The sequence below is a fragment of the Sphingomonas colocasiae genome, from assembly GCF_019880585.1.
GTDB classification, from domain to species: Bacteria; Pseudomonadota; Alphaproteobacteria; order Sphingomonadales; family Sphingomonadaceae; genus Sphingobium_A; species Sphingobium_A colocasiae.
In genome coordinates this window covers 566,863-659,267 of record NZ_JAINVV010000001.1, presented here as the reverse complement: position 1 = coordinate 659,267, position 92,405 = coordinate 566,863, and the positions used below count along the sequence as shown (strand labels likewise).

At 65.4% G+C, this 92,405-nt stretch carries 91 protein-coding genes and 1 tRNA gene (1 of these 92 running past the window's edge); 39 read left to right on the top strand and 53 right to left on the bottom strand.

The features are described from left to right. Positions 1-139 precede the first annotated feature (139 nt). The 5 genes from trxB to K7G82_RS03145 all read right to left on the bottom strand — a co-directional run bounded on the left by trxB (position 140) and on the right by K7G82_RS03145 (position 7,608). Entirely contained in the window at positions 140-1,099 is a 960-nt protein-coding gene (gene trxB, locus K7G82_RS03165) for a thioredoxin-disulfide reductase (RefSeq protein ID WP_222988345.1), read from the bottom strand. Positions 1,100-1,474: 375 nt separating this feature from the next. After that, complete coding sequence (locus K7G82_RS03160; protein WP_222988344.1) at positions 1,475-3,541, bottom strand: TonB-dependent receptor; 2,067 nt, start codon at positions 3,539-3,541, stop codon at positions 1,475-1,477. A gap of 230 nt (positions 3,542-3,771) precedes the next feature. Next, a complete protein-coding gene (gene sorB / locus K7G82_RS03155; protein ID WP_222988343.1) occupies positions 3,772-4,077 on the bottom strand; it encodes a SorB family sulfite dehydrogenase c-type cytochrome subunit in 306 nt (101 codons plus the stop codon). Continuing rightward, complete coding sequence (sorA, locus tag K7G82_RS03150) at positions 4,074-5,276, bottom strand: SorA family sulfite dehydrogenase catalytic subunit (protein ID WP_343228512.1); 1,203 nt, start codon at positions 5,274-5,276, stop codon at positions 4,074-4,076. Before sorA ends, sorB begins: the two co-directional genes overlap by 4 nt. 49 nt (positions 5,277-5,325) lie before the next feature. After that, entirely contained in the window at positions 5,326-7,608 is a 2,283-nt protein-coding gene (locus K7G82_RS03145) for a ribonuclease R family protein (RefSeq protein WP_222988341.1), read from the bottom strand. Positions 7,609-7,737: 129 nt separating this feature from the next. Between K7G82_RS03145 and glpD the strand changes: the two genes are divergently transcribed. Continuing rightward, positions 7,738-9,201 (top strand): glycerol-3-phosphate dehydrogenase, encoded by a 1,464-nt coding sequence (glpD, locus tag K7G82_RS03140; protein ID WP_222988340.1) that lies wholly within the window; start codon positions 7,738-7,740, stop codon positions 9,199-9,201. 215 nt (positions 9,202-9,416) lie between these two features. Here glpD and K7G82_RS03135 read toward each other — a convergent pair whose 3' ends face one another. The 9 genes from K7G82_RS03135 to K7G82_RS03095 all read right to left on the bottom strand — a co-directional run bounded on the left by K7G82_RS03135 (position 9,417) and on the right by K7G82_RS03095 (position 21,674). Next, positions 9,417-12,314, bottom strand: a complete 2,898-nt coding sequence (locus K7G82_RS03135) for a TonB-dependent receptor domain-containing protein (RefSeq protein WP_222988339.1) — start codon at positions 12,312-12,314, stop codon at positions 9,417-9,419. Positions 12,315-12,614: 300 nt separating this feature from the next. Then, complete coding sequence (locus tag K7G82_RS03130) at positions 12,615-14,198, bottom strand: N-acyl-D-amino-acid deacylase family protein (RefSeq protein ID WP_222988338.1); 1,584 nt, start codon at positions 14,196-14,198, stop codon at positions 12,615-12,617. Beyond that, positions 14,195-15,217 (bottom strand): D-cysteine desulfhydrase family protein, encoded by a 1,023-nt coding sequence (locus K7G82_RS03125; protein ID WP_222988337.1) that lies wholly within the window; start codon positions 15,215-15,217, stop codon positions 14,195-14,197. Before K7G82_RS03125 ends, K7G82_RS03130 begins: the two co-directional genes overlap by 4 nt. Next, entirely contained in the window at positions 15,214-16,611 is a 1,398-nt protein-coding gene (locus K7G82_RS03120; protein WP_222988336.1) for an alanine/glycine:cation symporter family protein, read from the bottom strand. The genes K7G82_RS03125 and K7G82_RS03120 overlap by 4 nt, the downstream gene beginning before the upstream one ends. Positions 16,612-16,614: 3 nt before the next feature. Then, a complete protein-coding gene (locus K7G82_RS03115) occupies positions 16,615-17,802 on the bottom strand; it encodes a serine hydrolase domain-containing protein (RefSeq protein ID WP_222988335.1) in 1,188 nt (395 codons plus the stop codon). Continuing rightward, on the bottom strand, positions 17,799-18,878 hold the full coding sequence (locus tag K7G82_RS03110; protein ID WP_222988334.1) for a dipeptidase: 1,080 nt from the start codon (positions 18,876-18,878) through the stop codon (positions 17,799-17,801). The genes K7G82_RS03115 and K7G82_RS03110 overlap by 4 nt, the downstream gene beginning before the upstream one ends. 265 nt (positions 18,879-19,143) lie before the next feature. Further along, positions 19,144-19,836 (bottom strand): GntR family transcriptional regulator, encoded by a 693-nt coding sequence (locus tag K7G82_RS03105; RefSeq protein ID WP_222988333.1) that lies wholly within the window; start codon positions 19,834-19,836, stop codon positions 19,144-19,146. 57 nt (positions 19,837-19,893) lie between these two features. Continuing rightward, positions 19,894-20,622, bottom strand: a complete 729-nt coding sequence (locus K7G82_RS03100; RefSeq protein WP_222988332.1) for an oxygen-binding di-iron domain-containing protein — start codon at positions 20,620-20,622, stop codon at positions 19,894-19,896. An 80-nt stretch (positions 20,623-20,702) separates the two neighbouring features. Continuing rightward, positions 20,703-21,674: a threo-3-hydroxy-L-aspartate ammonia-lyase gene (locus K7G82_RS03095; protein WP_222988331.1), complete on the bottom strand. Its 972-nt coding sequence runs from the start codon at positions 21,672-21,674 to the stop codon at positions 20,703-20,705. Between the two features lie 121 nt (positions 21,675-21,795). On the opposite strand from K7G82_RS03095, the gene K7G82_RS03090 reads away from it, so the two are divergent. The 3 genes from K7G82_RS03090 to dacB are packed head-to-tail and all read left to right on the top strand — an operon-like array spanning position 21,796 to position 24,587. Beyond that, on the top strand, positions 21,796-22,479 hold the full coding sequence (locus tag K7G82_RS03090; protein ID WP_222988330.1) for a helix-turn-helix transcriptional regulator: 684 nt from the start codon (positions 21,796-21,798) through the stop codon (positions 22,477-22,479). Next, positions 22,476-22,937 carry a RidA family protein gene (locus tag K7G82_RS03085; RefSeq protein ID WP_222988329.1) on the top strand — a complete coding sequence of 154 codons (462 nt, stop codon included), beginning with the start codon at positions 22,476-22,478 and terminating at the stop codon, positions 22,935-22,937. Before K7G82_RS03090 ends, K7G82_RS03085 begins: the two co-directional genes overlap by 4 nt. Positions 22,938-22,964: 27 nt before the next feature. Next, on the top strand, positions 22,965-24,587 hold the full coding sequence (gene dacB / locus K7G82_RS03080; RefSeq protein ID WP_222988328.1) for a D-alanyl-D-alanine carboxypeptidase/D-alanyl-D-alanine endopeptidase: 1,623 nt from the start codon (positions 22,965-22,967) through the stop codon (positions 24,585-24,587). Positions 24,588-24,668: 81 nt separating this feature from the next. Here dacB and K7G82_RS03075 read toward each other — a convergent pair whose 3' ends face one another. Next, on the bottom strand, positions 24,669-26,201 hold the full coding sequence (locus K7G82_RS03075) for an aminoacyl--tRNA ligase-related protein (RefSeq protein ID WP_222988327.1): 1,533 nt from the start codon (positions 26,199-26,201) through the stop codon (positions 24,669-24,671). A gap of 134 nt (positions 26,202-26,335) precedes the next feature. Between K7G82_RS03075 and K7G82_RS03070 the strand changes: the two genes are divergently transcribed. From K7G82_RS03070 to rplI, 4 genes are all read left to right on the top strand, one after another. Further along, positions 26,336-27,253: a DMT family transporter gene (locus tag K7G82_RS03070; protein WP_222988326.1), complete on the top strand. Its 918-nt coding sequence runs from the start codon at positions 26,336-26,338 to the stop codon at positions 27,251-27,253. Positions 27,254-27,408: 155 nt separating this feature from the next. Then, on the top strand, positions 27,409-27,831 hold the full coding sequence (rpsF, locus tag K7G82_RS03065; RefSeq protein WP_222988325.1) for a 30S ribosomal protein S6: 423 nt from the start codon (positions 27,409-27,411) through the stop codon (positions 27,829-27,831). 12 nt (positions 27,832-27,843) lie between these two features. Next, complete coding sequence (gene rpsR / locus K7G82_RS03060) at positions 27,844-28,068, top strand: 30S ribosomal protein S18 (protein ID WP_010125005.1); 225 nt, start codon at positions 27,844-27,846, stop codon at positions 28,066-28,068. Positions 28,069-28,082: 14 nt separating this feature from the next. Next, positions 28,083-28,670, top strand: a complete 588-nt coding sequence (rplI, locus tag K7G82_RS03055) for a 50S ribosomal protein L9 (RefSeq protein ID WP_222988324.1) — start codon at positions 28,083-28,085, stop codon at positions 28,668-28,670. A gap of 95 nt (positions 28,671-28,765) precedes the next feature. On the opposite strand, the gene yczR is transcribed toward rplI, so the two are convergent. Further along, positions 28,766-30,220 (bottom strand): MocR-like transcription factor YczR, encoded by a 1,455-nt coding sequence (gene yczR, locus K7G82_RS03050; protein ID WP_222988323.1) that lies wholly within the window; start codon positions 30,218-30,220, stop codon positions 28,766-28,768. A gap of 60 nt (positions 30,221-30,280) precedes the next feature. Between yczR and yczE the strand changes: the two genes are divergently transcribed. Both yczE and K7G82_RS03040 read left to right on the top strand, forming a co-directional pair. Next, the gene (gene yczE / locus K7G82_RS03045; RefSeq protein ID WP_246623187.1) at positions 30,281-30,883 is read left to right on the top strand and encodes a membrane protein YczE; all 603 of its coding nucleotides are present in this window, start codon (positions 30,281-30,283) and stop codon (positions 30,881-30,883) included. Positions 30,884-30,903: 20 nt separating this feature from the next. Further along, positions 30,904-31,743, top strand: a complete 840-nt coding sequence (locus K7G82_RS03040; RefSeq protein WP_222988322.1) for a PhzF family phenazine biosynthesis protein — start codon at positions 30,904-30,906, stop codon at positions 31,741-31,743. On the opposite strand, the gene folE is transcribed toward K7G82_RS03040, so the two are convergent. Then, complete coding sequence (folE, locus tag K7G82_RS03035) at positions 31,740-32,324, bottom strand: GTP cyclohydrolase I FolE (RefSeq protein WP_222988393.1); 585 nt, start codon at positions 32,322-32,324, stop codon at positions 31,740-31,742. The two genes, K7G82_RS03040 and folE, sit on opposite strands and share 4 nt — an antisense overlap. Before the next feature lie 322 nt (positions 32,325-32,646). Here folE and K7G82_RS03030 point away from each other — a divergent pair, with 322 nt between their 5' ends. Beyond that, positions 32,647-35,598, top strand: coding sequence for a TonB-dependent receptor (locus K7G82_RS03030; RefSeq protein WP_222988321.1), 2,952 nt, complete (start codon positions 32,647-32,649; stop codon positions 35,596-35,598). 195 nt (positions 35,599-35,793) lie between these two features. Here K7G82_RS03030 and K7G82_RS03025 read toward each other — a convergent pair whose 3' ends face one another. From K7G82_RS03025 to K7G82_RS02985, 9 genes are all read right to left on the bottom strand, one after another. Next, a complete protein-coding gene (locus tag K7G82_RS03025) occupies positions 35,794-36,036 on the bottom strand; it encodes a hypothetical protein (RefSeq protein WP_222988320.1) in 243 nt (80 codons plus the stop codon). 251 nt (positions 36,037-36,287) lie between these two features. Next, positions 36,288-37,559 carry an RNA polymerase sigma factor gene (locus K7G82_RS03020; protein WP_222988319.1) on the bottom strand — a complete coding sequence of 424 codons (1,272 nt, stop codon included), beginning with the start codon at positions 37,557-37,559 and terminating at the stop codon, positions 36,288-36,290. Between the two features lie 56 nt (positions 37,560-37,615). Next, positions 37,616-37,999, bottom strand: a complete 384-nt coding sequence (locus K7G82_RS03015; RefSeq protein WP_222988318.1) for a YciI family protein — start codon at positions 37,997-37,999, stop codon at positions 37,616-37,618. A gap of 132 nt (positions 38,000-38,131) precedes the next feature. Beyond that, positions 38,132-38,662: a dihydrofolate reductase family protein gene (locus K7G82_RS03010; protein WP_222988317.1), complete on the bottom strand. Its 531-nt coding sequence runs from the start codon at positions 38,660-38,662 to the stop codon at positions 38,132-38,134. A 174-nt stretch (positions 38,663-38,836) separates the two neighbouring features. Then, positions 38,837-38,913, bottom strand: a tRNA-Arg gene (locus tag K7G82_RS03005). Between the two features lie 72 nt (positions 38,914-38,985). Then, positions 38,986-39,459, bottom strand: coding sequence for a DUF1178 family protein (locus K7G82_RS03000; protein WP_222988316.1), 474 nt, complete (start codon positions 39,457-39,459; stop codon positions 38,986-38,988). Further along, positions 39,456-40,286, bottom strand: coding sequence for a carbon-nitrogen hydrolase family protein (locus K7G82_RS02995; protein WP_222988315.1), 831 nt, complete (start codon positions 40,284-40,286; stop codon positions 39,456-39,458). Before K7G82_RS02995 ends, K7G82_RS03000 begins: the two co-directional genes overlap by 4 nt. Beyond that, entirely contained in the window at positions 40,286-40,543 is a 258-nt protein-coding gene (gene grxC / locus K7G82_RS02990) for a glutaredoxin 3 (RefSeq protein WP_222988314.1), read from the bottom strand. The genes K7G82_RS02995 and grxC overlap by 1 nt, the downstream gene beginning before the upstream one ends. Positions 40,544-40,574: 31 nt before the next feature. Further along, positions 40,575-41,273, bottom strand: a complete 699-nt coding sequence (locus K7G82_RS02985; protein WP_343228517.1) for a ComFC family protein — start codon at positions 41,271-41,273, stop codon at positions 40,575-40,577. Between the two features lie 83 nt (positions 41,274-41,356). Here K7G82_RS02985 and K7G82_RS02980 point away from each other — a divergent pair, with 83 nt between their 5' ends. Then, on the top strand, positions 41,357-42,238 hold the full coding sequence (locus K7G82_RS02980; protein WP_222988312.1) for a class I SAM-dependent methyltransferase: 882 nt from the start codon (positions 41,357-41,359) through the stop codon (positions 42,236-42,238). 10 nt (positions 42,239-42,248) lie between these two features. On the opposite strand, the gene K7G82_RS02975 is transcribed toward K7G82_RS02980, so the two are convergent. Continuing rightward, the gene (locus K7G82_RS02975; RefSeq protein ID WP_222988311.1) at positions 42,249-42,659 is read right to left on the bottom strand and encodes a (deoxy)nucleoside triphosphate pyrophosphohydrolase; all 411 of its coding nucleotides are present in this window, start codon (positions 42,657-42,659) and stop codon (positions 42,249-42,251) included. A 79-nt stretch (positions 42,660-42,738) separates the two neighbouring features. Here K7G82_RS02975 and K7G82_RS29990 point away from each other — a divergent pair, with 79 nt between their 5' ends. Together K7G82_RS29990 and K7G82_RS02965 are read left to right on the top strand one after the other, a co-directional pair. Beyond that, a complete protein-coding gene (locus K7G82_RS29990) occupies positions 42,739-42,921 on the top strand; it encodes a Flp family type IVb pilin (RefSeq protein WP_222988310.1) in 183 nt (60 codons plus the stop codon). A gap of 116 nt (positions 42,922-43,037) precedes the next feature. Continuing rightward, positions 43,038-43,199 carry a Flp family type IVb pilin gene (locus K7G82_RS02965; RefSeq protein WP_222988309.1) on the top strand — a complete coding sequence of 54 codons (162 nt, stop codon included), beginning with the start codon at positions 43,038-43,040 and terminating at the stop codon, positions 43,197-43,199. A 213-nt stretch (positions 43,200-43,412) separates the two neighbouring features. On the opposite strand, the gene K7G82_RS02960 is transcribed toward K7G82_RS02965, so the two are convergent. Genes K7G82_RS02960 through K7G82_RS02945 form a run of 4 tightly spaced genes read right to left on the bottom strand, consistent with a single transcriptional unit; the run spans position 43,413 to position 47,342 of the window. After that, positions 43,413-44,360, bottom strand: a complete 948-nt coding sequence (locus tag K7G82_RS02960) for an acetyl-CoA carboxylase carboxyltransferase subunit alpha (RefSeq protein WP_222988308.1) — start codon at positions 44,358-44,360, stop codon at positions 43,413-43,415. Between the two features lie 12 nt (positions 44,361-44,372). Continuing rightward, positions 44,373-45,302 (bottom strand): tyrosine-type recombinase/integrase, encoded by a 930-nt coding sequence (locus K7G82_RS02955; protein WP_425517237.1) that lies wholly within the window; start codon positions 45,300-45,302, stop codon positions 44,373-44,375. Beyond that, on the bottom strand, positions 45,299-47,116 hold the full coding sequence (locus K7G82_RS02950) for a hypothetical protein (RefSeq protein ID WP_425517236.1): 1,818 nt from the start codon (positions 47,114-47,116) through the stop codon (positions 45,299-45,301). The genes K7G82_RS02955 and K7G82_RS02950 overlap by 4 nt, the downstream gene beginning before the upstream one ends. Further along, entirely contained in the window at positions 47,106-47,342 is a 237-nt protein-coding gene (locus tag K7G82_RS02945; RefSeq protein WP_222988397.1) for a hypothetical protein, read from the bottom strand. The genes K7G82_RS02950 and K7G82_RS02945 overlap by 11 nt, the downstream gene beginning before the upstream one ends. On the opposite strand from K7G82_RS02945, the gene K7G82_RS02940 reads away from it, so the two are divergent. Continuing rightward, positions 47,341-47,892 carry a shikimate kinase gene (locus tag K7G82_RS02940; RefSeq protein ID WP_222988307.1) on the top strand — a complete coding sequence of 184 codons (552 nt, stop codon included), beginning with the start codon at positions 47,341-47,343 and terminating at the stop codon, positions 47,890-47,892. The genes K7G82_RS02945 and K7G82_RS02940 overlap by 2 nt on opposite strands. Continuing rightward, complete coding sequence (gene aroB, locus K7G82_RS02935; RefSeq protein WP_222988306.1) at positions 47,889-48,992, top strand: 3-dehydroquinate synthase; 1,104 nt, start codon at positions 47,889-47,891, stop codon at positions 48,990-48,992. Before K7G82_RS02940 ends, aroB begins: the two co-directional genes overlap by 4 nt. A 115-nt stretch (positions 48,993-49,107) precedes the next feature. On the opposite strand, the gene K7G82_RS29655 is transcribed toward aroB, so the two are convergent. Beyond that, positions 49,108-49,293, bottom strand: a complete 186-nt coding sequence (locus K7G82_RS29655) for a hypothetical protein (protein ID WP_246623185.1) — start codon at positions 49,291-49,293, stop codon at positions 49,108-49,110. Between the two features lie 51 nt (positions 49,294-49,344). Between K7G82_RS29655 and K7G82_RS02930 the strand changes: the two genes are divergently transcribed. Further along, positions 49,345-49,851 carry a helix-turn-helix domain-containing protein gene (locus tag K7G82_RS02930; protein WP_246623184.1) on the top strand — a complete coding sequence of 169 codons (507 nt, stop codon included), beginning with the start codon at positions 49,345-49,347 and terminating at the stop codon, positions 49,849-49,851. Between the two features lie 60 nt (positions 49,852-49,911). After that, positions 49,912-50,850: a DMT family transporter gene (locus K7G82_RS02925; RefSeq protein ID WP_222988304.1), complete on the top strand. Its 939-nt coding sequence runs from the start codon at positions 49,912-49,914 to the stop codon at positions 50,848-50,850. Between the two features lie 53 nt (positions 50,851-50,903). Here the strand turns inward: K7G82_RS02925 and K7G82_RS02920 are convergent, their stop codons facing one another. The 9 genes from K7G82_RS02920 to radA form a co-directional block, all read right to left on the bottom strand. Next, on the bottom strand, positions 50,904-53,237 hold the full coding sequence (locus K7G82_RS02920) for a TonB-dependent receptor (protein ID WP_222988303.1): 2,334 nt from the start codon (positions 53,235-53,237) through the stop codon (positions 50,904-50,906). Positions 53,238-53,317: 80 nt separating this feature from the next. Next, entirely contained in the window at positions 53,318-54,277 is a 960-nt protein-coding gene (locus tag K7G82_RS02915) for a FecR family protein (RefSeq protein WP_222988302.1), read from the bottom strand. Continuing rightward, entirely contained in the window at positions 54,274-54,846 is a 573-nt protein-coding gene (locus tag K7G82_RS02910; RefSeq protein ID WP_222988301.1) for an RNA polymerase sigma factor, read from the bottom strand. Before K7G82_RS02910 ends, K7G82_RS02915 begins: the two co-directional genes overlap by 4 nt. 89 nt (positions 54,847-54,935) lie before the next feature. Beyond that, positions 54,936-57,002 carry a TonB-dependent receptor plug domain-containing protein gene (locus K7G82_RS02905; RefSeq protein ID WP_222988300.1) on the bottom strand — a complete coding sequence of 689 codons (2,067 nt, stop codon included), beginning with the start codon at positions 57,000-57,002 and terminating at the stop codon, positions 54,936-54,938. A 94-nt stretch (positions 57,003-57,096) separates the two neighbouring features. Continuing rightward, positions 57,097-57,429, bottom strand: a complete 333-nt coding sequence (locus K7G82_RS02900) for a DUF423 domain-containing protein (protein ID WP_222988299.1) — start codon at positions 57,427-57,429, stop codon at positions 57,097-57,099. Further along, the gene (locus tag K7G82_RS02895) at positions 57,426-59,195 is read right to left on the bottom strand and encodes a cation:proton antiporter domain-containing protein (protein WP_222988298.1); all 1,770 of its coding nucleotides are present in this window, start codon (positions 59,193-59,195) and stop codon (positions 57,426-57,428) included. The genes K7G82_RS02900 and K7G82_RS02895 overlap by 4 nt, the downstream gene beginning before the upstream one ends. After that, positions 59,195-59,623 carry an iron-sulfur cluster assembly scaffold protein gene (locus K7G82_RS02890; protein ID WP_222988297.1) on the bottom strand — a complete coding sequence of 143 codons (429 nt, stop codon included), beginning with the start codon at positions 59,621-59,623 and terminating at the stop codon, positions 59,195-59,197. Before K7G82_RS02890 ends, K7G82_RS02895 begins: the two co-directional genes overlap by 1 nt. Further along, the gene (locus K7G82_RS02885; protein WP_222988296.1) at positions 59,620-60,171 is read right to left on the bottom strand and encodes a CvpA family protein; all 552 of its coding nucleotides are present in this window, start codon (positions 60,169-60,171) and stop codon (positions 59,620-59,622) included. Before K7G82_RS02885 ends, K7G82_RS02890 begins: the two co-directional genes overlap by 4 nt. 100 nt (positions 60,172-60,271) lie before the next feature. Beyond that, a complete protein-coding gene (gene radA / locus K7G82_RS02880; RefSeq protein WP_222988295.1) occupies positions 60,272-61,651 on the bottom strand; it encodes a DNA repair protein RadA in 1,380 nt (459 codons plus the stop codon). A gap of 115 nt (positions 61,652-61,766) precedes the next feature. Here radA and K7G82_RS02875 point away from each other — a divergent pair, with 115 nt between their 5' ends. After that, entirely contained in the window at positions 61,767-62,465 is a 699-nt protein-coding gene (locus K7G82_RS02875) for an endonuclease/exonuclease/phosphatase family protein (protein WP_222988294.1), read from the top strand. On the opposite strand, the gene K7G82_RS02870 is transcribed toward K7G82_RS02875, so the two are convergent. The 3 genes from K7G82_RS02870 to K7G82_RS02860 form a co-directional block, all read right to left on the bottom strand. Continuing rightward, on the bottom strand, positions 62,446-64,002 hold the full coding sequence (locus tag K7G82_RS02870; protein ID WP_222988293.1) for a sensor histidine kinase: 1,557 nt from the start codon (positions 64,000-64,002) through the stop codon (positions 62,446-62,448). The genes K7G82_RS02875 and K7G82_RS02870 overlap by 20 nt on opposite strands. 103 nt (positions 64,003-64,105) lie before the next feature. Next, positions 64,106-64,828 (bottom strand): response regulator transcription factor, encoded by a 723-nt coding sequence (locus K7G82_RS02865; protein WP_343228511.1) that lies wholly within the window; start codon positions 64,826-64,828, stop codon positions 64,106-64,108. After that, entirely contained in the window at positions 64,825-66,444 is a 1,620-nt protein-coding gene (locus tag K7G82_RS02860; protein WP_222988292.1) for a DUF4153 domain-containing protein, read from the bottom strand. The genes K7G82_RS02865 and K7G82_RS02860 overlap by 4 nt, the downstream gene beginning before the upstream one ends. 525 nt (positions 66,445-66,969) lie before the next feature. Here K7G82_RS02860 and K7G82_RS02855 point away from each other — a divergent pair. From K7G82_RS02855 to K7G82_RS02800, 12 genes are all read left to right on the top strand, one after another. Further along, positions 66,970-68,016 carry an ABC transporter substrate-binding protein gene (locus K7G82_RS02855; RefSeq protein ID WP_222988291.1) on the top strand — a complete coding sequence of 349 codons (1,047 nt, stop codon included), beginning with the start codon at positions 66,970-66,972 and terminating at the stop codon, positions 68,014-68,016. Positions 68,017-68,106: 90 nt separating this feature from the next. Beyond that, positions 68,107-70,530 (top strand): TonB-dependent receptor, encoded by a 2,424-nt coding sequence (locus K7G82_RS02850; protein ID WP_222988290.1) that lies wholly within the window; start codon positions 68,107-68,109, stop codon positions 70,528-70,530. A 14-nt stretch (positions 70,531-70,544) separates the two neighbouring features. Beyond that, entirely contained in the window at positions 70,545-71,597 is a 1,053-nt protein-coding gene (locus tag K7G82_RS02845) for an ABC transporter substrate-binding protein (RefSeq protein WP_222988289.1), read from the top strand. Between the two features lie 21 nt (positions 71,598-71,618). Beyond that, positions 71,619-72,734 carry an ABC transporter substrate-binding protein gene (locus K7G82_RS02840; protein WP_222988288.1) on the top strand — a complete coding sequence of 372 codons (1,116 nt, stop codon included), beginning with the start codon at positions 71,619-71,621 and terminating at the stop codon, positions 72,732-72,734. Continuing rightward, positions 72,731-73,930, top strand: coding sequence for an MFS transporter (locus K7G82_RS02835; RefSeq protein ID WP_222988287.1), 1,200 nt, complete (start codon positions 72,731-72,733; stop codon positions 73,928-73,930). Before K7G82_RS02840 ends, K7G82_RS02835 begins: the two co-directional genes overlap by 4 nt. Positions 73,931-73,932: 2 nt before the next feature. After that, complete coding sequence (locus K7G82_RS02830; RefSeq protein ID WP_222988286.1) at positions 73,933-74,691, top strand: ABC transporter permease; 759 nt, start codon at positions 73,933-73,935, stop codon at positions 74,689-74,691. Then, positions 74,688-75,455, top strand: a complete 768-nt coding sequence (locus K7G82_RS02825) for an ABC transporter permease (protein WP_222988285.1) — start codon at positions 74,688-74,690, stop codon at positions 75,453-75,455. Before K7G82_RS02830 ends, K7G82_RS02825 begins: the two co-directional genes overlap by 4 nt. Positions 75,456-75,468: 13 nt before the next feature. Beyond that, the gene (locus K7G82_RS02820) at positions 75,469-76,314 is read left to right on the top strand and encodes an ABC transporter ATP-binding protein (protein ID WP_222988284.1); all 846 of its coding nucleotides are present in this window, start codon (positions 75,469-75,471) and stop codon (positions 76,312-76,314) included. Then, positions 76,314-76,931 carry a nitroreductase family protein gene (locus K7G82_RS02815; RefSeq protein ID WP_222988283.1) on the top strand — a complete coding sequence of 206 codons (618 nt, stop codon included), beginning with the start codon at positions 76,314-76,316 and terminating at the stop codon, positions 76,929-76,931. Before K7G82_RS02820 ends, K7G82_RS02815 begins: the two co-directional genes overlap by 1 nt. Continuing rightward, positions 76,928-77,869 (top strand): LLM class flavin-dependent oxidoreductase, encoded by a 942-nt coding sequence (locus K7G82_RS02810; RefSeq protein WP_222988282.1) that lies wholly within the window; start codon positions 76,928-76,930, stop codon positions 77,867-77,869. The genes K7G82_RS02815 and K7G82_RS02810 overlap by 4 nt, the downstream gene beginning before the upstream one ends. Positions 77,870-77,882: 13 nt before the next feature. Beyond that, entirely contained in the window at positions 77,883-79,040 is a 1,158-nt protein-coding gene (locus K7G82_RS02805; RefSeq protein ID WP_222988281.1) for an LLM class flavin-dependent oxidoreductase, read from the top strand. Between the two features lie 28 nt (positions 79,041-79,068). Then, positions 79,069-79,779, top strand: coding sequence for a class II aldolase/adducin family protein (locus tag K7G82_RS02800; protein WP_246623183.1), 711 nt, complete (start codon positions 79,069-79,071; stop codon positions 79,777-79,779). Between the two features lie 47 nt (positions 79,780-79,826). Here K7G82_RS02800 and K7G82_RS02795 read toward each other — a convergent pair whose 3' ends face one another. Then, a complete protein-coding gene (locus K7G82_RS02795) occupies positions 79,827-81,044 on the bottom strand; it encodes a hypothetical protein (protein WP_222988280.1) in 1,218 nt (405 codons plus the stop codon). Between the two features lie 210 nt (positions 81,045-81,254). Here K7G82_RS02795 and K7G82_RS02790 point away from each other — a divergent pair, with 210 nt between their 5' ends. Both K7G82_RS02790 and K7G82_RS02785 read left to right on the top strand, forming a co-directional pair. Beyond that, complete coding sequence (locus tag K7G82_RS02790) at positions 81,255-82,184, top strand: AraC family transcriptional regulator (RefSeq protein WP_222988279.1); 930 nt, start codon at positions 81,255-81,257, stop codon at positions 82,182-82,184. 155 nt (positions 82,185-82,339) lie between these two features. Then, positions 82,340-83,125 carry a DUF2189 domain-containing protein gene (locus tag K7G82_RS02785; RefSeq protein ID WP_222988278.1) on the top strand — a complete coding sequence of 262 codons (786 nt, stop codon included), beginning with the start codon at positions 82,340-82,342 and terminating at the stop codon, positions 83,123-83,125. 104 nt (positions 83,126-83,229) lie between these two features. On the opposite strand, the gene K7G82_RS02780 is transcribed toward K7G82_RS02785, so the two are convergent. Then, positions 83,230-83,826 carry a winged helix-turn-helix domain-containing protein gene (locus tag K7G82_RS02780; protein ID WP_222988277.1) on the bottom strand — a complete coding sequence of 199 codons (597 nt, stop codon included), beginning with the start codon at positions 83,824-83,826 and terminating at the stop codon, positions 83,230-83,232. A 99-nt stretch (positions 83,827-83,925) separates the two neighbouring features. Here K7G82_RS02780 and K7G82_RS02775 point away from each other — a divergent pair, with 99 nt between their 5' ends. Together K7G82_RS02775 and K7G82_RS02770 are read left to right on the top strand one after the other, a co-directional pair. Next, positions 83,926-85,095, top strand: coding sequence for a serine hydrolase domain-containing protein (locus tag K7G82_RS02775; RefSeq protein WP_222988276.1), 1,170 nt, complete (start codon positions 83,926-83,928; stop codon positions 85,093-85,095). Positions 85,096-85,258: 163 nt separating this feature from the next. Next, a complete protein-coding gene (locus tag K7G82_RS02770) occupies positions 85,259-86,374 on the top strand; it encodes a GGDEF domain-containing protein (protein ID WP_246623182.1) in 1,116 nt (371 codons plus the stop codon). Positions 86,375-86,383: 9 nt separating this feature from the next. Here the strand turns inward: K7G82_RS02770 and K7G82_RS02765 are convergent, their stop codons facing one another. Genes K7G82_RS02765 through K7G82_RS02745 form a run of 5 tightly spaced genes read right to left on the bottom strand, consistent with a single transcriptional unit; the run spans position 86,384 to position 88,219 of the window. Beyond that, positions 86,384-86,788 (bottom strand): DUF1801 domain-containing protein, encoded by a 405-nt coding sequence (locus K7G82_RS02765; protein ID WP_222988275.1) that lies wholly within the window; start codon positions 86,786-86,788, stop codon positions 86,384-86,386. 27 nt (positions 86,789-86,815) lie between these two features. Beyond that, a complete protein-coding gene (locus K7G82_RS02760; protein WP_222988274.1) occupies positions 86,816-87,259 on the bottom strand; it encodes a DUF1801 domain-containing protein in 444 nt (147 codons plus the stop codon). A 3-nt stretch (positions 87,260-87,262) separates the two neighbouring features. Further along, positions 87,263-87,460, bottom strand: a complete 198-nt coding sequence (locus K7G82_RS02755) for a hypothetical protein (protein WP_222988273.1) — start codon at positions 87,458-87,460, stop codon at positions 87,263-87,265. Positions 87,461-87,488: 28 nt separating this feature from the next. Then, a complete protein-coding gene (locus K7G82_RS02750; protein WP_222988272.1) occupies positions 87,489-87,899 on the bottom strand; it encodes an SRPBCC family protein in 411 nt (136 codons plus the stop codon). Continuing rightward, positions 87,896-88,219, bottom strand: coding sequence for an ArsR/SmtB family transcription factor (locus tag K7G82_RS02745; RefSeq protein ID WP_222988271.1), 324 nt, complete (start codon positions 88,217-88,219; stop codon positions 87,896-87,898). The genes K7G82_RS02750 and K7G82_RS02745 overlap by 4 nt, the downstream gene beginning before the upstream one ends. A 169-nt stretch (positions 88,220-88,388) precedes the next feature. On the opposite strand from K7G82_RS02745, the gene K7G82_RS02740 reads away from it, so the two are divergent. From K7G82_RS02740 to K7G82_RS02725, 4 genes are read left to right on the top strand one after another with little or no spacing between them, the layout of a single operon-like run. After that, complete coding sequence (locus K7G82_RS02740) at positions 88,389-89,267, top strand: NAD(P)-dependent oxidoreductase (RefSeq protein ID WP_281422956.1); 879 nt, start codon at positions 88,389-88,391, stop codon at positions 89,265-89,267. Continuing rightward, on the top strand, positions 89,264-89,740 hold the full coding sequence (locus K7G82_RS02735; protein WP_222988269.1) for a cupin domain-containing protein: 477 nt from the start codon (positions 89,264-89,266) through the stop codon (positions 89,738-89,740). Before K7G82_RS02740 ends, K7G82_RS02735 begins: the two co-directional genes overlap by 4 nt. Before the next feature lie 53 nt (positions 89,741-89,793). Then, positions 89,794-90,801, top strand: coding sequence for a GlxA family transcriptional regulator (locus tag K7G82_RS02730; protein ID WP_222988268.1), 1,008 nt, complete (start codon positions 89,794-89,796; stop codon positions 90,799-90,801). A gap of 13 nt (positions 90,802-90,814) precedes the next feature. Next, the gene (locus K7G82_RS02725) at positions 90,815-91,177 is read left to right on the top strand and encodes a nuclear transport factor 2 family protein (RefSeq protein WP_222988267.1); all 363 of its coding nucleotides are present in this window, start codon (positions 90,815-90,817) and stop codon (positions 91,175-91,177) included. A 137-nt stretch (positions 91,178-91,314) separates the two neighbouring features. On the opposite strand, the gene K7G82_RS02720 is transcribed toward K7G82_RS02725, so the two are convergent. Next, entirely contained in the window at positions 91,315-92,037 is a 723-nt protein-coding gene (locus tag K7G82_RS02720) for an SRPBCC family protein (protein ID WP_222988266.1), read from the bottom strand. Positions 92,038-92,047: 10 nt separating this feature from the next. Beyond that, a protein-coding gene (locus K7G82_RS02715; protein ID WP_222988265.1) for an ArsR/SmtB family transcription factor crosses the window boundary here: on the bottom strand, positions 92,048-92,405 show its 3' portion. The gene runs 266 nt beyond the window's last position; only the last 358 of its 624 coding nucleotides appear in the window; the start codon falls outside the window, past its right edge — the gene reads right to left on this strand; its stop codon occupies positions 92,048-92,050.

The following is a 92,405-nucleotide window of genomic DNA, read 5'->3' as shown; positions in this document are numbered from 1 at the left end:
CTACAACCCCCCCCTACCAAAATTTTTTCGCCCCGGGCCCCCCCCCCCCCCCCCCCCCCCCCCCCCCCCCCCCCGGCGATATCCATATTTTTTATCGCGATCCCGACCTTTTCAATGCATCCGCCGAACCGCCAGCGCTTCAGGCGACTTCAAGTTCGAAATCGGCTTCGGCCAGGAATTTTTCGGCATCGAGGGCGGCCATGCAGCCCATGCCGGCTGCCGTCACAGCCTGGCGATAGATCTTGTCGGTGACATCGCCGGCTGCGAACACGCCGGGAACCGCGGTGCGACTGGTGCCCTTCTCGACCAGCAGATAACCCTCGTCGAGTTCGAGTTTGCCCTCGAACAATTCGGTGGCCGGTTTGTGGCCGATCGCGACGAAGGCGCCGTCGGTCTCGATATGGCTCTTCTCGCCGGTCACGGTGTCGATCAGATCGACGCCGACCAGCCCTTCGGGATTGCCCCCGCCCACGAAACGCTCGACATTCTTGTTCCAAAGCACCTTGATATTGGGATGCGCGAACAGCCGCTGCTGAAGGATCTTCTCCGCGCGCAGGCTGTCGCGGCGATGGATCAACGTCACGTCATGGCTGTGATTGGTCAGATACAGCGCTTCCTCGACAGCGGTGTTGCCGCCGCCGATCACGACCACCTTCTTGCCGCGATAGAAAAACCCGTCGCAGGTGGCACAGGCCGAAACACCCTTGCCCTGCAGCAGATGCTCGCTTTCAAGCCCCAGCCACTTGGCCTGAGCGCCGGTCGCGATCACCAGCGTATCCGCGACATAGACCGCGCCGCCGTCGCCGTGCAGGCGGAACGGTCGCTCGGACAGGTCGACATCGACGATCTGGTCATAGACGAAATGGGTGCCGACATGCTCGGCCTGGGCCTGCATCTCCTCCATCAGCCACGGGCCCTGGATCACCTCGCGAAAGCCGGGATAATTCTCGACATCGGTGGTGATGGTGAGCTGACCGCCCGGCTGCATGCCCTGGACGACGATCGGCGACAGGCCGGCGCGCGCGCCATAGATCGCGGCGGAAAGCCCTGCCGGCCCCGAGCCGAGAATGAGCATGCGGGTGGAATGCGTTGCAGTCATATCTGAAGAGAATCCCCGATTGAACGGCTTCGGAGATAGGGATTGGGCGCCCGACTCGCAATAAGCCCTCCCATTCACATTACCGGACTCGCATCTTTCCCAGCATTCCCTGAAAACGATTGAATTACCGTCACTTAAGGATTCACATCATTTCAAGCGGAGGCCATTGGCCTGCTGCATTTCAGGAAGACGCGAGGCAAAGACGAATACGGATTTGCGCATGCATCAAAAAGGGCCGTCGCCCCGGCGAAGGCCGGCAACCAAATCACTCCAGGTCAATCTTCGATGGGGAGCAGGAGATTCCGGCCCTCGCCCGAGGACACGCAAAAACCATGTGAGGATATTCTCGCTATTGCGGGGATCGCCATCGAACCTTCAGAAACGGATGCTGGCGCCGATACGGATATCCCGGCCCGCCAGCGGCGCATAATCCGCCAGGAATGAACTGTGGCGGCGTGCTTCGACATCGAAGATGTTGTTGGCGGCCAGGCGCAGCGACAGGAAACCATCCGGCCCCTTGGGGCGCCATTCGATCCGGGCATTGGCCATCGTATAGCCCGGCGTCACGGTTTCGAACGCGGCGATGCGATCCTGTTTCGCGACGCGCTCCACCTCGATACGGCCGACAATCGGATCCGATTGATATTCCAGGCCGCCCAGCACACGGAAAGGCGGAATGAAAGGTGCCGGTCCCAGCCCGTCGATCTTCACGCGCACCAGGTCCATCACCGCATCGCCGACGATCTTGCCCGCGCCGAGTTCGGCAAGCGTCACATTCGCCTCCGCCTCGAAGCCATATTGGCGTGCGCCTGCCGAGGCGAAGGCATAAACGGGCAGATCATCTTCCAGGTCACCGGTCGGCGTCTGGTAGATGAAGTTCGAGAAATCGTTGTAATAGGCGGAGATTTCGATGTTCGCGCGACCGAAGCGCGCACGGATTAGGCCTTCGACACCATTGCTCTTTTCCTTGCCGAAGCCGGGATCGCCGACTTCGAACGCCTGGGTGGCAAGGTGCGGCCCGTTGGCGAACAGTTCCTCGGCCGTCGGTGCGCGTTCGCTATGCGTCAGGTTCACGCCCAGGCGTACGCCGTCGACGACCTCATACAGGCCGCCGATCGACGCGGTGAAGGTATCGAAACTGCGCTCGGCCTGCGGCGTACCGAGTTGGTCGCTCGCTTTGGCCTGCACCTTGCTATGTTCGTAACGGCCGCCGATCTCCGCGCGAAGACGTCCGAAATCGAAATTCTGCACGGTGAAGACGCCGGCTTGCTCGGTGCTGGTCGGCGGCAGGAACGCCTCTTCGCCGACGACGCGGAAATCACGCGTCACGACCTGCGCACCGAACGCCCCGCTCCACGCACCCTGACGGCGCTGCGAGAATTCCAGGCGCCCTTCGATCCCCTTGTTGTAGAAGCGGGTGGCGATATCACCGGTGTCCTCGATCTCGAAATGGCGATAGTCGCCATGGCCCGCGCGCAGACGGATCGCGTCGAGGAATCCGGATGCCGGGGTGATCTCCGCGCGCAGGTCGAAGCGATATTGGCGAACATCGAGTGTCGGCGCCTCCGCCTCGACATCGGGATCGAGCGAGAAGCGGATCGGTACGCCATAGCGATTGTCGAGGCGCGACGCCGAAATGCCGATATTGCCGCCGCTGCCGATATAGGCGACGCCGAAGGCCGCCTCGGTGGCCTTGGTAGCCGTATTGGGCAGTTTCCCCTTCAGGTCGGCGAGTTCGCGGATCTCGGCATTGGACGATGCGGCCGCTTCCTCACGCAAAGCGCGGCTGAGCAAATACCCCCCGGTGCGCAGATCATCGGATTTCGACCAGCTTCCATCGACATGCGCAACAAAGCCGCCACCCAGCGCCACATCACCCGCCGCTGCGGCACGGCGTTCCTCGGCCGCACTGCCATAATCGGCATCGGCGTGGACATGCACGCCTTCCTCGGGCACGCGGCGCGGAATGCGGTTGTCGACCACGCTCACCACGCCGCCGATCGCGGAAGATCCGTAAAGCAGCGCCGACGGCCCGCGCAGAACCTCGATCCGCTCCGCCGTCAGCGGATTGATCGACACGGCATGATCGACCGACGAGGACGAAGCATCGAAGCTGCCGATCCCGTCGATCAGCACGCGGATGCGATCGGCCTGAAGCCCGCGCAGGATCGGGCGCGATGCGGCGGGGCCGAAGGACGTAGCGGTCACACCGGGAAGCTTCGCGAGCGTATCGCCAAGACTGGTCGCCCGCGACGCCGCCAGGTCGCTTCCCGACAGAACCGACGTGCCGGACAGAAGATCGTCACGATTGCGCTGGAGCGCGGTGATGACGATCTCGGGCGCATCGGCATGATCGCCATGCTGCTGATCGTCGCCTTGGGCATGGGCGGGAACCGCTGTGGTGGCGAGCAGGATGGCGATGGCGGAAAGCGAGGTTTTCATGACGTCTCCTCAGGGATTCGCGCGCCCTCCTAATGTGACCATATATCATGTCAATCCCAAAAGGGACAAGGCTTCGTACCTTTCGGCGAACCGGCGGCCCTGATCGACGAACCGTTCGGAACGGGATCCAGATTCCGAGGCAGGTGGACTCAGCTGCCGGCTCGGGAACGACGGTCAACAATGGATATCCGGAGTCGATCCGGTTCAATCTGAACCGGATCCACTCCGGATCAGTAATGCTCGGCCAGATAGGTGGCGATCGCTTCGCCATCCTCCGCCGAGACCGGCGCGCCGTATACCTTGACCATCTTGGTCACCGCAGCGTCCCAGAAGGGTTTGCCCTTGCCACGCGGCTGGGTCTGCACATAATCGAGCGAATGGCAGGCGGCACACTGCGCGGCCACCAGGTCGGCCCCGGGCCCAGGCGGCAAGACCGCCTCCCGCTCTTCAGGCAGCGCGTAGGTCACCACTTTCGCGACGGCCGCCCCGGAAGCCAGCAGCGCCACCGCGCCTGCGATCAAGAGCATCCGCCTCATGCCGCCTTCACCTTCGTCCGTTCGACGACATTGCGCATATAGCCCGGCGGATTCCAGCGTGGTTCCATTGGCTGGGTCTCGCCGCCCAAGCTGGTCGCACGGACAAGCAGGACGTGCTCCCCCGCGGCCAGCGGCAGCAACGCCCGCCATTCGCGAAAGGCATAACGGCCCAGATCCTCACCGAGCACGGCCTTGTGCCAGCTCGCGCCGCCATCCGCCGAAACCGAGACTTCGGCGATGCCGCTGCCGCCGTCAAAGGCGATTCCCCTCAGCGCGAGATCGCGTCCAGCAGCCACGACCGCGCCATCCGCATGGCTGGTGATGAACGAGCGGACGTTGAACCGGCCGATCGGCACCGTCTTGTCGGGCTTGCCGCCCGGCGGCACGCAGGCGCAGTCATTGTCGGGAATGCGATAGGCGGTCTTCATCCAATAGCCGTCGAACGGCTGGTCGAGCACCATGATCTCGCTCAGATGCTTGACCCAATAGGTCCCGAAGCGGCCTGGCACCACCAGCCGCAAGGGGAAGCCGTTGAGGAACGGCAGATCCTCGCCGTTCATGCCCCAGGCCAGCATCACCTCGCCGTCGCGTGCATGGTCCAGGTCGAGAGCCTTGACGAAATCGGCGGTTTCCGGCGTCAGCGGATTGTCGAGCCCGTTGAAAGTCACCTGGACAGCACCGGGCTTGACGCCGGCGCGATCGAGCACCGTCTTGAGCGCGACGCCACGCCAGCGCGCGCACCCCATCGCGCCATTGCCGAGTTGGCCACCGCCGACGCGCGGCTCGACGAATCCCCGGCTGTTGCCCGAACACTGATTGACCGCGACGAGTTCGACGGTGTCCATGCGCTTGAGTTCGGCGAGCGACAGCGACAACGACGTGGCGACATGCCCCCCCACCGTCAGCCGATATGCATCGAGATCGATCTCCAGCGGAATATCGGCGAGATGATAGCGCACGAAGAAAGCGTCGTTCGGCGTGATCGCGCCTTCACCGAATACGGAGAATGGGGTTTCCAGTTGCGGCGGACGTGCAGTCAGTCCGATCATCGGGCGCTTGCCGGGATAGGTGACGAGCGGACGTTCACCATTGTCGAAATTCAGGGTCACGGTATCCGCCGCCCAAGACGGATTTCGCGCATATGCCGCAACGAGCGCGCCTGCCGCTCCCAACATGAGTTGTCGCCGTTCCAGCATCATCGTCCCTTGATATCGATCCGCATTTGATAACCGCCCGAGAGCGGGATCGCTAGCGCCGGCGTCCCTGATGCCGGATATTCGCCGGGCGACCGCGACGCTTGATCACGCGCGGCGGGCCTTTGGGCGGAAGCGCGCCCTTCCCCTCCGGCAGCTCGAAGCGCAGCGCGCCGTTGACGGGATTGGCCTCCGCCAGCCTCAGCTTGAGCCGCATGCCTGACGAATAGACGGTTTCGCTGTCCTCGCCGGTCAGGCTGTGCGTCGCCTCGTCATAGCGGAAATATTCGCCGCCCAGATCGCGAACGGGCACCAGACCGTCCCCTCCCAGTCCCTCCACCGTCGCGAAGAAACCGAAATTCTGGACGCCGGTGATCCGCACATCGAGTATCTCGCCCACCTTCTCGCTCAGATAGGCGGCGACATAGCGATCGACGGTATCGCGTTCCGCTTCCATCGCACGGCGTTCGAGCAGGCTGATATGTTCGCCCGTCCGCTCCATCGTCGCCGCCTCGTCGCCGCTGAGCGCCCCCTCGCCCAGCCCATAGGCCGCGACCAGCGCGCGATGGACGACAAGATCGGAATAGCGGCGGATGGGTGAGGTGAAATGCGCATAGCTGCCCAGCGCCAGCCCGAAATGCCCATGGTTCGCGGGCGCATAATAGGCCTGGGTCTGGGTGCGCAGGATCTGCTCCATCACCTGCGGCTTGTGATCGGAATCGCCGAGGCGGCGGATCACATGGTTGAAAGTGTCGGGACGGATGACCTGGCCCAGCGCGAATTCGAGCCCGAAGGTCTTCAGATATTCCTTGAGCGCCACCAGCTTCTCGCGCGCCGGCGGCTCATGGACGCGATACATGACCGGCGCCTTCTTCGCTTCGAGCGCCTTGGCGGCCGCCACATTGGCGGCGATCATATAATCCTCGATCAGCTTGTGCGCATCGAGCCGCTCGCGCGGCGCGACGGAGAGGATGCGTCCCTTCTCGTCCAGGGCGATCCTGCGCTCGGGCAGGTCGAGATCGAGCGGCGCACGTTTCTCGCGCGCGGCGTACAGCGTTTTCCAGCAGGCCCACAGCGGCAGCAACGCATCCCTGACCAATTCCGGGCTCACGCCATGCGTCGCCAGATCGGCGGGATCGAGGCTGCACGGCGACGATGCCGGCTCGCCCCTTTCTTCCGCGACGGCATCGATCGCCGCCTGGGCATTCTCGTAAGGAATGTTCGCCGCCAGCCGGACGACCGCGCGCGTGAAACGCCAGCCCTTGATCTCACCCTGTTTCGAGATCGTCAGGTGGCAGGCCATGGCGGCGCGATCTTCGCCCGCCTTGAGCGAACAGACGTCCGCCGAAAGGATCTCCGGCAGCATCGGCACCACCCGATCGGGGAAATAGACGCTGTTGCCGCGCCGCTTCGCCTCGCGATCGAGCGCCGAACCGGGGCGCACATAGAAGCTGACATCGGCGATCGCGACGATCGCCTTCCACCCGCCCGGATTTTTCGGATCATCGTCGGGTGCGGCCCAGACCGCATCGTCATGGTCGCGCGCGTCCGCCGGATCGATCGCGACGATCGGCAGGTGGCGGAGATCCTCGCGCCCCTTGCCGAGATCGAGCCTGGCGACGCGCTTCGCCTCCTCAAGCACTTCATCGCCGAAGATGTGCGGAATGCCTAGCTTGTGGATCGCGATCAGCGAAAAGCTGCGCGGTTCGAAGGGATCTCCCAGCCTTTGGGTTACGCGCGCGGTGATCCGTGGCGGCCGCCCGGTCTTTTCCGCAAGCACAAGATCGCCGGCCTCCGCATCGCCCGCATCGGACACGGGCATGTCGCGCCGTTCCTTCTTGTCGAGCCCCTTGAGCCACAATCGGCCGCCCTCTTCATGGAGCACGCCCATCATCAGTTCGGAGCCCCTGGCGAGCTGTTTCAGCGGATGCGCGATCCAGCCCTTGCCCGCTTCCTCGGTACGCGCGAGCACGCGGTCCCCCACGCCGAGTGCGCCCTTGCGGCTCTTTTCCTTGATCCGCAGCCTGGGTTCCGGCCCTTCGGCCTCCCAGCGCTCGGGCACGGCCCAGGCCTGCCCGTCATCGTCGACATCGACGACACGGAGCACCGTCACCTTGGGCACGCCGCCCATCTTGTGAAAAGCGCGGCCGGGTGCGCTGTCGATCAGACCTTCATCGCCCATATCCTTGAGCAAAGCCTTGAGCAGGATCTTTTCCTGCCCCTTCAGCCCGAAAGCCTTGGCGATCTCGCGCTTGCCGGCGGGCTGGGACGAGTCGGTGATGAATTTGAGAATCTGTTCGCGGCTTGGAAGGCCGCCATGGTTTTTTTGTTTTTTCATGGCCCAGAGATAGAGAGTGCAAGACGCAGCGTCACCCCGTCACATGCGGCCGGATTGAAAAATGGAACTTATGACAGCGCTGCCAGAAACATGCTTCCGTCTGTGGGCCAGCCCGCTATGCTAGAGCCGATGACCTTGGATCTTCTGATCATCGGCGGCGGGATCAACGGCTGCGCGATCGCACGCGAAGCCGCGCTCAACGGCCTGTCCGTCCTGCTCGTCGAGAAGGACGATCTGGCCGCCCATACCTCGTCCGCTTCGACCAAGCTGATCCATGGCGGACTGCGTTACCTGGAATATTACGAATTCCGACTGGTCCGCGAGGCGCTGAAGGAACGCGAGCTGCTGTTGAAGGCGGCGCCCCACATCATCCGGCCGATGCATTTCGTGCTGCCGCACGAGAATGCCGTCCGCCCCTGGCTGCTCGTGCGGCTGGGGCTGCTGCTCTACGACTGGATCGGCGGCCGGATCAGCCTGCCGCGCTCTCGCGGCCTGTCACCGAACGACACGGCCTATACCGCACCGCTCAAACGCAAGGCGAAGGGCTTCGTCTATTCCGACTGCCGCGTCGATGATGCACGGCTGACGCTTTTCAACGCGATGGATGCCGCCGATGCCGGCGCGGAGATCGCCACGCGCACCGCACTGCTCTCCGCCCATCGCGACGGCGAGGACTGGACGGCGACATTGTCCGATGGGCGGACCGTGCGGGCGCGCGCGCTCGTCAACGCCGCGGGTCCATGGGTCGCGCAGGCGCTGGACACACTCGGCGCGACCACCCAGGCCCATATCCGGCTGATCAAGGGCAGCCATATCGTCGTCCCGCGCCTGTTCGATGGCGATCACGCCTATATGCTTCAGCAGCCCGATCGCCGGATCGTCTTCGCCATCCCCTATCTGGGCGACTTCACGATGATCGGCACCACCGACATTCCGGTCGAACGCCCCGAGGATGCACGGATCGACGCCGATGAGCGCGCCTATCTGATCGCCGCCGCCAATCGCTACTTCATGCGGGAAATCGCGGAGGCCGATATCGTTTCGACCTGGTCGGGCGTGCGGCCGCTCTATGACGATGGCGCTTCGGAGAGCAAGGCGGTCACGCGCGACTATGTCCTCGAACTCGATGCCGATGGCGCGCCCTTGCTGTCGGTGTTCGGCGGCAAGATCACCACTGCCCGGCACCTCGCCGAGGATGCGCTTGCGAAACTCGCGCCCGCGATGGGCTTCATGGCGCATCCGGTGACGCGCGCCCGCGTTCTTCCGGGCGGCGCCATCCCCGCCCCGGCGCAATTCCTGCGCGAGGTTCAGGCACGCTGGCCGTTCCTGGGCGAGCAACGCGCGACGCGCATGGCCGCGAGCTACGGCCTGCTGCTGCACGAAATTCTCGCCGAGGTGACGGACGAGGCCGGCATGGGGCGGCACTTCGGCGCCGGCTTCACCGAGATCGAGGCACGCTGGATGCGCGACCGCGAATGGGCACATACCCCGGAAGATTGCCTGATGCGGCGAAGCAAGATCGGCCTGCATATGACCGACCAGGAAAGAGACGCGTTTACAATATTTTGGGAAAACAGCGTTAAGACTCGTTAACGCCTTCTCCGCTAGCGTCATGGTCCCAGCAAGATCGATGAGGCACCGGCATGAACACCGCGGAAGCAATCGTTATCTTCACCACGCTGATCGTCGCGGCGACCTTTCTTTTCCTCTGGATGCGCCGCGACCGTGGTGCGGACCCGAAGAATAATATCTCCTGATCAGACGTGATCCGTCGTCCCCGGCTTTCGCCGGGGACGACATGATCGCCGTCAGAACCTCAGGCGCACACCCGCATAGAAGCGGCGGCCATAGGGATCGTACACATCGGCGGTCTCCACGCCCGTCACGCTCGACGCGAAGCCCGCGGGAATGAGCGGCGGATTGCGGTCGAACAGGTTGTTGACGCCAAGATAGGCCTCGTAATTCCGCTTCTCGCCGATCGCGTAGCGGAGCTGCACGTCATGATAGAAGACGTCGCCCACACGGTTCAGCCCCTCGAGATAGTCCTTGTCCGCACCGCTCGCGACATAGCCCAGCCGATCTTGGATCTTGCCCAGATAGGTGACCTGCCAGCTCGCGGTCAGCCCGCCGGAGCGATAGGCGAGACGAGCGCTCGCTTTGTTCTTGAAGCCCGTGCCCAGGCGGCCTGCCGCATAGAGCTGCCCCAGATTCTCCTCGATCGGGCCACCGGCGAATGACTGTTTCTCCAGCGCCAGCAGGCGCGTGTAGAGCAGGTTCACACTGATATTGTCGTCCTCGGCCAAGCCCAGCGCACGGCTATAGTTCAGGTTGAAATCGATCCCCCGCGTCTTGATGCTCGCGACGTTCATCAACGTGGTCGACATGGTGTAGAGCTTGCCGGTCGGGAAACGCTGGATCTGGCTGCAATAGACCGGATCACCGGTTTCGATGCAGCGATTGACCAGGATCTGCGCGGGCAGCGAGCCCACGGCGCCGTCGATCTTGATGTCGAAATAATCGACCGACAGGCTGAAACCGGGCAGTGCGCGCGGCGTCAGCACCGCGCCCACGGTCAGGGTCTTGGCGGTTTCCTCGCGCAGATTGGGATTGCCCCCCTCGGTGATCCCCATCCAGTTGAGATCGAACGAGGTATAGGTGAAGGCGCCGCCATTCGCCGCCGCTTCCTGCAACAGCCCCGGAATGGCGCGGCAGGTCGCATCCTGCGGGCGGGTGCTGGTGGCCGTCGTACCGGCGCATGGATCGATGACCGTCGCGCCGCTCGCGCCGCCCGTGATGCTCGCGTAAAGCTCCGCGACATTGGGCGCGCGATTGGCCTCGGCGTAGTTGGCGCGGAAGCGAAGCCCCCGGATCGGCGCATATTCGACGCCGGCATTCCAGCTCAGCACCGTACCCACCGTCGAATAATCCGAATAGCGCGCGGCTGCTGTGACCCCCAGATATTCGAAGACCGGGCGATCGGCGAGGATCGGCGCATTGATTTCGCCGAACACTTCCTTGACGTCGAACTGGCCGACAAGGTCGTCATAGCGGGTGCCGGTGCCGTCGCCGCGATTGGTGATCGGATCCCAGTCGGTCGAGCTTTTTTCCTTCCGATATTCGGCGCCGAGCGCGATGCCGAGATCGCCGGCGGGCAAGGTCAGCAGGCTGCCGGTCAAGCTGGCCGAGACGACATGCTGGGTGTTCTTGATGTGCGCGTAGCGCGGCACCGTCACATAATCGGCGCCTGGCTGCGTTACCGTGTTGAACCCGAACAGGTTGATCGGCACGCAGCCCGCCGCACGCGCGGCCGGATCGCGGCAGACGACCTGGTTGGTCGCGCTATCCACGATCGAATCGAGCGCGGCGCGATAGCGGGGGGCGTCGATATCCTGCGTGGTCGTGCTGTCCTTCATGCTGCCGAAGACGTAGGAGAGTTCGTATTTCCAGTTGTTCGCGAAGGATCCGCGCAGGCCGGCGGCGACGCGCCAGGTGTCGCGTTCATTCTCGTTGCTGCGATTATAGACCTCGTTCTGACGGCGCCGGAACTGGATCGCCTTGATGTCGTTCGCGGGATCGGCGTCCGCGTTGCGCGAGGCGATCAGGGTCTGGATCGACGCCGGGATATAGGCGTTGGTGATCGGCATGCCGAGCTCGCCATTCTTGTAGATGAAGCTCCAGTCGAACGAATAGGCTTCGAGGAGCGCCGACGACTTCACCTTGCCATAGGTCGGCTCGACGAATGCCGTGAGCTTGTCCGCGATTTCATAGGTCAGGTTCGCCGAGGCGATATAGCGCTCCACGGGCAGCGAGATGCGGCGATCCCAGTTGCGGTTATAGGCGAGCGACTGCGGGAAACCCATGACGAGCGCATTGCTCTGGTCGAAGGTGAAGACCTGGGCGCTTCCCGTCGCGGTGCGCAGATCGAACCGGCCCTGCGGCGCATAGGAACTATATGCCGGCACGCCGACCAGCGCGAGCGAGCGGTCCTCGCGCGAGATGGCGCGGTTCCTGGAGAGCAGCCCCTTGTCCGATTCATGCGTGAAATTGAGCGCGATGCGACCGCGATCGTCGGCGCCCCAGCTCGTTCCCCCGGTGACGCTCACCAGATAGCGCGGATTGTCGCCCCGCGAGGTCAGGCCATATTCGGCGCGGGCGGTGATGCCGTCGATCTTGTCCTTGAGCACGAAATTGACGACGCCCGCGACCGCGTCCGAACCGTAGATGGCGGAGGTGCCGCCCGTCACGACCTCGACGCGTTCGACGAAATCGGTCGGGATATTGTTGAGGTCGACCGCCGACGTGCCCGCGAATCCGGCGACGAAACGACGTCCGTTGACCAGCACGAGCGTGCGGCTGGGGCCGAGGTTGCGCAGATCGACCGACGCCGCACCGTTGCCCGTGGCCGAGAAGTTCGAATTGGAGCGCGTCGTGCCGATGCCGACCTGCGGCATTTCACGCAGCACGTCCTGGATGTTCGACGCGCCGTCCTGTTCCAGCGCGGCGGAATTGATTACGGCGATCGGGATATTGGCATCGATGTCGGGTCGCGCGATGCGCGATCCCGTCACCACGATGGCGTCGGTGGATTCGGCGGTATCGGCAGCGCCGGCATCGCTCTGCGCAAGCAGCGGGCTCGCCGAGCCGATCGCCACGACCACCGCCGCGCCATTCGCCAGCAACCTGGCCTTGGTCAGTTTCGTACGCATAGTCTGAAGTCCCCTTTATTGACCGAGGCGGCACGCAGCAGGGCTTCCGTCCCGCGCATGCGCACGGATCCGCCCTCCCCGAAGCTGCCGCCCGGAGCGTTGCAATTCAGATCAGAAGTCGCCCGCGACCGGACGATTGCTTTCCCGTGGCGGCAGACGATCATGCCGGATCGCCGGACACCCCGGATTCCTTCAGCTCCAGCGTCTTCGATGCCGCAAGGTGCGCCCACCTGGCCCGAAGATGCTCCAGACATCACTCTCCGACATGCGTGGCTGCCCCACGTCTTCAGCTTGGACTCGTCACCTCGATTGCGTGCGGCGCAGAACCTTTCCGTGCCGCCCGACACTCGTTGCCCCATTTTCTCGCGCCACCCGGCCGTTCACGATGACGACGTCGAAGCCCTGCGCGAGTTCATAGGGTTTCAGATAATCCGATTTCGCGCGCACCTTGGCAGGATCGAACAACAGCAGATCGGCCTTGGCCCCCACGCGCACGATGCCGCGATCGCTGAAGCCCATCGCGGCGGCGGGCAGACTGCTGCTCTTGCGCACCGCTTCCTGCAAGGTCAGTGCCCGGGTTCCTTCCACATAATGCTCGATCAGCCGGGCATAGGTGCCGGTGCCGCGCGGGTGGCGGATCGAAGGGCCTCCATCGGTGGAGATGGCGGTAAGCGGGCTCGCGACCAGCAGGTCCTGCACAGCTTCGTCCATGATGAAATGCGCGCCATGCGCACCGTCGGGGCCAAGTGCCAGCAGCACCTCCTCGAACGGCTTGCCCTGTTCGGCGGAAATATCGGCCAGCGTCTTTCCGGCAAGCGGCGGCGAACCGAACAGCAAGGCGCCCGGCCCGCCCCTTTTGGTCATCCGCGCCTTCAGATAGGCAAGCAGTTCCGCCCGGCGTGTCTTCACAACATCCGTGTAATTGGCGGGAGAAAGCGCCCATTCGGGAAAGATCAGGCCCAGTCCGCCATAGCCGGCGGTGTAAGGATAGACATCGGCCGACAGCCGTGCGCCGCCCCGCTGCTTTTCGGTGATGAAGGACAGCAGCCGCTGTGCGGTTTCCGGCCCCTTGCCGAAGACGATCTTGAGATGCGAAGCCTGGATGCGGGCATTGGCGCCGTAATCGACCAGTTCCTGCACCGCGCCTTCGACCTGCCCGTCATCCTCGGTCCGCATATGGCTGATGATCACGCCCTCGGCATCGGCGACGAGCTTCGCGAGCGGCACCAGTTCGGCGGTCTCGGCATAACGGCCGGGCACATATTCAAGGCCCGTCGACAGGCCGAAACTGCCCGCGCGCAATTCGTCGATCAGAATGGCGTTCATGCGGGTCTGCTGCTCCGCCGTCAGCCCCCGCGCGGAGTCGGGAATACCCGCCAGATGCCGGATCGTCCCGTGCCCCGTCAGCACCGCGACGTTGAGCTGGACGCCCTTGGCCTCCACCTTGCCCAGCCACTCGCCGAGATCGCGTTCGGGCGACGACGGCGCATCGCTTGTCGTGATGTTCGCACTGCGGCCGTCCTGCCCCAGGATCACCGTGGTCACGCCCATCGCCAGGAAGCCGTCGAAAGAATCCGCCAGCGGATTGGCATGGGTATGGGTATCGATGAAGCCCGGCGAAACCGTCCGCCCCGCCGCCGCGATCGTCCGATCCGCCCTGGCCGCGCCCTTCGGCACATCCCCGATAAAGGCGATCCTGTCGCCCTCCACCAGGATATCAGCCTGGATCGGCGCCGCGCCGGTGCCATCGACCAGCATCGCATCCTCGATCATCAGGTCGAAACTGCCCCCCGCATCCCTGATCGCAGAGGCGAGATCCTGCGCCATCAGCGTCGAGGGCGCGGCGGCGAGCAAGGCAAGGGCGATCACACGGGTCAGTGTCATGGGCATGTGGCCTTTGTCAGGGGGAATTCGTCGGCATAGGCGAACAGTGCCGGCGTCCCTCCGGTGTGGAGGAACACGACGTCACCGGTCAGCCTTCCGCGCTCGAGCAGATCCAGCAGCCCGGCCAGCGCCTTGGCCGTATAGACCGGGTCGACCAGCAGCCCTTCACGCGCGGCAAGCGTGCGGATGGCCTGGTTCGCCTCCTCCGTCGGTATCGCGTAGCCGGGGCCGGTATAATCGTCGAGTACGACGATATCCGTGTCGCTGACGGTGCCCCGCGACGCGCCGCACAGGTCGAGCATCGCATCGGCGATCCCGCGTACCTTGTCGAATTTCACATCGGCGGGTTCACTGACCGAGATGCCGATAACGCGGACACGCGATCCCAATAGCCGCAATCCGGCGAGCAACCCTGCATGGGTGCCGCCACTGCCCGTCGCCAGCACGATTGCCGTCGGTGCGACCGACTGCGCTTCGCATTGCGCCAGAAGCTCGCGCGCGCATTCGGCATAGCCGAGCGACCCGATGCCGTCCGAGGCGCCGAGCGGCACGATATAGGGTGTCTCTCCACGCGCCATCGCTTCGTTCGCCAGCCGATCCATGCAGCGGGTCGTGGCATCGCCGTCATCCTCGGCCAGATGCAGATGCGCGCCGAACAGGCCGTGGAGAAGCATGTTGCCGGACGCGCAATAGGCTTCCGTTTCGCGCCCCACCGCGTCGCTGATGACGACATGGCAATTCAGCCCCGTCCGCGCCGCCGCCGCCGCGGTCTGGCGCACATGGTTGGACTGCCAGGCACCGCTGGTGATGAGCGTCGTCGCCCCGGCCGCCAGTGCATGCCCAAGCGTGAATTCCAGCTTGCGGGTCTTGTTGCCGCCAAAGCCCAGCCCGGTGCAGTCGTCGCGCTTGACGAACAGCCGGACACCCCAGGCATCGCCGGTCAATGCGCTCAGTCGTTCGAGCGGCGTCGGCAGATGCGCGAGCGGCAGCCGCGCAAAGGGTGAAAGATCGAGACTCATTGCGCCGCTCCCTGTTCCGATCCGGCATGGGCGCGTGCAAAATAGGCTCGCGTTTCCGCCATGACCCGGCGAGACAGCAACAAGCCCGAAACCATCGTGGGAACCGCCATCAGCGCGAACATGATGTCGATGAAGCCGATGATCAGCGCGGTGGTCGATGCCGCCCCCACCGCGATGCTGGCGATATAGAAGCCGTTATAGGCGCCCTTCACCCGCGCCCCGAACAGGAAGGAAAAGCACTTCATCCCGAAATAGGAATAGCTGAACAGCGTCGCCAGGCCGAAGGCGAGGATGCAAATGAGCAGCAAGGCGCCGCCGAAAGCCGGATAGGTATCGCTGAACGCACGGGCGGTCATCAGCACGCCGTTGAGCCCCTCCACCTTCCAGGCGTCGGTCACCAGGATCGCAAGGCCGGTCAGAGTGCAGACGACAAGCGTATCGACCACCGGCGACAGCATCGCCACCAGCCCTTCATGGACCGGTTCGGAGGTCTTGGCCGCACCGTAGGCAAGCGCGGCGGTGCCGATCCCGGCCTCGTTCGAAAAAGATGCGCGCCGCGCGCCGAGAACGATCAGCCCGCCCAGAGCACCGCCGAACATCGCCTCTCCCTCATAATAGTCGGCGCGGAACGCATCGGTGACGATCAGCGAAAGATAGTGCGGCACCACGTCGGCATGCGCGATCAGGATCCCGAGGACCGCCAGAAAATAGACGCCGACCATTGCGGGAACGAGCGCCGCCGCGACCTGGCTGATCCGGCTGAGCCCGCCGAAGATCACGGCCGCGGCCATCGCGGCGAGCACCAGTCCGATCACGAGATCACCGCCGGCGCCCATTGCCAGACCGGCCGGCTCCAGCCCGAGAACCTGGATCGCCTGGGTCAATTGATTGGCGTTGAAGATCGGCAGGCAGCCGAACATGCCGGTCACGCAGAAGAGCGCGGCAAGCGGCCACCAGCGCCGGCCGAGCCCCTCGGTGATCACATACATCGGCCCGCCCTGGAGTTCGCCCAGGGAGTCCCGGCCGCGATACATCACCGCCAGCGTGCAGGTGAAATAGTTGGTCGCCATGCCGACGATCGCCGACACCCACATCCAGAAGATCGTGCCCGGGCCGCCCATCGCGATGGCGACCGCCACGCCCGACACGCTGCCCATGCCGATCGTCGCCGCCAGCGTGATCGACAATGCATGATAATGGTTGATCTGCCCCGGATCGTCGGCGCGATCGTAACGCCCGCTCAGCACACGCAGCGACTGGCCGACATGACGGAACGGCAACAGGCGCGAGACCAGCAGGAAATACAGGCCGCCGCCCGTCAGCAACAGCAGGAGCGGAAGATCCCACACCCACTCCGCCAGCGCGGTCACCTGTCGTTCGAGCGCAAGCAGCATGGTTCAGCGGCCGATCAGCGGTACGAAACGCGTGAACAGCGCGTTGCGAGTCTTCGAGAAGACATCCGACTTTCGCTGCACGTCCGAACTGCGCGTGTTCGATCCGAACACCACCGCCACATTGCTCTCCGGCTGAATGTAGACGAAGGTCGCGAAACCCATTTGCCCGCCTGTATGGCCGACGAAGCGCAGGGTACGGCCGTCCGGCACCGGCTGATCGATGGTGAAGGTGCTGAGCCCCATCTGCTGGTTGGGCACGCGATCGTCCTCGGCGGCGAACAGCGGCTGGCGCATCTCGAGCAGCGATTTCCGGCTGAGCACCGTTTCGTAATTGCCGTTGTCATTCACGCCGAGCAGGAAATGCGCGAATTTCAGCAGGTCGGAGAGCGGACCGTTCAAGCCGCCATTGCCGTTGGTGGCGCCGGTATCGACCTCGAGCCCGTTGGCCTTCACCGCGCCCTTGGTGATGTAATAATTGTTCGAACGGTGCGGCAACAGGAAATAGGGCGTCTTGTCGTAATAGCTGCGCGACATGCCGAGCGGCATCAGGATATTCTTGGTGACGTAGCTCTCGATATCGTCGCCGGTGATTTCCTCGACGACACGGCCCAGCATCGAGGTACCGGGGTTGGAGTAGCTGAACTTCGAGCCCGGCTCGAACTCGATCTCGGTATAGGGCATCATCGCCGCCACCTGCGACCATTTGGCGGGCTCGTGCGGCGCCCAGTCATTGTCGCCGCGCCATGGGAAGGTGGCGCCCCGCAAGCCCGAACTATGGGTGATCAGATGACGGAGCGTGATGCCCGACATAGGCCCGAACCGGTTATGGATCTGCCTGGTCTCGGGCAGATAGTCGATGATCCTGTCGTCGAGCGACAGCTTCCCGCGATCGCGGAGCTGGAGCACCGCGATCGCGGTGAACATCTTGCTGATCGACGCCCAGTGGAACAAGGTATCGGCATCGACCTTGCGGCCGGCGTCGCGATCGGCAAGGCCATAATAGACCTCTTTCACCAGCTTGCCGTTCCGGGTCACCGCCATGCTCGACCCGATCGTGCCTTCCGCCTTAAGATCGGCGTCATAAGCGGCGGCGATGTCGGCCCAGGTCCGGTCGACAGACTGGGCGACCGCCGGGACGGGCACCGCGACCAGGCAGATTGCGGCGGCAAGTGCGGGCATCCGAACGATCATCGCAGTGTCTCCTTGAAGAAGCGGGTCCAGTTGCCGCCCATGATCTTGTCGGCCTCCCGGGGTTTGAATCCGCCGCGCAGCAGCGCGCGATGAATCAGCGCCATGCGGTCGATCGTGTTCAGTTCGGGGATCACCGCATGCTGCGGCAGCGGTCCGAACCCCGGAATGCCGCGCTTGCGATTGCCTTCCCACCAGCCATGATAGCTGCCCGGCATATCGCGGCTGTTGTCGAACGGACGCCCGTCGAATTGCAGCCCTTCCATCGCATAGTCATTGGCGATGCCGACCGCGTCGATGCCCGCCAGCTTCACGGCATGGCGGATATGCGCGACATAATGGTCCGGCGTCGGCACCGGCGCCTCGGTCAGCCAGAAGCTCATCATGAAGACGCCGAACACGCCGCCGCTTTCCGCGACGGCGCGGATCATCCTGTCGGTCGCGGCGCGCGGATGGTCGAGCAGCGCGCGGCAGGCGCCATGCGACAGGATCGTCGGCGTCTTCGACAATTTCACGGTTTCGAGCGCGGTCGCCTCCGACGCGTGCGACACATCGGGGATCAAGCCGACGCGGTTCATTTCACGCACGCCCTCGATGCCGAGCGGCGACAGGCCGACGCCGCTGCGTTCGTCGGTATAGGCGGTCGCGAAGGCGTTGCTTTCGTTATGGGTGAGTTGAAGGATGCGCAGCGACTTCTCGCGGAAATAGGCGATGCGCGACAGGTCGGTCCCGATCGGCTCGCATCCCTGGAACTGGAAGATGGCGACGGGCCGGCCGGCCGCGAGGTCCGCGCCTCTCAGCGCGACACCCAGCCCCGGAAAATCGGATCTGATCCGCGCGGCCGCGGCGGCGATGCTTTCGTCGCACAGCTCGAAGGTACGGTGATAGAAACTGTTGCCCGCGGCATCCGTGTCCATCTTGCCCTTGGAGACATCGCAGATGAACGCATCGAGCCCCGAGGCGCGAAGGTCAGCCGGATTGTCGGGCAGGAAACTCATCCCGTCGACATAGGGGCCGGACTTTTTCGCGGCCGCGCCATGCGCGGTTCCAACGCATGCAAACGCCGCGAATGCAGCCAAGGCATCGCGCCGGCGCATCGGGGCAACCGCCCCCAGGCCGGAATTGAAGCGTCCGTACGACACAAGCCCCCCTTTACCGCCGAATCAGATCATGGATCTTGGATCCATTTTTTCAGATTGTAAATCTACCGGCCAGCGCTTCAATGTCAAGTTATCTGATTGAGAATTATGCGCGCGAGATCGAAGGGCAAACGGACCGGACTATCGGGCTACATTCATAGCATTGGAATCATTGGCATTTGTCAGAAACCAGCCGACGCGCCGGCTAGGCGCCACCCTCCCCTTTTCGATCATTCGCGCGACGCTCTTCCGCCTCGAAAATCGAACGGGAGATGGAGACCCCGCTATCACCGGCATGCGCGGTGATGATGTTGAATGCCGTTTCGACATCCCTGCGCCGCGCCGCTTCGATCAGCGCAAGGTGTTCGGCCCTGTCCCGATCGGACACCTCCATCCCCGGGCGCCCGAACCGCAAATGGTAACGCCGCGCGGCATCGAGCTGATCGCTGACCATCTTCTGCAGCCGGGGACCCGCCGCAGCGTAGAGCGACAGATGGAAATCGCTATGCCTCGCCTGCTTTTCAGCTGCATCGGCTTGCTCGAGCGCGTCATGCGCACGCTCGATCGCGGCCACCTGCTCGTCCGTCAGCGCCGGGAATGATCGACGCACCGCCAGCCCCTCCAGCACCGCGCGGATCTGGAAGAGCTCAAGCGCGTCATCCGCGTCGAGTTGCGCCACGATGGCGCCGCGATGCGGCTGCTTGGTCACCAGTCCTTCGGCTTCCAGCAGCCGCATCGCCTCGCGGACGGGCATGCGACTTACCTGGAAACGTTCGGCGATATCCTCCTGCCGGATCGGCTCGCCGCCGGGATAATCACCCCGGATGATGGCGGCGCGCAATTGTTCGAACAGCCAGAGTCCGGTGGACGGCGGGCGGGCGGAGTCGGTGTTGGACATTGGATCCTGGATCTTAGAGACTGGATCGCGGCACTTGGACCGACCGCGAACAGACTGTCAACCGGACAAGCCCGCCAAGCGCTGCTGATACCGATCCGCAAGCCGCTGCAACGCACCCGCCCCATCACCGCGAAACGACGATCCGTGCATGAGTGCCAACACGGCGGGCGACAGTTCGGCCAGCCTGCGAAGCGTCGGCGCGGTCTGCGGACCAAGGCTGGTCGCCGCGAACAGATCTTCTGCAGCCATCGCGGCGGGAACGATGTCCTCCTCGACCAGGGGGGCGCCATTGCCGACATGCGAAAACAGGTCGCCGCAGAACAAGGTGCCCGTAACCTCCTCGTACAGCGCCTGTGCTTCCCAGCCATGCGGCACATGCGGCGTCGCGATCAGGCGGACACGCTTGCCGCCGAGATCGAGCACCTCTCCGTCGGCCAGCGGCCTGGGCGGACGATCCGCCAGATCGTTCACGGAAACATCGCAGCCAAGAGGGCTGTAGACCACCTGCGCATGCGGCGCCGCCGACAGCCACAGGTTCATCGCCCCGCATTCGTCCGCCTCGATATGGCCGAAGCTGATCCAGCGCAGCCGTTCGACCGGCAGGATCGACGCGACGGCCGCTGAAACCAGCGGAAACAGCGATCTGGGGCCGCAATGATAAAGGAGGGGCTCGTCCGCGACGATCAGGAACTGATTGAAGGTGAAGCCGGCGGGCGGCGCGATGTCGGGAAGATAGGTCGACAGCCGGTAGATGCCGGGAACGATTTCGTCAGCCTGGGTTTCCATGCGAGCCTCCCCCGCCCGACGCGCATCGGCGCCGGGCGAGAGGATCATCGCCGATGAGCAGGTCCGTGTCGAGGCCGCGATCAGGCGGCGGCCAGCCGCCCCAGCGCCGGCAGGTCGACATTGCCGCCCGAAACGATGACGCCGATCCGCGCGCCCTTCTCCGCCTCGGCGAAAGCGGCGGCGGCGCCCAGGCAACCGGTGGGTTCGACAAGCAGTTTCATCCGCTGGAGGAAGAAGGACATCTGCCACTCCAGCGCGGCGTCGCTCACCGTCGTCATCCGCCGCACGTGACGGCGGATGATATGGAAGGGATATTCGCCCAGGCTGCGCGTCCGTGCGCCATCCGCGATGGTGTCGGGCGTGTCGATGGTGACGATCGAACCGCTTTCGAACGAACGGCGCCCATCGTCACCAGCCTCCGGCTCCACCCCGACGACCCGGCACTCAGGCGAGAGCGCCGCCGCCGCCAGCGCCGATCCCGCGATCAGGCCGCCACCGCCGACGGGAACGAACAGATAATCGAGCGGCCCCACCGCCTCGATCAATTCGGCCGTGGCCGTTCCCTGCCCCGCGATCACATCTGGATGATCGAAGGGCGGGATCACCGCCAGCCCGCGCTGATCCGCCAGATCCGCCGCCATCGCATCGCGATCGCCCGTCGCGCGATCGTAGAGGATCACCTCGGCGCCATAATCCCGCGCCGCCGCCATCTTCGCGAGCGGGGCATCGTTCGGCATGATGATCGTGGCCTTGACCCCGAGCAGCCGGCAGGCCAGCGCCACCGACAATGCGTGGTTGCCCGAGGAGAAGGCGACGACCCCCGCCCTGCGCGCATCCATCGACAGGCTCGCGACCGCGTTATAGGCGCCGCGAAACTTGAACGCCCCACCCCGCTGGAGATTCTCCATCTTGAAGAAAAGGCTGGCGCCCGTCTGCGCATCCGCCTGGCGGGAGGTCATGACCGGCGTCACATGCGCGACGCCGGAGAGCCGGGCCGATGCCTCGCGGACATTCTCGAAGCCCGGGCACATCACCGAATCAGGACCTGTCATCTCGCACCTCCCACCGTTTTCCTCGTCGATCACTTTCCTGACATTGAACGAACTGTCAACATATTGACGACTTGACAACCCATGCCTATTCGATAGCCATCAAGCCAGATTGCGGGGATGAATGCGAAAGCCAGCCGAAAGCCAGCCGGACAATCAGGCGGACCGTGAACACGCGCTGCTGCTGCGGACCGGCGAGACCATCGCGAAGGCGCTGGCCGACATGTTCGCACCGACCTGCGAAGTCGTGCTGCACGATCTGAAGCAGCCGGCCCACTCGATCGTGGCGATCGAAAACCCGCTATCGGGCCGGAAGATCGGCGACTCCACCACCGAACTCGGGCTCAGCCGGATCAACGATCCGAATTTTCCCGACGTCCTGCAAAGCTACCCCAACCAGTTTCCCGACGGCAGGCCGGCCAAGAGCACCTCGATCGGCCTGCGCGATTCCGCCGGTCGCTGCGTCGCCGCGATCTGCATCAACATGGACATCTCGCTTCTGTCCTCGGCGAACCGCGTGATCGACCAGTTGATCTCGACCGGACCGGCATCGCCGGTGAAGGAGTCGCTGCGCGGCCGCTCGCTCGACGAGATCACGCGATTGCTCGAGGAATTCGCGGCCCGCCAGGGCGCGCAGCCGCGCGCGCTCTCAGCCGATCAGCGGCGCCAGGCGATCCAGATGCTCGCGGAATCGGGGCTGTTGCGATTGCGCGGAGCCCCCTCCTCCGCCGCCGACACACTCGGCATATCGCGGACCACGCTCTACAATGCGCTGAACCAGATCGAGCAGGCGGAGGCGGCGCGATGATCGACATCGCAGCCCGGCTGGCCGCCGCGGGCATCGATCCCTCCATGCCGCGCGCACCCGGTGGCCATTATGTCCCATGGCTGATCAACGGCAATCATCTCTATATTTCCGGCCAGGTGTCGGTCGATGGAGACAACGGCATCACGGGTGTGGTCGGCGGCGACATCGATCTGGCGCAAGGCGTGGAAGCCGCCCGCCTTTGCGGTATCAACCTGATCCGTCAGATCTCCGCCGCGCTCGACGGCAGGTTCGAACGGGTCGAACGCATCCTTCGGCTGACCGGCTATGTCCAGGCGGCGGACGACTTCACCAAAATCCCGCAGGTGACGAACGGATGTTCGGACCTGCTGGTCGAAATTTTCGGCGAAAAGGGCCGCCACACGCGATCGAGCGTGGGCGTCAAGAAACTGCCGCGCAACTGCGCGGTCGAGGTGGACGCGATCGTCGCGATCGACTGAACGACAAGATTCATGGGGACCCGGCATATGACGCTTCTCAGACGCACTTTCCTGGGTTTCTCCGGCGTCGCGCTGGTCTCCTCGACAGTGCTGCACGGGCAGGATGCGATCAGCTTCGAAAGCCGGTTCGAGGAAATCCGAAAGGATCCCGCCTTCATCCACTCGCTGTTCGGTGTCGCCATCTACTCGCTCGACCGCAAGCAGCTCATCTATTCCTGGAACGGCGAAACGCTGATGGACGGCGCGTCGACGACCAAGGTCGTCGCGGTCGGCGCCGGCATGGCGCTGCTCGGCCCCGATTACAGGTTCCGCACCCCCGTCTACCGCACCGGCCCGATCCGGAGCGGCGTGCTGCAGGGCGATCTGATACTGGTGGGGCGCGGCGATGCCAATCTGTCGAGCCGGGTGCGTGATCGCGACAGCCTGATCCATGTCGACGAGGATCACTCATATGGCGGATACGACGCCGTTCCGCTGCCCGGAAATCCGGTCCAGCCGCTCGTCGACCTCGCCCGGCAGGTGGCGGCGGCCGGCATCAAGCGGATCGAAGGGCGCGTGATCGTCGACGCCAGCCTGTTTCCCGAGGGCACGCGCGAAGTCGGGTCCGGCGCAACGATCTCGCCGATCACGGTCAACGACAATATGATCGATCTGGTGGTGCACCCCGGCCAGCCGGGCGCACCCGCGCAGATCACGGCCTCGCTTCGGGTTCCCTATATCGGCTTCGACAATCAGATCCGCACGTCGGCGACGGGTTCGCCGCTGATGATCCGTCTGTCCGAAAAGCGCGCGCCTGACGGCAATATCCGGGTCACGCTGAGCGGTCAGATCCCCGCCGGCGCCAAACCCTATCTCCAGCCCTATTTCGTCGCCAGCCCGTCGCGTTTCGCGACCGCCTTGTTCACACAGGAACTGTCGCGCGCCGGTATCGCCCTGCAAATGCCGGCCTCAGCCGACGACACCGGTGCCGGAGCCGAGCTCAAGCGCTTCTACACGCCGGAGAACCGCGTGGCCGAGTTCGTCTCCCCGCCGTTCAGCGAGGACGCGAAGGTGATCCTCAAGGTCAGCCATAATCTGCACGCGACGCTGATTCCGTTCATCACCGGCAGCTTGGTCGCGGGCAAGCCGGAACTGGCCGAAACCCGGGGGCCGGAAGCCAGAGGCTTCACTCTGGCGCGCAAATTCATCGCGTCCAGGGGGCTGGACCTGTCCGGCGCCGTGCACTCGCACGGCAATGGCAGTTCGCTCTTTTCCCCGAAATTTCTCGCCACCTATCTCGCCGCGATGACCGAGATGCCGTTCTTCGCGAAATTCAGGGACGGCCTGCCGGTCTTCGGCAAGGACGGAACATTGGGCGACGCGCTGCCCAATTCGCCCGCCACCGGCCGGATCGTCGCGAAGACGGGCACGTCGGCCGAACCCGATCTGCTCAACGACGGCTATATGCTCAAGGCGAAGGGGCTGGCGGGCTATACGACGACGCCATCGGGCGAACGCGTCGCCTTCGCGGTGCTGCTCAACCGCGTGCCGATCGATGCGCGCGTCGGCGACGGCGTCGCGATGCGCGAGAAGGTTCGCACGATCGGCGGCAACACCGTCGCCCGGATCGCCGAAGCCATCAACCTCTACCCGATCCGCAGCCCGCGCTAGCGATCGCTCCGCCGATCGGACGAAAGATAACCGTCATTCCAGTGAAAGCCGGAATGACGGCTATCGGTCAACCTCAGCCGGTCAGTAGGAACGCCCGATCAGGATCCGCTCGACAGCCGGTTCGCCGGTGAAGATGCAGGTGCCGTCAACCGCCGCCGCGTCCATCGGCGTGTTGCGGATCGTCAGCTTCAGCGCCTTCAACCGCTCGACAACGCCGTCGAGCGCGGCGCCGGTCGGGCGGCTCCACTGCACTTCCACCCAGCCGGGGAACTGCGCCTTTTCGCTGAAAAAGGCTTCGAGGCCCGCGAAATCGGAAACGCCGCGATCGATATTGGCCTCCAGCCGGGCCCGCGCCTCCCCGTGCAGCGCCGCCTGGATCTCCTCGATCAGCCCGGCCACCTGGCCGACGAATTCGCCGCGCGGCAAGAATCCGGTCGCGAGCTTGCCACCTTCGCCATAAAGCCGGTCGCGGCGCAGCACCGCCACATTGCCCGAAGCGACATCGCGCGGACCGACCTCGACGATCACCGGCGCGCCCTTCTTCACCCAGCCCCAGCGCTTGGCGCTCGCCTTGGTCGCCTTGGTATCGACCAAAGCGCGCACGGGTTCGCCGAACGCGGACAGCGCAGTGAGTTCGCCCGCGAGCGAGCGGCAATAATCGAGGATCGCGGCATCCTCATCGGTTTCGCGCAGCATCGGCACGATCACCACCTGCCAGGGTGCGACGCGCGGCGGCACGCGCAGGCCGTCGTCATCGCCATGCACCATGATCAGTCCGCCGATCATCCGGGTCGACATGCCCCAGCTGATCGTATTGGCCAGTTCCTGCTCGCCCTGGCTGTTCTGGAAACGGATATTCTGCGCGGACGCGAAATTAGTGCCCAGGAAATGGCTGGTGCCGGCCTGCAGCGCCTTGCCGTCCTGCATCATCGCCTCGATCGAATAGGTCGCGACGGCGCCTGGGAAACGCTCATTCTCCGGCTTCTCGCCCGCGATCACGGGCAGCGCCACGCAATCCTCGGCGAAGCTGCGATACATTTCGAGCGCCTTCAGCGTCTCCTCGCGCGCCTGCTCGGCCGACGCATAGGCGGCATGCCCTTCCTGCCACAGGAACTCGGCGGTGCGCAGGAACATGCGCGTGCGCATTTCCCAGCGGACGATGTTCGCCCATTGGTTGATCTGCACGGGCAGATCGCGCCAGCTCTGCACCCAGCGCGAGAATGCGGTGCCGATCACCGTCTCGCTCGTCGGCCGCACCACCAAGGGCTCCTCCAGCTTGGCGGCCGGATCGGGCATCAGCCCGCCCTTGCCGTCGCCGACCAGGCGGTGATGCGTGACGACCGCCATTTCCTTGGCGAAACCCTCGACATGCTCCGCTTCCTTCTCGAAATAGGAAAGCGGGATGAACAGCGGGAAATAGCAATTGTCGTAGCCGGCGGCGCGGATGCGATCGTCGAGCAACCGCTGGATGCGTTCCCAGATACCATAGCCCCATGGCCGCATGACCATGCAGCCGCGCACGCCGCTGTCCTCGGCCAGGTCGGCCTCGGCAATGACCGCCTGATACCAGGCGGCGAAATCCTTTTCGCGGGTGACGTTGAGGGCGTGCTTCATCGGTCTCTCAAAGGTTCAGGGTTGTCGCGAAATCGCGTTCCGGACGGTGCCCCTACCCCAGTTCCGCGTCACGGCGAAAGCATTTCCAGCAATGGCGGTTGTCTTCGGACCGCGAATTGCGCCAAGGCCCTTGAATGGCCACCGCCCAGCATGTCGCGCAACGCCCGCTTTATGCGCTCGGCCTGCGCCTGCTGGCGATCGCCGCGCTCGCGACGATGTCCGCGCTGATCAAGCTGGCGTCCATGCGCGGCGTCCAGCTCGCCGAAACCCTGTTCTTCCGCCAGTTCTTCGCGGTGCCGGTGGCGCTTGCCATCGTGCTCGCCGGGCCCGGCATCGGCTCGCTGCGGACGGCGCGGATCGGCCGGCACGTCACCCGCACGCTGTTCGGCCTGATCGGCATGGTCGCGAATTTCGGCGCGGTCATCCTGCTGCCGCTCGCCGAAGCGACGACGCTGCAATTCACCGTGCCGATCTTCGCGACGATCCTGTCGACCCTGCTGCTCAAGGAAGTGGCCGGGCTGCATCGCTGGTCGGCCGTGCTGATCGGCTTCATCGGCGTGCTGCTCGTCGTCCAGCCCGGCAATGGGCACTTCCCGCTCTTCGGCGCGGCGGTCGGCCTGTCCGCCGCCTTCATGGTCGCGCTCATCAGCATCCAGATCCGCGAACTGGGCAAGACCGAAAGCCCGACGACGACGGTCTTCTGGTTCTCGGTCCTGTCGATCCCGATCCTCGGCCTCGCCTATCCCTTCTTCGCGCGCGCGCATGATCCCGCCACCTGGGCGCTGCTCGTCAGCATCGGACTGATCGGCGGGATCGGGCAGATGGCGCTGACCTCCGCATTGCGCTGGGCGCCGGTCTCGACGGTGGTGCCGATGGATTATTCCAGCCTGATCTGGGCAACGCTCTACGGCTGGCTGCTGTTCGGCATGCTGCCCACGGCATCGACCTGGCTGGGGGCGCCATTGATCATCGCCAGCGGACTCTACATCGTCTGGCGCGAGCACAGGCTGGCGAAGCGCAACACCGAAACCGCGATCGCGGCCGCCGACTGACCCATTCCGGGCTTGCATTCCGGCCGCTTTTGCGCCAATGGCCGCGCATCCGGGGTGGAAAGCACGTCTTTCCGCCCTGGTTTGCTTTTGAGACGATAGCCGGAGGGGCGTCCGCATGGTGCGGCGTCAGCGATCGGCCAACAGAGGAAACGGACATGGCTCTTTACGAGCACGTGTTCCTTGCGCGCCAGGATCTGGCACAGGCGCAAGTGGACGCGCTGGCGGAAACCGCCACCAAGATCGTCGAAGACAATCAGGGCAAGGTCGTGAAGACCGAGACCTGGGGCCTTCGCAACATCGCCTACAAGATCGCGAAGAACCGCAAGGCGCACTATGTGATGCTTGAGATCGATGCGCCCGCCGGCGTCGTCGCCGAGCTGGAGCGCCAGACCGCGATCAACGAAGACATCATCCGCTACATGACCATCAAGGTCGATGCGCACGAAGCCGGCCCGTCGGTGATGATGCGCAAGGGCGATCGCGAACGCGCCCGTGGCGAGCGCGGCGACCGTGGTGATCGTGGCGACCGCCCCCGTGGCGATCGCGAAGACCGTCCCCGTCGCGAAGACGCCGAGTAAGGAGCTTAGCACATGGCACGCCCATTCTTCCGCCGCCGCAAGAGCTGCCCCTTCTCCGCGAAGGACGCTCCCCGGATCGATTACAAGGACGTTCGTCTGCTGCAGGGCTTCGTGTCCGAGCGCGGCAAGATCGTTCCCAGCCGCATCACCGCGGTTTCCGCCAAGAAGCAGCGCGAACTCGCCAAGGCGATCAAGCGCGCCCGTCACATCGGGCTTCTTCCCTATATCGTGAAGTAAGGAGCACCTGAGCAATGCAAGTGATCCTGCTCGAACGCGTCGAGAAGCTCGGTCAGATCGGTGACGTCGTCACCGTCAAGGACGGCTTCGCGCGCAATTTCCTCCTCCCCCGCAAGAAGGCGCTCCGCGCCAACGAAGCGAACCGCAAGGTCTTCGAAGCCAATCGCGAGCGCATCGAGGCCGACAACGCCACGCGTCGCAGCGAAGCTGAAACCGCGTCGAAGACCGTCGATGGCAAGAGCGTCACGCTCATCCGTCAGGCGTCGAACACCGGCCAGCTTTATGGTTCGGTTTCGGTCCGCGACATCGTCGAGGCCCTGGAAGCCGATGGCGCGAAGGTCACCAAGTCGATGGTCGTCCTCGACAAGCCGATCAAATCGATCGGCGTCGAGACCGTGAAGATCGCGCTCCACCCTGAAGTGTCGGTGACCGTCAAGGTCAACGTCGCGCGTTCGCCCGAAGAGGCCGAACTGCAGGCGCAGGGCGTCGACGTCATGGCCGCGATGTTCGAGAAGGACGAATCGGGTTTCACCGAGGAGTTCGATCCGAACGCCGAGCCGGGCGAGATCGCCGCGGTGACCGAGGAGCAGGCGGAAGCCTGATTTCCGGCACCACGGACAGAATAGAGCCGCCCGATCACCCGATCGGGCGGCTTTTTCTTTATGTCGGGCCGGGATGTGTCCGGCGTTCGAAAAACTCAGTAAAGCTGGGCGAGCGCCTGTCGCGTGGCCCCGTCCTGACGCATGGCGCGCGCGCCCGGCCCCAGCGCATTCCAGGCCCGGGAAAGCCGGACGATCGCGGCCTCGAGCAGATCCCCGGGCAGCGCGAAGGGCAGCCGCACGAAGCGCTCGAACGAACCATCGACACCGAAGCGCGGACCCGCGCCGATCCTGACGCCATGGAGTTCGGAGGTTGCCGCCAGCGCGGTGCTCGCGGGCACCGGCAGTTCGGCCCAGAGCGACAGACCGCCCTGGGGGAGCGCAACCGTCCAGTCCGGCAGGTGCGCCTCGACCAGCGCCGCCAGCGCCGTTCGCTGCGCACGAACCGCCGTTCGGCGACGATCGAGATCGCCGCCATCGTCCGCCAGCAGCACCGTCGCGGCGAGCTGTTCCAGAATTGGCGTGCCGAGATCGAGCGCGGCGCGCACGCGTGCGGCGCCTTCGATCAGCCGGGGCTCGGCGCGCATCCACCCGACCCTGAGCCCGCCCCAGAAGCTCTTGCCGGTCGATCCCAGCGTCACCACGCGCCCGGCGCGATCATGCGCCGCGAGCGACGCCGGGGGCGGTCCATCGATCCAGAGATCGACCATCGTCTCGTCCGCGACGATGGTGGTGCGCGTCCGCGCCGCCAGATCGGCGATGCGCGCGCGCGTTTCCTCGTCCATGCAGCGCCCGGTCGGGTTGTGGAAATCGGGCTGGAGATAGGCGAGCCGCGGCCCGGTCTGGCGAAACGCCGCCTCGATCGCCTCCACATCCCAGCCACGGCCGGGCAATCCCACCGGCACCGCGCGGCAGGAGGCCTGATGGATCGCATCGATGGCATGGGGATAGGTCGGATGATCGACGACGACGCGGTCGCCCGGCCCGACCAGAAGGCGCAGCAACAGGCCAAAGCCGTGGAGCGCGCCGTGCGTCACCAGGATCTGTTCGGGTACGGTCGGACACCCACGCCGCGTATAGCGCTCCGCGATCACCGCTCTCAACGCGTCGAGCCCGACGCGCTCATAGCCATGGCCCGGCAAATGGCGCGGCAGGCTGGCCAGCGCGCTGCGATAGGCATGGTGAACGGTTTCGGTCGCGGGTAGCGCCGCGACCGCCAGATCGACGATCCCCGGCTCCACCTCTCCGGTTTCCGCCGGAGGGCGATCGGCACGGCGATCGGGCAGGCTCGTGCGGCTGCCCGATCCCTGCCGGCTGTCGAGATACCCTTCCTCGCGCAGTTGCGCGAACGCCGCCGTCACCGTTGTGCGACTGACGTCGAGCGCGGCGGCGAGGTCGCGTTCGCCCGGAATACGGACGCCGATGGGCAGCCGGCCGTCCAGGATCAGCAAGCGGACGCCATCGGCGAGCTGGCGGTAAGCCGCGCCCCCCGCCTGGCCGCGCCATAGCCCGAGTTGGCGAACCAGCGATGCCGTACCGATGCTGCGTATCATCAGGCCAGAATGGCGAAAGTGGCTATTTAAAACAAGGCCAATTTGGACAAGAGCTCGATCATGATGAGACGTCGCCTGATCCAGCTTTATGCGGGCCTCCTTCTTTACGGCCTCGCCTCCGCGCTGATGCTGCGGTCCGGTCTCGGCCTCGATCCCTGGGGCGTGTTCCATCAGGGCCTGGAGAAGCACACCGGCCTGACGTTCGGCACCGTGGTGCTGATCGTCGGCGTGGTCGTCATGCTTCTCTGGATTCCGATGCGGCAGCGGCCGGGCCTGGGCACGATCAGCAACATGCTGCTGATCGGCATCGCCAGCGATGCGGCGCTCGCCCTGATCGGTCCACCTGTATGGATTCCGGCGCGCATCGCCATGCTGATATCCGGTATCGTCCTGTGCGGCGTTGCCAGCGCCGCCTATATCGGCGCAGGCTTCGGGCCCGGTCCGCGCGACGGGCTGATGACCGGCCTGGTCGCACGCACGGGTCTGTCGATCCGGCTCGTTCGCACGACGATCGAATTGTGCGTCCTTGCCGGCGGCTGGCTGCTGGGCGGCACCGTCGGGCTCGGCACCGTGCTCTTCGCCTTCGGCATCGGTTCGCTGGTGCAGTTCTTCCTCGCGATGATGGACCATCGCCCCGCGCCGCTGCGGCCACGCCTGACCTGAACCAAGGAGCATATGATCCCATGAGCAGATCCTTCCAGCTCGTCGACGTGTTCGGCGCGGAGCGTTTCAAGGGCAATCCGGTGGCGGTGATCGCATCCGGAGACGGCCTCTCGACCGAGGAGATGCAGCAGATCACACGGTGGCTGAACCTGTCGGAAACGACCTTCCTGCTGCCACCCTCGTCGCCGGACGCCGATTACCGGGTGCGGATCTTCACGCTCGACCGCGAACTGCCATTCGCGGGACATCCGACGCTGGGGACCTGCCATGCCTGGCTTCAGGCCGGCGGCATCGCCAGGCGCGAAACCATCGTCCAGCAATGCGAAGCCGGACTGATCCCGATCCGCCGCACCGAAGATGGATTGGCCTTCGCCGCACCGCCGCTGCTTCGATCGGGTCCGGTGGACGAGGCCGATATCGAACGCACCGTCGCGATCCTGGGGATCGAGCGTGCGGCGGTGGTCGATGCCAATTGGGTGGACAATGGCCCCGGCTGGCTCGGCATCATGCTGCGATCAGCGGAAGAGGTGCTGGCGCTGCGCCCGCAGCGATCCTGGCCCGAGCGGGCGGATATCGGCATTGTCGGCCCCCATCCCGCCGGCAGCGCCATCGACTGGGAAGTCCGTGCGATCTTCAGCGACCAGTTCGGCGGACTGATCGAGGATCCGATCACCGGCAGCCTGAACGCGTCGCTCGCGCAATGGCTGATCGGCTCGGGCCGCGCCGGCCCGCGCTATCGCGCCGCCCAAGGCACGGCGATCGGCCGCAGCGGACGGATCTTCGTCGAGCGGGACGATGCCGGTGAAATCTGGATTGCGGGCAATACCGAGACGCTGTTCACCGGCACGACCGGCTTTTAATAGCCCATCAGGCTGAGCACTTCCTTGCGGCTGCGTTCGTCGTCACGGAAGCAGCCCATCACCCGGCTGGTGGTCATCGCGACACCCGGCGTACGGACGCCGCGCGCGGTCATGCAGGCATGGCTCGCCTCGATCACCACCGCGACGCCCTGGGGATGGAGATGCTCCCAGATGCAGTCGGCGACTTCGGCGGTCAGCCGTTCCTGGACCTGAAGACGACGCGCGAAGCCGTGAAGCACGCGCGCGAGCTTCGAGATCCCGACCACGCGATCATTGGGCAGATAGGCGATCGACGCCTTGCCGATGATCGGCGCCATATGATGCTCGCAGTGTGACTGGAACGGAATGTCCTTGAGCAGCACCACTTCGTCATAGCCGCCCACTTCCTCGAAGGTGCGCGACAGATGGAGCGAGGGGTCCTCGCCATAGCCCTGGCAATATTCCTTCCAGGCGCGCGCGACGCGCTGGGGCGTATCGAGCAACCCCTCACGCTGCGGATCATCGCCCGCCCAGCGGATCAGCGTGCGGACGGCCTCCTGAACATGATCGGGCACCGGCAATTTTGCCGGCGGAGAAACCATGTCGCCATCTTCCGGCGAAGCCGAGTCCGTCACATTCCACTCCTTTGCGTCCAGGCGATGCGTGCCAGCGCGGGATAGACGCTCCACCGCAGTGTGCAAGAGGCTGACGGGAAATGCTGCGTTTTTACGCTACGGCAAGCGAACATCCGACAATAGCGCGAAAGACCAGCGAAACAGTCGTCTGCACGCAGGATTACAGCGAAATCGCCGGTTGACGCGAAAGTAAGTTGCGCGCAACATTTCCCCTAGATCCCGCAACATAGCGGGACGACCTTAGACGGGTCATCGGTCTTCATCGGACCATCGAAAGAGGGGATACATCATGAAGAAGCTCGATCTGCTTGCTGCGTCGGCAATTGCGCTGGCGCTCGCGACGCCGGCTGCCGCCCAGGTCGCGACACCGGAAGATGAAGCCACCGACTCGATCCCCGATATCGTCGTCACCGCGCAGCGCCAGAGCGAGCGGCTGCAGGACGTGCCGATCGCGGTTTCCGCCTTCTCCGCCGACGCGCTCGAGAAGCAGCAGATCGAGAATGCGTCGGACCTTCAGCTCAGCCTGCCCAACGTCACCTTCACCAAGACCAATTTCACCGCGTCGAGCTTCACCATCCGCGGCATCGGCGACCTGTGCGTCGGCGCGAGCTGCGATTCGGCGACGGGCATCCATGTCAACGATATGCCGCTCCTCTCCACCCGCCTCTTCGAAACCGAATATTTCGATCTCGAGCGCGTCGAGGTGCTGCGCGGACCGCAGGGCACGCTGTTCGGCCGCAACGCGACGTCGGGCGTCGTCAATTTCATCACCGCCAAGCCCGACCTGACCAGCTTCGGCGCATCGGGCAGCTTCGAATACGGCAATTACGAGAGCTACAAGGTCAACGGCATGATCAACGTGCCGCTGGGCGAAACGCTCGGCGTCCGCGTCGCCGGCTATTATCTCAATCGCGACGGCTATACGAAGAACCTCTTCACCGGAAACCGCATCGACGGGCGCGACCTCTACGCGCTGCGCGGCACGATCCGCTGGGAACCGTCATCGTCCACGACCTTCGATCTGATCGGCTATTATTTCCACGAAAAGGACGATCGCTCGCGCATCCAGAAGCAGCTTTGCCATCGCGACCCGACCGGCATCCTGGGCTGTTCGCCCGACAAGCTCGCCTATGAGACAACGAACGGCAATTCGACGCTCGCGGCGCTGCTCAGCTCGAACGAATTCCTGGGCGTCGCATCCGCCTCGTCAGGCGGCGCGCTAGCCCGTTTCGGGCTCGGCAGCATCTATGGCACCGATCCCTTCTCGAACGCGGTGGTTCCGGCGGGCGTCCGCACGGTCAACATCGACTATGAGCCCACCTATTTCGCCGAGGAATATCACATCATGGGCCGGCTGCAGCAACAGCTCGGCGAGCAGCTCAGCCTGACGATGACCGGCGGATACACCCATAACAAGGTGGATTCGACGAGCGACTACAACCTCGCCATCGAGAATTCGCTCGCCAACAATCCCGGCCTCGTCCAGCTCAACACGCTCGGCCGCACGGGCATCGGTTCGCCCTTCGCCTTTCTCGACCCCGTCCGCCGCGCGCTTATTCCCAACGGCGCCGCCGGCGGCGTGTGCCAGTCGCTGGGCGACCCCAATGGCGTCGGCGTCTATGGCGGCAATTCGATCGGCTGCTTCCCGACCAGCCTGGATTTCGATCGATCGAAGCTGACCAACCGCCAATTCTCGGTCGAAGCCCATGTCGACAGCAATTTCGACGGCATGTTCAACTTCCTGCTGGGCGGCATCTATGTCGACAGCAAGACGAGCAACAACAGCTATATGGTGAATGCCTTCGGGCTCGATTACGCGGCCGGCATTCTCGGTGCGGCGAATACCGGCGGGGCCGCCTATTTCGGCTCGCCCTTCTATCATAGCGACACCGCGCAGACCCGGCTCAAATCCTACGGCATTTTCGGCGAAGGCTATTTCGACTTCACGGACAAGCTGAAGCTGACGGTCGGCGTCCGTTATAATCACGACGAGAAATATGCGCGCGCACGCACGACGCTGCTCCAGGATTCGAACGGACAGTTCGCCGCCGTACCCTTCGGATCGGACAATCTGACGGATGCGCTCAACTATGCCGCGCTCGATTACGACGCCAACACACCGGGCATCCAGAGCTATGCCGAGGACAGCGTCACCTTCGGCCGGCTGACCGGCCGCGCGGTGCTCGACTACAAGATCACCGACGACAACATGGTCTATGTCTCCTATTCGCGCGGCTACAAATCCGGCGGCATCAATCCGCCGCTGTCGCCCATCTTCGCGGTGCCGAGCACGTTCGGCCCCGAAACGGTGGACGCGTTCGAAATCGGATCGAAGAACAGTTTCCTCAACGGAACGCTGCGCCTCAATCTCACGGGCTTCTATTACAAGTACAAGAACCTGCAGCTCAGCCGCATCGTCGCGCGCACATCGGTCAACGACAATGTCAGCGCGAACATTTACGGTGTCGAGGCCGAGGCCATCATCAGCCCGATCCGCGCCATCCTGGTCAATCTGAGCGCGAGCTATCTCCACACCAAGGTCTCCGACGACAAATTCCTCGCCAATCCGCGCGATCCGTCGGGCGGCCGCTCCGATGCGGTGATCATCAAGGATCTGCAGAACGCATCGAACTGCGCGGTCGTGCCGACGACGGCGGGCAATGTCGTCGGCGTCAACACCTATGTCGCCGCGGTCAACAGCGGCATCGGCCTGCGCGCCCCCGTGCCGGTTCCGGGCACCAACACCACCGGCGCCTATTCGATCTGCAGCGCACTGGCGGCCACCGCCGCCAATCCGCCGGCAGCGCTCCGCGCGCTGTTCGCAACGCCCACGGGCGCCCTGCCCTTCACGGTCCTTGGCAGCGGCGTGGAGGTCAACATCAAGGGCAACCAGTTGCCCCAGGCGCCGATGTACAAATTCTCGGCCGGCTTCCAGTATCGGGCGGAATTCCAGAACGGCATGTCGCTCGTTCCCCGCGCGGACCTCACCTATACCGGCGAATCCTATGCGAGCATCTTCGGCGGCAACATCAACCGGATGAAGGGCTATGCGATCATCAACGCCCAGATCCAGCTCAATGGCCGCGACGATCGCTGGTTCCTGCGCGGTTTCGTCTCGAACCTGACCAAGAACAACGCGATCACCGGCGAATATGTGACCGACCAGTCGTCCGGTCTGTTCACCAACATCTTCACGCTCGAACCGCGCCGCTACGGCCTGGCCGCCGGCTTCAAATTCTGATCGTCGCCGGAATGCCGCGGTCGCGATGGCCGCGGCATTCCACGGGCCTGGGGCCATCCATGAGAAGGGAGATGGGGGCCGGCGTTGTTCGGACACCGGCCCCAGGGAGCAACATTCCTGCCATAGACGCCATTGGATGAACCTTGGCTGTCGATGCGGCACTTCGCGCCGTAAAAAGCGCGCGGCGCCCGATCTTCATATCTCCATGTCGCGCCGGACGATGCGGATCGAACCGTCGGGCTCGACGTCATCAAGCTCGACTTTCATCGCCGCCGTCCACTCGAGCAGATCCCGATGTTCGGCGATCAGATCCGCTTCATCCTGCGGCCCCGTTCCTCCACGCCACAGCGCGTAGAGCGCTTCAGCCGTCACAATGACGCGCAACGTCCCGAACGCGCTCTCCACGTCCAGATTCTGGTCCGCGAACTCCATCGACATCTCCAACCGCCTCAACTACGCGAGGTGCTCGGCCCCCTTTTGTCGGCAAGCTTCGCTTCAACCGAGAGTCCGCAGGGTTCAACCGGCCGAACGACGCGCCGCCCCGGGGCTGCGATGGATGCATGCATGTTCATGCGAAGGGGACGGCGCGGCGTGCCCAAAGCCGTAAAGTTAGCGGAGTTTTAACTCTGTTTGCCCAGTTGTGCGGCCGGCTGTGGGGAATGCCCCGTATCGTACGGGCTCACTCCGAATCAGCCGCACGCTTCGGCGCGCGCGAGCAGGAAATCCCTTTCCCGCGCATTTCGCGTTAGACCGGCCGCAGTCTCGAACGCCGCTCGTGCCTCGACCGGGCGACCCGCGCGGAGAAGGAAATCCCCCCGCGCCGCCGGCAATGGCGCATAGTTGCGCAAGGCGGCGGCAGACGCGAGTTGATCGATCAGACGCAACCCCGCTTCGGGGCCGAACGCCATCGAATATGCGACAGCGCGGTTCAGATCGACCACCGGTGACGGCATGACCACACGCAACCGGTCGTACAGTGCGGCGATACGTCCCCAATCCGTCTCCGCAGGCGTGAATGCGCGGGCATGGCAGGCGGCAAGCGCGGCCTGAAGCGCATAAGGACCATCGCCGCGGATCGCCTGCGCGCGCTCCAGCGCCTCGAGCCCCCGTCGGATCAGCAGCCGGTCCCAGTGTGCGCGATTCTGCTGGTTCAGCGTCAGCAGCGCACCGTCGGGTCCGGTCCGCGCGGGCAGGCGCGATGCCTGGATCTCGATCAGTGCGAGCAGGCCGAATATCTCGGCATTCTCCGGATCGTCGCCGGGCATGAGCGCCGCCAGCATACGCGCCAGCCGCTGCGCTTCCTGGCACAGGGCAGGGCGAACAAGATCTTCCCCGGACGTGGCCGCATAACCTTCGTTGAAGATCAGGTAGATCACCTCCAGCACGGATGCGAGCCGCTCCGCCCGCTCGCGGCCGCGCGGCACCTCGAAAGTGAGGCCGGCCTTGCCGATCGTCTTCTTCGCGCGAACGATGCGCTGCGCGATCGTCGCTTCGCTCGTCAGGAATGCACGCGCGATCTCGTCGGTGGCAAGGCCGCCGACCACCCGCAGCGTCAGCGCCGCGCGCGCATCCGGCGAAAGCACGGGGTGGCAGGCCGTAAAGATCAATCCCAGCAGTTCATCGCCCGGATCTTCGTCCATGGCCGCGATCATCTCGTCCTCGGCGGCGCTGTCGGTCGTGCCGCCCTGCTCGCGCACGAGTTCCTCATGCTTGCGGTCCCGCATCCGGTCTCGGCGGATCGCATCGATGGCGCGCCGCTTGGCAGCCGTCATCAGCCAGGCGCCGGGATTGACGGGTATCCCGGTCCCCGGCCATTCGGACAGCGCGATCACCAGCGCATCCTGCGCCAGTTCTTCCGCCCGATCGACATCGCGGACGAGGCGGGCCAGGCCTCCGATGAGTCTGGCCCGCTCGATGCGGAAAACCGCTTCGATCGCCCGATGCGTCTCGCCCGTCGTCATGCCGTCTTGTCGGCCAAAGCCCCCAGCCTGACAAGCCGGCGGCCATTACCCCGCCATCAGCCGCCGGCTTGCGGCAGCAGATCCTCCAATTCGTAGATCGGCCGGATCTCGATCTCGCTCGGCCCAGGCATGGGATTGGGGCAGCGCTTCACCCAGGCCACCGCTTCGTCCATATCCTTCACCTGCCAAAGCCAGAAGCCGGCGACCAGTTCGCGCGTCTCGGCGAACGGCCCGTCGATCACCGACCGGCCGGCACCGTCGAAGGCGACGCGCTTGGCTTCGGATGACGGCTTGAGGCCGTCGCCAGCCAGCAGTATTCCGGCTTTTTCCAGATCCTCGTTGAACTTGCCCATCGCCTCCATCATCGCCATCGTCTCGGGCGTGGGGTTGAAACCCTGTTCGCTGTCTTCGGTGGCCTTCACCAGCACCATCACACGCATCGTCTATCTCCTTGTTCCGGCAGGCCAGGATAGGCCGCGCATCGGAACGACGAACGGAGTTTTGGAGAATCGACATGCGGGCGCAATTTTTTTTCGGAAGGTGCGCGGCGCGACGCGATGCCTCAACCCGGATCAAGCGGGGATATAGGTGAGCCGGATCACATCCTCGTCGATCCGGTCATGGCTTACAAGGCGAAGCGGCGGCCTGGGGCCGGCGAAATATGGCGTGCCGCGACCGAGCACAACGGGGTGAAGATAGATGCGATATTCATCGATCAGGCCAAGTTCGGTGAGGCTGCGCGCCAGATCCGGGCCGGCGACTTCGATCTCCCCTTCCCGTTCGGTCTTCAACGCACGGATCGCATCTTCAAGATCGCCTTTCACAAGGCTGGCATTGGGCCCCACCGTCTCCAGCGAGCGCGAGACCACCCATTTCGGCTGGTTCCGCCAGGCAGCCGCGAAGGCGTGTTCGTCCGCTCCCCATTCAGGCTGATCGTCGTCCCAGTACCGCATGATCTCATAGATCCTGCGACCGTAAATGCTGCCCGCCTGCCCCCGGGCCTCTTCGATGAAATGACGGAAAAGCGCGCGGCTTGGCCCGAAAGCCATGTGATCGACATAGCCGTCGAGCGACTGGTTCATTCCGAACACGAGCTTCGCCATATCCATTTCCTCTCCTGCGCCGCGGTTCCGACGTCCCTGATTGCGTCACGCAACTGGCTGGAGGCTAGATCGACCGATTTCATATCACAATCGGTTTTTGCGCCGCGGACCGAGGCGACCGCCACGGTGCGGCACTCGCATGCACGCTTCATCAGGATCGGCGATGTTCGGCAATGGTGCGCCCGACAGGATTCGAACCTGTGGCCCCCAGATTAGGAATCTGGTGCTCTATCCTGCTGAGCTACGGGCGCGCCGTCACGCTGGTTAGGGGCTTGTGCATTCGGGGTCAATCTGCCCCGCTGCCGCCCGGCCCTGCGATGGCGTCAGTTCTGCGCTTCGGGCGGGACGACGGGGAACGGCAGGGGCGCCACGGGCACGCCTTCGTCAACCAGCGCCTTTGCCTGTTCGGGCGAAACCTCGCCATGGATGGCCGATTGATCGGATTCGCCCAGATGCATGGCGCGCGCGCGATCCGCAAAATCACGCCCCACCCATTCGGACTTTTCGAGCATGGCCGATTGAGCGCGCGCCAGCATTGCCAGCATCGCCTTCACCTCTGCCGGCGAATGTTCCGCCGGTGCCTGCGCGCCGGCCGCCATCGGCACATTGGAGGGTTCGGACCGGCTATTGCCTTTCGCCGAGACATTGGGCGCCATCACCGCCTTCTCGATCGCGACATCGCCGCACATCGGGCAGGACAGCAAGCCGCGCCGCTTCTGATCGGCATAATCGTCGCTCGATCCGAACCATGCCTCGAACACATGATCATGGCCGCAGCGCAGATCGAAAACGATCATGCCCCGCTCTCCAGCGCCGGGATCGCGCGGCGGTGGCGCAGCACAGGCACGCGCGCGCGCACATCCTCCGTCCGCGCGGGATCGAGATCGGCAAAGCCGACCCCCGCTCCCTCGCCCATGTCGAGAAGCACATCTCCCCAGGGATCGATCACCAGCGAATGACCATAGGTCTCACGACCGTCCTGATGCTGGCCCCATTGCGCGGCGGCGACCACGAAACAGGCCGATTCGACCGCACGGGCGCGCAACAGCAAATGCCAATGCGCTTGCCCGGTCGGGACGGTGAACGCCGCCGGGACGGTCAGGATCGTGGCCCCGCCATCCGAAAGTGCCCGATAAAGCGCGGCAAAGCGCAGATCGTAGCAAACCGAAAGGCCGACGCCGCCCCATGGCGTCCGCGCCAATGCGGGGCGCTCCCCAGGCGCATAGACCGCCGACTCACGCCAGCTCTCACCCGTGGCGAGATCGACGTCGAACAGGTGCATCTTGTCGTAGCGTGCCCGGATCGCTCCGGCATCGTCGATCACGAATCCGCGATTGACCAGCCGCCCGTCATCGCGCTCTCCCGCCAATGCCAGCGATCCGATATGCACCCACAGGCCGGCATCCGCCGCCGCCTTGCGCACCGCCGCGAGCACGAGATCGTCCGCCTCGCTCCGCAGATGCGCGGCAGCACGCTGACGATCGCGATCGAGCAGACCCGACATTTCGGGCGTGAACAGCATATCCGCTCCACCCGCCTTGGCTTCGTGCACCGCCGCGACGATCGTCGCGGCATTGGCGGCGGGATCGATCCCGCTCGTCATCTGCAGCAGCGCGGCGCGCATCAGCCGGCCAGCAACGGATCGAGGCCCCCGGCGGCATCCAGCGCGGCCAGATCGTCGGAACCGCCGATATGCCGCCCATCGATGAAAATCTGCGGCACGGTCAGGCTGCCCGGCGCACGCTCCAGCATCTCCTGGCGCTTCGGTCCGCCCATCGTGATGTCATATTCCTCGAACGCGACGCCCTTGCGGCCGAGCAAGGCCTTTGCCCGTACGCAATAGCCGCAGAACGCCTTGGTGTAGATTTCAACCTTCGCCATCTCTCTCAGGTGTGGCGGGCCGGGCCGGAAGTCAATATTCCTCTGCCAATACGCGCGCCCAGCACAGCAGGACGACCCGCGCCGCTCCCGCCTTTTTAAGCGCGCTGGCGCAGGCATTGGCAGTGGCGCCGCTGGTATGGACATCATCGACGAGCCAGATCGTGCGGCCGGCAAGCAGCGGAGCCCGCGGCGCCGGCACATGAAAGGCGCCGCGCACGGCTTTCGCGCGCGCCTCGCGGCCCAGGCCGCGCAACGCCGGGGTCGGCTTGACGCGATCGAGCGCATCGATCGACAATTCCGCACCGGTCCGCCGCGCCAGCGCCCGGGCGATCAGCGCGGATTGATTATAGCCGCGCCGCCAGATCCGCCAACGATGCAGCGGCACCGGAACCAGCATGCCGCCAGCCGTGGAATCGACATGGCGGGAGAGTTGCGCCGCGATGATCTCCGCCATCGCTGTCCGCCCCGAATATTTGAGCTTCAGCGCGAGCCCGCGCGCGATCTCGTCATAGGCCACCGCTGCCTGCACGCCGTCATAAGCGGGCGGAGATGCGAGACACGCTCCGCATGTCAGCCCTTCAAGTCCGCCCATGGGTGAACCGCATGCCGAACAACCACCGTCCGGCAGGAAATCCAATCGCTGCCAGCAGTCCAGACAGAAACGATGATCGCCTTCCACCACGACTCCACAGCCGGGGCAGCGCGGCGGCAGCGCAAAATCGCGAACCATTCTGACGGCCGCGACGACGGGCATGGCGATCGGCGTCATGGACAGGCTTGTCGCGCCGCCGCGGCCGATGCACAAGCCGCCTCATGTCCTCCGCCGCCCCTCCGGAAATATTCGATCGCAGCCTGCGTCGCCGCCGTCGCGACCGTGCGGCGCCCGATTTCGCGAACCACGACTTCCTGCGCGAACATATGGCGACGGAATTGCTCGACCGACTGGATGCGGTAAAGCGCGATTTCACCCATGCGCTCGACCTTGGCGCGGCGAACGGCTCGGTCGGCAATGCCCTGAGGGCGCGCGGCATGCGCGTGACCGCGCTCGACCCGGGTCACCGTTTCGCGCACGCCGTCCATGGCGTGCAGGCCGACGAGGATCGCCTGCCCTTCGCCGATGCGAGCTTCGATCTGGTGGTGAGCGCGGGCGTGCTCGACAGTGTCAACGACCTGCCCGGCGCATTGGCGCTGATCCGCCGTACGCTCCGCCCCGACGGTCTGTTCCTGGGTGCGATGATCGGCGCCGGCAGCCTGCGGGCTCTGAAGGCGGCGGCACTCACCGCCGATCTGGCGATGCAGGGCGGCGCCCGGCCCCGTATCCACCCCCAGATCGACGTGCGCGCGGCCGGAGACCTGCTTGCTCGCGCCGGATTCACCTTGCCCGTTACCGACTCCTTCGGGCTCGACGTCCGTTATCCCGGCCTGCTGCGCCTGGCGGCCGATCTGCGCGGCATGGCGGCGGGCAATCTGCTCGCCGGCACACGCCACGGCCTGTCTCGCAAATGGATCGCCCATGCTGCGACCGCTTTTGCAGCCAAAGCGGACCCCGACGGCAAGACTCCGGAATATTTCGAGATCATCTGCATGACCGGCTGGTCTCCCGGGCCGGGCCAGCCCGCGCCGGCCCGTCGCGGCAGCGCAGGCATGTCGCTGGCCGAAGCGCTCAAATCCAGGGAACCGGGCGGAGACGCGTAGCTCGCCGCGGTCAATGCCCGCTGTCGAGCACTTTCTCAAGCAGGCGCACCAGGGGAATGTCGGCCGGCGGCATCTCCAGCGCGTGCAGTTCGGCGGGATGAACCCATTTCAGTCCCTCGGCATCGAGCGCCTCCGGAATGCCGCGCCATTCGCGGCATAGATAGAGCAGCAGCAGCAGATGCGCGTCGCCCAGCGGTTCGCTGGCAAAGGCTGCGGCAGAGAGCGAGCCGGGGAGGACATCGATCCCCAGTTCCTCATGCAGCTCCCGCGCCAGCGCATGTTCAGGCGTCTCTCCGGCTTCCACCTTGCCGCCCGGAAACTCCCACAAGCCGGCCATGCTGCGTCCGTGCGACCGTTGCTGGACCAGAATGCGCCCATCCTCGTCGATAAGCGCGGCCGCACTGACCAGGAGCATGTTCATGGACGCGGCCTCCCGGCGCAGGATTTTGTTAACAGGCGATCGGCTATGCTGGTGAAACCAGGGAACGGGAATTGCAACCATGAAGCGAATTCGGGAGAGATTCGCCTCGCTTCGCGCGTGCAGGCGCGGGGCCACGGCGATCGAATACGGACTGATCGTTTCACTGATCGCGCTTGGCGCGATGGGTGGGATTCAGGCCTTTGGGGGCGGGCTGGCCAACATGTGGAACTATGTTGCAGACGAAGTGCTCCGCGCGTCCTAACGCCGATCATAAATCCAATCGATTTACCTTTTAGAAATATTCGGCCTGTAAATTTCTGATGTCGGTTGGGGGGAATCCAGCCGTCCGGGAATGAAGCTTTGAACCAGGAGACCGTTATGAAGAATTTCCTCAAGATGATTCGCAACTCCAAGGGCGCGACGGCCATCGAATACGGCCTGATCGCTGCACTGATCGCCGTTGCTGGCGTTGCCGCATTCCAGTCGCTGGGCGGCAAGATCAGCTCGACCATGAACAACGCGGCGTCGAAGATGTCGTAGTCACAGAACGGGTGCAATTCGCACTTGCTCAATGATCGGGGCAGTGGATACAAATCCACTGCCCTCTTTTTATTTGAGATACTGGATTATTTGGCCAACACTCAGAAATTCTAATCCCAATTTCCGGAAGGGCAATGCGATCGAAGCATCTAAATCGGATCGAGCGCTTCAGGCTTTGCGCAGCCCTACCTCAAGACTCTATGAACGCGAGTCTCAGAACTGTCCGATAGTCAAATATTTCTGGCGGCGCGTTTGACGAAGCTCGATTTCGTTCAGTCCAGACAATGCATCCAGTTCCGCTCCGATCGCATCGCCCAGCGCCGCGATCGCCACCACCGGCGTGCGATGCGCGCCCCCCACCGGCTCCGGCACGATACGATCGATCACGCCCAGTTGCTTGAGATGCTGCGCCGTCACGCGCATCGCATCCGCGGCATCGGCCGCCTTGTCCGCCGTGCGCCACAGGATGGACGCGCATCCTTCCGGCGAGATCACCGAATAGACGGCGTGTTCGAACATCAGGACGCGATCGGCCGCGGCCAGCGCGACCGCACCACCGGATCCGCCCTCTCCCACCACCGCGGCGACCATCGGCACGCCCAGCGCCAGGCATTGCTCGGTCGAGCGGGCGATCGCCTCCGCCTGGCCGCGCTCTTCCGCCTGCACCCCGGGAAAGGCACCCGAGGTATCGACCAGCGAAACCACCGGAATGCCGAACTTGTCGGCCAACTGCATCAGGCGGATCGCCTTGCGATAGCCTTCGGGCTTGCCCATGCCGAAATTGTGCCTGAGCCGGCTTGCGGTATCGTCGCCCTTTTCGTGGCCGATCACCATCACGCGCCGCCCGCCCAGACGGGCAAGCCCGCCAAGGATCGCCTGATCGTCGGCAAAGGCGCGATCTCCCGCCAACGGCATGAAGTCCTCGAACAGACCGGCGACATAATGTTTGAAATGCGGCCGGTCCGGATGACGCGCCACCTGGGTCTTCTGCCACGGCGTCAGCTTGGCATAGGTATCGACCAACAGCTTGTCGGCCTTTGCCTGAATGCGCGCCACTTCCGATTCGATATCGACTGTGCCGGCGTCCGCGGTATCGCGGAGATCGGCAATGCGCGATTCGAGCTCGGCGATCGGTTTTTCGAAGTCGAGAAAGCTAACCATGTGTCGGGCGGGTTAGGCCGAGCGGCGGTTCGCGTCAACGCGCTGTGGTCTATCGGCAAGCGGGTGCCGGCTATTTACCAACTCCACGAGCCGCCGGCTGTCCACATGCGTATAGATTTGGGTCGTCGCGATGTCGGCATGGCCGAGCATCGCCTGCAACGCGCGAAGGTCGGCACCGCCCTCCAGCAGATGTGTCGCAAAGGCATGCCTCAACACGTGCGGGCTGATTCGTTCGGGCGGGATGCCGGCGCGCGCACCGAGTTCGCGAACGATCTGATACAAACGCACCCGGCTGAGATGGGTCTTTCCGGAGGGGAAGAGCCACGGCGACTCCGACGGTACGAACACGGCCCAGGCCGCCACCGCCTGCCGGGCACGATCTGAAATGGGCACCAGTCGTTCGCGACCGCCCTTGCCGCGCAGGATCAGGAAGGGGCGATCGGGCGCGATCGCGCGACGGGGTAGCGAAACAAGTTCGGTTGCGCGCAGGCCCGATCCGTAAAGCAGTTCGATCAGCGCGGCCAGACGATGATCCTGCGCATTCGCATCCGCCCGAGCCAGCCCGCGCTCGATCTCCGCGAACAGCCGGTCGACATCGCCATGGTCCAGGATCTTGGGCAATGGCCGGATCGCGGCGGGGCGCGGCAAGGCCGCGGACGGATCGTCTGCGCGCAGCCCCTCATCCTGCAAGAATGCGAAGAAACGGCGAAGCGCCGCGGATTTGCGCGCCGCTGTGGCGCGAGCCAGCGGAGCCCATTCGGCTGCCAACCGGCCCAAAGCCGCTCCGTCCGCCACCCCCAGATTCCCGCCGAGCATAGAGGACGCACCACGCAGATCGGTGCCATAGGCGGCAAGCGTATTGCGCGCTGCCCCCGCCTCCGCCGCCAGCATTTCGAGAAACCTGTCGATCAGCGCCGAATCCTGCCCGGCCGACACGGTCACGAGCGGGTCAGCGCCTCGACCGCGATCATCCGCGCCTCGGGCTCCAGGCCCACACGCCGCAACGCCGAAACGATGTGATAGAGGTGCGTCGGCGGCACATAGCGCCAGTCATTGGTCTGCATGCCGATCGCCGCCAGCAGGACCGTCGTTCCCTTTTGACCGCTCGCCGCCGCGCGATCGAGCAACTGGCTCCAGCGCGAGGGGAGATCGAGCGCGAAGTCCAGATCACCCGCCATGTTCCGCGCATCATCCGCACCGATGCGACCGAGCCCGGCAAGCCCTGCAACCAGGAACTGACCCTTGAGCGTATCCGCCGATCCTGCATAGCTTCGTGCACGCGATGCACTGACGGTGAGCCCACGCGTGCCCGGCAAGCCCAGCGCCAGCAATGCCCAGCTTTCGTCCTCGCCGCCCGATTCGACGATGCCCGTCCAGCGCGCGGCGCGGCGATCGAGGCCGGCCGTGAACATCGCGCGCAGCAATTGCGGGCTGTCGGCCAGATAGTCGGCACTGGGCGCGAAACGCGCGGCGGCACGCGCCGTCAGGATAAGGCCGGCATAATGGTCGTCGCGGCTCTCGCCTTCCTCCCACAAGCCGCGCATCGCGGCCAGCCGGTCGCCCTGGTCGGCGGCCGCATAGGCGTCACGCAGCCTGAGCGGTGGGGTTCCAGATTGTTCCGACGGGTCGGTACGATCGAGCACGCCACCGTAAAGATCGACCAGCGCGGCGCTGGAGAGCACACCAAGCACCGCCGCGCGCCGCCCGGTCGAGATCCGTTCGCCATCGGGCAGCATCGGCGCCCGCGCACGCCATCCCATGACCTGCGGCCCGACGGTACGGAACAAAGCCGCCGGAATATCGACCGCCGTCGCACTGGCCAGGCCATAGCGCCAGGTGGTCAGTTGATCGACACCCTGCCATTCGATCGTGATCGAACGCCGGCCATTGACGCCTGCCCCAACCACTTTCTCCGCGAGCAGCAGGTCGATCGTGTTGCGGCCGGCCAACCGGGTGCGGCGGGCCTGTTCGATCGCGGCACTCGCCGTGCCCGGCTCGCCCGCCATCGCCGCACACATAGCGCGCGCCAGAAGCCAGCCGGTCGCGCGGCTGACGGCGGAAGCCGGCTCGACCAGCGGGCACAGTCCCGCCGGATCGCCCAGCGCGAGCGACGTCTGCATCGCGACTTCGAACAATTTGGGGCTGTACTGGCTCGCATCCGGCACCTGCACCAGCAGGCGCGCCGAATCGGCCTCCCCCATACGCAGCAGCAGCCAGGCACGCTCCGCGATCCAGTCCGGCGCGGAAACGCCATGCGGTGTCGGCACATTCGACAACAAGGTCCGCCGCAACAGCATCGATGTCCAGCGCGACGGCAATGGCGCATCCAGACGGCGCATCAGCTGCGAAAGCGTCTGCCCATCGGTGCCGCCGAACGCGCCATTGCCCATGCCGCCATCGATATCGAGCAGGGGCCCGACCCGATCGATCGCAAGCAGCGGCTCCGGCGGCAGGCCCGGCAGCGCATCTTCCTCGGCTTCGCCTTCACCTTCGACCAGTTCCCCGGCCGCCGCGCCCGGCGCGGCCGGCTGGCCCGGCAACGGCTGGATGGTCGGCAGCGGCGTGGGCGCCTGGCTTGGTGTGGGTGTCGGCGATGGGCGCGGTCCCGGCGGCGGCGCCGGCGGCACGGGATCGCCAAAGCCGGGCGGCAGCAGCGATTCGGGCGCCTCCTGCCCGATCGCGGGGATCGCGGCCGCCAGCCCCACGCCCGCGAGCGCGGCGCCGATCAGCGCCAGGCGCGAAACCTTATCGCCCAAGCGCTTCATTGGGCACGGACTTCTCGACACGCTTTTGCGGCTGTTCGTGAGCCAGCGTGGAGAGGAAATAGACACCGCCCGCCAGCACGACGAGCAGGATGACGAGGTTTCGAATAGCGGGCGACATGCCTGTCCTATGCTGCGCCAGCGCCCGAGCGGCAAGAGCGAAGCGATGCATCGCACCGTTTTGCTCCATCGATCCGCCTTGTGTATAGCGCGCCGCCATGCCCCGGACCGCCCCCGCCTCCTCCATCAGACCGGACCAGCCGATCGTGCTTATCGGCCTGATGGGCGTCGGCAAATCCACGGTCGGCCGCCGGCTGGCCGCGCGGCTCGGCGTTCCCTTCGTGGATGCCGACAACGAGATCGAGGCCGCGGCCGGGCTGTCGATCGCGGAAATCTTCGAACGCTATGGCGAACCCTATTTCCGTGATGGCGAACGGCGCGTGATCGCGCGCCTGATCGATGGCCGGCCAAAGGTGATCGCCACCGGCGGCGGCGCCTTCATGCAGGACGAGACCCGCTCGCTGATCCTCGATCGCGCGATCGCGATCTGGCTCGATGCCGATATCGACGTGCTTGCCAGCCGCGTTTCCCGGCGCGACACCCGCCCCCTTCTCCGCAACAAGGATCCCCGCCAAGTGCTGACCGAACTCGCCGCCGTCCGCAATCCGGTCTATGCGCTGGCGCCCTTCCATGTCCGCAGCCAGACCTCGCCGCACGAACTGACGGTCGACGCCATTCTGCGCGTGCTCGCCGAACGCGCCGGACAATGAGCATCGTTCCTGTCAGCCTCGGCGATCGCAGCTATGATGTCGCGATCGAAGCCGGTTCTCTCGACGGCGCGGCCCGGCATCTCGCCCCCTGGCTGAAGCGCGGACGCGCGATCATCATCACCGACTCCAATGTCGCGCATCACCAGCTTCCGCGCCTCGAAGCGTCGCTGGACGGGCTCGAGCGTCATGTCATCACGCTTCCAGCCGGCGAATCGACCAAGAGCTGGGCACAACTCGAAGCGCTGACCGATCGGCTGCTCGCGCTCGAAGTCGAGCGCGGCGACCATATCATCGCGCTGGGCGGCGGTGTGATCGGCGATCTGGTCGGCTTCGCGGCGGCGATCCTGAAACGCGGCTGCGGCTTCATCCAGATCCCGACCACCTTGCTCGCCCAGGTCGACAGTTCGGTGGGCGGCAAGACCGCGATCAACACGCGGGCGGGCAAGAATCTGATCGGCGCCTTTCACCAGCCGAGCTTCGTGCTGATCGATCCCAGCGTGCTCGACACGCTGCCGCGCCGCGAACTCGGCGCCGGCTATGCCGAAGTGGTGAAATACGGCCTGATCGGCGATTTCGGCTTCTTCGAATGGTGCGAAGCCAATGCCGCACGGCTGCTGGCGGGTGACGCAGAAGCCCGCGTTCATGCCATCGCCACCAGCGTTGCCGCCAAGGCCGCGATCGTCGGCGATGATGAGCGCGAAACCAGCGGACGCCGCGCGCTGCTCAACCTGGGCCACACGTTCGGCCATGCGCTGGAAGCGGAAACAGGCTTTTCCGACAGACTCCTTCATGGCGAAGGCGTCGCGGCGGGCATGGCGCTCGCTTTCCGTTATTCGGCGCGGCGCGGTCTGTGCGCTTCGCAGGACGCCGAACGCGTCGCCGCTCATTTGCGCGCGGTCGCGCTTCCCGACGGCCTCGCCGCCGCCGGCATCGCGGCCAGCGGCGAAACTCTGGTCGCGCACATGCTTCACGACAAGAAGATGGCGGCCGGCACGCTTGCCTTCATTCTCGCCCGCGCGATAGGGAATTCCTTCGTCGACAAGAGCGTGGAACTTGCCGATGTCGCGGCGTTCCTGAATGCGGAAACACGGAGCAGCTGATCCCCGTCGGGCGCGGGTGACGCCTCGGTCTCCGCGAGGGTCGAACTGACTCTGCCCGGCGCCATATGGCACTCCCGAAAAAGATGATATGATATCGGCGATGCCCGATATGCCGTCATTCTCTTTGGCCGTGCGCAGCTACGACCGACAAAGCAGCATGGATCACCATGTTTTCGCCCAACTCGTCCTGCCATTGACCGGATCGCTTGAGATGGAGATTGCGGGCCGCGGCGCGGCGGTTACGCGCGGCGAAATGGCCTTTGTCGACGCAGATGCCCGCCACGACCAGGTAAGCGATCATGCCAATCGCTCCTTCATCCTCGACCTGGATCCGGGGGTTATCACCCCGTCATTGCGGGAACGCCTCGGCCATAGTCCTTATCTTCCCCTGTCACCGGCGGCGAACAAGCTGGTCGATTTCATGGCGTTGATGACGGCGGATCGCACAGCGCCGTCGACCGCCGTCGACTATTGGGCGCCGCTGCTGTTCGAAGCGCTCGACCTGACGCCCCCGTCACCCCGCTCCCGCCTGGCCGGGCTGCGCGCCCTTGTCGAAGCCGATCCGGGTTCGTCCTGGACCACCGCGACGATGGCGAGCCGGGCCGGCCTCAGCATCAGCCGCCTTCACGCCATATTCCGCGAGGAACTCGACACCACACCCATCGCCTGGCTGTCCGATCTCCGCCTGGAACGCGTTCGCGACGGGCTTCGCTCGACCCGCCACTCGATCGCGGAACTGGCCTATCGCAACGGCTATGCCGATCAAAGTGCCCTCACCCGTGCCATGCGCAGGGAAACCGGGCTGACGCCGGGCGCCTATCGGCGCCAGGCGCAGGAGCCTGGGACAAGGAAACGATAGGCACGATCAAGACCGCGCCGCTCACCTGACGCAATCTCCGGCCGAGGCACGGAGATCGCGATGACAGACAACCGAGACATGACGGCCGGCATTGCCTGCGGCGCCGGCGCCGGCGCGCTGTGGGGGCTGGTCTTCCTCGCCCCCGAACTGGTCCGTGGTTTCGGCCCCCTCCACCTGGCCGCGGGTCGCTATCTTGCTTACGGGCTGTTCGCCATGATCCTCCTGGCTCCGCGCTGGCACGGCCTGCGCGACCGGCTCGGTCGCCGCGAATGGGTGGCACTCGGCTGGCTGAGCCTGCTCGGCAACTGTCTCTATTATATCCTGCTCGCAAGCGCGGTTCAGCTTGGCGGCATCGCGATGACGTCGCTGGTGATCGGATTGCTGCCCGTCGCGGTCACCATTCTCGGCAGCCGCGACGGCGGCGCCCCGCCGCTGTCTCAGCTTGCGCCGTCGCTGTTGCTTGGGATCGCGGGCGTCGTCTGCGTGGGCTGGCAAGCGCTGGGGCCCGCGCCTGGCGGATCACTCGTCGAGCAGGCGGCAGGCCTGGCTTGCGCGGTCGGGGCGCTCGTCTCATGGATGATCTTCGCGATCGGCAACACTCGCTGGCTGGCGCGGCTCGATCATGTCTCCGCGCATGACTGGAGCCTGTTGCTCGGGGTCGTGACCGGCGGGCAGGCGCTGCTGATCGTGCCCGCCGCAGTGCTGCTGGAAGCGACCGGCCAGGATATTTCGCAATGGAGCCATCTGATCGCGGTGTGCGCGGGCGTGGCGCTGCTCTCCTCGATCGCCGGCAACGCGCTCTGGAACAGGGCAAGCCGGTTGCTGCCCCTCACACTGATCGGCCAGATGATCCTGTTCGAAACGCTGTTCGCGCTGCTTTACGGCTTCGCCTGGGAAGCCCGGCTGCCGACCATGCTCGAAACACTGGCGATCCTGCTCGTCATCGCCAGCGTGACAAGCTGCTTCACGGCGCACAAACCGGCGGCGGCTCCGGCATGACCCGGAGGATGGGAGCCGCGGGAAAACCGGCGGCGGCTCCCATTCCCGAACGTTCAGAAGCTCGCTTTCACCTTCGCGCCGATCACGCGCGGACGCGGGCGGGTACCGAAGCCCAATGCCTCCAGCGGATCCTGCCGGCCATTCTCGCCAAGCAGATTTTCGCCGAACAGCTCAACGCCCCAACGGCCGCGCTCCAGTCCGATCCGTGCATTGAGCATGTTGAGCGTGTTGGTGCGAAAGGCGACGATGTCCAGGCTGCGATCGGTGACGGTGCCGGGGCCGATCTGGTTATAGTCCAGCCGCGCGAAGCCCGGCGTGTCGGCGCTCCAGTCGAAGCGATATTCGGCCGAAGCCGAAATCGCATAATCGGGAATATAGTCGAGCCGGTCACCGGTGATGTTCGATGTCGATGCGGGGAGGACGAAGACCAGCTCGGTGCTGGTCACATTGCCGCTCAATTGCAGCGTCAGATTCTTCACCGGATCGACAGCGAAAGACCAGTCCACACCGTAAATCTCGGCATTGCCGGCATTCATCAGCCCGCCGAACACGCCCTGACCGAGCACGAAGGCCTGATATCCCTTATACTTGCTGTAAAAGCCGGTGACGTCCCAGCGAAAGCCGCCGGACACTCCCTTCGTCCCCACCTCGTACGACCAGACATTCTCCGGATCGAACGTGGTGTTCACGCCGTTGCCCTGAAATCCGCCGCTGCGGAACCCCTTGGCCACATTGGCGTAAAGCGTCGCATTCGGGGCGAGATCATAGGACGCATAGAAGCGCGGGTTGACGGATTCGAAGGTGCCGGCCTGATCGGGCACGCCGTTGCGCGCGCGCTTGCGGCTGTCGTGGAAATAGCGAAGCCCACTGCCCAATTGAAAGCGATCGGTCAGCGAAAAGGATATGTCGCCGAACACCGAGATCGTTTCCGACTTGTCGCTGGAATCCACCGAATCCACGCCCAGGAATTCGCCTTCGGAATAGAGATCGAGCACCTGCAGCCGGTCGATCGTCTCATCGGTGTAGAAGGCGCCCACGACCCAGTTCAGCCGGCGCTTGCCCGTCGAGCTCAGCCGCACTTCCTGCGTGAACGACGTGCTGTCGAGCGTATCTCGGTTGAAGGTTTCCAGCCCCGGCAGCTTCAGCGCCACGCCGGCATTGCGCTTGTGCGCATCGACATGGCTGGTCGAACTCATCAGCTCGACTCCGCCGAAATCATAGGTCGCGGTGAGATTATAGATCTCGTAATTGTCGACCAGAGTCTGGCGCGCCAGCGGATCGCCATTCGGAAAATCGACATCATAATGCTTGTCCGCGCCCACCGTCAGGCCATCGCCCTTGTTGCGATGGACGACGACGGTGCCGGTGATGTCCAGCCCGTCGGCAGGCCGCCACAAGCCCTTCACGCGAACATTGCGGATCAACTGGTCGTTGATGTCCTTGCGACCCGCCGCCGGCTGGTCGATCCAGCCGCCCAGATTGGCGAGCGTACCCGAAACGCGGAAACCCAGCACGTCGTCGATCACCGGCACATTGACCACGCCGCTCAGGCGTTCGCTGAAATCGCCATGTTCGGTGGCATAGGCCGACAGGCTGGCTTCGCCCGAAACGCTGTTGAGGTCGGGATTGCGCGTGATGAAGCGGACGGTGCCGCCCGCCGATCCCTGGCCGTAGAGGGTGCCCTGCGGCCCGCGCAGCACCTCCACGCGTTCGAGGTCGACAAGCTGCAGATCAAGCTGCCCCAGCGACGCGCCCGTCACCGGGATCTCATCCATATAGACGCCGACCAGCGAAGCGATGCCGTTGGGATTGGCGACGCCGCGCAGGAAGATCTGGTTCTGCCCGGGGCCGGATTCGATCACCACCAATCCCGGCACGCTGCGCGAGAGATCGAGCAGCGAGACGGCGCCGCGCCGCTCCAGCTCCGCCTGGGACACCGCCGTGATGCTCATGGGCACGTCGACCAGCCGCTGTTCGCGGCGCGCGGCGGTAACGACGATATCGCCAAAGGCTTCACCCTCGCCCGTACCAGCGCCGTCACCTGCGGCCGATACGGCTTCGTCGGTCATAGAGGTACGGCTCTGGTTGCGGACGATCGCGATCGCCCCCGCCGTTCCCGCGCGCACGCTGAAGCCGCTGTTCGCCAGGATCGCGTCGAGCGCGACATCGGGTGCCGCCGCCCCCCGATAACCACGCGACTGCACGCCGCGCACCTCGTCCGCCTTGTAGATGATCGGGCGTCCCGCCTGGCGGCCATAGGCGTCGAGCGCCGATTTCAGGCTCCCCGCCGGAATGTCGAACTGGCGCTGCTGTGCATGGGCCGGCGTCGCGAGCGCCGCGATGCAGATACCCGATGCCAGCAAAGCGCGATGGCCGTTGATCCTCATATCCCTTCCCCCTGTATCGGTCGCGTCCGCGCGTATCCGTCATGGGAAGGAGACAAGGTTGCGTCGCGAAACTGTAACGATCAGTTCGAAATTTTTATCGCCTCGGGCGTTTCGGTGACTTTCACGCCATAGGCATCACGCAGCAGCCTCGCGAACACCTCCGGCTTGGATGCAGGGAACAGGCCGCCGATCCGGATCGCGCCGGCGTCCGCATCGGTCACCACCATCGGCTTGCTGTTGTAGCGATTGAACTCCGCCGCCACGTCGGACAGGCTGGTCTGATCGAAGCTCAGCATGCCTGTCCGCCAGGCCAGCGCACCTTCGACCCGCGCTTCGGACCGTGCGGTCACCAGCGTCGCATCGCCTTCCGCAAAGGCGATATCGCCGCGCGAGATGATCGCCGAGCGCATGTCGCGCCCGCCATCGACCTCGTCGACGCGCACCCGCCCTTCCAGCACCGACACCGTCACCTTGCCGGCATCGCGGCGGACCGAGAATTTGGTGCCGAGCACGGTGATCTGCCGGTCGCCGGCATGAACGACGAACGGCCGCCCCTCCCGATGCGAGACCTCGAAATAGGCCTCACCCTTGTCCAACCACACTTCGCGCGCGTTATCGGTCACCGCAGTTCGCACCGTCGATGCGGTGTTGAGCTGCACCCGGCTGCCATCGGCCATGCCGATCAGGCGCCGTCCGCCGACAGGGGTTTCATAGGCCAGGGTCCGGATCGCCGGCGTGGGCTCATGCGCGATCATGTAACCGGCGCCGACCATCAGCACGAGCGATGCGGCGATCGCGCTGGGCAACCACCAGCGGCGCGGCGCGCGCGGCTCCACTATTTCGGAAACGACGGGCCCGAGCGCCCCGATCCGATCGGCTTCACGCCAGCTATGCTTCAGCCGCCAATAGGCCGCGCGGTTGCCATCCGACTCGGCCAGCCACGCATCGAGCGCGGCCTTGTCCGTCGCCGACCAATTCCCTTCCTCCTGTGCGATCAGGAAGGCCGCCGCGCGGTCGTTCGCCTGCTGCACACGGCTCATGCTTCACCGCCTTTCCGATGGCGGCGGCCGAATTTGGGCCGGATCACCTTGCCGCTGCCGCCCAGCATGAAATCGGCGAGCGCCTTCATCCCCATCATCACCTGGTGATTGACCGCGTCCTTGCCAATGCCGAGCCGTTCGGCGGTTTCCTGGACGTTCAGCCCCTCGACCTTGCGCAGCCGGACGATCTCGCGCACGCGCGGGCTCAACCGTTCCAGCCCTTCATGGACACGGCGCAGAGATTCCCGCGCATTCAGATGGCGTTCGGCTTCGAACAGATCGACCTCGCGGTCGATCGTCTCGAGATCGGCGACCAGATCGAACGACACGATACGCGCGCGTTTCGCACGGTTGATCAGATGGTTGCGCGCGATCGTGAACAGATATTGACGCGTGTTCGCGGGCAAGCCCCCACGCCCAGCCGAGATCGCGAGCTCGTACACATCATGGCGCAGATCGGTCACGTCATCCTCGACCCGCCAGTTGCGCCGAATGAAATGCGTCAGCGATCGTTCGAGAGGCAGCACCTCCCGGCAGAACCAGTCTTCAAGAACATCGTCGTCGACCATAGGGCCTGAAGGCTCTCCCAGCACGCATCACAGGATCAGGACAATCGAGTGCGCGAGAGTTGTAACGCAAATCGTGCGATGTCTGAAAATCAGAGCGTCTTGCGCAGGCGCACCAGGAAGAACGGGTCCATCACCGCATTCCGCCGCTCGACGGAGACCAGCCGCCCGCTGCTGCGCGGGCCATCGTACAATTCACGCTTCCGGCTACGCGAACGGAAGCCGATATTCTCGAACATGAAGCGTAACGACAGTCCCGGCTTCACCGTCCAGTCCCAATAGATCTTCGCGAGCGGATCGCTGTTGGCGGCAACCGTGCGGATCTCGTTGATCCGGTACGAGGTCTCGCTGAAACCCGTATAGAAATCGGCGGTGATCACCGATCTCAGCCGCGGCAGATCCTTGATGATCGTGATATCCCCCTGAAAAGGACGTTGCAGCGAGATCCGCCGGCGTTCTCCCGTCACCGGATCGGCGACGCGCGAGCGCCGCCAGTTCGCGTTCAACCGGATCAACGTGCCGGTTGCACCCAGCCGGTCGAGCGGCAGGCTCACCGCGAGCTTCGCCTCCTGTCGCGTACCGTTGCCGATATTGCCCGGCGCGTCGAAACGATCCTCGATCGGGATCAGGTCGATCACGTCGCTCAGATCCGAATGGCTGGCGGTCAGGGTGATGGCTCCGCGGTCCCAGAAGCGACGCTCCACCGTGGCTTCGAACAGCCAGGCCTGTTCGGGCGTCAGATCGGGATTGCCGGCATTGACCGTGCCGGTATCGAGGCCGGCAGTGGTCGCGAAATCGTCGAAATCGAGCTGGCTGACGATCCGTTCGGTGCGCAGCCGCACTTCCCAGCCCATGGCCGGTTCGATCGTCAGGTTCAGCCGGGGCTTCAGGAATTGCAGCGAACGCGACTGGCGCGCATCGCCGTCCACACCGATCGTCGAGCGCTCATAGCCGATTGCGGCTTCGGCGGTGAGCCGGCTCCAGATCTGCCAGCGCGCAGCGCCCTCGGCATCGATGCGGCGCTCCTCGACGTGCACCGTCGCCGATGGCAGCGGCACGGAGACTCCCCCGCGCGTCAGGCTGCTTTCGGCGTCGAGTGAATTGAAGGTCCGCTCGATACGTCCGTCGATCGTCAGCGTCGGCAACGGCACGAAGGTGCCCGATGCGCGCAGGATCGACTCCCCGGCAAGCGAGCGCTCGCGGGAGATCTGCTCCGGCCCCGTGCCCGTCGACCGGGTCAGGACCCGATCGCGTTCGCGGCTTTCGAGCGCCAGCGCGCGCAAGGTCAGCCGCGATGAGACTTCACGTTCATATTCGATACTGGCGACACCACGGTCGGTCGCGACATCCGCGGCCACCGTCTCGCGAAATTCCGAGCCGCCGGCATTGGTCAACTCGGTCATGTCCCGTCTGTCCTGTCGATCACGTTCACCGTTCAGGCTGAAGCGTATGAAATTCGGCCCCTCGCGATATTCGGCGGCGCCGTTGCCGCCGACAATGAAGCGATCCCAATCGGCTTCGAAACGGCCCCAGTCGTTCAACCGGCCATTGCCGTCACGACGGGAAATGCGGCCGATTCCGGAGATCGTCTGGTCCCTGTCCTCGCGCCAGTGGAGCACCCCCTCCAGCGACAGCCTGCGCCCCTTGCGCGATCCTTCGACGCGCGCGATCCGCGCCGGCAGCGCATTGGTGTAGAATTTGGTCATGAATTCGGCGGCGAGCGATGTCGTCGCGCCCGCGCGGCGAATGATATTGGCCACCATTGTCTGGCCGCGCATATCGATCCCCGGTGCGCCGCCGCGGATCAATTCGATCCGCTCCACACCCGCTACCGGAATGCGCCGCAGGATATCGTCGAGATTCTGAGCCTTGGTCGACGGGCGCTGCCCGTCGATCAGGATATTCCCGCCCGTCCCCGCCAATCCGCGAATGCTGGTATCGCCACGATCATAGGTAAAGCCCGGAATGCGCGTGATCATCTCCAGCGCCATGGTCGGCTGATATTCCGCGAAGAATTCGGGCGGATAGGAAATCACGCTGCTCCCGCCGCGCGCCAGTGGAACAGGCGCCTGCGATTCCGGATCCTCCTGGGCACGCAACGGCACTTCGCCCAGCGCCCCGAACGAACAGATCAAGCCGGCAGCCAGTCCTCCGCGCATCTTCGTCTCCCTCGACGGGGAAACCTATCCGCGCGCAAGGACTGCGCAATTTCATAGTCAGATCCTTTCGACCAAATCGGCTTCGCCTGAAGCCTCAGGTCCTGAGCGCGGTCCAGCCGAGCCAGAGCCAGCCGATGATCAGCAATGTGCCACCGATCGGCGTGATCGCGCCCAGCCAGCGCGGTGCGCCGATCGCCATCGCGTATAGTGTCAGAGCGAAGATCGCGCCGCCCGCCAGAAACAATATGGCCGGCGGCTTCGCGCCCAGCCGGTCAACGATCGCCAATGCCGCAACCGCATGGATCATCTGATAGGTGGCGCCGGTCTTCAGCCATTCGGCAGCCTGTGCGGACGAGGCGCCATGCGCGCCGAATGCCCCGGCCGCGACCGCGATCGCGCCCGAAAGCGCCGCCAGCAAGATAATCATCCGCAATCCTCCTTGAGCCCCGCATTGCGCTGGCTGAACATCCGATCCATGCCCGCACGGATATCGCCGGTCTCGCTCTGCACCTTCAGCCGGGCCTCATCGCGCGCGCGATATTCAGCCTCGGTATGATCGATCTCCGCCTCGTCGATGCCCAGCGCGCGCATCGACTGGCGTGCAAGCGAGATCGCGCTTTCGAACACGTCGCGTACCGCACCCGCAACAGGCGCGGCTCCGATCCGCATCATATGGCGCCGGTCGTAAGCGCGCAGCAGGATGGAAGCATCGGGAAACGCCTTGGCGATCAATCCGATCGAGGCTTCATCGAGCCGGTCGCCGTCCAGACAGAAGATCAGCGCCTGCGCGTCCTCCGCCCCAGCCCGCCGCAGCAGATCGACGCGCGTGCCGTCGCCATAATAGACCTTCATGCCGAAATCGCCGGCGACCGCGATGGTTTCCGGATCGGAATCGATCAAGGTCACCTGCACGCCCTGCCCCACCAGCATCTGCCCTACCGTCTGGCCGAAACGACCATAACCGACGATGATCGCCGAGGCGCCATCGCTGACCGGCCCATCGAGCTTGGCGGCACCCGCGCGCGGTTCGGCGCGGAAACGGCGGGTGAACGCCATCAGGAACGGCGTGGTCGCCATCGAGATCGTCACCACCGCACCGAACAGGCTGGCCGCCTGCGGTTCGATCAGCATCGCATCCTGCGCCTGTGCGAACAGCACGAAACCGAATTCGCCGCCCTGGCTGAGCAACAGGCCCAGCGCCAGCGCCTGGCGCCACGCCATACGGAACAACAACCCCAGTCCCATCACGATCGCGGTCTTGGTCACGATCAGCGCCGCCGCCATCGCGATCACGAACACCGGCCGTTCGGCGATCACGGTCAGATCGAGCATCATGCCGACCGCGAGGAAGAACAGGCCAAGCAATATGGTGCGGAACGGTTCTACATCCGCTTCCAGCTCGTGGCGATACGGGCTTTCGGCGAGCATCACGCCCGCGACGAACGCCCCCAGCGCAGTGGAGAGCCCGAGCGCCTCCATCACCGCCGCGCTGGCAATGACGGTGAACAATCCGGCAAAGACGAACATCTCGCGCTCACCGAGATTGCCGATCAGCCGGAACAACGGATTCAGGACGAAGCGCCCGGCAAGCACCAGTCCGACCACCGCAAGCACGGTATAGAGCCCCAGCACCCAGCCCGGCGGCCCCGCCGCATCGGCCGGATTACGTGACAGCGCCGCGACGATGGTGATCAATGGGACGATCGAGAGATCCTGGAACAACAGGATCGAAAAGGCCCGCTCGCCGAATGGGGTGCGCAACCGCCCGGCCGATTGCAGCATCGGCAGCACCTGCGCGGTGGAGGACAGGCCGAGCGGCAGGCCCAGCGCCAGCGCCGCGGCCAGGGTGAAGGGCGTGCTGCCATAGACGAGCAACGCCACCGCCAAGCCGCACAGCGCGACCTGAAGCAGGCCGAGCCCGAAAATATCGTTGCGCATCTGCCACAACCGCGTCGGCGACAATTCCAGGCCGACAAGGAACAGCAGCAAGGTGATGCCCAGTTCGGCGATACCCAGCTTCTGTTCGGCGTCGCCCACCAATCCGAGCAGATGCGGGCCGACCAGTGCGCCGGCGACAAGATAGCCGAGCACCGCGCCCAGCCCCAGCTTGCGGAACAGCAGCACGAACGCCATCGCGAAACCGAGCAGGATCACGCCGTCGCGCAGCATCGGCACGCCGCCGCCCTCGTGCATCACGCGCCCACGGCGCGCGCCGCAGCCTCCGCAACCGCTTCGAAGGCCAGCCGGATCGAGGGATGTCGCGCGGCATGCGGCCGCGCCGGCAGGAAGATCTCGAGCCCCGGCCAATCGCCAGGATTCTCACGCTTGCCGGCCAGAAAATCCGCCAGCGCATCGCGTGCGGCCTCAAGCTCGGCGCGGGTCTTGCCGATCGCGCCCGCCCCCATCAGCGACGCGGACGCCTGGCCGAGCGCACAAGCGCGCACTTCCTGGCCGAGCGCCGCGACGCGCCCGTCGGCATCGAGCATCACGTCCACCGTCACGCGGCTGCCGCAAACCGGCGAGCGCTTCTCCGAACTCCCCTGCGGCGCCGGCAGGCGCGCATGATGCGGAATGGTCGCGGCGAGTTTCAGGATCGCGGTATTGTAGAGCGGCGCGTTCATTTCGATGCGTTGCTCGCGGATGCGCCATTGTCGGATGCGCCGCCATCCTCCTGACGTTCCTCGACAAAGTCGACGAGCGCGCGGCTCGATGCGTCAAGCAGCGGATAGGTGTAGGATTTGGCCATCCATTCGGGCCGCTGCGAGCGGCCGCCATAAAGCGTGTCATAGACCAGGCTGACGCCGAGATAGATGACGGTCGCAATGATCAGGCCCTTCAACGCGCCGAAGCCGATCCCGAGAACCCGATCGAAACTGCCGAGCGCCGATTGCCGCGTGCGCCGCCCGACCGCGCGCGCGGTCAGCCGTCCGGCAAGGAAGGTCAGGCCGAACACCAGCGCGAAGGCGAGCACCATCGCGCCGCCTTCCGTGCCCACCCAGTCGCGGACGAGCAGGGTCGTCGGCTCATGGAACATCTTGACCGCGAAAACCGCGACGATCCAGGCGAGCAGCGAGAGCACTTCGGTGGTGAAGCCGCGCAGGAAACCGAGCACGGCGGCGCCGCCGACCAGCAGGAGAACGATGATGTCGAGAGCGGTGAAGGCAGCCATGGGTTCCAGCTAAACGAAGTTCAGGGAAATTTGAATCGGCATTCCGCGGCGACCATCAAATCTCCACCGTTTCTGCAATTGGGGTGCCGCCCCCCATGCTTCAACCGGGATCGCGCGCCAGCATGTGATCGACGAACTGGCGCAGCGTACGGAAACCCGACAATGTCAGTCCGCCCTTCTCGCCGCCGACCGCAGACGGCACCAGCGCCCGCCCGAAACCGAGCTTGCCCGCTTCCTTCAGGCGCAGGGCACCATGCGCCACCGGCCGGATCTCGCCGGAGAGCGCGATCTCCCCGAAGGCGACCGCGTCGGACGGCACCGGGCGTTCGCTGAGCGCGGAAACCAGGGCGGCCGCCACCGCGAGGTCGGCGGCCGGATCCGACAGGCGATAGCCGCCGGCGATATTGAGATAGACCTCGCAGGTCGAAAAGCTGAGCCCGCACCTCGCCTCCAGCACCGCGAGCACCATCGCCAGCCGTCCCGAATCCCAGCCGACCACGGCACGGCGCGGCGTGGCGCCGCTCGCCAGCCGCACGGTGAGCGCCTGGATCTCGACCAGCACGGGGCGCGTGCCTTCCAGTGCGGGGAACACCGTCGATCCCGTCACGCTCTCATCGCGATTGGTGAGGAACAGCGCGGACGGGTTCGAAATCTCCTCCAGCCCTTCCGCCGCCATCGAGAAGACGCCGATCTCGTCGGTACCGCCGAAGCGGTTCTTGATCGCGCGCAGAATGCGATATTGATGACTGCGCTCGCCTTCGAAGCTGAGCACGGTATCGACCATATGTTCCAGCACGCGCGGCCCCGCGATCGCGCCATCCTTGGTGACATGGCCGACAAGCACCAGCGCGGTGCCGCGTTCCTTGGCGAAGCGGATCAGTTCCTGGGCGGACGCGCGGACCTGGCTGACGGTGCCCGGCGCCCCTTCGATCAGGTCGCTATGCATGGTCTGGATCGAATCGATCACCAGCAGCGCCGGCGGCTTGCCGCTGCCGAAGGTGGTCAGGATGTCGCGCACCGAGGTCGCCGCCGCGAGTTGCACCGGCGCATTGCCGAGGCCAAGCCGGCGTGCGCGCAACCGCACCTGATCGGCGGCCTCCTCGCCCGAGACATAGGCGACGTTCATCCCCGCACAGGCCAGCCGCGCCGCGGCCTGGAGCAGCAGCGTCGACTTGCCGATGCCCGGATCGCCGCCGATCAGCGTCGCCGACCCCTCGACAAAGCCGCCGCCCAAGGTGCGATCGAGTTCCTTGATCCCGGTCGCTGCCCGCTCCGGCAACGCGATGTCCGCATCGAGCCCGACCAGCGTGACGGCACGGCCGCCCGATTGCAGGTTATGCTTGGCGGCAAAAGGCGTGACGACAGCCGCCGCCTCCTCCACCAGCGTGTTCCATTCGCCGCAATCGACGCATTGGCCCTGCCATTTGGGGGAAACCGAGCCGCAGAGCTGGCAGACATATCGACGCTGGGGTTTTGCCATGAATGTTCCCTAACTGTTCCCATCGTCGAACGCCAGACGCCTTTGTGCGTTGTTACGCCATGGTCGCACGATTTTCCGCCTGCCCCCATTGCTTCAGTCCGGCTATGGCGTCCGCATGATGCGCGTCGCGAGCTACAATATCCGCAAGGCCATCGGCACCGATCGCCGCCGGCGCCCCGAGCGGACGCTGGAGGTGCTCAACGAGATCGGCGCCGACGTGATCGCGCTGCAGGAAGCGGACCGGCGCTTCGGTGCGCGCATCGGCGTCATCCCGCTGCACATGCTCGACGAACATAGCGACTATATTCATGTGCCCTTCGACATGCGCGCGAACAGCCTGGGCTGGCACGGCAACGCGATCCTCGTGCGCAAATCCGCGAAGATCATCCGCCGCGAGGTGATCCACCTGCCCGCGCTCGAACCGCGCGGCGCCGTGCTCGCCGATATCGCGCTCAACGGCGCGACGATGCGCATCGTCGGCATGCATCTCGATCTCTCCGGGCTCTGGCGCCGCCGCCAGGCGCACGCCCTGCTCCATCATCTCGAGGCCTGTGCACCGATGCCGACGGTGATGATGGGGGACCTCAACGAATGGAGCCGCCAATCGGGCTGCCTGCGCGATTTCGGCAAGCATTTCGCCTTCGCCGATTGCGGCAAGAGCTTCCATGCCCGCCGCCCGGTCGCCATGCTCGATCGCATCATGGTCTCACCGCATCTGGAAGTGGCCGACAGCGGCGTCCATCTGAGCGCCGCGGCGCGCAAGGCGTCCGATCACCTGCCGATCTGGGCGGATATCATGCACGCCTCAATCTGATCTCGATCAAGGCCCCTCTTTCCACACGCGCGCTGCGGATACCGCCGCCGCTGGCCGCCAGCAACGAACGCGCGATCGCCAGGCCAAGCCCCGATCCTCCCTCGGAGCGGCGGCCGGTATGGAAGGGTTCGAAGATACGCTCATGATCGGCGGCCGGCACGCCACGGCCATTGTCGGTGACCGAGAGCAACACCCCACCCTCATCCATGCGCGCTGAAATCCCGATCCGCACCGCCCCCGCCTGGCGGCTGTTCTCGACCAGGGTTTCCAGCACCGCCTCGATCAGTTCCGCGGGAACCGCCGCCGCCGGCAGATCCGCCGGAATCGCGATCTCGATCGCCACCCCGTCGCCGCGATGCGCGTCGGCCACGCGCCGTGCCGGTCCGGCAAGTTCGGTGGCGGCGTCGTTCTGCATCACCGTCATGTCCGCACGCGCCAGATCGAGCAGCCGCTGAACGAGGTGCGACAGCCGATCGGCATCGGCCATCGCGTTCGACAGGAAGCGCGTCCGTTCCGCCTCGGTCATCTCCGCGCCATGATCGCCGAGCAATTCGAGCGCACCGCGCAGCCCCGCGATCGGGGTCTTGAACTCGTGGCTCACCGCCGCCGCGAAATCGCGCAGATAGCGCGAGCGTGCTTCGATCCGCTCGGCCATCAGCGCGAAATTCTCGTAGAGCGTCCGGATCTCGACCGCGGCGGTCGCCGGCGTTTCCGGGACATCGATCGCGCCGCGCGCCACCGACTCGGTCGCGCGGCTCAGCGCCTCGATCGGCCGGGCGATCGCGCGCGAGAGCAGCCCGGCCAGGAACAGCAAGGTCACGAAGATCGCCGACATGCCGAACAGGATCTTGCCGCGATCCTGATAAATGCCGAGGAACAGCCCGCGCGGGCTGCGCGACAGCATCAGCCCGCCGATCACCTGGCCATTGGCGATCACCGGACGCACATAATGGACGCGGATCGCCGAAGCGCGGCTGAGCGCCTCCGCCGCATAACGCGCCTCATATCCACCGCGCCGGCGGAGCACCGTCATGCTTCGCCCGCCGAGCGCGGCCTTCACCTCGGGAACCTGCGCATAGCTGCGGCCCAGATCGGTGCGCCCGAGCACGACGACGCCGCGGCGGTCGAGCACGCGGATCGATGCGAGCGTGGTCTGGACGGTATCCTCGACGACAGGCTTCAACCGGCGCCCGGCGATCGCGGCGCGCGGATCCGACCGGCCGGCGGCGATCGGGCCGTGCATCACCGGCAGGATGGGCATCGCATTGAGATCGACGCGCGGCCGCTCGATCCTGAGCGGGCGCGATTCCTGCGCGATCGGTTCCGGCCATGCCGCGCGATACGCGCCGGCCAGTGCCGCCGCCTGCGCGATCAACTCGGTTTCGGTCTGCTGGACCAGCGTATTCTCATAGACGCGCAGGAAGACCGCTGCGACGCCAGGCAGCGCCGCGACGAACAGCAGCACGCCGAACAGGATCGCGCGCAACCGGATCGGCGGCCAGTGCCGCTTGAGCCATTGCTTGAAGGGTTCGATCATCGCCGCTGAATGTCATCCCCGCGAACGCGGGGATCCAGGAGATGCCGGGGATCGCACTCTATGCCTCTGGATCCCCGCCTTCGCGGGGATGGCAGCAGGAAGCTCACTGAGCGGATCCCATGCACGCCCCGATCCGGTAGCCGATGCCGGGGCGGGTTTCGATCAGGTCGCCCGCCCCCAGGCCCACGAACTTGCCGCGCAGATTGCGGATATGGCTGTCGATCGTGCGATCGGTTACCGCGAAGCCCGGCCCGTGCAACCGGTCGATGATCGCATCGCGGCTGAACACCTTGGAGGGCAGCGATGCGAGCAGCAGCAGCAACTGGAATTCGGTCGCGGTCAGCTCCACCGGCTCCCCCGCCCAGCGCGCTTCCCACCCCTCGGGATCGAGCGAGAGGCGATTATGCACGACCTGCGCCTGCGGCCCGGCCGCGGCCAGTGCGCGCCCGCCGCGTTTCAGGATCGCGTTGACGCGCGCGACGATCTCGCGCGGCGAGAAGGGTTTGACGACATAATCGTCGGCGCCCAGTTCCAGGCCCACGACGCGGTCGATCTCGTCATCGCGCGACGACAGGAACAGCACGGGCACGTCACCCGTCGCGCGCAGCCGGCGGCATACCTCGATCCCGTCGAGGCGCGGCATGTTGATATCGAGGATGACGAGATCGGGGTTCCATTTCTCGACCGCAGCGAGCGCTTCCTCGCCATCCCCCGCCTCGCGCGTTTCCATGCCGGCCTTGCCGAGCGCGAAGGACAGGACGTCGCGGATATGGGGGTCGTCATCGACGATCAGGATCAGCCGGCTCATATGATACGCTGTTGTCACCGCTTGGGCTCCGCTGTCAAAGGTTCGGCACGATTTTCGCGCGCGATGGTCGGGGGTGCCGGCACCGCGACCTCCGCCGGCGCCGTTTCGGCGAATGACGCGACCGCCGGTTCGGGCGACGGGAACGGAACGCCGTTGCATTGACGCGGCCCGACGTGCTGCCGTTTCAGGCCCTTTTCGGCGATCAGCCGCTCCGCCGTCCGGAAACGCCGGTCGTCGCGCCAGGTCCAGCCGCGCCAGTCGGTCAGCACCGGTTCCATCTCGTCCATCAGCCGGTTGCGCGACCAGGTCAGCTTTTCGCGCAGCGCCGCATCGCGCGTCCGCCCTTCCAGCTCGACGATCGGCAGCAGCGCGGAGGACCCGAGTTCATTGAGATAGCAAAGATCGAGATGGACTCCCCGCCCACCCGCCTCGCGCGCGTGGCGAACGTTCCAGGCGGCCGCCATGCGGCCGAGATCGACGACGCTGCATGCGCCGAGAACCAGCAACGCCGCGGCGGCATTCATGCCGATCAGCCAACGATCGCTCTTCCCCCGCCACATGCGCAGGCAGATCAGCATCAGGCCCAGAGCGACCAGCCCCATCCAGACCAGCGCGGCGATGCGCAGACGGGTCAGCGAATAGGCATCGATATAGTCGAAGGTCCGCAGCATCGAGGATGCGACGAGCAGTATATTCTGCGCCACCCAGATCGTCACCAGCGCGCGAATTGCCGGGCGGGCAGCGGTTTCCGACCCCGGGCGCATCGTGACAAGCACGAACAGCCCGGCGAGCAACGCCGTCGCGATCAGCGGATAGGCGCCCTGATGCGCATAGTCCGCCATGGTCGTCTTGCCCGGCAAGGGCGCGCCGCTCCACAGAAAGGCGATGTCGAGCCCGTTCTGCACCGCGAACAACGCGTTGAACGTTACCAGCGACAAGGTGACCGAAGCGGCACTGACGCCCGGCAACGACATCGGCGTGCCGCCCATATGGGGCGGTCCGAGCGGCACGAACACGAAGGGCCGCAGCAATGCCCAACCAAGCGCGAAAACCATCGCCACGAAAGCGATACGGACGGGAAAGGTCCCGTCGATCGCGAGCCCGGTATCGAACCGCGCCAGCGCATCGGCGATGATCGGATTGGCGGTGGCGAACAGCGCCAGGAACACCAGGCTGCCCGCGATCGGCAGCGCGACAAGCGGCAATAGCCGCAGCCGCCCGTCCGCTCCCACGCGTCGACGCGCCCGCGCCCAGCGGCCGGCATCGATCACCGGCCCGACGGGGATCGAGAACAGGTGCAGCAACAGCCGGACCGCCCAGCGCCGTACATCGTCAGGCCCGGTCACTCGCGGGCTGATCGCCGCGAAGGCCAGAGCCGTCCAGCACAGGATCGCCGCGAGCAGCGACGGCGCCTCGATCAGCATGCCGGCAAGCCCCGTCGCGATTGCAATCGCGACGATGGCGGCAGGGTTGCTCCGGATCGCGGGGCGCAAGGCCACCAGTGCGACGATCACGGCGAGCGCGAAATAGCCGGTCGTCGCGCCGACATGGTGGAACAGGAATAGCCAGTTGGCGAAGAGCGCGAGCATGATCGCCGCGCCGAACTTGGCGGAATAGGAATAGCGAAGCGGCATGACCGGTCCCTCCCAGTGGAGCCCTCATCATGGTGTTCGGTTGGGGAGCCATGGTCCGCCACAGGTGCTGCATCGGAGGAACTGCCATGCAGGAACCGTGCAGGCGATCGCGAGCAGGCTAGCCCGACTATCGCACGGAATAGCAAAAGTTGAGTTGCCGACTCTTTTTCTACAATTTAAGTAGACTTCATCGAAACAGGAGGCATCCGGTCGCTGCCTCCCGGCCTTGCCGTCGATATGACCCGCGGCTTTTGAAGGGATGCAGCTTGCTCCGCGTCAACAACGGCTAAAGCGCGATGCAGGGCAGCGTGACGCCCGGCTTCGTGATCCCCCCAGGTTAAGGGGAAGTGACGAATGCGAAGACACGTTTCCACGACAGTCGGACTCCGCCTGCGGCGATGTCGCCGTTGAGCTGAACTGATCGCGCGGCGCCTGCCGCGCGCCAATCGCTGCACGATTTATCCAGCCGCGTGGGCCCGCCCGCGCGACGCCGGGCGCGTGCGCCCGTCAGAAAGGCCCTCGAACATGACCGACATCCAGCAGATCAGCGAACTCTGGTATACACGCTGCCCCGTCCCCACCCCGCTCGGCCTTGCCGTCCAGCTCGACTGGTTCGCCGAGGAATTCGCGCGCGACGGCATTGCGCTCCGCTCGATCCAGGAAACCAGCGATCCCGATGCGCGGGAATCGCATTTCGATCACAGCCTGCCGCATTCCTTCCGCCAGGGCGGCAACATCCCCGCGATCTGGGCGCGCGCCAACGGCCGCGACACCCGCGTGATCGGCCTGTCCTGGACCGACGAATTTCAGGCGATCCTGGCGCTTCCGGGTTCGGGCATCGGCCGGGCGCGCGACCTGCGCGGACGCCGTATCGGCCTGCCCGTCAATCCGATCTCGATCGATTTCAATCGCGCCAGCGCACTCAGGGGTTTCGCCAAGGCGCTTGAACTCGACGGCCTGTCACTCGACGCGGTCGAACGGGTCGATACGATCAACGATGCATCGAACGGCACTGAGGGCATCGCCACCGGCGAAGGGTTCCGGCGCCGCAATCGGCACGGTTATCGCGCCGAGGCATTGGCGCTGGTGCGCGGCGAGGTCGATGCCATCTATGTGAAGGGTGCGCTCGGCCTGGAAACCGCGCGGCTGATCGGCGCGTTGATCATCGCAGACCTCGGCTTCCATCCCGATCCCAAGGTTCGCATCAACAATGGCACGCCGCGCACGCTGACGGTCGACGCCGGGCTGATCGAAGCGCGGCCCGATCTGGTCTCGCGTTTCCTGCGCCGCGTGCTCGATGCCGGCGACTGGGCGGCGGCGCATCCCGACGAGGCCATCGCCTATATCGCGCGCGAAGCCGGGTCATCGCCCGATTGGGTGCGCTCCGCCTATGGCGAGCATGCCAGCCAGCGCCTCGGTACATTCCTGACCGACGAGGCGATCGACGCACTGTCGGACTTCAAGGATTTCCTGTTCGTCCACGGCTTCCTGCCCACCGATTTCGACGCGCGCGCCTGGATCGATCCGCGCCCGCTCAACGAACTCGCGGCCGATATCCGTCAGGTCGCCTGACGCTTTCGGAAACCTGCCCAAAAGCGCGCCGCCGCAGAGCGCCCCGGCAACGGGAGCAGTCGCGCCCCCACTCGGAGGAATGAAATCTCGATGTTGAAAGCCCGTTTCCGTTCTCGTCTCGCCCTGGCCGGCGCGGTATCGCTCACCGCATCCGTGACGCCGATCTGGGCACAAGCGCCCGATGCCGATCCGGTCGACGCACCCGTCGCCGCCGATGACGGCGAGGCGATCATCGTCACCGCCAACCGGCGCGAGGAGAAATTGCAGGATGTGCCGACCGCGATCACCGCCGTCGGCGGCGAAGCGCTCCAGCGGCTGGAGGTGCGTTCGGCGGCCGAGATCATCCGGCTGATCCCCAATGCCTCGGCCGCGCAGACCGAAGGCCGCAATCGCCCGCGCTGGTTCATCCGCGGCGTCGGCAGCAACGATCCCGCGGCGAATGTCGTCAACCCGATCGGCGTCTATTTCGACGAAGTCTATGTGAACTCGCCCTTCTTCCAGGCCTTTCCGATCTTCGATCTGGAACGTGTCGAGGTGCTGCGCGGCCCGCAGGGAACCTTGTGGGGCAAGAACACCGTCGGCGGCGCGATCCATTATATCTCGCGCAAGCCCGAATTCGATCCCTCGGGTTATGTCCGCACCGGCATCGGCAATTTCGGGTCGGTCTTTGCCCAGGGCGGCTTCGGCGGCGCGGTGGTCGACGATGTCGTCGCGGCGCGGGGTTCGTTCTTCTACGAACGGCGCGGCAATGTGTACGACAATGTCGGCACCGCCGAAAAAGGCACCGGCCGCTTCGACGATTTCGCCGCGCGCGTGCAACTGCTCGTCAGGCCGTCGGACGATCTGAAGATCCTGCTCTCCGGCCGGTTCCGCAATTTCGACGGCACCCCGATCCCGCGCTTCATCGAGCCCGCCTTCCCCGACACCGCCGCGCTCAAGGGTGCCTCCGCGCCGGCCGACGATTACGGCAATGCGCCGACGGGCGATCGCGATCTCTATGCTTCCAACGTCCCCGGCATTTCCAGGACCAAGCAGCGCGGCGCCACGCTCACGCTCGAATGGACGCCGGGCGACTACACCGTCACATCGATCACCGCCTGGGACAAGGGCGACAATCTCAGCCAGGGCGATGCCGACTATACCGTGTTCGAGGGATCGCGCTCGCGCACCGATCTGTCGAGCGAGCAATTCACCCAGGAATTCCGTATCACCAGCCCGCGCGAGGATCGCTTCAACTGGATCCTGGGCGCGCATTATTTCTGGGAGGATTTCTCCTCCGACGCGTCGACCGCGACGATCGCGACGACGGCCTATCGTGATCGCGGCACCGGGCCGGCGCGCTGGCGCCACGACTATTTCCAGAACGTCCTCTACGACCAGACGGCCAAAAGCTATGCGCTGTTCGGCAGCGGCACCTTCAACTTCACCGATGCGCTCAGTCTGACCGCGGGCATCCGCTACACCTCCGAAAAGCGCGCCGCGACGATCGATATCCTGAACGGCAGCGGCGATGCGTCGCGGCGGCTCAACACCGTCGATCCGACGACAGCGCCCACCGCAGCACGGCCGCTCGTCACCTTCACCGATCCGTCGACCTGGTGGCTCAGAAGCTCGGTGAGCGCGAGCACGCCCTATGCCCCCTTCACCGCATCCCCCTCGAAGACCTGGAACCGCCTGACCTGGGATGTCACACCGCAATTCCGGATCAGCGACGATGCGCTGCTTTACGGACGGTTCGCACGCGGTTTCCGCTCGGGCACCTTCCAGGCGAGCGCCACCGCCGCCGCCCAGTTCGATCCCGAAGGCATCGCGCCGGAGGACCTCTATTCCTATGAGGCGGGGCTCAAGACATCGTGGTTCGGCGGCAAGCTGACCGCCAATCTCGCCGCCTTCTATTATGACTATAAGAAAATCCAGGTGCTGGTGCAGGGTGTTCCCGTCTCGGCGGGCGGCACCACGATCTTCACCGCGCGGCTGATCAACGCGAAGGGCTGGTCGAAAGGTGTCGAACTGGACATCGCGGCGCGCCCGATCGCGGGCCTGCGGATCGCGGGCAGCATCGGCCTGCTCGACACCAACTACACCGACGATTTCATACCCAACAATCCGAACAGCGGCCTGCTGTTCGGCAAGGGCAACCAGTTCACCCGCGCGCCGCATTTCACCGGCAATATCGACGCCGAATACAGCGTCCCCGTCGGCGACTGGACCGTCGCGGTCGGCAGCGACTGGAGCTACCGCACCAGCCAGTATTTCACGGTCAACGCGCAGGAAACCGATCCCGCCGCCAACGACTATCTGGTCAGCCGCTATCAGCGTCAGACCGGCTATGCGCTCGGCAACGCGCGGCTGTCGATCGCGGCCCCTGGAGACCGGCTGGAATTCCAGCTCTTCGTCCGGAACCTCACCGACAGAAGGTACAAGATCCTGACCTTCGGCACCCAGCAGGGCGCCCGCCTCACCACCTATGGCGACCCCCGCACCTGGGGCGCGTCGGTCACCGCCAAATTCTGAAGAGGAGCCAGGCCATGTCCAATTACCCCAAGGAAATCTGGTATACGCGCTGCCCCGTCCCCACGCCGCTTGGCATCGCGATCAATCGCGGGCTGATCGGCAGCGCCTTCGCGCCGCTCGGCATCCGCGTCAATTCGATCCAGGACACCAATGATCCGGAGACGCGCGCGTCGCACATCGATCATCATCTGCCGCACAGCTTCCGTCAGGGCGGCAGCGTGCCCGCGATCTGGGCGCGCGCCACCAGCGCCGATACCCGCGTCATCGGCCTGTCGTGGATCGACGAGAGCCAGGCGATCATCGCGCTTCCCGGATCGGGCATCCGCACCGTCGCCGACCTGCGCGGACGACGCATCGCGCTACCGCTGCGCAAGGACCAACGCATCGACATCTTCCGCGCCACCGCGCTGCGCGCGCTGCTCGCCGGCCTGTCGCTCGGCGGCGTCGGCGAACATGAGGTGGAATGGATCGATATCGACGCAAGCGATCCCGTGGCGACCGACGGTCAGGCGCAGCTTGGCATCGCCGCACGCGGCGGATGGAGCGGACGGCCGCTCTACACCGCCGAATTCCAGGCGCTGGTGCGCGGCGAAGTCGATGCGATCCATGTGAAGGGATCGCTCGGCCAGGAATTCGCGTTCCTCGCCGGCGCGCATGTGGTGATCGACACCGGCTTCCATCCCGATCCGAAGATCCGCATCAACAACGGCACGCCGCGTCCGCTCACCGTCGATGCGGCGACGCTCGACCGATATCCCGAAATCGCCGAGCGGTTGCTCGCGCAGGTGATCGCCGCCGGCGACTGGGCCAGCTACAACCCCCGCGAGACACTGGCCTATATCGCCCGCGAAACCGGATCGTCGGAACAGTTCGTCCGTGCGGCCTATGGCGGTGATACGCTGCACCAGCGGCTCGGCACCGATCTTTCCGAAGCCTCGATCGACGCGCTCGCCGATTTCACGACCTTCCTGTTCGAACGCGGCTTCCTGCCCACGCATTTCGACGTGGGCGAATGGATCGACCGGCGTCCGTTCGAGACCTTGTACAGCGCGCGCGACGCCGCCTGATCGAGACGGAGGATCAGGATCATGTCACGCAAATCCCTGTCGATCGCGGTGCTTGCGGTCGCCGCCCTCGCGGCGCTCGTCGCATTCCAGTTCCGGGGCGGCACACCGGCGCAGACCGCCGGCACGCCCAAGACATTGACCATCGCGACCATCGCCTATCCCTATAAGGGCCGGCAGGAATATAGCGGCCTGGCGCAGGTCGTGATCCAGCAGGGCTGGCTGAAGGAGCAACTCGCCAGGAAGGGCGTCGCGCTCGCCTGGTTCCCCGTGCCCACCGCCGTCGGCGGCCCGCTGATCAACGAAGGCTTCGCCGGCAAGCGCATCGATTTCGCGGGCTATGGCGATTTCCCCGCGTTGATCGCCAATGCCGGCGGCGTCGAGACGCGGCTGATCGTGCCTTCGGGGCGCGGCCAGAACGCCTATCTCGTTGTCCGCAAGGGGCTGGAGGCCAGGAGCATCGCCGATCTGAAGGGCAAAAGGATCGCCCTCCATCGCGGCCGCCCCTGGGAACTGCCTTTCGCCAAATTGATCGATGCGAACGGCCTGAAGCTCGACGATTTCAAGATCCTCAACATCAATCCGCCAGCAAGCCATGCCGCGCTGGCTTCGGGTGATGTCGACGCAGTCTTCCTGCTCTCCGACGCGATCCTGCTCGAACAAAAGGGTGTTGGCCGGATCATCTGGTCGACCAAGGAAGCGCCGACCGACTGGAAGATGCGCGCGGAACTGTTCGCGCGGAAGGATTTCGTCGACCAGCAGCCCGAACTGACACAGCTCGTCGCCGACGCCTATGTCCGCGCCGCGCACTGGGCGGCCCAGCCCGAGAACCGCGCCGCCATCGCCGAAATCGCGTCACGCGGCGAAACACCGCTGAGCGTGGTCGAAAAGGAATGGGATGAACCGCGCGTCGCCTGGGCCGATCGCTGGTCGCCGCTGTTCGACACGCCCGTGTTCGAACATTACCGGGCAGCCGCCGACTATACCTTCAAGCAGGGACTGGTGCGCGAGAAGGTGGATGTCGACGCGCTGCTCGACCGGCGCTTCGCCGACCAGGCGATCCGCAACCTCAAGCTCGAAACCTTCTGGCGCCCCGCCGCGACCAAAGCCGCCGCCGCCCAGGAGGTGCCGAAATCGTGAGCGAGCAGAACACGCTGTCCGATACGCGCTTTCTTTCCAGCTTCATCCTGCTCGCGGCGATCAGCGGTCTCACCGTCGGCCTCGGCAAGATCCTGACGACACTCTACGCGATCTCGCTGGGCGCCACGCCGTTCCAGGTCGGCGTGGTCTCCGCGATGGAATCGATCGGCATGGTGCTGGTGACCGTGCCGGCCGGGTTCATCATCGCCCGTTACGGCGCGCGCGGCGTTTATTTCCTGTCGAGCCTGGGCCCGTTGCTCGTCAATCTCGTCATGCCGCTCAGCGGCTCATGGATCACGCTCGCCGCCGGCCGGGGCCTGATCGGGCTTTGCATTCCGTTTCGCATGGTCTCGATGAACTCGTCCTTCCTCGAACGGCTGAAGACATTGGGGCAGGCCAAGGCGGGCTGGTATCGCGGCGCACTCACCGGCGGGACGGCGATCATCGGCCCCGCCGCCGCGGCGCTGCTCAGCCAGCGCGCCGGCATCGCGATCAGCTTCTGGATCGTCGCCGCCTTGTTCGGCCTGATGGCCCTGTTCAGCCTGTCCTTCCTGCCGGTGCGCGACGTGCGCGGGGCCGAGGAAGCGCCCGGTTTCATCGCGGAACTGCAACTGATCTTCGCCAACGCCGGTGTCGCCGAAAGCTGCCTCGTCGAATTCGTCAGCAGCGCGACCAACGCTCTGTTCGGCACCTTCATCATCCTCGTCGCCATCGGATTGCCGCTGCTGACCGAGCAGGACGGCATCCATGTGCTGCTGTTCCAGGGCGCGATCTCGGTCGCGATGCTGTTCCTGGGCGGATCGCTGGTCCAGCGGCTCGCGACGCCGCACGCCTATGGAATCAGCCTTTCGCTCGCGGCGCTGGCGCTCGTCGCGCTCGGGCTGGCCGGCGGCTTCACCGGGCTGGCGATCGGCGCGATGCTGCTGAGCGGCGGATCCGCGATCGTCCATCTCGTCAATGTCCGCATGCTGGCGAGCGTGCCCGGCGGCAAGAGCAAGATCGCCGGGCTCTACAATCTCGCATCGATGACCGGATCATCCTTCGGCGCGATCGCCGGCGGTTTCGCCAGCAAGCTCGTCGCGGTCCAGTCGGTCTTCCTGCTCTGGATTCCACTGCTGTTCGCCGCCGCCGTCGTGATCGCGCTGCTCCGCCGACGCAGCGCCGTCACCACCTCCGTCGCCCTGGGAGAAGCCTGACCATGTCCGCACGCGTCATCGCCTTCGGCACCGCATTGCTTCCACCGCTGCTGCTTGTCGGTGCCTGGCAGATCGCCTCGTCCACCGGCCTGTTCCCGCCCCAGATCCTCGTGTCCCCGGCGGACGTGGCCGGGACCATCGCCGAACTGGTGCGCAACGGGGAATTGGGCAGCCATCTCGGCGACAGCCTGTTCCGGCTGTTCTGGGGGTTCGGCATCGGCGCATTGGCCGGGCTCGCCTTCGGCACCGCGCTCGCGCTGTCGCGCCTGTTCGAGGCGCTGTTCCAGCCCCTGTTCCAGGCGGCGCGACAGGTGCCGATCCTCGCCTTCATCCCGATGCTCGTGCTGCTGCTCGGCATCGAGGAAGGCTTCAAGATCACCGTCGTCGCGGTTGCCGCCTTCTTCCCGGTGGCGCTCGCCACCTTCGATGGCGTGCGCGGCATTCCCAAGGGCTGGCTGGAAGTCGCGCGCGTCTATCGCACGCCCTTCCCGTCCCTGCTCGTCCGCATCCTGATCCCCGCCACCGTCCCGCCGGTGCTCACAGGGTTGCGGCTGGGATTGACGCGCGCATGGCTGGTGCTCGTCGCCGCCGAACTGCTCGCGGCCGACAATGGAATCGGCCAGATGATGGAGATGGGGCGCCAGCTCTTCCGCATCGACGTCGTCCTTGCCGGGGTGATCGTCAGCGGCCTGATCGGCTTCGCGCTCGATCGCGGCGTCAAGCTGTTCGAACGCCGCTATACGCGCTGGAGGGTCGCATGAACCGCCCCCTGCCCCGCATCGCGCTGGGCCTGATCGTGCCCGCGCTCATCCTTGTCTGGTGGACCGTCCAGTCGAACGCGGGAGGCGCGCGCGCGCTCGCCTTCGTGCCGCTGGGCACGATCGCTGCCACCTTCGCGGACCTCGCGACGGGCGGACTACTGCTCGGGGACGCGCTCACCACGCTGTCGCGCGCGGTGACCGGATTGCTGCTCGGCGGCATTGCCGGGATCGCGCTCGGCGTCGCGATGGCGACGCTCCGCCCCGTCGATCGGCTGGTCGGCCCGATCTACCATGCGGTACGGCAAGTGCCGCTGCTCGGCTGGCTGCCCTTGATCGGCTTGTGGCTGGGCAATGGCGAATCCGCGAAGCTGCTGATCATCGGCCTCGCCGCCTTCTACCCCACGGTGCTCGGCACCTATGAAGGGATCGCGCATGTCGAGCGCCGTTATCTCGACGTCGGTCGCGTCTATGGTTTCGGCGCGGTCCAGCGCTTCCGCCATCTGCTGCTGCCCGCCGCGCTGCCACTGATCCTGACGGGCATTACCCAGGCCATCGCCTTCGCCTGGATTGCCACGATCGGCGTCGAGATCCTGCTCGGCGCCGGCGGCGGGCTGGGTGCGACGATGGGCATCGCACAGGCGCAGCAGCGCATGGACATCATCCTGGTCGCGATCGCCGTCACCGCCCTGCTGGGCTTCGCCATCAACCACCTGTTCGCCCGGCTGCGCGGCCATTTGCTGCGCTGGCAGGGCAATCCCGCCTGAACGGAGAGCAAACATGACCGCCCAACCCAGGATCCAGCCCCAATCCGCCGCCACCGATGCCCCGGCAAGCGGTGCGCTCACTCTCTCCGCCCTCTCCAAGCGCTTCGCGATCGAAGGCCGCGCGCTGCCCGTGCTCGACGGCATCGACCTGTCGGTCCGCCCCGGCGAGTTCGTCAGCATCGTCGGCGCGAGCGGCTGCGGGAAATCGACGCTGCTGCGGCTGATCGTCGGGCTCGACACCGACTATTCGGGCGAGATCCGGCTGGACGGCAAGCGCATCACCGGCACCAGCCTCGATCGCGGCATCGTCTTCCAGGATCACCGCCTGTTCCCGTGGATGACGCTGGAGGAGAATATCGGGCTCGCGCTGCTCAACAGCGAAATCCCCAAGGAACAGCGCGCGCGGATCGTTTGCGAACACATCGCATTGGTGAACCTGACCGGCTTCGAAAAGGCCTATCCGCACCAGCTCTCCGGCGGCATGGCGCAGCGTGCGGCGATCGCGCGCGCGCTGGTGACCGAACCCACGCTGCTGCTGCTCGACGAACCGCTGGGCGCGCTCGATGCGCTCACCCGCGTCCATGTCCAGACCGAGCTCCAGCGCATCTGGATGCGGCAGCGATCGACCGTGCTGATGGTGACGCACGATGTCGAGGAAGCACTGTATCTGGGCGACCGCGTCATCGTCATGGCGCCCAATCCGGGGCGCATCCGCCGCATCGTCGATGTCGATCTGCCGCATCCGCGCGACCGCAGTTCCCCGGTGCTCCACCGCCTGCGCGACGAGATCCTGGCCGAACTCACCGGCGCGCCCGATCCCGAGAACCTCGTCCGCTTCCCGGCACAGGAGCCGCGCTGATGACGGGATCCGCACGCAAGGCCGATCATCCGATCGAGCCCTTCTTCCTCGAACGCTGGTCACCGCGCAGCTTTTCGGGCGAGCCGGTGCCCGACACGGTTTTGCAGAGCGCGTTCGAAGCCGCGCGTTGGGCGCCCTCTGCCTTCAACGCGCAGCCCTGGCGCTTCCTGTTCGCGCGGCCCGGGGATCAGACCTGGACGGATTATCTCTCCTTCCTCAATCCGCGCAACGGGCTGTGGGCGAACCGCGCCTCAGCGCTGATCGTCATCGTATCCGCCCGGCAGGCCGAACGCGATGGCAAACCCGTCGCGATCGCCAGCCATGGCTTCGACACCGGTGCGGCCTGGGCCAATTTCGCGCATCAGGCGCTGCTGCTCGGCTGGCACACGCATGGCATTGGCGGCTTCGATCGCGATGCGGCGCGCGAGCGCCTGGGCATTCCCGACGATCATGACGTGCTGGCGATGATCGCGCTCGGCAGGCGTACCGATCCACAGGACCTGCACGAGGATTTCCGCGCGGCTGAACGGCCCAACGGCCGCAAGCCGATCACCGAGACCATTTTTTCCGGGCGCTTCGGCGCGCCCGCATTTCCGGAAAGGAGGAACGCCGCATGACGATCCGCATCTATTGGCAGCTCGACGTCGCCGCCGAGAATGGGCGGTCCGAACCGACCGAACGCCCACGCTATCAGCCCGTGATCCGCGATATCCGGACCGCGTCGATCAATCGCTACGACTATTATGCGCAGATCGCCCGCGCCGCCGCGCTGACGGGGTTCGACGGACTGTTCGTCGCGCATCGCACCGATGCCGATGACAGCCAGATCGTCGCGGCGGCGGTTGCGCGCTCGGCGCCGCGCCTGACGATCATTCCTGAATTTCCCGCCTCGGTCGGCTCGGCGGTCTATGCCGCCAAACAGGCCGTGAGCTTCCAGCGCCTCGCCCATGAACGGCTCGGCTGGGCGATCGCGCCCGATGCCGACGCCGCCACCCGCGCGCGCGGCGCCGATCTGGTGGCCGAGGACGATCTGATCGCGCGAACCGAGGAATTCCTGATCGTCGCGCGCGGCGTCCATGGCGAACGCCCGTTCAGCCACAAAGGACGCTTTTTCGAGGTCGAGGGCGGCGGTTTCGAGGCGCCCCTCAACCGCGTCGCCTTTCCCAAGGTGTTTCTGCGCGGCACCAGCGAGGAAGCGCTCGCGCTGTCCGCGCGCCATGCGGACGTTCATCTGTTCGACGACGCGCCGATCGACGAACTGCGCGGCCATATCGAGGCTCTCGACCGGCTGGCGCTGAAGGAAGGCCGCAATCTCGACTATGGCATCCTGCAACCGCTCGTCGCGCGCGAAACCGGCGAAGAGGCAAGCGAGGCCCATGAACGGGGTCTGGCCGGCAGCTATGACGAGATCGCCGACCGCCTCGCCGAACTGGCCGCACTCGGCATCAACCATTTCATCCTGGGCGCCGAACCGGGCTTCGAGGAAGCCTATCGCATCGGCCAATTCGTCCTTCCGCGCCTGCGCGCCCGTGTGGCGCCGGCCCGCGCCGCCTGAACAGGAGAGCAACATGTCCATCGATTTCTACTGGCGCCTGCCCACCCATGGCTGCCACGCCAGCGTCCGTCGCGGCTCCTACGACCGGGGCGACTGGTCGCCGCTCGCACCGGGCAACCAGGCGCCGGGCCTGACCGCTGACGGAGAGGATGACGGCTATCGCTATATCGACCACCTCGCCGAAATCGCGAAGGCGGCCGAGGTCTCCGGTTTTATCGGCGGGCTGATCCCGTCCTTTCCCAATACCGACGATCCCTGGGTGATCTCGCCATTGCTCGCGCGCGAAACCAAGAGCTTCCGCTTCATGATCGCCTTCCAGCCCGGTTTCCTCAATCCGGTGCAGGCCGCGCGGCTGTCCGCCAGCCTCCAGCGCGCGACGGGCGGGCGGACGGTCTACAACATCATCACCGGCGGCGGCGGCCCGTCGCAGCTCTGGTGGGGCGACAGCTTCAGCCATGACGACCGCTATGGCCGCACCACCGAATTCCTCGACGTGCTGAAAGGGGTCTGGAAGGATCAGGACTTCAGCTATGACGGCCGCTTCTACAAAGTCGAACATGGCGGTTTGCCGCCCTTGCTCGGGCGTGAGGAAATCCCCGAAATCTGGTTCTCGGGCTCGTCGGATGCGGCATTGCAATCGGCCGCCAAGCACGCCGATTATTATCTCTCCTGGCTCGAACCCTTCGACCAGCTCACCGACAAGTTCGCGCGGGTGAAGGAGCGGACGGCCGCGCTCGGCGGCGAACAGAAATGCGCGGTGCGCGTCGATCTGGTCGCGCGCGCGACCGAAGAGGAGGCCTGGCGCGACATCCGCATCGGCTTCGAGAATGTCAGTGACGAAACGCGTGCGCGCTGGCGCGGGCAGCCCACCGATTCCGTCGGTGCGGCCCGCCAGGCGGCGCTGAAACCGACCGAAGCGAAACGCTATGAAGAGTTGATCGTCGCCCCCAATCTCTGGGGCGGCTTCAACCTGCTGCGCGGCGGCCCCGCGCTCGGCATCGTCGGCAGCTACGAGCAATGCGCGGCGAAGCTCGACGAACTGATCGCGCGCGGCACCGACGCCTTCATCCTCGCGGGCACGCCTCACCTCGAAGAAGCCTATCGCGTCGGCGAGGAAGTCCTGCCGCTGCTCGGCCGCAAGGCGGAGACTTTGCTGCAGGCCGCCGAATAATTTTCAAACCAGGATCAGGAGACCGATCATGACCACACTCAACACCAGCATCACCGATTTCGCGGCGCAGGCCGTGCGCGACGCCGCCATCGCCTTTGCCGGATTGCGCGATACCCACACCATCTCGCCCAGCGGCACCGTCAATTTCGTCGAGCGCGTGCCCGGTGAAGCCGCCGTCGTCTCGATCGGCTATCCGGGCCCGTTCGCGCCCGATGCCGAACTCAAGCCGACGATCTACACGCTGGAAGGCGATGTGCTGCAAGGTCCACCCAACGCCAATCTCGGCGGCGGCCGCTATCTGCCGATCTTTCGCGCGCATGACGACATCACCACCGTCAGCCATGTCCATACGCCCTATCTCGGCGCCTGGTCGCAAAGCCATCGTGCGCTGCCGATCCGCTACGTCCCCGTCCAGCGCTGGACGCGTGCCCGCGAGTTGCCGATCTATATCGACCGCCGCCAGGGTGAAGCCAATTTCATCCTCGAGATCCTCGCGGAGAATCCTCAGGTGCCCGCTATCCTCGAAGCCAATGGCGGCTCCACCGCCTGGGGCCGCAAGGGCCTGCTCGCGCTCGCCAACTATATCGTGCTGCTGGAAGAAGGCGCGCGGCTCCAGGCGCTCGCCGAGACTCTGGGCGGTTCGCAGGATTACGGCCCGGGCGTGCTGGAACAGCAATGGAAGATGTCCGGCCTGATCCGCGAGACCGACCGGTTCGAGGACGCGATTGCGGCCGAGTGAAGATGTGGGCGCGGGAGGACCATCGCCTTCCCGCGCCCAATCAGGGATCAGCAGGTCGGCAGTGGAATGCCGAGCGGACCCCGGCATTTCTTCTTGCGTCCGCCATCACCTGCAGGCGCCTCGCTCGAGCGGCGATTGCCGCCCATCCCGCCCCCCATCCCTTCCATATCGGCGCCGACCATCAGCATCGTGTAGGAACGGAACCGCACCTTAGCTGTCCAGTCGATATTCCACACCGCATTGCCGGCGGGCTTGGGCGGATAGGAGAAGTGCGCTTCCGGCCCAAAGGCGTTCAAATAACCGATCATCATCTCGCCCGACGCCTTCTTCACCTCCGCCGGGATCTGGCAGCTCGTCTGCGATGGCGGCATCACGATCTTCTTCGCGATCAGGTTCGAAACCACCGAAGGCGGCAGCCAGTCCCACAGCCCGCCGCCGAACTCGCGCGCGGCGCTGCTCGTCCACCAGACCATGTCGCCGCCCCTGTCGTTGCGATCCATGCCGCCCATCGTCCAGGCGACATAGCCGGTGGCGGGCTGGACCGAATTCCAGCGAACCATCACCGACCCGTCGGACTGTTCGGTGGTCTGGGCATTGACGCCGGGCATATAATCCTGCGCGAGCGTGAAATTGATGTCCGATCCCACATTGCTGGCGATGCGGTGTCCGCCCGCCAGCGACGAGCCGGATGTGGGCTGCTTGCTCGACTTGCCATTGGGCCATTCCATATAGGACCGGCTGTTCGCGGCGGTGATCTCGCGGATGATCGGCACCGCGCTGCTGAACAGTCCCGGCGGCATCTGGCCCGCCGCGACCTTGGCGAAATCGATCACCGCCGGCTGGCCCGGCCCCGCCTTCGCGCCGCATCCCCAATAGAGCAGCAGCCTGCCCTTGGGCCGTTCGAAGCCCTCGGGCTCGGTTCCAGGTTTGCGCACGGGACTGACCAGCGGCACCGATTTGCCCAATCTCGCCTGAGGCAGGAAGAAATGGTCGCCCTGCGGCGGCGGCGCGGTGGGCGCCTGGTTCGATCCCAGCCGCAGGTTGAGCTGATAGGCGACCTTGCCGTCCGGTCCGCCGCCCAGCATCATGCTGAGCGCGCCGCCCATGCCGCCGCCCCCACCCGCCATCGCGGCAAAGCCCGACATGGTCGCCACGTCCATCTCGTAGCGCTCCTTCGGGCCGGTGGTCTTCTGCGCCGATCCCGGCACGGTGGCGATCGTCGCGGCGATGGCGGCGATGGAAACGAAACGCAGGCTCGAACGCATGAAACCCTCCCGTTCACGGCATGGTTTCCCGCTAGCGCATTGGCGGAATCGCGTCTTGGGCTCAGGATCAGGGTTTTGCGCTAGATCGATGTTCCGGCGAATTTATGAACCGTCGGAGATTCCTGCTGCAATTTCTCGGCAATGGCGCATAACATCGCGAATCTGAAGGCGGCGTGGGGGCGCTTCTGCTGTTCAGGGAGTCGCCGGGCGATGCGATTTTCGAGTGAAGACATTCCGCCCGAAATGCGCGCGCAAGCGATCGAAAGCGCATTCGGCGCACATGTGCAGGGCATGGTGGATTTTCCGGGCGACGAGCCGGTGCGCGTGGATATGGGGCTGCGCGGGCTCGCCAGCGTACACATCGCCCGGATCGATGCCTCGCCGCTGCGGCTGATCACGCCATCGGATGATAACGGCCTGCTCTATCTCAGCATCACCGCGGCGGGTGGCGGACTGATCGACGCGCGGGGCGAAGGCCGCACGGTCAAGGCGGGTGACGTCAATGTGATGCGCCGCGATCGGCAATGCACCACGGTCGTCGCCGAACACAGCACCATACTGAGCATCGCCATGCCCCGTACGACGCTGGTGCCCCGGCTGGGCAGCATCGACAATCTCTACGCCCCGCAGGTGCATTCGCTGCCTGCCGCGCGCCTGCTCGAAAACTATGCGCAGGCACTGCTCGACGACGGTACCGATCTGAGCCTGGAGGAGCAGTCGGTCTTCGCCGGCCATCTCGTCGATCTCGCCATCCTGACCCTCGGCGCCAAGCGCGACGACGCGGAAAGCGCCAGCAAGGGCGGCGTGCGCGCCGCGCGGCGACGCGCGGTGAAGGCTGACATCGCCGCGCATCTCGACATGCCCGAACTCTCGGTGGAATGGATGGCGAAGCGCCACGCGGTCAGCCCCGCCACGATCCGCGCGCTCTTCTACGACGAGGGCACCAGCTTCACCGATTATGTGCTGGGCGAACGGCTCGATCATGTCCGCGCGCTGCTGACGTCTCCCTATCTCGCCCACCACACCATCGCGACATTGGCGCTGATGGCGGGCTTCAACGACATCACCTGGTTCAACCACGCGTTCCGCCGTCGCTTCGGCATGACGCCCAAGGATCTGCGCGCCGCGCAAACGCATTGAACCATCGCCGGCGCGCGCGGCAAGAGCGCTGGCATGTCCTTCCGAAAGAGCGTAATATCCCCAACAGCGGTTCCGGCGCGCAAACCGCCGCCGGCATGCATGTTTCGGCAGCCTGACTGAGCACAGCCGAGGACTGCCTTGTCGGGAGACTCACTATGGTCGCCGCCTCTTCGCTCGCAGTACCAACATCCGACGTAACCGTGCGCCATATCGGCGTGGCGGATCTTCACTGGTCGCTCCGCCAGGGCCTGAACGATTTCCTGGCGCTTCGCGGCGATATTCTCTTCGCCGGTGTAATCTATCCGGTGCTGGCGCTGCTCGCCGCCGCCTTCGCGCTCAACGCGGACATGATCCCGCTGATCTTTCCGATGGCCGCCGCATTCTCGCTGCTCGGCCCGATGATCGCGATCGGCTTCTACGAGCTTGCGAAACGGCGCGAGGAAGGGCTCGATATCGGCTGGAGCCATTTCCTCGATCCGCTGCGCGGCCCGGCGCGATGGCAGATATTGGCACTCGCGGCGATGCTGACGCTGATCGCGATCGCCTGGATGTTCGTCGCGCGCGCCATCTACGACGCGACGCTCGGCACGCTCGCGCCCGCCGGCCCGGTCGCCTTCGTTTCCGACTTGTTCGGCACGGACGAAGGCTGGCGCCTGATCGTCTTCGGCAACCTTGCCGGCCTGTGCTTCGCGATCGTCACGCTCGCGATCTCGCTCGTCTCCTTCCCGATGCTCGTCGATCGCCGGAACCATGCCAGCGACGCCGTCGAAACCTCGTTGCGCGCCACGCTGCGCAATCCGCTGATGGTCGCGCGCTGGGGGCTCTATGTCGCGGTTATCCTGGCGATCGCCTGTGTCCCGCTGTTCCTGGGGCTGGCGGTGGCCTTGCCGGTGCTGGGCTATGCGAGCTGGCACCTCTATTCGCGAATCGTCGAGCGGTAACAATCACAGAGTCCGCTGTCAGAGTCTGTTTGGAAATGTGCGGAAGAGCACATTTCCAGGGCTGGTGCGGCAATGCGCCAAAGGCGCATTTTCCAAACAGACACTCACTCCGGCGCCAGCGCGGCGTGGAGGATGTAGCGGCGGCCATTGGGGCGATCGAGCCGGGCATAACGGTCGAACAACTCGAACAATTCGCGCGACAATGCGCGAACGTCGTCGGGCGCCAGCGTGCAGCGATGCCAGAGGTCGGTCGCGCCGCGCGGCCCCTCCCCGTCGGAGACGATCCGCATCCGGGGGCCGCGATCATGATCGTAGAGCACGCCGCTATAGGATCCGGCGAAACTGCGTTCGAGCGCGGCCTGAAGATGCGCCGTCCGGTCGTGGCGCGGCAGCGGCCCCGTCAATCGCGCCGGCACGAAAAAGCTCTTCGCGGTCGCGCGATAGTGGCGGACCGCCCGTCCCGCGCGCGGCGTCTCACGCTCGATCCGCGCCAGCCCGAGCGTGACCAGCCGCCCCAGATGATAGCTGAGCAGGCTCAACCCCGTGCTCGTGAGCGCGGCAAGTTCCGCCGGGGGTCGGGCGCGGTCGATCAGCGCCAACAGGATCAGCCGCGATCGTTCGTTGGCGAAGACGCGCGCCGCCGCCTCGCTCGTGATTTCTGTCCGCTCGTCCATCGCGCTCTCCATATTCGCGAGGCTCATTCAATAACCCCTCTTTGAATTGAAGTAGAAGCCGGTCTGCTATGCCGCCTTCGAGCGGGAGGAATTATGCGCAGCACGATGATGGTCGGATGGGTTTGCATGGGTATGGCGTCAATCGCCTCGCCCGCGATGGCGGCGGCCGATACGCCGATGGCCGCCTGTGTCGCCGCGCGCGCGAACGCGGCGGATCTGAGCGGAGTCGCGCTGGTGCTGCGCCGGGGCGCCAGCACCGTGTTCGCGCGCGGCGAGGCCGGGGAAGCGGGCAGCACGCCGATCACGGCGGAGACACGTTTCAACATGGGTTCGATGACGAAGATGTTCACCGCCATCGCAATCGCGCAACTGATCGAGGCCGGAAAAGTGTCGCTCGACGACCCAGCCGGCAAATATGTCGACGGGCTCACCCCGGCCACAGCGGCGGTGACGGTGCGGCAGTTGCTCACCCATAGCGGCGGGCTCGGCTCGATCTTCCGCCCCGATGCGGAAGCGGTGCTCGCCGGCGCCCGCAAGACGCGCGACTACAAGCCGATCATCGCCACCGAGACGCCGGCCTTCGCGCCGGGCACGCGCCATCAATATTCCAATTCGGGCTTCGTGCTGCTCGGCCTGCTGGTGGAGGCGGCGAGCGGCCAGGATTATGCCGACTATCTCGACGCGCATATCCTGCGGCCGGCCGGAATGACGGCAACCGGCCTCACGCTCGGCGAAGCCGCCACGCGGGCGCTGCCGATGACACGGGGCATGGGCTGGCGCCGCATGCCGCCGCCCGGCCCCAATGGCACCAGTCCGGCCGGTCCGGCCCGCCAGCCAGGCCAGGATGGTCAGGGGCCGCGAAAGATGCCCCCGCCACCGGCCGACGGCCCGCTGCGGCCCGCGCCGTCCATGGGCAGCTACGCATCGCCGGCGGGCGGTGCCTATGCCACCGTCACGGATATGGCCCGGTTCTTCCGGGCGCTGCTGGCCGGCAAGCTGGTCCGCGCGGATACGCTGCGCAGTTTCACCGGCCCGCAGATCGTGGCTGCACCGGCACAGGGAGACCGGCCGGCGATGCATTACGGCTTCGGGTTCGGCACCGGCAGCGTCGATGGCCATCGCTGGTTCGGCCATAATGGCGGCGCGCCCGGCGTGAATGCGGAGGGTGGCGCATTCCCGGACGACGACACGATCATCGTGGTGATGAGCAATCGCGATCCCCCCGCCGCCGGCCGGCTCTATGGCGATCTGCGCCGCATCGTACTCGACGATGCCCGGCTGGCAAGCTGCACCTGAGCCCCCCAGGAAGCCCGAACGGACGCCGGCAAACCGCGCCCCCCGTCGCGCGCGCCTGTGCCGTGTCTTCGTGCCCTGGAATCGAAACGGTAGCGTTTCGTTAACACACTGAAAATCATTGCCGCATAGGATGATGGACTGCGAGGAAGTGAGGGAACGGGCGTTGCCGCGGCGGACGGACGATCTGCGACAGACGATCTATGTCGAACTGGTTCACAGCCTGTTCGCGACGATCGTGCCGACACTCATCATGTCGGTTGCCTTCACGCTTTCCGCCGCGCTGATCCACATCCGTCTGCAAGATCCGTTGCTCATGGCGCTTGGCCTGGCCGGGATTGTCGCCAGCATCACACGCGTGGCCGTCGTCCTCAAATGCCGGCGCGATGCCGCGCGGTACCAGGATCGGGCACATGCGCGAATGATGGAGCGCTGGTTCGGTGCCAGCTATCTGGCTTTCGCGCTTTGCCTGGGAGCATTTGGCGCGCGCGTGTTCATGCTCGCTTCGGTGGAAGCGCATATGCTGACCATCTGCCTGCTCGTCGGCTATTGCGCGGGCGTGGCGGCAGTGGTCGGGCTGAGGCCGCTGATCGCGGTGCCCGCGATGGCGGTGGCGATCCTGCCGGCCATCACCGTCGCCGCATTCAACCCCGATGTGCTTTACTGGGTGTTGAGCGGCACGGCAGCATCGCTTCTGGCTGGGGGATCGTACAGCGTGCTCGTGCGCCATCGCGCCACCCAAGCGGAGATCGGCAAAAGGATCAGCTTCGCATCGCTGGCGCGTCATGACGGGCTGACCGAACTGCCCAACCGGCTGGCGCTGCGCGAGTGGTTCGACGCTCATGTCGGGCACGGTCCGCGCGAACGCGCGGTGGCGGTGCATTATATCGATCTCGATGGATTCAAGCCGGTCAATGACCGCTACGGCCACCCCGTCGGCGATGCGCTGCTGCGCGCCGTGGCCGGGCGACTGACGCACTGCCTGCGCGCCGGCGACATCGCCGCGCGGCTGGGCGGCGACGAATTCGCGATCATCCAGCGCGATCTGGGGCATGTCGACGAGGCGCAGTTGCTATCGCATCGGCTGGCCAGTGCGGTGAAGCAGCCCTTCCGCATCGGCGAGCACGATATCCGCATCTCCGCCTGTATCGGCACGGTCACGTCGACTAGCCGGACCGACGATCTCGAACGGCTGCTCGCCGAAGCCGATGAGGCGCTCTACACCGCCAAGCGTGGCGGGCACATCGTCACCCGCCGGTCTCAGAACAGCATCGCGGCGTAGGAAGGCCCCTTATTTCGATTTCCGCTTGCCGGCTGCGTTGAGCGCGATGGCAGCCCGGATCAATGCCGTGAACGCCGCCGCGTCGATCGCCTCGCCTTCGCGGAAATCGATCGCACGCCGTACATTGCCGTCCAGGCTGGAGTTGAACAGACCCGTTGGATCATCGAGCGCCGCCCCCTTGGCGAAGGTCACCTTCACCACGCTTTTGTAGGTTTCGCCGGTGCAGACCATCCCGTCCTTGTACCAGACGGGTATGCCGCGCCATTTCCAGTCCTCGACCATGTCGGGATCGGCCTGGAGGATCAGCGCACGAATGCGCGCCAGCATCTCGCCGCGCCAGTCGCCCAGATCCGCAATGCGTGCGTCGATCAGTTCGGACGGCGATTTTCCATCCCCGGTTTCTGTTCCGGCCATCATGACATCCTTCTTGTTGCGATTGCTTCAGACCATCCAGCCGGGCAGCGCAGCGGCCTGGCGGATCCAGTCGGCGAGTTGGTTCTCATCCGGTTCCTCACCCTCGAGAATGTGAAAATAGCGCGTATTCTCGTCCTTCGAGGTGACGGGCGGAACGGGATCGAGCGAAGCGCCGCGGAAAAAGGCGAGCTTGATATATTTGTTGAAGCAATGGACGCCCAGGAACCAGCCTTGTCCTTCGACACCGTAAAGCGGCGAATTCCACTTCACCGCCTTCCGCACGCCGGGCACCGTCCGTTCGATCAGCGCATCAAGCCGGCGTCCGGCCTCGCTTTTCCAGCCCGGCATGGCAGCGATATAGGCCTGCACGGGCGCATCACCATCGCCCTTGGCGATCTGCGGATTGCCGCCGGACAGCAGCGCCGGTTCATTGCCCGGCTTTGCCTCGACCCTGGGTGACTTGCCCGCCATCGGCTAGCTCCGCCTGCGGCCCATATAGGGCAACGCGAACAGATAGAGGCCCGTCAGCAGCAGGGGGATGAGCGGAAACAACGCGAGCAGCCCGATCCAGGTAGCGGACTGGCCCCATATCATCGCGGCGATATTCGCGATGACCGAGAGCGTGAAGGCGATCGAGAGCCAGCGGTGAAACTGGCGGATAGTCGGGTCCAAGGCAACCTCCCAGGCAGATGTGATGATTTCAATCGATCCGCGCCAGCACCTGTTCCAGCGCGTTCAGGAAGCGCGGCCAGCCGGCACGGGCGCCATGATAATAATTCGGCTGATCGGGCCGGAAGCCGGTCTGCTCCATGCGCAAGCGCGTGCCGCCGGCAATCGGCAGCAAGGTCCAGGTGACGATGCTCTTCAGGTCGTGATCGCCCCAACTATAGGACAGGGTCGTGCCCGGCTCGATCGCCAGCACTTCGCACGAGACCGATCCCCAATCGGCGCTGAAACCGAAGCGATGGCCGATGACCGGCGCGAAATCGGTCTTCATCAGCCATTCCGCGATCAGATGCGGCTGGGTGAGCGCGCGCCAGATCCGCTCGGGCGGATGGGCGATATCGCGCTCGACAAGGACCGATCGGGTTTGGGTGGCTGTATCGTTCATTGATCCATCCTCGTCAGCAGATCTTCCAGTTCGTCGAACCGGCTCTCCCAGAATCCCGTCATCCGGCCGGTCCAGTCGGCCAGCGGGGCAAGGGCTGCGCGTTCCGCATGATAATGCGTCTGCCGGCCCGACTGGCGGTCGCGCACCAGGCCGGCGAGCTTGAGTATGCCGAGATGTTTGGAGACGGCCGGCTGCGAAACGCCCGCCTGAGCGGTGAGCGCGCCGACGGTCTGTTCACCGTCCCGGCACAACCGCTCGAAGATCGCGCGCCGCGTCGGATCGGCGAGCGCCCTGAAGAGCATGTCATGACCGTGTTGCATCTCAACTCATAACTTGGTGGCTATGGGTTCGAACCGATAACCGATCGGTTATCAGTAGGTCAATCTCGAAACATATAGCCTGGCAAAACGGCATATTTGGCGATTTTTCCTTGAAAACCGGCAAATTCGCCACTGGCTGCGATCATCCGCCCCAAGCTAGACGGCTTTTATGAGAACGGGATTTGCAGGGTTGGGCCTGATGGGCCTGCCGATGGCCGGCAGGCTGTGCGCTGCCGGCTTCGACATGATGGTCTATAACCGCTCGCCCGGCCCCGCCGAGGCATTGCGCGCGCTGGGCGCCAAAGTCGCCGATACCGCCGGCGCGCTGTTCGCGGGTTGCGACACCGTCATCCTGATGCTGGCGAATGACGGGGCGGTCGATGCGGTGCTCGACCGCGACGGCCCCGACTTCGGCGATCGCATGCAGGGCCGGTTGATCATCAACATGGGCACCCATGCCCCGATATTCTCACACAGGCTGGAGCAGGACATCCGCGCGGTCGGCGGATCCTTTGTCGAGGCCCCCGTGTCCGGATCCCGCCTGCCCGCCGAAGCCGGCGAACTGGTGGCGATGCTTGCGGGCGAAGCCGGTGCGATCGAACGCGCACATCCGCTGCTTGCGCCGATATGCCGGGACATCGTCGCCATCGGCGCGGTGCCTTCCGCCCTGTCGATGAAGCTGGCGGTCAACCTCTATCTGATCGCCTCGGTCGCGGCGCTCGCCGAAGCGGCGAGCCTTGCGCGCGCACTCGATCTCGCACCCGAGGATTTCCAGCAGGTCATCGCGTCGGGGCCGCTCGCCAGCAACGTCGCGCTGTCCAAGCTCGACAAGATGACGAGGCGGGATTTCGCGCCCCAGGCCGCGATCCACGACGTGTGCAAGAATGCGGCGCTGGTCGCCGAGGCTGCGGCCGGAACGAAGGGCGCCTATCCCCTGATCACGCAAAGCCGGCGCCTGTTCGAAACCGTGCGCGCCGCCGGTGGCGGCAGGCTCGACATGGCGGCCGTCATTTCCGCCTTCGAAACCGGATCGGGGCAGCGGGCATGACCGGCCAGCCGCGCAGATCCGCCTGGATCGCGACCGAGGCGCCAGCGCGAACCGGCTCCAACTATCCGCCCGAATTCGCGACGCGCGTGGCGGGGCGGAGCAAACGGCCATTGGGCGACCTGTTCGGGCTCACAAATCTTGGCGTGAACCTGGTCACGCTCGCACCGGGCAGCCAGTCGTCCGCCAGGCATCGCCACTGCGTGCAGGACGAATTCATCTATCTGCTGTGGGGCGAGCTGATATTGGTCGATGACAGCGGCGAGGTGGCGCTTGTCGCCGGCATGTGCGCGGGTTTCCCGCATGGTGGCACGGCACATCACCTGATCAACCGATCGGATGCGCCCGCCGTCTATCTCGAGATCGGCGATCGCCTGCCGGGCGACAGCGCGGACTTTCCCGACGACGACCTGGTGGCACGCCACACGCCGGATGGCTGGCGCTATCTGCACAAGAGCGGCGAACCCTATCCTTGAATGGGCCATGCGACGGGAGTGGCGGAACCGCAAGGAAGCGAGGATGATGAGACATGCTGCCCACCACCATCCTCGCGCTTGACGGCGCGCTCGCCACCAGCGTCGCGATCACCATCGACGTGCTCGCCATGGCCAACCGCATCTGCCGCAGGGTCGGCCGCCCCGACGCGTTCGACGTGCGGCTGGTCGGATCGGGCGCGCATCTGTTCCGGCCATTCCTCGCCTTTCCCGAAGCGCAGCATGATTGCCCGTCGCTGTTCATCGTGCCGGCGCAGGGCCTCTCCAAGGCGGAATCCTATGCCGCGCGGCTCGCCGAGCCCGATGCGGAGGCGGCGCGCACGCTGATCCGGGCGGCGGCGACGGGCGGCGCACAGATCGCCAGTTCGTGCACCGGCACCTTGCTGCTCGCGAGTGCCGGACTTCTCGATGGCCGACGCGCGACGACGGCGTGGTGGCTCGCGCCGATCTTCGGTGAATTGTTCCCGGCGGTGGCGCTCGATACCGCAGAACTGGTGCTGAGCGATGGAGCGATCACCACGGCGGGCGCCGCCATGGCGCAGATGGACCTGATGGTCGGTCTGGTCGCCCGCCATGCCGGCGCCGAGATCGCCGAAGGCTGCACGCGGACGATGATCCTCGACGAACGGCGCTCGCAAATACCCTATATGGCGATCGGCTTGCTCGCCGCCTCGAACGAAAGCATCGCCCGCGCCGCCACCTGGGCGCGCGCGCGGCTGGGGGACGGGATCGGGGTGAACGATATCGCGGTCGCGATCGGCCAGTCCCCGCGCACCTTCTCGCGGCGCGTGCTCGCCGCGACCGGCCTCTCCCCGATCCGTTTCCTCCAGCAATTGCGCGTCGAACAGGCGATCGAACTGATCGAGACGACGCCGCTCCCCTTCGAGGAGATCGCCTTTCGCGTCGGCTATTCCGATCCCTCCACGCTGCGCGACCTGATCCGCCGCGGCGCTGGCCTGGGGCCGCGCGAACTGAGAGCCCGGGCACGATCGGCTGAGGCGCGCACCCTGCCCCCACCCCCCGGCGTCGCCCTGCCGGCATGAAGCAAGGATCATGATGGCCCCCGCAGATGCAAAGGCCTTCGCACAGGACTGGATCGAAGCCTTCAACGCCCATGATCTGGAGCGTATCCTTCGCCATTATGCGCCCGATGTGGAACTGGTCTCTCCCATCTACCGCAGCTTCACCGACCGTCGCGCCGATACGGTGTACGGGATCGCGGCGCTGCGCGACTATTTCGGTGCCGCGCTCAGGCGCTATCCCCAGCTTCGCTTCACCCTGCTGGACGTCGCCACCGGCGTCTACAGCCTGTGCATCCGTTATCACACCAATCTGGGCGACCGGATCGCGATCGAATGCCTGGAACATGGCATCGACGGCGGGATCGTGCGCGCGACCTGTCATTATGCCGAAGGATAGCCGACCGGTTTCCCAAAGCATCGTGCGAAAAAGCTTGCCCTCGCGAAAGCGGGGGCGGGAACCGGTTTTCCGCAAAAAACGATGCGATCACAAATATCCAGAGCGGGCCGGGCGATTCATGTTTCGCGCAGCCCGCTCTAGCCGCAGCCCTGTTCCTTCGCAGGCGCGAAGCTGGCGTTCCACCAGTCGCTCCAGCGCGCGCGCAACGCCTCGAACGCGTCATCGTCCAGGCCGTAAACGGTCAGGATCACCATGCCGCGCCCATCCGGTGCCTCGCTCGTCTTCGATTTGTCGGTGACGATCAGCAACCCATTCCCCCATTGCGGAACGGTGACGCCGAACTGCCAGGGCGAGCGATGCCAGACGATGCCGTCGATATGGTCGCCCGTCGCCAGCGTCACCGAAACCGGCGCGCCCGGCGGTGTATCGAGCAGATGCGCCAATCCCAGCGCCGCGCTGGGCACCGCGCCCGAACCGCTGAGATAGATGGTCCGGCGCGGGCCCATATCATGGCTTTCGGCGGCAAGGCGGAGTTGCTGGACGAAGCTGATCCAGCCTTCGTTCATATCCTCATAGACATCGTCCCAGCTCTCGCCGTCGGGCACGCCGCGCACGACCCGCAGCACTGTCGCCCCGCCCTGGTCGATCAGTTCGAAACGATCCTCCGTTCCTTCGAAACTCAGGATCCTGGCCGCCTCGTCGCGTCGGCCATATCTGTAGAAGATGAAGTCGATCTCTTCCTTCAGCGACTCCGCTTCCCAGCCGAACCAGTTGTAGATCTTGTCGGGATCGCCGATCGCATCCCAGACCTGATCGACGGGCGCCGCAATCGTCACTTCCACCAGAACCCGGTCAGCCATCGCGTCCTCCTCAGTTCACAGCCTTGCGTTCATTGTTTCCGGAAAGTGTGCCCACCGTAGGATGGCCCGTGGCGGTCAAGCGGAATTGCCGGCGATCGCCGGTCGCCGGATAGTCCTGTGCAAGATCGCCCAATATCCGCGTCAGCCGTGCGGTGAACGCGTCGAGTTCCACGGGCGAGGCGAAGCCGATATCCGCCTCCATGGTGAAGGTGATCAGGCGGCGCCCTTCGCGTTCCGCCTCGCCGCGCATCCGCCCGACTTCATGCACCATGCGCGCCGCAGTGCGCACCAGATGCTCGGCCGAATGCCGATCCTGCTTGTCGCGCCGGTCGCGATCGATCGACGGAAAACCCAGCAGCATCGGATCG

Bases quoted from the DNA above. Each gene is read 5' to 3' on its own strand.
- K7G82_RS03030 (WP_222988321.1), top strand. From the start codon at position 32,647: ATGAAGAAGCTCGATCTGCTTGCTGCGTCGGCAATTGCGCTGGCGCTC.
- K7G82_RS03115 (WP_222988335.1), bottom strand. From the start codon at position 17,802: ATGATCGTTCGGATGCCCGCACTTGCCGCCGCAATCTGCCTGGTCGCG.
- rplI (WP_222988324.1), top strand. From the start codon at position 28,083: ATGCAAGTGATCCTGCTCGAACGCGTCGAGAAGCTCGGTCAGATCGGT.
- K7G82_RS02910 (WP_222988301.1), bottom strand. From the start codon at position 54,846: ATGGTCGACGACGATGTTCTTGAAGACTGGTTCTGCCGGGAGGTGCTG.
- K7G82_RS03145 (WP_222988341.1), bottom strand. From the start codon at position 7,608: ATGAAAAAACAAAAAAACCATGGCGGCCTTCCAAGCCGCGAACAGATT.
- K7G82_RS03015 (WP_222988318.1), bottom strand. From the start codon at position 37,999: ATGCGTGTGATGGTGCTGGTGAAGGCCACCGAAGACAGCGAACAGGGT.
- K7G82_RS03000 (WP_222988316.1), bottom strand. From the start codon at position 39,459: ATGATCGTTTTCGATCTGCGCTGCGGCCATGATCATGTGTTCGAGGCA.
- yczE (WP_246623187.1), top strand. From the start codon at position 30,281: ATGATGAGACGTCGCCTGATCCAGCTTTATGCGGGCCTCCTTCTTTAC.
- K7G82_RS02800 (WP_246623183.1), top strand. From the start codon at position 79,069: ATGACCACACTCAACACCAGCATCACCGATTTCGCGGCGCAGGCCGTG.
- sorA (WP_343228512.1), bottom strand. From the start codon at position 5,276: ATGATGCTGGAACGGCGACAACTCATGTTGGGAGCGGCAGGCGCGCTC.
- K7G82_RS02860 (WP_222988292.1), bottom strand. From the start codon at position 66,444: ATGCCGCTTCGCTATTCCTATTCCGCCAAGTTCGGCGCGGCGATCATG.
- K7G82_RS02975 (WP_222988311.1), bottom strand. From the start codon at position 42,659: ATGAACATGCTCCTGGTCAGTGCGGCCGCGCTTATCGACGAGGATGGG.
- K7G82_RS02805 (WP_222988281.1), top strand. From the start codon at position 77,883: ATGTCCATCGATTTCTACTGGCGCCTGCCCACCCATGGCTGCCACGCC.
- K7G82_RS02720 (WP_222988266.1), bottom strand. From the start codon at position 92,037: ATGGCTGACCGGGTTCTGGTGGAAGTGACGATTGCGGCGCCCGTCGAT.
- K7G82_RS03020 (WP_222988319.1), bottom strand. From the start codon at position 37,559: ATGACGACGGGCGAGACGCATCGGGCGATCGAAGCGGTTTTCCGCATC.
- K7G82_RS03100 (WP_222988332.1), bottom strand. From the start codon at position 20,622: ATGGAAACCCAGGCTGACGAAATCGTTCCCGGCATCTACCGGCTGTCG.
- K7G82_RS02760 (WP_222988274.1), bottom strand. From the start codon at position 87,259: ATGGCGGGCAAGTCACCCAGGGTCGAGGCAAAGCCGGGCAATGAACCG.
- K7G82_RS03010 (WP_222988317.1), bottom strand. From the start codon at position 38,662: ATGGCGAAGCTCGTGTTCGGAATGAACCAGTCGCTCGACGGCTATGTC.
- K7G82_RS02825 (WP_222988285.1), top strand. From the start codon at position 74,688: ATGAACCGCCCCCTGCCCCGCATCGCGCTGGGCCTGATCGTGCCCGCG.
- K7G82_RS02790 (WP_222988279.1), top strand. From the start codon at position 81,255: ATGCGATTTTCGAGTGAAGACATTCCGCCCGAAATGCGCGCGCAAGCG.
- K7G82_RS02850 (WP_222988290.1), top strand. From the start codon at position 68,107: ATGTTGAAAGCCCGTTTCCGTTCTCGTCTCGCCCTGGCCGGCGCGGTA.
- K7G82_RS03070 (WP_222988326.1), top strand. From the start codon at position 26,336: ATGGCCACCGCCCAGCATGTCGCGCAACGCCCGCTTTATGCGCTCGGC.
- K7G82_RS02815 (WP_222988283.1), top strand. From the start codon at position 76,314: ATGACGGGATCCGCACGCAAGGCCGATCATCCGATCGAGCCCTTCTTC.
- rpsF (WP_222988325.1), top strand. From the start codon at position 27,409: ATGGCTCTTTACGAGCACGTGTTCCTTGCGCGCCAGGATCTGGCACAG.
- K7G82_RS02745 (WP_222988271.1), bottom strand. From the start codon at position 88,219: ATGCAACACGGTCATGACATGCTCTTCAGGGCGCTCGCCGATCCGACG.
- K7G82_RS02855 (WP_222988291.1), top strand. From the start codon at position 66,970: ATGACCGACATCCAGCAGATCAGCGAACTCTGGTATACACGCTGCCCC.
- folE (WP_222988393.1), bottom strand. From the start codon at position 32,324: ATGGTTTCTCCGCCGGCAAAATTGCCGGTGCCCGATCATGTTCAGGAG.
- K7G82_RS02895 (WP_222988298.1), bottom strand. From the start codon at position 59,195: ATGCACGAGGGCGGCGGCGTGCCGATGCTGCGCGACGGCGTGATCCTG.
- K7G82_RS03075 (WP_222988327.1), bottom strand. From the start codon at position 26,201: ATGAAGCACGCCCTCAACGTCACCCGCGAAAAGGATTTCGCCGCCTGG.
- sorB (WP_222988343.1), bottom strand. From the start codon at position 4,077: ATGAGGCGGATGCTCTTGATCGCAGGCGCGGTGGCGCTGCTGGCTTCC.
- K7G82_RS02765 (WP_222988275.1), bottom strand. From the start codon at position 86,788: ATGGCCGGAACAGAAACCGGGGATGGAAAATCGCCGTCCGAACTGATC.
- K7G82_RS02840 (WP_222988288.1), top strand. From the start codon at position 71,619: ATGTCACGCAAATCCCTGTCGATCGCGGTGCTTGCGGTCGCCGCCCTC.
- K7G82_RS03160 (WP_222988344.1), bottom strand. From the start codon at position 3,541: ATGAAAACCTCGCTTTCCGCCATCGCCATCCTGCTCGCCACCACAGCG.
- K7G82_RS02875 (WP_222988294.1), top strand. From the start codon at position 61,767: ATGATGCGCGTCGCGAGCTACAATATCCGCAAGGCCATCGGCACCGAT.
- K7G82_RS03025 (WP_222988320.1), bottom strand. From the start codon at position 36,036: ATGTCGATGGAGTTCGCGGACCAGAATCTGGACGTGGAGAGCGCGTTC.
- K7G82_RS02945 (WP_222988397.1), bottom strand. From the start codon at position 47,342: ATGGCGGCGCGCTATACACAAGGCGGATCGATGGAGCAAAACGGTGCG.
- K7G82_RS02775 (WP_222988276.1), top strand. From the start codon at position 83,926: ATGGGTATGGCGTCAATCGCCTCGCCCGCGATGGCGGCGGCCGATACG.
- K7G82_RS02905 (WP_222988300.1), bottom strand. From the start codon at position 57,002: ATGCGCGGAGGACTGGCTGCCGGCTTGATCTGTTCGTTCGGGGCGCTG.
- grxC (WP_222988314.1), bottom strand. From the start codon at position 40,543: ATGGCGAAGGTTGAAATCTACACCAAGGCGTTCTGCGGCTATTGCGTA.
- K7G82_RS03105 (WP_222988333.1), bottom strand. From the start codon at position 19,836: ATGTCCAACACCGACTCCGCCCGCCCGCCGTCCACCGGACTCTGGCTG.
- K7G82_RS03130 (WP_222988338.1), bottom strand. From the start codon at position 14,198: ATGACACTGACCCGTGTGATCGCCCTTGCCTTGCTCGCCGCCGCGCCC.
- rpsR (WP_010125005.1), top strand. From the start codon at position 27,844: ATGGCACGCCCATTCTTCCGCCGCCGCAAGAGCTGCCCCTTCTCCGCG.
- yczR (WP_222988323.1), bottom strand. From the start codon at position 30,220: ATGATACGCAGCATCGGTACGGCATCGCTGGTTCGCCAACTCGGGCTA.
- trxB (WP_222988345.1), bottom strand. From the start codon at position 1,099: ATGACTGCAACGCATTCCACCCGCATGCTCATTCTCGGCTCGGGGCCG.
- K7G82_RS02845 (WP_222988289.1), top strand. From the start codon at position 70,545: ATGTCCAATTACCCCAAGGAAATCTGGTATACGCGCTGCCCCGTCCCC.
- K7G82_RS02890 (WP_222988297.1), bottom strand. From the start codon at position 59,623: ATGAACGCGCCGCTCTACAATACCGCGATCCTGAAACTCGCCGCGACC.
- K7G82_RS02960 (WP_222988308.1), bottom strand. From the start codon at position 44,360: ATGGTTAGCTTTCTCGACTTCGAAAAACCGATCGCCGAGCTCGAATCG.
- aroB (WP_222988306.1), top strand. From the start codon at position 47,889: ATGAGCATCGTTCCTGTCAGCCTCGGCGATCGCAGCTATGATGTCGCG.
- K7G82_RS02870 (WP_222988293.1), bottom strand. From the start codon at position 64,002: ATGATCGAACCCTTCAAGCAATGGCTCAAGCGGCACTGGCCGCCGATC.
- dacB (WP_222988328.1), top strand. From the start codon at position 22,965: ATGACGCTTCTCAGACGCACTTTCCTGGGTTTCTCCGGCGTCGCGCTG.
- K7G82_RS02810 (WP_222988282.1), top strand. From the start codon at position 76,928: ATGACGATCCGCATCTATTGGCAGCTCGACGTCGCCGCCGAGAATGGG.
- K7G82_RS03120 (WP_222988336.1), bottom strand. From the start codon at position 16,611: ATGCTGCTTGCGCTCGAACGACAGGTGACCGCGCTGGCGGAGTGGGTG.
- K7G82_RS03090 (WP_222988330.1), top strand. From the start codon at position 21,796: ATGCGAAAGCCAGCCGAAAGCCAGCCGGACAATCAGGCGGACCGTGAA.
- K7G82_RS03095 (WP_222988331.1), bottom strand. From the start codon at position 21,674: ATGACAGGTCCTGATTCGGTGATGTGCCCGGGCTTCGAGAATGTCCGC.
- K7G82_RS03040 (WP_222988322.1), top strand. From the start codon at position 30,904: ATGAGCAGATCCTTCCAGCTCGTCGACGTGTTCGGCGCGGAGCGTTTC.
- K7G82_RS02915 (WP_222988302.1), bottom strand. From the start codon at position 54,277: ATGAGCCGTGTGCAGCAGGCGAACGACCGCGCGGCGGCCTTCCTGATC.
- K7G82_RS02795 (WP_222988280.1), bottom strand. From the start codon at position 81,044: ATGCGTTCGAGCCTGCGTTTCGTTTCCATCGCCGCCATCGCCGCGACG.
- K7G82_RS02820 (WP_222988284.1), top strand. From the start codon at position 75,469: ATGACCGCCCAACCCAGGATCCAGCCCCAATCCGCCGCCACCGATGCC.
- K7G82_RS03085 (WP_222988329.1), top strand. From the start codon at position 22,476: ATGATCGACATCGCAGCCCGGCTGGCCGCCGCGGGCATCGATCCCTCC.
- K7G82_RS02785 (WP_222988278.1), top strand. From the start codon at position 82,340: ATGGTCGCCGCCTCTTCGCTCGCAGTACCAACATCCGACGTAACCGTG.
- K7G82_RS02980 (WP_222988312.1), top strand. From the start codon at position 41,357: ATGTCCTCCGCCGCCCCTCCGGAAATATTCGATCGCAGCCTGCGTCGC.
- radA (WP_222988295.1), bottom strand. From the start codon at position 61,651: ATGGCAAAACCCCAGCGTCGATATGTCTGCCAGCTCTGCGGCTCGGTT.
- K7G82_RS02780 (WP_222988277.1), bottom strand. From the start codon at position 83,826: ATGAGCCTCGCGAATATGGAGAGCGCGATGGACGAGCGGACAGAAATC.
- K7G82_RS03125 (WP_222988337.1), bottom strand. From the start codon at position 15,217: ATGAGTCTCGATCTTTCACCCTTTGCGCGGCTGCCGCTCGCGCATCTG.
- K7G82_RS02750 (WP_222988272.1), bottom strand. From the start codon at position 87,899: ATGAACGATACAGCCACCCAAACCCGATCGGTCCTTGTCGAGCGCGAT.
- K7G82_RS02735 (WP_222988269.1), top strand. From the start codon at position 89,264: ATGACCGGCCAGCCGCGCAGATCCGCCTGGATCGCGACCGAGGCGCCA.
- K7G82_RS29655 (WP_246623185.1), bottom strand. From the start codon at position 49,293: ATGATCGCTTACCTGGTCGTGGCGGGCATCTGCGTCGACAAAGGCCAT.
- glpD (WP_222988340.1), top strand. From the start codon at position 7,738: ATGACCTTGGATCTTCTGATCATCGGCGGCGGGATCAACGGCTGCGCG.
- K7G82_RS02925 (WP_222988304.1), top strand. From the start codon at position 49,912: ATGACAGACAACCGAGACATGACGGCCGGCATTGCCTGCGGCGCCGGC.
- K7G82_RS02985 (WP_343228517.1), bottom strand. From the start codon at position 41,273: ATGGTTCGCGATTTTGCGCTGCCGCCGCGCTGCCCCGGCTGTGGAGTC.
- K7G82_RS02995 (WP_222988315.1), bottom strand. From the start codon at position 40,286: ATGCGCGCCGCGCTGCTGCAGATGACGAGCGGGATCGATCCCGCCGCC.
- K7G82_RS29990 (WP_222988310.1), top strand. From the start codon at position 42,739: ATGAAGCGAATTCGGGAGAGATTCGCCTCGCTTCGCGCGTGCAGGCGC.
- K7G82_RS02940 (WP_222988307.1), top strand. From the start codon at position 47,341: ATGCCCCGGACCGCCCCCGCCTCCTCCATCAGACCGGACCAGCCGATC.
- K7G82_RS03135 (WP_222988339.1), bottom strand. From the start codon at position 12,314: ATGCGTACGAAACTGACCAAGGCCAGGTTGCTGGCGAATGGCGCGGCG.
- K7G82_RS02885 (WP_222988296.1), bottom strand. From the start codon at position 60,171: ATGGCTGCCTTCACCGCTCTCGACATCATCGTTCTCCTGCTGGTCGGC.
- K7G82_RS02965 (WP_222988309.1), top strand. From the start codon at position 43,038: ATGAAGAATTTCCTCAAGATGATTCGCAACTCCAAGGGCGCGACGGCC.
- K7G82_RS02920 (WP_222988303.1), bottom strand. From the start codon at position 53,237: ATGAGGATCAACGGCCATCGCGCTTTGCTGGCATCGGGTATCTGCATC.
- K7G82_RS02900 (WP_222988299.1), bottom strand. From the start codon at position 57,429: ATGATTATCTTGCTGGCGGCGCTTTCGGGCGCGATCGCGGTCGCGGCC.
- K7G82_RS02730 (WP_222988268.1), top strand. From the start codon at position 89,794: ATGCTGCCCACCACCATCCTCGCGCTTGACGGCGCGCTCGCCACCAGC.
- K7G82_RS02740 (WP_281422956.1), top strand. From the start codon at position 88,389: ATGAGAACGGGATTTGCAGGGTTGGGCCTGATGGGCCTGCCGATGGCC.
- K7G82_RS02725 (WP_222988267.1), top strand. From the start codon at position 90,815: ATGGCCCCCGCAGATGCAAAGGCCTTCGCACAGGACTGGATCGAAGCC.
- K7G82_RS02830 (WP_222988286.1), top strand. From the start codon at position 73,933: ATGTCCGCACGCGTCATCGCCTTCGGCACCGCATTGCTTCCACCGCTG.